Consider the following 112,988-nt stretch of genomic DNA (forward strand, 5'->3'; position numbering starts at 1 on the left):
GCTCCGAAAGGCAGCTGAACGCAGTGTCGAGGCAACATGGCAACGTATCGGAAGCCTGCTGGACCGCTTCCCGCCACAGGAATGCGCAAACTATCTCAGGAACGCTGGCTATGCTTCGATCTAACGGGATTCCGGTCTAAAGCGGCGACGACCTTGCTCTGCAGCGAGCCGATCCGCTCGCCGAGCTTGAGGAACGCCTCTTCGAACATGCTGCTCCGTCAGCGTTCGGTCAGCTTCAGCTCGATGCGGCGGTTCCGGCGCAGGGCCTCGTCGCCGCCGCCGTTATCCAGCGGCTGGTATTCGCCGAAGCCGGTGGCGGCCAGCCGCTCGGGCGGGATGCCCTGGCTGATCAGGAATTTCACCACCGAGATGGCGCGCGCCGTCGACAATTCCCAGTTGGAGGCGAATTGCGGCGTGTTGATCGGAATCTTGTCGGTATGGCCGTCGACGCGCAGCACCCAGGGCAGATCGGACGGAATCTTCTGCGAGATATCGATCAGCGTCTTTGCCAGCTTGGCCATCTGCTCGCGGCCCTCGGGACGAAGCTCAGCCGAGCCGGAATCGAACAGCACTTCCGACTGGAAGACGAAACGGTCGCCGACGATCTGAATGTCCTTGCGGTTGCCGAGCACCTGGCGCAGCCGGCCGAAGAATTCGGAACGGTAATTCACCAGTTCGTCGACCTTGCGCGCCAGGGCCGCGTTCAGGCGCTTGCCAAGGTCGGTGATCTGCGCCTGGCTCGCCTTCTCCTTGTCTTCGCTTTCCTTCAGGATGCGCTCGATCTGGCCCATCTGCTCGCGCAGGGCCAGCAATTGCCGATTCAGAAGATCGACCTGGCTGCGCGCCTCCTGTGTCATCTGCTTTTCCTGCTCGAGTTGGCCCTCGCGGGAAACCAGCTTGCCCTGCAGGTCGATGACGATCTGCTGCTGGTCCTGCAGCTTCTTCTCCGCCTCATCGGCACGCGCCTGGGCGTCGGCCAGCACCGCCGCAAGCTGGTCGCGTTCCGCCTGGTTGGATTTCAGCGTCGCTTCGAGCTGACCGATCTGGGTCTGCAGCTGGGCATTGCTGGTCTTTTCCATCGAAAGCTGTTCGACCAGCCCGGCGATCTGGGTGCGCAACTGCGCCAGCGCCTTGTCGCGGCCCGAAATCGCGTTCGAAAGGAAGAACTGCACCAGGATGAAGACGGCCAGGACGAAAACGACGACCATCAGCAGCGTCGACAGCACGTCCACATATCCGGGCCAGGGACCAGCTCCCTGGGAATCGCCGCGCCGTCGCACTAAGGCCATGTTACCTCGTCACCTCGATACCAGGTTCAACGCCGCTGCTGCGTGTCGGATACCGCCGCAATGGTCCGCGACAGCAGCTTGATCTCCGCCCGCATCTCATCGACCAGCTTGGCGCGCCCCTGCGCTGCGTCGTCGAGCAGCCGCGTCAGAAGGATATCGATATTGCGGATGTGACCCCGGCTGGCGGCATCGAAGCCGCCGCTTTCGGCGCCCTGCGCCAGCTTGGCCAGGATCGGCTTCATCTCGATCTGATGCTCGGTCAATTTGAGCAGCAGGCCCTGCTCGGCGCGCATCTGCTCGGTCAACAGGCTGAGTTTTTCGTTCAGTTGCATCAGCGCCGCGCCGGTCGAATTGCGGCTGTCCTCGCCGCGCGCCATGGTACGCTGCAGGTTGTCGAGGCTGTCGGCGGTCTGCTCCAGCAATGCCTGCACATAGGCCGGCACCGACTGATCGCCTTCGACCACCGCGCCGCCGCCGATGCGGGTGAAGCCGGCCAGCCACTCCTCGAGGTCGTTGAAGAAACGGTTCTGCGCCTGCCCGGTCTGCAGGTCAAGGAAGCCGAGGATCAGCGAGCCGGCCAGACCCATCAGCGAGGTCGAAAATGCGATGCCCATGCCGGACAGCGGCGCTTCGAGTCCGCCCTTCAGCTTCTCGAACATGCTGTTGACATCGTCGCTGCTGCCCAGCGAGAGCGCCTTGATCGTGTCGGCGACCGAGCTGATCGTCTCGAGCAAGCCCCAGAACGTACCAAGCAGGCCGAGAAAGACCATCAGGCCGATGAAGTAGCGCGAAATGTCGCGCGCCTCGTCGAGACGGGCGCCGACGGAATCCAGCACTGCGCGGGTCACGGTAGCCGGCAGGGAGCCGCGCGGGCCGCGACTTTCCAATACCTTGACCATCGGCACGAGCATGTTCGACGGCTCGCCGACGCGCACCTGGGTGGAGGTGCGCTGCGATTTCTGCCAGGCCTCGACCCAGTTGGCGTCCTGGCCGAGCATCAGCACCTGCCGGAAGGTGTAAAGAATCCCGAGCACCAGGACGGCGGCGATCAGGCTGTTCAACGCCGGATTGGCCATGAAGGCGCGCAACAGCGGTGCATGCAATACGGCAATGATCACGGCGACCGCGATCAGGAACACGCCCATGCGAAACAGAAAACGCCCCGGTTTGGTCATATGCCCCATCCTTTGCAAATCTGCCTAGGCATGGAATACGGCCTTTTTACGGCATATCCGCGTCAATGACTGCTGCGCCATGCTGTTCCATTTGGCAGCCCTGGCCAAATATCTGAACCGGTTACGGTCGAACTCAGCGCGCTACCGGCGCGATCTCGACCCGGTCCGGCGGCGAACCGTCGGTAGGAGTGCCGAGCGCACGCACGTCGATGCGCGTGCTGCGGATGCCCTTGTCGATCAGATAGGCCCGCACGGCCAGGGCGCGGCTGAGCGACAGACGGCGCGCGCCGCTGCCGTTATCCGCCCCGCTGCCGCCCGCATAGGCCCGGATCTGCAGACGATCCTCGCCGTTGGCAAGCTGCTGAGCCAGACGGTCGAGCGCCGGCTGATCGCCGGCCGGCAGTTCGGCCTGACCGGCAGCGAAAGGCATGGTGACGACGCCCGTTGCGCTCTGCGTCGCCGGCGGCGGCGTCAGCATGGCGCTTTGCTGGCCGGCCGGCTTGCCGGCGGCAGGAGCGGCCGGAGCCGGCGCGGGCACAGGCATCGGCGCAGGCGCCGGTGCCGGGCTGGCCTGGGCGGCAGGCGGAGAGGGCGGCGCCGAGGTGGCGGGAGCCGGGTTTGCCGGAGCCGTATCTGCAGCCGCAGGTGCCGCCGGTGCCGGTGCCGGTGCGGTTGCCGTCTGCTGCTGCGGCTCGGGCGATGGCGAAGCGGGTGCCGCCGGAGCTGTTTCCGACGCCTGCGGCGCCGGAGTTACCGCCATCGGCACCGAAGCCTGCGGCTCCGGTGCCGCAGCGCTGGGAGCGGCCGGAGCCGGGCTGGCCGGTGCCGGGCTGGCCGGAGCCGGGCTGGCCGGCGCGGAGGTGACTGGTGCGGAGGTGACTGGTGCGGAAGTGACTGGTGCCGGAGCAAGCGGCGCGGAAGTAACCGGCGCCGAGGCGGCCGGCGGGGGGGCCGGTTCGGCGGCTGGGGCCGCGGGCGGCGCGGCCGGAGGCGCGGCCTCCTTGGCCGGCGCAGGCATGCTGGGGGACGGCGTCTTCGCCGCCTGCACCGAGGCTTTGCGGATCGCCGAGGAACGGTGCGCCGGGCGCGGCCGCGCGGCGGTGCGCGGATTGCCGGTCTCGCCGAGCAGCGGCCGCGGCGCGGCTGCCTCGCCGGGCAGCGGCGGCCGGCCGGGGACCGAGGGGTAATGAGGGCGATTGGCGGCACCGGACGAGCCGAGCAGCGGAGCGCTGCCATAGGCGCGGTTGCCGAGCGGCGACGGCCCAAGCTGATCCAAGGCCTGCAGGTTGACCTCGACGCTGCCGCCGGCCTGCCCGCCGATCAAGGTCTGGGCTTCTGCCGGCTTCGATCCGGAAACAACCACCGCCGTAGTAGCCAGCAGTGCGACGACAAAACTCAATGTCAGTGGCTTGGCAGCCATTGGCCTCTTCCCCCTACCCCAACTGCACCGGGAACGATAGCGGACGAGGCCCGGACCGACAACCCGGCTATTCGGCGAATCAAGCGGTTAGCCTGGCACGGCTCCAGGCGCAGTTCTCAGCCGCTTTTCCCGAGCAGCTTGTACAGCGGACCGTACAGAACGTCGTTGGCGGCGACGATGCCGCCGGTTTCGATCATCTTTTCGCCGCCGTCCCGGTCGGTGACCATGCCGCCGGCCTCCCGCACCAGCACGATGCCGGCAGCGATATCCCAGGGCGACAGGCCGGTTTCCCAGAAGCCGTCATAGCGGCCGGACGCGACATAGGCCAGATCGAGCGCCGCCGCCCCCATGCGGCGGATGCCCGCCACCTCGCCCATGACCCCGGTCATCTCCTTGACGAACTGCATATGGCCGGGCCGGCCATGGAACGGAATGCCGGTAGCGAACAGGGCTTCCGGCAGCTTGCGGCGCGCCGAGACGCGGATGCGGCGCTCGTTCATATAGGCGCCGGCGCCCTTCTCGGCCCAGAACAGCTCGTCGCGCACCACATCGAGGACGATGCCGGCGATCAGTTCGCCCTCGCGCTGGACCGCGATCGAAATGGCGAAATGCGGAATGCCGTGCAGAAAATTGGTGGTGCCGTCCAGCGGGTCAATCAGCCAGTAATGCTTGCCATCCTTGGCCTCGATGCGGCCGCCCTCTTCCATGACGAAGCCGAAATCCGGCCGCAGCTTGGAAAGTTCGCCATGCAGGATCTTCTCGGCCCGGCGGTCGGCCGCCGAGACGAAGTCGGCCGGACCCTTCTTGGAGACCTGGAGCTGTTCGACTTCGTTGAAATCGCGAATCAGGCTGCGCTGCGCTTTGCGCGCCGCGTTCACCATCGCATTGATCAGGGCGGATCGCAGGGCCATGTTAATGATGCTCGTCTGGAAAGGGGGCGGACCCTATCAGCGGCGGCCATGCTTGGCAATCGCCCGGCAGAAAGCTTTCACCGCCGCGGCAGGGCCCTCCGGATGGCGCCAGACACCGGCGGAAACGGCAAGAAAATCGGCGCCCGCCTCGATCAGCGGCGGGCAGTTCTGCACGGTGATGCCGCCGATCGCCACGCAGGGCACCTCCATCAATTCCGACCACCAGCGGACAATCTCCGGCTCGGCCCGGGTCTTCGGCTGCTTGGTGTCGGTGGCGAAGAAGGCGCCGAAGGCCACGTAATCGGCGCCGGCCTCGGCCGCCTCCATGGCGAGATGGCGCGAATTGTGACAGGTCACGCCGACGATGCGGTCCTTGCCGACGATGCGGCGCGCCTCGGCATAGGGCGTATCCTCCTGCCCGACATGGACGCCGTCCGCTCCCAGTTCAACCGCCAGCTCCGGACGGTCGTTGATCAGGGCGGCGACGTCGTGCCGGTGGCAGATCGGCAGCAGGATGTCCGCCGCCCGGCGGAACAGATCCTCGGCGGCCGGCCGCTCGCCATCCTTGAGGCGGAGCTGCAGGCAGGCGACATCGCCGGCCTGCAGGGCGGCCTTGAGCTCCTCGGCGAAGGCTTTCGGATCGAAGACCGCCGGCGTGATGAGGTAGAGACGCGGCGCCGGGTTTTCTGTGGATGCCTGAGCCATTGGTCTATCCGGCGACGAAACCCTTCAGGGCATCGAGCGTCTCGTCCGGCCGCTCGCCCATCATCAGATGGCCGCAGCCGGGTAGAATCTCCAGCCGGGCATCGCGGAAATCCTTCAGCAGGCCGCGCACCGCGCGCGGCGAGGTCATGATGTCGCGCTCGCCGGAGACAATCAGCACGGGGCATTGCACCGCCTTTACCGCGTCCGCTCCGTTGCCATAGGCATTGCAGATGCGGAACCCCAGCGCCAGCGATGAGCGCGGCGCCTGATCGACCAGCCGGATGCTGCCGCCGAGCAAATACGAGCCCGGGACCTTGTTGCCGCCGATCTGGCTTTTCTTCGGCAGCATCCAGTCGTTCATCAATTCGACGACCGTATAGGTGCCGCTATCGGCCAGCGCCTGCAGTTCGGGATTGACCTTCATCGGGAAGGTGAAGCCCAGCAAGGCCAGCTTGGCCACCCGGGCGGGGCTGCGCGCCGCCGTTTCCAGTGCGATCAGCGAGCCCATGGAATGGCCGACCAGAACGGCTTTCTCGACCTGGGCGGCATCGAGCAGTTTCGGCATCCAGTCGGCGAAGGCCTCGATGCTGTCCAGCATCGGGCCTTCCGAGCGGCCATTGCCCGGCAAATCGAGCGCCAGCACCGAATAGCCGTGATAGGCGAACCAGCGCGTCTGCAACGCCCAGACGGTATGGTCGCAGGCATTGCCGTGAATGAACACCACCGCCGGCCTGGAGGCGTCGAAATCCTTGCCGCCGGTAGCGGCGAAAATGCGTTTGCCGGTGACGTTGAGCCACATGCTGCTTCCCCCTGCCCTTTATTCAGCCGCGGCCTTGGTGGCTTTCTGCGCCGCCCGCAATGCCTGATTGAGATCGTCGATCAGGTCCTGCACATCTTCCACGCCGACCGAGAGGCGCACCAGGTCTTCGCCGATCCCGGCCGCCTTCAATTCGGCGGCACTCATCTGCTGATGCGTGGTGCTGGCCGGATGGATCACCAGCGATTTGGCATCGCCCACATTGGCCAGATGCGAGAATATCTGCAGGTTCTCGATCAGCACGCGCCCGGCCTTGCGGCCGCCTCTGACGCCGAAGCTGAAGATCGCGCCGCAGCCGCGCGGCAGCAGCTTTTTCGCCAGCTCGTGATCCGGGTGCTCGGGCAGCTCCGGGTAGGACACCCAGTCGACCGCCGGATGGCTTTTCAGGAACGCCACTACCTTGCGCGTATTCTCGACATGGCGGCTCATGCGCAGGTGCAGCGTCTCCACGCCTTGCAGGATATGGAAGGCATTGGTCGGCGACATGCAGGCGCCGAAATCGCGCAGCCCCTCGGCGCGCGCTCGCATGATGAAGGCGGCCGGGCCGAATTCCTCGACGAAATCGAGACCGTGGTAACCCGCATAGGGCTCGGTCAGCGTCGGGAACTTGCCGGATGCCTCCCAGTCAAAGCGACCGGAATCGATCAGCGCGCCGCCGATGGCGACACCATGGCCGCCGAGGAACTTGGTCGCCGAATGTATCACCAGATCGGCGCCATGCTCGAAACCCTTGAACAGATATGGCGTGGTGAAGGTGCAATCGAGCATCAGCGGCAGGCCGGCATCATGGGCGATCCCGGCCACGGCCGGAACGTCCATCACTTCCAGGCCGGGATTGCCGAGAACTTCGCCGAAGACCAGCCGCGTTTGGGGCGTAATCGCCGCCTGCCAGGCTTTGAGGTCGCGCGGATCGACGAAGGTGGTGGTGATGCCGAAGCGAGGCAGCGTATGGACGAGAACGTTGTAGCTGCCGCCATAGATGTTGCGCGAGGCCACGATATGCCCGCCCTGACCCATCAGGGTGGCGATGGCAAGATGCAGCGCCGCCTGGCCGCTGGCGGTGCAGACGGCGCCCACGCCGCCTTCGAGCGCCGCCAGACGTTCCTCCAGCACCGCGACCGTGGGATTGGAAATGCGCGAATAGATGTGGCCGCCGCGCTCCAGGTTGAACAGAGCCGCCGCATGATCGGTGTCGCGGAAAACGTAAGACGTCGTCTGGTAGATCGGCACCGCGCGGGCGCCGGTGACCGGGTCCGGCTGCTGGCCTGCATGCAGGCTGAGCGTGTCGAAGCGGAGGAATTTCGGTTCCAGCATGGTGTTTGTCCCTCCCTGTGATCGAAGGCTGCCTCGGGGATGGGCGGCATAAAAAGTGGGCCGCCCCTTCCTGGCGGATGGGACGACCCCGACAAATCTGCCTCAAACCTCGAAACTGGCCGGATTAATCCATGCTGCTGAGGCTCAAGTCAAGCATATGTAACGATCTGTTTCAGATACACAAAAAGCGGCCGCCGGCATGGCGGCCGGCGGCCGAGGTCAAATCAACAGGGAGGAAACTATGACCTGTACTGAACTGCGCCGCATCATGGCCCCAGGCACTTAAGATTTCGTGAAACCGCGCGGATGCGTTAAGGTCCCGGCGTATGACAAAATCAGCACCCATGTCACACATGCCAGCCCTGTCGGAGCCAACCCCGGAGGATGCCGCGGCCGGCCCCGTATCGGACCGCCTGCTCGACGCCGCCCTGGTCTGCTTCCGCAAGCTGGGCACCGCGCGTACTCGCATCGAGGATATCGCCGCCGAGGCCGGGATCGCCCGTACCGCCGTCTATCGCCATTTCCAGAACAAGCGGGCCATCGTGGCCGCCCTGGCGGCCCGCTGGCTGGCCGAGGACGAGGCGAGGCTGGCCGCCATCGCCCGCGGCCCGGGACAGGCAATACCGCAGCGGCTTCGGGCCTTCCTGCTGGCCGATGCGCAGGCGGCCCGACATCATCTCGCCGATGCCTGCCGCATGGCGGTGCTGGACGAGGTCGCCCGCAGCATCTCCCCCGTGCTTCTGCAGCACCGGGCCAATATCCGCCGCCATCTGGCCGGGTTACTGGCCGAGGGCCGCATCGACAGGCCGGAGCAGGCGGCGCAAGCGCTGGATGACCTGATGGATCGGTTTCACGACCCTCGCTGCAGCAGCGGACTCGACGATACGACTTGGCGAGCCCGCGTCGATGCTGCCGTCGCGCTGCTGCTGCGCGGACTGCAAGCCAGCCCGTGACGTTGCTTGCTGCAGGTTCTACTTCTTGAAGAAGATGTCGGCGGCGCCGCGCGCGGCCTGCTTGCCCTTGATCACGTCGCGGATGGTGGCGATCTCGGCTTCCAAAGCCGCGATGCGCGCCTCCAGGTCCTCGATCGACATAACCTCGTATTTCGGCGGCTCGGGCTTGCGAGAGACAACATCGTCCCAGTCCATGCCGTCCTCCATCGCTGAACCATTCCGGCAATCGCCGTCAGTGTAAAGCAATCGTGCCGCCGGTCACAGTCCGGCAACCTGGAGCCGGCGCAATTTCCGCCTCGATGCGCCCGCCATGTCACGAACCGGTCATATCACGGAATGGTGTCGCCGCGCGGAATGGCTTGCCCGGCATGGCCAACGCAGCTAGACCAGCAGAATACTCGAAGGGAGGACGCGCATGCTGCCGCAGGAGATGACCGTCATCGAGATAAGCCAGCCGGGCGGACCCGAGGTGCTGAAGCCGGCCAAGCGGCCGATGCCGCAGCCGGGCGCAGGAGAAGTGCTGATCAAGGTCGCGGCGGCCGGCGTGAACCGGCCTGATGTGCTGCAGCGCGCCGGCATGTATCCGCCACCGCCCGGCGCGCCGGATTATCCCGGTCTGGAAGTGGCCGGGGAAATTGCGGCCATGGGCGTCGGCGTCGGCCGCTGGAAGCTCGGCGACAAGGTCTGCGCGCTGGTGGCCGGCGGCGGCTACGCCACCTATTGCATCGCGCCAGCCGAACAATGCCTGCCGGTGCCGAAGGGCCTGGATATGGCCGAGGCGGCGGCGCTGCCGGAGAACTGGTTCACCGTCTGGACCAACATCGCCGATCGCGGCCGGCTGCAGGCCGGCGAAAGCATCCTGATCCATGGCGGCGCCTCCGGGATCGGCGTGGCGGCAATCCAGCTGGCCAGGCTGCTGGGGGCCAAACGGATCTTTGCCACGGCCGGCACCGACGAGAAATGCCGCTATTGCGAAAGCATCGGCGCCGAGAAGGCGATCAACTACAAGACCGAGGATTTCGCCGCCCGCATCCAGGAGCTGACCGACGGCAAGGGCGTCGATGTCGTGCTCGACATGGTCGGCGGCAAATACTTCGCCCCGAACATCAAGAGCCTGGCCGAAGAGGGCCGGCTGGTCATCATCGCCGTCCAGGGCGGGCCCAAGGGCGAGGGCGATCTCAGCCTGCTCATGCGCAAGCGCCTGATCGTCACCGGCTCGACCCTGCGGCCGCGGCCGGTCGCCTTCAAAGGCCAGATCGCCCGGGCGCTGGAGGAGAAGGTCTGGCCGGCCTTTGCCGATGGCCGCCTCAAGGCAGTGATTGATTCCCGCTTCCCGCTCGCCGAGGCGGCGGCGGCCCATAGCCGGATCGATCATGCGGACCATATCGGCAAAGTCCTTCTAACCGTCTGATTATAAATAATTTCTCCTGAAATCCGCGGGCGGTTGCGCGGTCGGGCCGTTCCACTATATTGTCGCGCGATTTCATTTCGCCCCGCGGGCGGCCCCTGACGCGGGCCGGCTGCATTAGAAGGATTTTGCCTCATGGCATTGCCGTTGATGCCCAAAGCCACCGCCGTGTGGCTGATCGACAATACCAAGCTGACCTTCGACCAGATCGCGCAATTCTGCGGTCTGCATCCGCTGGAGGTGAAGGGTATCGCCGACGGCGAGGTGGCGGTCGGCATCGTCGGGCTCGACCCGGTCGCCAATGGTCAGCTCACGGCAGAGGAAATCGCCCGCTGCGAGGCCGATCCGGCCGCCGACCTGAAGCTGCTGGCGCCGGCGGTGCCGGTGCAGCGCCAGAAGACCAAGGGTGCGAAATACACGCCGCTGTCCAAGCGCCAGGATCGCCCCGACGCCATCGCCTGGCTGCTGAAATACCATCCCGAAGTGGCCGACGCGCAGATTCAGAAACTGCTCGGCACCACCAAGGCGACGATCGATTCCGTGCGCAACCGCACGCACTGGAATACGGCCAATATCAAGCCGCGCGATCCGGTGGGCCTCGGCATCTGCAGCCAGGCTGAACTGGATCGCGTGCTGATCCTGGCCGCCAAGCGGCGTGAAAACCGCGAGAAGCGCGAAGCCCGCGAAGCGCGCGCCAAGGCCCGCGCCGCCGAAGCGGCCGGCATGCCGCAGACCGAACTCGGAACGCCGGCAACCGAAGAGCCGGGCGGCGAGAGCGAGAATCTCGACTGATTCCACTTTGGCGCGGCTGCGCCGCACCAATCCCCGGCTGGTTCGCCAATGTGAGGCCGAACAGGCTGGCCGCATCGGCCGGTTTCAGCTATAGCGGTGTGCGACAGGGATCGCATAGCATCGCTTATTGGCACGCCCATGGGCGAAGGCGGCAATAGAAGCGGGAACAGCGCGGGGAATGCTGGTCTTTATCATCAGGCGTTTAATGCAGGCCGCGTTGGTGGTTGCGGTGATGTCGGTGCTCGTCTTCATCGGCATCTACATGATCGGCGATCCGATCTCCATCCTGGCAAGCCCGGAGGCCACCGATCTCGACCGCGAGGCGATCGCCCATGCGCTTGGCCTCGATAAGCCGATCTGGATGCAATATCTCGTCTTCGTCAATTCCGCCCTGCACGGTGATTTCGGCAAGTCCTTCGTCTTCGGCCAGCCGGCCATGGGCCTGATCCTGGAGCGCATGCCGGCCACCATGGAGCTTGCGATCACCGCAACCATCATGGCGCTGCTGATCGGCATACCGCTCGGCCTCTATGCCGGCCTGCGCCACGACACTGTCGGCGCGCGCGGCATCATGGCCGGTTCGGTGCTCGGCTTCTCGCTGCCGAATTTCTGGGTCGGCCTGATGCTGATCATGATTTTCGCCGTGCAGTTCGGCTGGGTGCCGGCATCCGGGCGCGGCGCGACCGTCGACATCTTCGGTCTCAAGCTCAGCGTGTTCACCGCTGATGGCTGGCGCCATATCCTGCTGCCGGCGATCACGCTCGGCCTGTCCAAATGCGCGCTCATCATCCGCCTTGCCCGCGCCTCGGTGCGCGAGGTGATGATGATGGACTACATCAAGTTCGCCCGCGCCAAGGGCCTGAACGAAAAACGCATCATCGGCGTGCATATACTGAAGAACATCATGATACCGATCGCGACCGTCACGGGCCTCGAACTCGGCACCTTGATCGCCTTCGCCGTCATCACCGAAACGATCTTCGCCTGGCCGGGCATGGGCAAGCTGCTGATCGATTCGATCGTCAACCTCGACCGGCCGGTCGTGGTCGCCTATCTGATCATCGTCGTACTGCTGCTGGTGCTGATCAATCTCGTCGTCGATATCCTCTATTCCGTGCTGGACCCGCGCGTGCGGCTGGGTGGTGCGCAATGAGCGAGGCAACCCTGCCCTCCGCGCCGCCATCGGCCCCCCTGGCAACGGAATCGCCGGTCAAGCGCATCATCGCCGAGTTCGCCGAAAGCAAGCTTGCCCTGCTCGGCCTCGCCCTGCTGGTCATCGCTTTGGCCGCCGCGTTGCTGGCGCCCTGGCTGGCGCCGCAGAACCCGTACGATCTGACCAATCTCGACATTCTCGACGCGCGGCTGCCGCCCGGCGAGATTTCCGGCACCGGCATGACCTTCCTGCTCGGCAGCGACGGCCAGGGCCGCGACATGCTGAGCGCGATGCTCTATGGCCTGCGCATCAGCCTATCCGTCGGTGTCACCGCCGTCGCCCTCGCCTTGGCGATCGGCTCGCTCGCCGGCCTGATGGCGGCCTATGCCGGCGGCAAGTTCGAAACCCTGATCATGCGCATCGTCGATCTCCAGCTGTCGTTCCCGGCGATCCTCGTCGCGCTGATCCTGCTCGCCGTGCTGGGCAACGGCGTGGACAAGGTCATCATTGCCCTGGTCGTCGTGCAATGGGCCTATTTCGCCCGTGCCGCCCGCGGCGCCGCGATCGTCGAACGCAACAGGGAATATGTCGAGGCGGCACGCTGCCTGGGGCTCAGCCGGACGCGCCTGCTGCTGCGGCATCTCCTGCCGAATTGCCTGCCGCCTCTGATCGTCATCGCGACCGTCGACATCGCCCGCGCGATCACGCTGGAAGCGACGCTCAGCTTTCTCGGCCTCGGCGTGCCGGTTACCGAACCCTCGCTTGGCATGCTGATCGCGAACGGCTTCGATTACCTGATCAGCGGCGTCTACTGGATTTCCCTTTTCCCGGGCCTGCTGCTCACCCTGGTCATCGTTGCCATCAATCTGGTGGGCGACCAGCTCCGCGATGTGCTCAATCCCCGTCTCAAGCGTTGATACGATGACCGGTCCGACGCTCAAGGTCGAAAATCTCGAAACCCAGTTCCCCACGCGGGACGGCATCGTGCGCGCGGTCGACGGCGTTAGCTTCGAGGTCGGACAGGGCGAGATCGTCGGCCTGGTCGGCGAGTCCGGCTCGGGCAAGTCGATCACCGGCTTCTCGATCCTCGGCCTGATCGATCCGCCGGGCCGCATCGCTGCCGGCAAGGTTCTGTTCAAGGGCGAGGATCTGGTCGGCGCCAGCCCGGAGCGCATGCGCCATTTGCGCGGCGCCCGTCTGGCCATGATCTTCCAGGACCCGATGATGACGCTCAATCCGGTCCTGCGCGTCGACACCCAGATGATCGAAACCGTGCAGGCCCACGAAAAGGTCAGCGAAGAGGCAGCGCGGGCGCGGGCAATCGAAACACTCAAGGCGGTCGGCATCGCCGCGCCGGAAGAGCGGCTGCTCGCCTACCCGCATCAGCTTTCCGGCGGCATGCGCCAGCGCATCGCCATCGCCATCGCGCTCCTTCACAAGCCCGACCTGATCATCGCCGACGAGCCGACCACGGCTCTGGACGTGACCATCCAGGGCCAGATCCTCTACGAGATGCGCAAACTGTGCCGCGATACCGGCACGGCGCTGATCTGGATCACGCACGACCTCTCCGTCGTTGCCGGCCTCGCCGACCGCATCATGGTGATGTATGCCGGCAAGATCGTCGAGACCGGCCCGATCACGACCGTGGTCGAGCGGCCGCGGCATCCATACACGCGCGGCCTGATCGGCTCGGTGCCGGGCGCCATGCCGCGCGGCAAGCGCCTGTTCCAGATTCCCGGCATGACGCCGGCCCTGGTCAACCTGCCGCCGGGCTGCCGCTTCAAGACGCGGTGTTCGCGGGCCGACAGCGTCTGCGATGCCATGCCCGATCTGTTTGCCGTGGCGCCCGATCACGGCGTGCGCTGCTTCCACCCGTACGACGCCGATTCCCTGATCACGGAATCCGTCCGATGACGCCGCCGATGACCCAGATGCTGGAATTGCAGAATGTCTCGAAGCGCTTCGTCTGGCGCCTCGATTTCGCCTCCAAGCTTGCCAACCTGCTTGGCGCCGGCATCAAGGAGCGCGCGGTCCATGCCGTCAGTCACGTCGATCTCGGCATCCGCGAGGGCGAGGTCGTCGGCCTGGTTGGCGAGTCCGGCTGCGGCAAGTCGACCTTGGGCCGCATCGTTGCCGGCATCATGGATGCCAGCGAGGGCGAGCTGAAATTCCGCGGCAAGGCGCTGGCGGAGATGAACGAGCGCGAATGGCGCGACTACAAGCTCGCCGTGCAGATGATCTTCCAGGACCCCTATGCCTCGCTGAATCCGCGCATGCGGGTGGAGGACATCATCGGCGAAGCGCCGGTCGCCCATGGCATCGTCTCGCGCAGCGAAATGGGCGGCTATGTCGAGCATCTGATGAATCAGGTGGGCCTGGACCCGCGCTACCGCCGCCGCTATCCGCATCAATTCTCCGGTGGCCAGCGCCAGCGCATCGGCATCGCCCGCGCCCTGGCGGTGAAGCCGCGCTTCATCGTCTGCGACGAGGCGGTGGCGGCGCTGGATGTTTCGATCCAGGCGCAGGTGCTGAACCTGTTCATGGACCTGCGCGAGCAGCTCGGGCTGACCTATCTGTTCATCAGCCACAACCTCGCCGTGGTCGAGCATATCTCGGATCGCGTGGTGATCATGTATCTCGGCCGCGTGGTGGAAACCGCGCCGACCGAGGCGCTATTCGCGAAGCCGAACCATCCCTACACGCAGGCGCTGCTGGCCGAGGCGCCGAAACTGGTCGCCAGACGCCGCGACTATACGCCGATCGCGGGCGAGATTCCCTCGCCGCTCGATCCGCCGAGCGGCTGCCACTTCCATCCGCGCTGCCCCTTCGCCATGGCGCGCTGCAAGACCGAGGCGCCGGTGCTGAAGCAGATCGCGCCGGACCGGATGTCGGCCTGCCACCTCAACGATGCGGCTGGAGCTGCGGCGGCGGCATCTTGACGCGGAACCAGGCGGCGTACAGCGCCGGCAGGAACAGCACCGTCAGCAATGTCGCCACCAGCAGCCCACCGATGATGGTATAGGCCATCGGCCCCCAGAAATTGCTGGTCGACAGCGGGATCATGCCGAGGATGGCGGCCAGGGCCGTCAGCATGATCGGCCGGAACCGCCGCAACGTGGCATTGACGATGGCATCCCAGCGTGTCTCGCCTTGGCGGATATCCTGCTCGATCTGATCGACCAGAATCACCGAATTGCGCATGATCATCCCGGCCAGGGCAATGGCGCCGAGCATGGCGACGAAGCCGAACGGCACATTGAAGGCGAGCAGCCCCAGGGTGACGCCGATCAGACCGAGCGGCGCCGTCAGCAGCACCAGCAGCATGCGTTGCACCGACTGAAGCTGCACCATCAGCAACGTCACCATGATGGCGATCATCACCGGCACGACGGCGGCGATCGAGGCATTGGCCTTGCCGCTTTCCTCGATGGCGCCCCCCATGACGATGCGATAGCCGGGCGGCAACTGCTTGCGCAGGGCGTCCAGCTTGGGATCGATCTGCTGCGAGACGACCGGGGCCTGGATGCCATCGACGATGTCGGCGCGCACGGTGATCACCGGCTGGCGGTCGCGCCGCCAGATGATACCCTCCTCCAGGCCATAATGCACATCGGCGACCTGGCTGAGCGGCACCGGCCGGGCGCTTTGCGGCCCGGCGACATTGATGTCCTTGATGCCGCTCAGGCTCAGGCGCTCCTCGTCGACGGCGCGGGCGACGACATCGATCAGTTCGCGGCCCTCGCGGTACTGCGTCACTGTGATGCCGGAGACGATCGAGTTCAGGGTAGTGGCGAGATCCTGCGAGGAAATGCCCAGCAGACGCGCCTTGGCCTGATCGACATCGATGCGTACGGCCTTGCTCAGCTCGTTCCAGTCAAGATTGACGTCCCGCGTATTGGGATTCGCCCGCATCACATCGGCGACCTGGAAGGCGATGCGCCGCACCTCCATGGGATCGTCGCCGCTGACGCGGAACTGCACCGGAAACCCTACCGGCGGGCCGTTCTCCAGACGATTGACGCGGCCGCGCAACAGCGTGAAATCCTCCTGGAAGGCCTTGATCAGCCGGTCGCGCACGCGCTCGCGTTCCGCATCGCCTTTGGTCAGAACGACGACCTGGGCGAAATTGTCGTTCGGCAGCTGCACGTCGAGCGGCAGATAGAAGCGCGGCGCGCCGCTGCCGATATAGCTGGTGTAATTGACGATATCGGGATGGCCCTTGAGCAGGGCTTCGAGCTTCAGCGTCGCCTCCTCGGTGGCGGCGATGGACGATCCCTGCGGCAGGCGCAGATCGACCATCAGTTCCGGACGGTTGGAAGACGGGAAGAATTGCTGCTGGACGAAGCGGAAGCCGAAGCCGCTCAGCAGGAAGATGCCGACCGTCGTTCCGATCACGATATAACGATGTCTGACGCACCAGACGACCACCGGACGGACATAACGGTAGACGCCGCGGCGGTAGACGTCGTCGCCATGATGGCCCGGCTTCGGCGCCGGCAGCAGCCGATAGCCGATGAACGGCGTGAAGATCACCGCCACCACCCAGGAAACCAGCAGCGCAATCGTCACCACCGCGAAGATCGAAAAGGTGTATTCGCCCGCAGAGGACTTCGCGAAGCCGACCGGCACGAAACCGGCCGCGGTGATGAGAGTGCCGGTCAGCATGGGAAAAGCGGTCGAAGTATAGGCGAAGCTCGCGGCGCGGAAGCGGTCGAAACCCTGCTCCATCTTCACCTGCATCATCTCGACCGCGATGATCGCATCGTCGACCAGAAGCCCGAGCGCGATGATCAGCGCGCCGAGCGAAATGCGGTGAAAGTCGATGCCGAATATCTTCATGCAGACGAAGGTGATCGCCAGCACCAGCGGAATGCACAGCATCACCACCATGCCGCTGCGCAGCCCCAGGCTGAGGAAGCTGACGCCAAGCACGATAACGACCGCTTCGAGCAGCACCTCCATGAATTCGGAGATCGACCGCTGCACCACGGCCGGCTGATCGGCGACCTGATGCACCTCGATCCCGACCGGCATGTCGGCTTTCAGCCGCGCCATCGTGGCCGCCAGGGCCTTGCCCAGCTCGATCATGTTGCCGCCCTTGGCCATGGACACCGCCAGGCCGATGGCATTCTCGCCGTTGAAGCGGAAACGGGGGCTCGGCGGGTCGGCATAATCGCGCTTGATCTCGGCGATGTCGCCCAGCCGCACCAGCCGGCCATTGGCCTGGATCGACAATTCCGACAGAGCGCGCGCCGTTTCGATATCGCCGCTGACCCGCGTCGCAATGCGATCGGTCGTGGTCTGAACCACGCCGGATGCGGTCTGCGCGTTCTGCTGCTGGATGACATCGATGATCTGCCGTGGATTGATGCCGAGATTGGCCAGCTTGCGGTGTGAAAACTCGATGAAGATGCGTTCCGGCTGCACGCCGATCAGGTCGGCCTTGCCGACATCCTTGATGCGCAGAAGCTCCTCGCGCACGTCCTCGACATAATCCTTCAATTCGCGATGGGTGAAGCCGTCGGCCGTGAAGGCATAGATGGTGCCGAACGTGTCGCCGAACTCGTCGTTGAAGAACGGCCCCTGCACGCCCTGCGGCAGGGTGGTGCGGATATCGCCGACCTTCTTGCGTACCTGATACCAGATGTCGGACACCAGCTTCGGCGGCGTGCTGTCGCGCAACGTGACATAGACGGTGGACTCAGCCGGCTTCGAATAGCTGCGGACGCTGTCCAGATAGGGCGTCTCCTGCAGCTTCTTCTCGATCTTGTCGGTCACCTGCTGCTCGACCTCGCGCGCCGTCGCACCGGGCCAGGTGGTGCGCACGATCATCACCTTGAAGGTGAAATCCGGATCTTCGGCACGGCCGAGCTGCATATAGGCGAGGGCGCCGGCCGCCAGCAGCAAAACCATCAAAAAGCCGATCAACGATTGATGGCGCAGCGCCCAGGCGGAGAGATTGAAGCGGTCGCGGCCGTCCCCGGCCGGTTGGCTGCCTGGCCGGTCGGTCACGACTTGTCCTCCGCGGACATGAACGACTGCGTGCCGCCCTTCGCCTCCGGCAGCAGCCGAACGGTCTGGCCGGGAATCAGCTTGTGCACGCCCGCGGTGACGACCTTCTCGCCGGCCTTCAAGCCGCCGGCGATCAGCAGGGCATGCTCGGTATAGGCCGCCACCTGCACCGGCCGCAATTCGACCACACCCTGCCCATTCTCACGGGGAGAGAAAACCCAGACCGCCGGTTTGTCGCCTTGCTGATACAGGGACGGCAGCGGCAGCGGAATGACGCTGGCGTCGCTGCGGCGGATGATGGCCACGCTGGCCGTCATGCCCAGCCGCATCGCCTCCGGCGGGTTCTGCACCGTCACCTTCACGGCATAGGTCCGGGTCACCGGATCGGCGCCAGGCGCGATCTCGCGGACCACGCCGGTATAGTTCCTGTCCGGTTGCGCCCAGAGGCTGATCGCGATGGCGGTGGCGTTGCGCAACTCGTCGAGGCGGTTCTCGGCGACGTCGAAGACGACTTCCTTCTCTTCCGATCGCGCCAGTTTCATCACCGTCTGGCCGGCGGCGATCACCTGCCCGGCTTCGGCGCTGATGCTGGTGATCACGCCGTCGGCGTCCGCCTGCAATTCGGTATAGGCGCCCTGGTTCTGCGCGACACGGAGCTGAGAGCGGGCGCTGTCGAACTGGGCCTCGGCGGTGTTGTAGGTATTCTGGCGGCGATCCAGTTCGGCCTGGCTGACCACCTTGCTTTCGAACAGGCGCTTGTAGCGGTCGAGTTCGATCTTCGCCTGATTGAAGTTGGCCTGCGCGGCATTGAGCTGGCTGCGGGCATTCTCGATGGCGAGCCTGGTATCGGCCGGATCCAGCCGCGCCAGCAGGGTGCCCTTTTTCACTTCCGAGCCGACCTCGACATAGCGGGCGACAATCTTGCCGCCGATCCGGAAGGCCAGGTTGGTCTCGTAGCGGGCGCGCACCTCGCCGGTATAGCTGGAACGGCTTTCGAAAACCTGCGGCGTCGCGCTAATGACGCGAACCGGCCGGATTGGCTCCGGCGGCGCCGGCGCCCGCTCGCAACCGGCCAGCAGCGTCAGAAGGCCCAGCCCTGCCATGCCCAATCGGGGCGTTACGCCCCTGGATGCCATCATACGCATATGCCGCCTCTCCTCATCGGATGGCCGCTCGGGTGCGTAATGCAACTGAACTGCGGAAAATCCCCCGAACGCCGTCTCGCTACTCGCCCTGTCCCGCCGCCGGCGTCACCGCTCTGTCGGCGGTTTCCTCAGCGGCAGCAGCCCCTCCCTCGCGCAGTCCAGGACCCAGACCCGGATTGCACTCGACAGGTTTCCCTGGCGTGCGGCATCGATATCGCTGACCACCTGATTGATGGTCTTGCCTTGCCGGGCGGCCAGCGCATGCAGGGCGTCCCAGAAAGCATTTTCCAGGGAAACGCTGGTACGATGCCCGCCGACGACGACGGAGCGTTTGACTACCGTCGTCGACATTGTTCAACCGCACGGCCAAGCGGCCGCCGGGTTGCGGGATTAGCACCCGCCCTTAGACGCGCCAAGGCTGCCCAGGGCGCGGCGTGACGGCCGTCACGAGTTACCCGGCAGAAATCAGGTGAGCCCGGCACAGAATTCCTGAATCCGGGTGCAAGCGTCCTTCAGTGCCTCGGTCGAGGTGGCGTAGGAGATGCGGAAATGCGGGCTCAGGCCGAAGGCTTCGCCGAAGACCACGGCGACGCCCTTCTCTTCCAGCAACGCATTGCAGAAATCCTGGTCGTTATTGATCTTAACGCCGCCCTTGGAGGTCTTGCCGATGGTGCCGGCGCAGCTTGGGTATACATAGAAGGCGCCTTCGGGCTTCGGGCAATGGATGCCCTTGGCCTGATTCAGCATGCTGACCACCAAGTCGCGCCGCTGCTTGAACACGGCGTTGTTCTTCGGGATGAAATCCTGCGGGCCGTTCAGCGCCTCGACGGCGGCAGCCTGGCTGATCGAGGACGGATTCGAGGTCGACTGCGACTGCAGGTTGGCCATGGCCTTGATCAGCGGCTGCGGGCCGCCGGCATAGCCGATGCGCCAGCCGGTCATGCAATAGGCCTTCGAGACGCCATTCATGGTCAGCGTGCGCTCGTAGAGCTTCGGCTCGATCTGGGCCGGCGTGGTGAAGACGAAATTGTCGTAGGTCAGGTGCTCGTACATGTCGTCCGTCAGCACCCAGACCTGCGGATGCTTGAGCAGCACGTCGGTCAGCGCCTTCAGCTCGTCGCGCGTATACGCAGCGCCCGACGGATTGGACGGCGAATTCAGGATCAGCCACTTGGTCTTCGGCGTGATCGCGCGATCCAGCGTCTCCGGGCGCAGCTTGAAGCCGTCCTCGGCCTTGCCTGTGACGAAAACCGGCGTGCCGCCGGCGAAATTGACGATATCCGGATAGCTGACCCAATAGGGCGCCGGGATGATCACCTCGTCGCCCGGATTGACGGTGGCCAGCAGGGCGTTGAACAGCACCTGCTTGCCGCCGGTGCCGACGCTGATCTGCTCGGGCTTGTACTCCAGGCCGTTCTCGCGCTTGAACTTGGCAATGATCGCCTGCTTCAGCGCCGGGGTGCCGTCGACATCGGTATAGCGGGTCTCGCCACGGTCGATCGCCGCCTTGGCCGCCTCGCGGATATTGGCGGGCGTCTCGAAATCCGGCTCGCCGGCGCCGAGGCCGATGACGTCCCGGCCGGCGGCCTTCAATGCGCGGGCCTTCTGCGTGGCGGCAATGGTGGCGGAGGGCTTGATGCGGCCGAGGGCATCGGACAGAAACGGCATGGGCTGCGACTCCTGAGCGCGGACGGAAAATGCGGGGCGAACCATACGTCCGGCGTCCAGCCAAAGCAACCGGGGTTGCTGCCATTCAAACAGGCAATCCGCCCCGTTAACGGGCAAAGCCCATGAGCCGTATCCAGAGGCGGCCGGACATGGGCCGTTCCCGGCTGGCAGGCCCGGGCCGGGAATTGCGCTGGCCCAGAATACTGGACTGGGACTTGCATGGGATTGGGTCGGAGACAGCGTTCGATTCTCCTCTGGCGGGTGCAGAGAGCCCGACATAGACTGCCGGACCGGAAGATGCGCCGGGAGAAACACCGGAAGAAACACTGGGCCGAGGAAAGCGAACGCGATCGGCCGGTAAATGGATAATATCGTTCAGCCAGTTCGTTCAGGGGGAGATCACATGACTTTCAGCTTTCCGTATGCAGGCCGTGCCGGGATGCATGCCGCCGCCGCGCTTGCAGTGACGCTGGGCATTGCCGCCGCCGGCAATGCCGCGGCCCAGACCAAATTGAAATTCACGCTCGACTGGGCTTTCCAGGGCCCGACCTCCGCCTTCCTGCTGGCCGAGCAGAAGGGCTACTACAAGGCCGAAGGGATCGACATCACCGTCGATGCCGGCCAGGGCTCGGCCAGCGCGCTGCAGCGTGTCGCCACCGGCGCCTACGAGATGGGCTATGCCGATATCAACGCGCTGATCGAATACAACGTGAAGAATCCGGACAGCCAGGTGAAGGCGGTGATGATGGGCTACGACGCCGGCCCGTTCGGGGTCTATGCCCTGAAGAAGTCCGGCATCAAAACGCCCAAGGACCTCGAGGGGAAGAAGCTCGGCGCGCCGGTCTTCGATGCCTCGTTCAAGCTGTTCCCGGCCTTCGCCGCCAAGGTCGGCATCGACCGCAGCAAGATCACCAACATCAACCTCACGCCGCAACTGCGCGAACCCAGCCTGAAGAACGGCAGCGTCGATTTCATCAGCGGCCATTACTTTTCGTCGATGCTGGATCTGGAGAAGATCGGCGTGCCGCAAAGCGATGTCGTTTATTTCCTCTATGCCGATTACGGCATGGATTTCTACGGCAACGCCGTGATCGCCGCGCCGAAATTTCTCAAGGAACATCCCGATGCAGTCAAAGGCGTGGTCAAGGCCACGATCAAGGCCTGGAAGGAGATCGCTGCCAATCCCGAAGTCGGCGTGAAGGCGGCGAAGACCCGCGACGGCCTGATCGACGAGGCGCTGGAACTGAAGCGGCTGAAAATGTCGCTGGAGCGCAATGTGCTGACCAAATGGGTCAAGGCCAATGGCTTCGGCGGCGTCGACATGGCCCGCCTGCAGCGCGCCTCCAACGACGTCGCCTCTGCCGTCGGCCTGCCGCGCGCCCCCAAGGCCGATGAACTGTTCGACGACAGTTTTCTGCCGCCCAAAAGCGAACGCATGATGCCGTGATCCGCGGCTGAAAACCTGCTACAGAGAAGGCGGCGGGCCGATCCCGCCGCCTTTTTCTCGCCCAAAAAGCAGAACGACAATGCCCGCCTCTCCCGATTCGGCCGCAGCTTCGCAGTCCTCGGACTCACGTTCCGCAGCAGAGCCGGCGCGCACCGATTGGATCGCCGTTGCGGCGGTGATCGCCGCCGGCGTGATCGTCTCGATGCAGCTGGGCAAACTGCCGCCGCTGATCGATGCCCTGCGTGCCGAATTCGGCCTCGGCCTCGTGCTCGCCGGCATCGTCGCCTCGTCCTTCAATCTGGTCGGCGCCGTCATCGGCGTCGCAGCGGGCTTCGCCAGCGACCGCATCGGCGGCCGCCACGCGCTCGGCCTTGGCCTGCTCGTCGCCGCCCTCGGCGGCCTGCTCGGCGCAGCGGCGGACAGCACGCTTGTCCTGCTGACAGCCCGCCTGATCGAAGGCTTGGGCTTCGTGCTGGTCGTCGTTGCCGCGCCGGGCCTGGTGACGGCCGCGGCGCAGCCGCGGCAACGCAATCTCGCGCTCGGATTCTGGAGCGCCTATATGCCGCTCGGCGTCGCCTTCGGGATGTTCGGCGCGCTGCTGGTCGGCCACCTATTCGACTGGCGTGGACTATGGCTGCTGCTGGCCGGCCTGCTCGCCGTCGGCGCCTTCGCGGCGCACCGGCTGGCGCGCGGCGTCGACCTGCCGCCGGCGCGCCGCTTTGATGCCGCCGTCCTCAAGCATCCGGGGCCCTGGCTGCTGGCGGGCTGCTTCGCCTGCTATACGACCCAGTGGTTTGCCATCGTGACCTGGATTCCCACCTATCTGCGCGATAGCGGCGTCACCAGCGAGACGCTGATCGCGACCGGGACGGCGCTGGTGGTGCTGATCAATGTCATTGGCAATCTGTCCTGCGCCGCCTTGATGCATCGCGGCCTGCCGCGCTGGCTGATCATGGCCGTGACCAGCCTAGCGATGAGCATCTTCGGCGTGATGAGCTTCGCCGGCAGCGTGCCGGTGCTGGGCAAGATCGGCCTCGCCATGGTGACGACGGGCATCGGCGGCATGCTGCCGGCGGCGGTGCTCGCCAGCGTCCCCGAGCATGTGCGCGAGCGCAGCCAGATCGCCACCGTCAACGGCGTTGTCGTGCAACTGCTGAATATCGGCTCATTCGTCGGCCCGCCCGGCCTCGCCGCCCTGGTGGCGCGGTTCGGCGGCTGGAGTGAGGGCCGCTGGCTGCTGCTGGGCGCCGGCGCCATCGGCTGCGGCCTGGCGTTGGCGTTGCGCTTCCTCGCTTCGCCGAAGAGCCCTCAGCCATGAAGTTCCGCTTTCCCGTCCCCGACCGGGGCGATGTCTTCCTGCTGCTGACCGTCATCATCTGGGGCAACACCTTTCCCACCGCGAAATACGTGCTCGACGTGCTGCCGCCTACGGTCTATGCCTCGACGCGCTATCTGCTGGCGGCAATCACGCTGATGCTGGCGCTGGCCTGGCGACAGGGCCTCAAGCCGCCGCGGCGCCAGGACATCCTGCCCCTGTTCGCCCTGGGCCTGCTCGGCATCACCCTGATGCAGTTGCTGTGGGCCAATGCCTTGTCGCTGACCACAGCGTCCAAAGGCGCGATCCTGGTCGCGGTCTCGCCGATCTGGGCCATGCTGATCGGCAGCCTGCGCGGGCAGAGGCTCAAATGGCAGGCCTGGATCGGCGTGATGCTGTCCTTCGCCGGCGTCTTTCTCGTCATCAACAACAGCATCACCGCAATCACCTTCGGCGGCGGCAGCCTGACCGGCGACCTGCTGTTCCTGGTGGTGGCCTTCTGCTGGGCCTGTTACTCGGTCTTCTCGCCGCCCTATCTGGCGCGGCTCGGCGCACTCTATGTCTCGGCCTGGTCGATGCTGTTCGGGGCGCTGACCTTGGCGCCGGTCATGATCTTCCAGCTCGACGACGTGCATTGGGAGGCGATGCGGCCCAGTCACTGGGCGGCCTTCCTGTTCACGGCGATCATGGCCGGCGCGCTCGGCTATCTGTCGTGGTATGGCGGCATCGCCAGGCTGGGCGTTGCCCGTTCGGTGGTCTATTCCTACCTCATCCCGGTCTTCGCCCTGCTGAGCGCCGTCGCCTTCCTGGGCGAGCATGTCTCTGCCGTGCAATCCCTGGGCGCGGCCATCGTGATCGGCGGCCTGATCCTGACCCGCCTGAACGTGGCCAAATCCGCATGAGTGGCATCTACTTCGACGATCTTCACATCGGGCAGCGCTTCGTCACGCCGGGCATGACGATCAGTGCCGCGCAAATCCTCGATTTCGCCCGCCAGTACGATCCGCAGCCGTTCCACATCGATGCCGAGGCGGCGGGCAGAACCGAATTCGGCGGCCTGATCGCTTCCGGTTTCCATACGCTGTCGCTGTCTTTCTCGCTGTTCTTCCGCCTGAATGTATTTGCCGCCGCCAATCTCGGCTCGCCCGGCATGGAGGAAATCCGCTGGCTCAAGCCGCTCCGGCCGGGCGACACCATCCATGCCGCGGCCGAGGTGGTTGCGCTGAAGCCGTCGCAGTCGAAGCCGGATCGCGGCATCGTCACCATGCGGCATGACACCTTCAATCAGGATGGCGCCCTGATCCTCACCGTCACCTGCCTGCACCGCCTGAAAAGGCGCGACACCTAGCTCTCGGCCACCAGGCAGAGACCGGCGCTCCCGTCGCTGAACGTCACCGGCTCGACGGCCAGCACGACCAGCCCCTCCGCCCGCGCGATATCGCGCAGGACGTCATCGCCGAAACCTGCCGCCGGAAAGAAGGCGATGAAGGCGCCGGCCAAGGCCAGCGCGATCTTGACTGCCGAACACAATCTGGCCGGATCGGCCTGGGCGAATTGCGGATCGGCGGCGACGATCAGGTCGTAGTGATCCGGCCTAGTCTCCAGGAACGGGATGACCTCGGCGGTATCGCATTCGTCGTACAGTCCGAGTTCGAAAGCCATCCGGCTGCGCGCCGGATCGGGCGAGACCATGTCCAGATGCTGCGTTCGGCTGCGCAAGGTGGCGGCATGCCGCGCCAGCCCGCCGCCCAGATCGATCGCCCAGCCGACCGGATGCTCGCTGCTGACCACCTGCTGGACCGCGATGGCGGCCAGCGCTGCGGCCGGCGTCTCCAGCCTGGCAAAAATGTCCCCGACGGAAAGATCGGCGGCAGGTGCCGCCGGCCTGGCTGCGGCTTCGGCGGCCAGCTGGCGCAAGGCGAAGACGAAACCCGGCACCGGCTTGTTCTCCTCCCGGCGCAGGATCACCTCCTCGAGGCTGAGCAGCACGAAGCCGGCATCGGCGGCGCAGCGGCGCAGATAGGCCTCGCCATGCTGATAGCGGCCGGTCCGGGTCGCGTCATAGCGGCCGTCGATTCCCTTTTCGACCGTGGCGACAAACACCCCGCCTTCATGCAGGCTGGCACAGACGGCGGCGAAAACCTGCTTCAGGTCGCCGAAATAGGACAGCACGTCTGCCGCCAATGCCAGATCGTAGCTTTGCCGGCGATCCTGCAGGATGTCGACGATGTCGCCGACGGCCAGATCGTCGTAGCAATGGCGCAGGCGGGCCTTTGCGATCATCCGCGGCGAGAGATCGATGCCGTCAAGCCGTTCGGTGAGTTGCCGTATTTCCGGACCAAGCAGGCCGGTGCCGCAGCCAAGATCGATGGCGCGGCGGACGGCCTGCCCCTCGCCCAAAGCGACGCGCGTTGCCGCCGCCACATGCTGCGGCCCCTGGTATTCTAGCCAGTTGGACAGCTTCTCGTCGAAGCTGTCGGCGAACTGATCGAACAGATCGGCGATATAGGCGGTATCGGGCTTATCCGGCGCGGTGCCTGACAGCACGCCCACCATATGCGCGGCCTCGGCATGATCGGGGCGCAGCGCCAGCAGGCGGCGATAGGTCAGCAGCGCATCGGCCCGCCGTTCCAGCCGGGCTTGCAGCCGCGCCACGCTGAGCAGCAGGGCTTCCGAGTCAGGCTTGCTGCGGAGCGCCTGCTCCTGTTTGCCCAGTTCGACCGCCAATCCCTGGTTCAGCCGCAACTGGGCCAGGGCGGACTGGACCGGATCGACCGCGGGCTTCGCCGGCGCCGCGGGCGGATCAAGCGGACGAACGCCGCCCAATCCCAGCAGCATCTCGCTGACCGAGGCGGGCCGCGCGGCCCGGCCTGGTCTGCCTGGCGCCGCGGCAGCAGCGCCGGACTTCTTCTGCCGCCGTCGCTCCCGCCGATTCATGGCGCCCTTGTTGCGCTCCCGTTACTTCCGTTCCAGGGGCTTATAGCGGATGCGATGCGGCTGATCGGCATCGGCGCCCAGCCGCTTCTTCTTGTCCGCTTCGTAATCCTGGAAGTTGCCTTCGAACCATTCGACATGGCTGTCGCCCTCGAAAGCCATGATATGGGTGGCGACGCGATCGAGGAACCAGCGATCATGGCTGATCACGATGGCGCAGCCGGCAAAGTTCAGCAGCGCCTCTTCCAGCGCCCGCATGGTATCCACGTCGAGGTCGTTGGTCGGCTCGTCGAGCAGCAGGACATTGGCGCCGGATTTGAGCATCTTGGCCAGATGCAGCCGGTTGCGCTCGCCGCCCGAAAGCATGCCGACCTTCTTCTGCTGGTCGGCGCCCTTGAAGTTGAACCACGAACAATAGGCGCGGCTCGGCACTTCGCGCTTACCCAGCAGGATCATGTCGTCGCCGTTGGACAGCTCCTCCCAGACGGTCTTCTTGTCGTCCAGGCTTTCGCGGCTCTGATCGACATAGCCCAGCTTGACGGTCTCGCCGATGCGCAACTCGCCGCCATCGGGCGTCTCCTGGCTGGTGATCATGCGGAACAGCGTCGTCTTGCCGGCGCCGTTCGGGCCGATGATGCCGACGATGCCGCCCGGCGGCAGCTTGAAGGATAGATCGTCGATCAACAGCCGGTCGCCAAAGCCCTTGCTCAGATGCTCGGCCTCGATCACCACATTGCCCAGCCGCGGCCCCGGCGGAATGGTGATCTGCACCTGCTCCTGCGCCTTTTCGTTGCCCTGTGCCAGCAATTCCTCGTAGGCCTTCAGGCGGGCCTTGGACTTGGCCTGACGGGCGCGCGGGCTCTGGCGCACCCAGTCCAATTCGCGCTGCAAGGTGCGGCGGCGGGCATCCTCTTCCTTGCCTTCCTGCTCGAGCCGCTTGTCCTTCTGCTCCAGCCAGGAGGAATAGTTGCCTTCCCAGGGAATGCCCGAGCCGCGATCGAGTTCGAGAATCCAGCCGGCGACATTGTCGAGGAAGTAGCGATCGTGGGTAATCGCCACGACGGTGCCGGTATAGTCGTGCAGATAGCGCTCCAGCCAGGCCACCGATTCGGCATCGAGGTGATTGGTCGGTTCGTCGAGCAGCAGCATGTCGGGCTTGGACAGCAGTAGGCGGCAGAGCGCCACCCGACGCTTCTCGCCGCCCGAGAGCTTGCTCACATCGGCATCGCCCGGCGGGCAGCGCAGCGCGTCCATGGCGATCTCGACATTGCGCTGCAGATCCCAGGCGTTGGCGGCGTCGATCTTTTCCTGCAGCTCGGCCTGCTCGGCGATCAGCGCATTCATTTCCTCGTCGTCGGTGACTTCGGCGAACTTGGCCGAAACCTCCTCGAAACGGTCGAGCAGCGCCTTGGTCTCGGCCACGCCCTCCATGACATTGCCGAGCACATCCTTGTCGGGATTGAGCTGCGGCTCCTGCGGCAGATAGCCGACCTTGACGCCTTCGGCGGCCCAGGCTTCGCCGCTGAATTCGGTGTCCAGGCCGGCCATGATTTTCAGCAGGGTCGACTTGCCGGCGCCATTCAAACCCAGCACGCCGATCTTGGCGCCCGGCAGGAAGCTGAGCCAGATGTCCTTAAGGACCTGCTTGCCGCCCGGATAGGTCTTGCTCAGGCCCTTCATTACGTAAATGTACTGATACGACGCCATTATTCGCTCCGGCGCTGAAATGCGCAAAATTTCGCTGAGTTGTATCGAAACGAGACCCTACGCGCAATGCGGCGGGTCTGTTCCAAGGACGGGCGTTAAGCCTCAGGCCACCATCAACGCGCGCACATGGGCGGCGGCGGCATCGGCCAACGCCTGCAGATCATAGCCGCCTTCCAGGGTCGATACCACCCGGCCTTGGGCGGTTTTGCGTGCAACCTCGAGCAGTTGCTGCGTCACCCAGTAATAATCGTCATCGGTGAGCTGCAGCTGCGCGAGCGGATCGGCACGATGGGCATCGAAACCCGCCGAGATCAGCAGCAATTCCGGGGCGAAACCTTCCAGCCGCACGAGCGCCCGCTCCATCCCCTCGCGAAACTCCGCCGATCCGGCGAAGGGCCGCAGCGGCATGTTGACGACATTACCGGCGACGCCTTTTTCATGCGCGGCGCCGGTGCCCGGATAGAGCGGATACTGATGGGTCGAGCAGTAGAACAGGTCGGCATCCGCCTCGAAAGCGGCCTGCGTGCCATTGCCGTGATGCACGTCGAAGTCAACCACGGCGACGCGCCGCAGCCCCCAGCGGGCCCGCGCATGCATCGCGCCGATGGCGACGTTATTGAACAGACAGAAACCCATGGCCTGGCTCGGCTCGGCATGATGACCAGGCGGCCGCACGGCGCAGAAGGCATTGCGCAGTTCGCCGGCCATGACGGCGTCGACGGCGGCGCAGACCGCCCCGGCCGCCCGCAGCGCCGCCTCGCCGGAGCCGGGCGACACCACCGTGTCGCCGTCCACCAGCCGCAAGCCGGCCTGGGGCACGGTGCGCAGGATACGATCGACGAAGTCGCTCGGATGCACCCGGCTGATCTGCTCGGAACTGGCGCGCGGGGCTTCGCGGCGGTCGAGATAGCTGAATTCTTCGGCCTCCAGGCGCATCAGCACCGCCCGCAGCCGCTCAGGGCATTCGGGATGCCCCTGGCCCGTATCATGGGCAAGGCAGGCGGCATGGGAAAACAGGCCGGTTACCATCGGGATCCAATCGGCTTCGGCATTCCGGGCCATCCAGCGATGGCCGCGCGTAATCGGCCACAATAGATCATGGTGCGATAGAATCGGGCAATGCCTGAGGGAGCCCGCGGGTACCCGAAATCTTGCGCCGGCGGCATCGTGCGGAGGAAGATCGATTTCCGGGAAGGGCGGCGGCATGCCCGGGCTGGCGCCATCGCAGTGGAACTCGCGGCCGCGGAAAGCAACGCCAAAGATCAACGGGCTGCGTCCCCGCCAGCCGTGACGCCGACGCGTGGCGGTACGCTGGCCGCCCGGCCTACCTCCAGTGGTCAGGTTATCATTTGATAACCTGTCTGCCTCCGTTCCGGCGTGATCAGATGCCCCGGCAAGCCGTGACCCGACCAGCCAGACACCAGATAGGATTTAAGAATGACGGGCCAGGATAACGACGGCGATCAGACGGATCAGCGTTCGTTCGATGCCGTGGTTGCCAGCGCGGAGGCGGCCGTGGCGAGCCTAGCCGACCAGTATGTCGGCTGGGTCAACGACGACCTCCATCGCCTCGATACCGCGGTGGCGGCCGTGACGGATGGCCGCGTCGAGGGCGAGAGCGGCAAGCAGGTGCTCACCGCCGTCTACGACGTCGCCCATGACATCAAAGGTCAGGGCAGCACCTTTGGTTACGATCTGGTGACCGAAATCGCCCATTTGCTCTGCAGCTATGTCACCAAAGCCATTCAGAAACAGCGGGTCGACCGCGCCGTGATCGATGCGCATATCACCGCCCTGCGAACCGTGGTGGACAATCGCATCCGCGGCAGCGCCGGCGAACTCGGGCGCGAAATCGTCGATACGCTGAGAAATGCCGCGGCAAAAAGCCTCGGCTGAACGCTCATCTCTTATCGTCCTGGCGCCGGTAGGGTCCGGGGTAGTCGGCTCGGGCGGTACGGCGGCGGTCCGGTCCGAAATAGGTGCCGCCGCGGATGAATTTGCGCGGCCGCTCGATGATCTCGCGCAAACGGGCTTCGACCGACTTGGCCGATAGCGGCAGCACCAGAATCTCGTTCACGCCGGCATCCAGCGCCTCGCGCACCCGTTCCCGGGTGATCGTCGCGGTGACCAGAATGGCCGGCATGAAGGGCGCCGGCGATGCTGCGCCGCGGCGAAGCTCGCGGATCAGGTCCAGCCCGGTTCCGCCCTCGGCGGCGACGTCTGCCGCGCCTTTGCTCTCCTCGCTGTGCGGCAATTCCCAGCGGCAGATCAGGATGTCCACCGCCTTCGCGCTGCCGGCCTGCGCCTCGGCCAAAGCCGCCCAGGCGCGGCGGGCATCCGGGACAAAGCGGGGCTGGCGGATGCCCAGCCCGCCGAGCAGGCCGCGCCAGGCCGTTTCGTCGCGGTCGACGATCAGAAGATCGATTTGACTTAAATCATAGGCCATTGCGGCTAGTTATGTTGTCCTGCAACCCATGGATGGTGGCGGGCCTGCGACCCCTCGCCGCGCCTCCGGCCCCTCGGACCCTCTAGTCAGCGCCGCAACGAGGACGTTAATATGCAGAACCAGCTAATGAAATTCCATGCCGGCGAGGGTTGGATCGGTCGCCGGCGCGAGCAGGCGAATTGCCCCATGGATTATGAAGCCCTTTTTGGCCAAGCCGTTGACAAGTTGCGCGCTGAGAAGCGCTATCGCGTCTTCACCGAGCTAGCCCGCAATTGCGGCAACTTCCCGGTGGCCGACAATTTCAGCGGCATCGGCCCGGCCAAGGTCACCATCTGGTGCTCGAACGACTATCTCGGCATGGGGCAGAGCCCCGTCGTCATCGAGGCTCTGAAGCAGGCCGCCGAGCAGTACGGCGCCGGCGCCGGAGGAACCCGCAACATTTCCGGCAATACGCATGCCATCGTCGAGTTGGAGCGGGAGCTGGCCGATCTGCACGGCAAGGAGGCCGCTCTGGTCTTCATGTCGGGCTACATTGCCAACCAGACATCGCTGTCCACCCTGGCCAAGCTGCTGCCCGACTGCGTCATTCTCTCGGACGCCGACAACCACAACTCGATGATCGAGGGCATCCGCCAGTCCGGGGCCGAACGGAAGATTTTCCGCCATAACGACCTCGCCCATATCGAGGAACTGTTGAAGGCCCAGCCGGCGGACCGGCCGAAACTGCTGGCTTTCGAAAGCGTCTATTCGATGGACGGCGATATCGCGCCGATCCATAAGATCTGCGATCTGGCCGACAAATACGGCGCCATGACCTATCTGGACGAGGTGCATGCCGTCGGCCTGTACGGCAACCGCGGCGGCGGCATCGCCGACCGCGACAATGCCATGCACCGCCTGCATGTCATCCAGGGCACGCTGGGCAAGGCCTTCGGCGTGGTGGGCGGCTATATCGCCGCATCCAGGACCATCATCGACGCCGTGCGCTCCTATGCGCCGGGCTTCATCTTCTCCACTGCCATGCCGCCGGCCGTGGCGGCGGCGGCGGCGGCCAGCGTGCGCTACCTCAAACGCAGCCAGGTCGAGCGCGCGCGCCACCAGGAGCGCGCCGCGACCCTGCGCCGGATGCTGCTCAATGCCGGCCTGCCGGTGCTGGTCAACGAAAGCCATATCGTGCCGGTGATGGTCGGCGATCCGGCCCTTTGCAAGGCGGCATCCGACATGCTGCTCAAGGACCATGGCATCTATATCCAGCCGATCAATTACCCGACGGTGCCGCGCGGGACCGAGCGGCTGCGCATCACCCCGATGCCGGTGCATACCGATGCCATGATGCAGGCGCTGGTCGGCGCCTTGCTGGATGTCTGGCAGCGCCTTGGCTTGCGCCGCCAGGCCGCCTGACGCCTTTCGATTTCACCTTCCGTCCGGAAGATGCTGCCGGATGCTCCCGAAAAGGGAGGCATCCGGCATTTTTGTTATTTCACAGTGCCTGAAACTGTTTTTTCGCTTTTAAATCTATTTTAAGTTCTACCTATATTAGTATTGCGTGTTCGTCGGTGTCCGGGCCCATGTCGCAGAGCTTTTATCAGACGATGCCCAGTTTCGGTTTTTCGGCGCCGCAGATTGAGACTTTGCGGCAACGTCTGAGCGTGCCGCAATTCGTCTATGTCTGCGGACCGGCCGGCGGGGGCAAGACCCGGGCGGCCTTGTTGGTCGCCTGGACCTTCTTTCATTCGCTTGGCCGCCCGTTCCGCAACGACGGGCAGGACATGACGACGGAGCAAATCCGCCAAGCGGCACGGGATCACAATGCCGGCATCCTGTTCAACGACATGGCGGCCGTGCAGGATTACATGAAGGCCGGCTTTTGCCTGGACTGCCGCATGGTGGCCCTGGGCCTTGCCTTCGACGGACCGGCCAAGGCGAACCATGCTCACGCCTATCTGCTGGCTTACCTCCCCAGCCTTGCGACACGCAGCGACGTCACCGTCATTGGCGTCGAGCGCGACAACGAGGCCGAGGAGGAGCGCTACACGGTGGATTTGCTGACGACCTGAGCGGCAGCCTTATTTGACGATCAGATTGTTATGCACGTCGCGCACGCCTTCGACGCTGCGGGCGATCTGTTCGGCGCGCTGCTTCTCGGCTGCGGAATCGACGAAGCCGCTAAGCTGGACGACATCCTTATAGGTATCGACTTCGATCTGCCGGGCCTTGGTGACCGGATCGCGAACCAGCGCGGTCTTGACTTTGCCGGTGATGGTCGCCGAGTCGACATATTGCCCGGTGGATTCGCTGGTCGAGGTCGAGGCACAAGCGGTCGCCATTCCGCCAACCAGCATGATCACTGCGAAGCTACGCAATACTTTCAGCATGGCAAACTCCTTTCTGTTCAAGTTTTTGTTGAGAAAGCGGGAGTGCGGAAATGTCGAATGCCAGAACAAAGCGGCCGGCGCTTTACTGCGCCGACCGCCCTGAAATCAGCCGGGTCTGCGATCAACGCCACCATGGCTTGCCCAGATTGATCTGATTTTTATTGGTCAGCGCGCCGGTTCCGGCACCGGCGGCGCCGCCAAGGACGGCGCCTTCCACCGGATGGCCGACCAAAGCGCCGCCGACCGCACCGGCGCCGGCGCCGATGGCGCCGCCGGAAAGAGCGCGATCCGATGTCGAACTGCCGCAGGCGCCAAGCACCAGCATTGCGGCCAATCCGGCCGCGCCGGCCAGCCCTTTACCGGCAGCTCGCGTGCCGACGGCCCGTTTCTCGGTCATGTTGGGTTTCATATTCGCCTCCATGTGTTCATTTTGGCGGCCTCTGCTCTCGGCCGGTCCGCTCGCTGCCGCCGCTTGAATGGCGGAAACGGAGATATGCCCGGCCCTTTCATCGGTACCAAACACACCCGACCGGCGTGATGTTCCCCCGGCGGCCTTTTCCGCGCTGCGTGCGCAGCCGTCCTGCCGCGGAGGCGGCGACGCCGGTTCCATGCACATGAGAAGCCGTCTGCGCGACGAAAGATACGTACTATCGGGTCCGCACCATCCAAGCGTCTGGAACGAATGCGCTTTTCTCGCGCCTCGTTGATCTCGATCAAGGTTTCGTTCGTGTACCGCGGCATGATCCGCGCCGGTCGGCCTCCCCGGTTCCGACCGCGTCAGCGCCTGGAATGCGGGCGCGTCAACGGATCATGGAGCTAGAACAAGAATGTCCATCGGGAAGACACTCGCCCCCTGCGCGGCGGCCGCAGCATTGCTGCTCAATTTCACTCTAGCCGCGCCGGATGCCGCAGCGGGCGAAGGCAAAAGCGCCGGCGATATCATGGTGCGCGGCCGCGTCATCGGCGTCCTGCCGGACGAGGAGTCGAGCCTGACACTGAATGGCGCGGGCATCGGCGACAAGGCCGAGGTCGGCAATCGCTGGACGGGGGAAATCGACGGCTCGTATTTCATCACCGACAACATCGCACTCGAACTGATCGCCGCCACGACGAAGCATACCGTCAAATCCAACGGCACGACGCTGGGCAATTTCGATCTCGGCAGCGTCGGCCTGCTGCCGCCGACCCTGACGGCGCAATATCACTTCATGCCGAAATCGGCCTTCAGCCCCTATCTGGGCGCCGGCGTGACCTATGCCATATTCTACAATGAAAAGCCCGGCGCGGCCGACAGCATCCACTACGACAACGCCTGGGGCTTCGCGCTGCAGGCCGGCATCGACTACAACATCTCCGGCAACTGGTATCTCAACGCCGATGTGAAGAAGATTTTCATCAGCACCGACGTCACCGCCGGCGCCGGCGCCAACACGGCGAAAGCCGATGTCGATCTGGATCCCTGGGTGGTCGGTTTCGGCGTCGGTTACAAGTTCTGATGCTCCATTCCAGACCGTAACCCCCACCCCGCGGCCTGGAAGACCAGCGCCCCCGCCAAAATGGCGGGGGCGTTTTTTTGCTTTTTTTTCGGATTATCGCGGCTTGATCACCAGGTCGTTGCGCACGCCACGCACGCCTTCCACGCCGCGTACAACCTGCTCCGCCCGGGCTTTGTCGGCCGCCGAATCGACGAAGCCGCTGAGCTGCACGACGCCGCGGAACGTTTCCACGCTGATCTGCATGACCTTGAGCTGCTTGTCTTCCAGGATGGCCGCCTTCACCTTGGCCGTGATGGCGGCGGAATCGAGATATTCGCCGGCCGATTCCCGCGTCGAGGTCGCCGTGCAGCCGGCGACGGCGCTCCCCAGGATCAGGATGACCGCCAGGCTACGCAGAAGGATCCGCATATCGTTTCTCCATCTTTTCTTGATGCGAATGACGTCGTCCGCCCCCAGTCTAGGCCGAACCGGACGCGGAAACATCACATTTTCCGAGGCCAGGCCGCGGGCGGCACGACGGCCTAGACGAAGAAATCCGGCATCAGCTCCCGTTCGGCCACGCCTTCATGGCGGTATTTGGCAAGATCGGTGATGCCGGCGCTTTGCAGCACCTCGTCGTCGATGAAGAAGTTGCCCGTGCAGTCGCGGCTCGGCCTGGTCAGGATGATATGCGCCGCATCGGCCAGGATTTCCGGCTTGCGGCAGCGCCGGCGGATATCCGGCCCGGCGATCAGGTTGATCGCATCGGTGTCGATCGCCGTGCGCGGCCAGAGCGCATTCACCGCGACGCCTCGCGAGCGAAACTCGCCGGCCATGCCGAGCACGCACATGCTCATGCCGAATTTCGCCATCGTGTAGGCGACATGCGGCGCAAACCAGCGCTCTTCCATGTTGAGCGGCGGCGACAGGTTCAGGATATGCGGATTCTCCGCCTTCAGCAGATACGGCAGGCATTTCTGGCTGCACAGATAGGTGCCGCGCGTGTTGATCTGATGCATCAGGTCGTAGCGCTTCATCGGCGTTTCCAAGGTGCCGGTGAGGCCGATCGCGGAGGCATTGTTGACCAGGATGTCAATCCTCCCAAAGGTGTCCACCGTCTTTTGCACGGCTGCTTCCACCATCGCCTCGTCGCGTACGTCGACTACCAGCGGCAGCGCCTTGCCGCCCGCCTTCTCGATCTCGGCCGCCGCCGTATAGATGGTGCCGGCAAGCTTCGGATGCGGCTCGGTCGTTTTCGCCGCGATGGCGATATTGGCGCCGTCGGCGGCGGCGCGCCTGGCGATCGCAAGGCCGATCCCCCGGCTGCCGCCGGTGATGAACAGGGTCTTTCCCTTCAGCGTCATCCTGCATCCTCCCCTGGCAAATTCTCCCGGCAACCTTTCCGGGCAACCTTTCCGGGCATCCGCCCGGGTGCGGCCATTCTGCTACTCGGCCGCCAGCCTCGCGTCGGAGCGGCTGTATTCGTAAATGCCTGCGGCATTCAGCCGGCGTGTGATCTGGCCCCCGCGCATCAGATGGTGCAGATGGGCGACGGCCTCGCCGGCGGCGAGCGTTATGTGATCGGCGATGTCGCGCTTGAACAGAAGCGGCAGGGTCGCCGTCGCGGTATGAGGCCGGTGCAATGCGCCGAGCAGCGCATCGAGGCGGACCTGGTGATGGCGCTTGAGCATGGCGATGCGGGTATGCAGCCCGATGAAGGGATCGCCATGGGCCGGCAGCACCAGCACATCCGTCGGCAGATGCGCGAATTTTTCGAGCGACTGCAGATACAATGTCAATGGCGTCGCGTCGGGCTCGCCCGGATAGACGCCGATATGCGGCGAGATGCGCGGCAATACCTGATCGCCCGAAATCAGCAGGTTGAGGTCGGGCGAATAGAGGCAGGCATGTTCCGGCGAATGGCCGCGGCCGACGATCACCTCCCAGCCATGCGCGCCGATCAGGATCCGATCCCCATCGGCGATGCGGTGGAAGCTGCGCGGAATCGGCGTCACGGCTTTCGAGAAATTGCCGAAGCCGCGTTTGCGGATCGCCTCGAGCTGCGCATCGCTGAAGCCGAGCCGGTGATAGAAATCGATCACGTCCCTGGGCACTTCGGGAGCCGCTTCCAGCTCCAGCATACGACCGAAGCACCATTCGCCGTGGCTCATCCACAGCGGCGCCTGCCAGCGTTCCTGCAGCCAGCCGGCAAGGCCCAGATGATCCGGGTGGAAATGCGTGCAGAGGATGCGGGTGATCGGCCGGCCGTTCAGATGGCGCTCGAAAACCTGCTCCCAGATTGCCTGCAGCTTCGAGGAACGGAAGCCGGTATCGACCAGCGTCCAGCCATCGCCGTCCTCCAGCAGCCAGAGATTGATGTAATCCAGGCCGGGGATCGGCACCGGCATGCGCAGCCACAGCACGCCCGGCCGCATCTCCATCGCCTCGCCGTCGCCCGGCCGCCCGCCATTGCCGCGATCGGCGAAGGGATACTGCAGGCTGCCGTTGTCGGCGGTCGGCGTACCGTCGATGCCGGGCTCGGTCATATCGTTTTCAGACGCTTCGGACACGATCTTCTCTTGCTTCCGATTGGCTGGGGAGACGGCAAATGTAATTTGACGCTTACGTAAGCGTCAAACAGGCGAAGTCCAGTCCTGACGTAGCGTCAAGAGGCCTGTGGTCAGGCGCGCAGCAAATCCGGCGTCACCTCGGCCAAGGCGGCGGTGCCTTCGGTTGCCGCGCGGCACAGGCCGTCGACCCCGGTCAGCACCTGCTCGGCGAAGATGCGCGCCGAGAGAATCTTGGCCTTGTAATATGGGTCGCTTGAGCCTTTGGCGATCTCCGCCTTCGCCGCCAGTGCCTGGCGCGCCAGCAGCCAGCCGCCGACGACCGAGGCGAAAGCGCGCAAATACGGCGTCGCGCCGGCCAGGGCGGCCGAGGCATCGCCCGACAGCATCCTGCCCATGTCCATCGACGCCTTGGCGAGCGATTTCAGGCCGGCATCCAGATTGGCATGGATGCTGCCGAAGCCCGCGCCGGCCTTGGCCAGGTCCGCCACCGTGCCGGCGATCTGACCGAACAAGGCCTTCACCGTCTCGCCGCCGTTCAATGGCAGTTTGCGCGTCACCAGATCGATCGCCTGGATGCCGTTGGTGCCTTCGTAGATCGGCAGAATGCGGGCATCGCGATAATGCTGGGCGGCACCGGTTTCCTCGATGAAGCCCATGCCGCCATGGATCTGCACGCCCATGGAGGCGACTTCGCAGCCGATATCGGTCGACCAGGCTTTCGACAGCGGCGTCAGCAGTTCGACCAGCGCCTTGGCTTCCTTGCGCCTGGCCTCGTCGGCTTCGCGATGCGCGCGGTCGATCATGGCGGCATTCAGATAGGTCAGGCCGCGCGCTGCTTCGGTCAGGCTGCGCATCAGCATCAGCGTGCGGCGCACATCCGGATGCTCGACGATCGAGACATGCTGCTCGGCGTTCATGCCGGGATGGCGGCCCTGCTTGCGCTGCTCGGCATAGGCCAGCGCCTGCTGATAGGCGCGTTCGGCGATTGCCAGGCCCTGGCAGCCGACCGAGAGCCTGGCGTTGTTCATCATGGTGAACATGCAGCGCATGCCCTGGTTTTCGGCTCCCAGCAGCCAGCCGATGCATTCGCCATTGTCGCCGTAGGACATGACCGCCGTCGGGCTGGCATGGATGCCGAGCTTGTGCTCCAGCGAAACGCAGCGCAGATCGTTGCGCTTGCCCGGCTTGCCATTCGCATCGGGGATGAATTTCGGCACGATGAACAGGGAAATGCCCTTGGTGCCGGCCGGCGCCCCGGGCAGGCGGGCCAGCACGAGATGGACGATATTCTCCGTCATGTCGTGCTCGCCGTAAGTGATGAAGATCTTGCTGCCGGTGATCTTGTAGGTGCCGTCGCCGACCGGCACGGCTTTCGACTTCAGCGCCCCGACATCCGAGCCCGCCTGCGGCTCGGTCAGGTTCATCGTGCCGGTCCATTCGCCGGAGACCATCTTGGGCAGATAAAGCTGCTTCTGCTCCTCCGTGCCATGCGCCTCGATGGCGTCGATGGCGCCCTGCGTCAGCAGCGGGCAGAGCGAGAAGGCGAGATTGGCCGATTGCACCATCTCCTGCGCCGCCATGGTGACCGCCCAGGGCAGATTGCCGCCTCCATATGCTTCCGCGAACGGCATGCCGTTCCAGCCCGCATCGCAGAATTGCTTATAGGCATCCTTGAAGCCGGGCGCGGTCCGCACTACGCCATTGTCCAGCTTGGCGCCCTGCTGATCACCGCCGCGATTGAGCGGCGCCAGCACACCGCCGGCGAATTTTGACGCCTCTTCCATGACGGCCGCCACGGTTTCCGCATCGGCATGTTCCAGGCCCGGCAACTGGCCAAGCTCGGCCAGCCCGGCAACCTGCTCGAGCGTGAAACGCATATCCTTGACGGGGGCGGTGTAATCCATCTCGATCTCCCTGGACGCGGTACTGCGCGATACTGGCGCTGGAATAATATGACCCGGCATGCCTAGCAAGGCCAAGCCGCGCGGGGTATGACTTTCGCCATGGTTGACGTAACGATTTCAGAGGCTGCCGAGCGGTTGCGCGCTGGCGATATCGTCGCCTTCCCGACCGAAACGGTCTACGGGCTGGGCGCCGATGCGACCAATGCGGCAGCCGTGGCGAAGATCTTCGCCGCCAAGGGCCGGCCGAGCTTCAATCCGCTGATCAGCCACATCGCCGAATTGCGCCAATTGGACGCGCTGGTCGATATGAATGCGCGCGCCGAAAAGCTGGCGGCGGCCTTCTGGCCCGGCGCGCTGACCCTGGTGCTGCCGCGCAGGCCCGGCTGTCCGATCGCCGAGGCGGTTTCCGCCGGCCTGCCCTCGCTGGCCATCCGCATGCCGGCGCATCCGCTGGCGCATGACCTGCTGCGGCGGGTCGACCGGCCGGTGGCGGCGCCTTCGGCCAACACTTCGGGCCAGGTCTCGCCCACCACGGCGCAGCATGTGCGCGACAGCCTGGGCCCGGAGATCGCGATCCTCGATGGCGGCCCCTGTCCGGTCGGTCTGGAATCCACCGTGGTCGGCCTGACCGGCGAGCGGCCATTGCTGCTGCGGCCCGGCGGGCTTGCCGCCGAGGACATCGAGCAGGTGCTAGGCGAACGCCTCGAACGGCCGACGGATGCCAGGATTCAATCGCCCGGCATGCTGCTGAAGCATTATGCGCCGCGCCGCCCGGTGCGGCTCAATGCGACGGCCCCCCATGGCAAGGAGGGGCTGCTCAGCTTCGGCGCGGCGCCGGACGGCTTTGCCGTAATTTATCCCTTGAGCGAAGGCGGCGATCTGGCCGAAGCCGCAGCCAAGCTCTATGCCGGGCTGCATCGCCTCGATCACGTCGACGGCATCGACGGCATCGCCGTTATGCCGATCCCGTCCCATGGTCTGGGCGCCGCAATCAACGACCGGCTGACACGGGCCGCCAGAGGACGTTAGACTGAACACCATGAACGCGCTTGCTCCCGATCTGCTCGATCGCTTCCGCTCCATCGTCGGCCCCAAGGGCTGGAGTTCCGAACCGGAGGTGCTGGCCCTGCATAGCCGCGAAATGCGCGACCTTTATGCCGGCACGTCCCCGCTGCTGCTCAAGCCGGCGAGCACCGAAGAGGTCGCCGCCATCGTCAAGCTGGCGCGGGAGACCAGGACCAAGCTGGTGCCGCAAGGCGGCAATACCGGGCTGGTCGGCGGCGGCATCCCATTCGATGCAGGCGACGAGATCATCGTCTCGCTGCAACGCATGAACCGCATCCGCGCCGTCGATGCCCTGAACGACACCATCACGGTGGAAGCCGGCTGCATCCTGCAGCAGGTGCAGGAGGCGGCCCGCGAGGCCGGGCGGCTGTTTCCCCTATCGATCGGCTCGGAAGGCAGTTGCACCATCGGCGGCAATCTCTCCACCAATGCCGGCGGCAATGCCGTGCTGCGGTACGGCAACACCCGCGAACTGACGCTGGGCCTGGAGGTGGTGCTGGCCGACGGTCAGATCTGGAACGGCCTGCGCGGCCTGCGCAAGGACAATACCGGCTATGACCTGAAGCATCTTTTCATCGGCGGCGAAGGCACGCTGGGCATCATCACCGCTGCCGTGCTGAAGCTTTATCCGCTGCCGGCGGCGATGGCGACGGCGTTCACCGCCGTGCCCTGCCCACGCGCCGCCATCGCCCTGCTGGAGAAATCGAAAAAGGCCACCGGCGGCCAGGTCACCGGCTTCGAGCTGCTGCCCCGCATCGGGCTCGATTACGTGCTGCGCCATACGCCGGCCACGTCCGATCCGCTTGCCGAACGCCATCCCTGGTATGTGCTGATGGAATTCTCGTCCGGCCGCGACGACGGCAGCATCGGCGCCACCATGGAAGCCGTGCTGGCCGAAGGCCTCGAAGAGGGCCTGGTGCTCGATGCCGCGATCGCGCAGTCGGATGCGCAGCGTACCGCCTTCTGGAAGATCCGCGAGGCGATGTCGGGGGCGCAGAAGCCCGAAGGGGGCTCGATCAAGAGCGACATTTCCGTGCCGGTCTCGCGCATGGCGGATTTCATCGAGCAGGCCAGCGCCGAGATCGAAGCCTTGATCCCCGGCGTGCGCATCGTTGCCTTCGGCCATATCGGCGACGGCAACGTGCATTTCAACCCGTCCCAGCCCGTCGGCTGGGAGCCGGCGCGCTTCCTCGCCATGTGGGACGAGGTCACCGGGATCATCAACCGCATCGCAACCGAAATGAACGGCTCGATCTCGGCCGAGCATGGCATCGGCCGCATGAAGATCGATTCACTGCCGCATTACAAGCCGGCGGTGGAGATCGAGCTGATGCGCAAGATCAAACAGGCGCTCGACCCGGACAACATCCTCAATCCCGGGAAGGTCGTCCGGGTCGGCTGAAACGGCCCCGCCGTTATTACGACGTGGTTTCCGCGACCGCGCGCGGCGATACCTTTTGGGCGATCCCGACGATGACGATCAGGGCCAGACCGCCCAGATCGGTCGTCCAGCCCGGGAAGATCAGCAGCAGGGCGCCGAGGACGAGGGCCGCCCGCTCCCACCACACCGCGCGGCGCAGAAAATAGCCATGCAGGCCGGCGGCAAGGGCGAGGCAGCCGATCGTGGCGGTGGCCGCCGATTGCAGGATCGTCTGCCAATCGCCGATCGCCAGCAGCGCCGGCTCGTAGACGAACATGAAGGGGACCACGAAGCCGGCGGCGCCGATCCGCACCGAGGCCCAGCCCGCCTTCCAGATATCCGCTTTCGCCAGGCTGGCTGCCGCATAGACGGCCAAGGCAACCGGCGGAGTGATCGCCGACAGAATGGCGAAGTAGAAGGCGAACATATGCGCCGCCGGCTCGATGACGCCGAGCTTCATGATGGCCGGCACCATCAGCGACACCATGACGATATAGGCCGGCGTGGTCGGCATGCCCATGCCGAGGATGATGCCGGCGACGGCGGTCAGCGCCAGGGCGAGCAGCAGGCTGCTCTGCGCCAAGGTGATGACCACGTTGGTGAAGGTGATGCCGAGACCGGTGAGCGTGATCGAGCCGATCACCAGGCCGGCACAGGCGCAGGCCATCGCCACCGCCAGGGCATTCTTGGCGCCATCTTCCATGGCCTCCCAGATCAGATGCCAGCGCAGCCCTTCCCGCGTATTGGCGCGCAGAAACGCAACGGGGAAGCAGGCCAGCGTGCCTGCCAGCGCGCAGTAGGGCGCCGAATAGCCGAGCAGCATGCCGCCGAGAATGACCGCGACCGGGATGAAGAGATGGCCGCGTTCGCCCAGCACCCGCCATAGACGCGGCACCTCCTCGCGCGGCAGGCCGACCAGGCCGTGGCGCTTGGCCTCGAAATGCACCGCGCCGAAGCAGGCGGCGTAGTAGAGCAGCGACGGGATCAGCGCCCAAAGCGCGACTTTCGCATAAGGCACGCCGAGGAACTCCGCCATCACGAAGGCGGCGGCGCCCATGATCGGCGGCATCATCTGCCCGCCGGTCGAGGCCACCGCCTCGACGCCGGCGGCGAAATGCTTGGGGAAGCCGGTGCGGCGCATCAGCGGAATGGTGATCGGCCCGTCGACCATCACATTGGCGACCGCGCTGCCGGAGATGGTGCCGAACAGCGAGGACGAGATCACCGAGACCTTGCCCGGACCACCGGCCTGCCGTCCGGTCAGCGACAGTGCGAAATCCATGAACAGCTGCCCGGTGCCGGTACGCTCCATGAAACTGCCGAAGACGACGAAGATCGTCACGTAAGACGCCGAGACGCCGAGCGTGGAGCCGAAAATGCCTTCGGTGGTCATGTAGAGCTGATCGAGCAGCGTCATCGGGTTCATCTTGTCGATGAACAGCGCATAGCCCATGAAGGCGAGCGCGGTCAGCGGCAGGGCCCAGCCGATCACGCGCCGCGTCGCATCCAGCACCACGACGACCATGGCGATGCCGGCGACGATGTCGAGCGGCGTCATGTCGTCGATGTAAATGATGCGGTCGATGAAGTAGTTGTAGTTCAGGAACAGATGCCCGAGGCCGAGCACCGCGCCCGCGGAGAGCAGAATATCGATCCAGACGAAGCGGCGCTTACCGTCCGCTTTGGTGGAGATCGGATAGAGCAGGAAAATCAGCGCCAGCGCGAAGGCCAGGTGGGTCCCGCGAAAGATATAGGCCTGCGGCGGACCGAAGGCGATGACCCACATATGATACAGTGCCATCGCGACCGCGACGACCGACGCTATGCGCGCGATGAGCTTTCCGCCGTTCATCGTCCGCCCTTTCCGAATTCACTTATGGAGAAGCCGCAAAAGAAAAAAAGGACCGACGCCGCCCGTCCTTAGCGGCGTCGGCCGAGGCGCCTCAAAATCAGAGAGCACCGACTTCCTTGTAATACTTCGCGGCACCCGGATGCAGCGGCACGCCGATATCCTCAGCCATTTCCTTCGGCGTCAGCTTGGCCATCGCCTTGTTGACCGCCGCCATCTCGGCGATATGCGTCGCCATCGCCTTGGTGATGGCATAGACCTGATCTTCCGGCAGCTTGCACGAGGCGATGAAGTGCGTCGAATAGCCGATCACAGGCACGTCCTTGTCCTGCTTCGGATAGGTACCGGCCGGCACGATCACCTTGTTGTAGCCGGCATTGATCTTCTTCATGGCCGCGAGTTCGGCATCGCTGACCGGCAGCAGCTTGATGTCGTGCTGGCTGGCCAGATCCATCACCGAGGAGGCCGGAATGGTGGTGCCGAGCGTGAAGACCTGCGCATGGCCGTCCTGCAGCAGCGCGGCGGCGTCGTTATAGGAGGCCATGTAGTTGACCTTGCCTATGTCGCTGTAGGACATGCCGTTCGCCTGCAGGATGTGGGCCGAGATCGCCTCGGCGGTATTGCCGCGGGTCTGCACGGCGATCGCCTTGCCCTTCATGTCCTTGACGGAATTGATGCCGGCATCGGCCAGCACCACCACCTGGAAATACTGCGGATACAGGTTGGCGATCTGGCAGACGTTGTTGGCCTTCTCGGTGAACGGCGCACGGCCGTTGACGGCATCCACCGTCGAAATCGAGTTGCCCAGGCCGAAATCCGCCTTGCCCGCCTGCACGCCCTTGACGTTGGCAATGCCCGCGCCGGGCAGCGTCTGCACGGTGGAACCGGGGATCGCCTTCTCGAACATCACCTTCAAGGTGCCGCCGAGCGGGACCCAGACGCCGCCCTGCGGCCCGGTCATCATGCGGAAATTTTGCGCCGCGGCATCGCTGCCGTAGCTGATTGCGAGCAGGCCGGCGGCCACCGCCGCAATCATACCGGCGCGACGTGTTGTGCGCTGAATCATCGTTCCCTCCCAATGTATACTTTCAGGCCGCAGAGTGTGCAAAGGCCGCTGCGCCGCGTCAAGTCAGAATGCGGCGCCGAATAAATCGAGTTGCGGCATGGCGTTACGCTGCAGTGCGGCATGCGGCAGCAGCGTCCCATCGGCCAGGATATGCCGCACCTCGACGCCACGCGAGATGAGTGCCGGCGTTACCAGATGCGTGCGGTGGCAGCGTTGCGGATCGCGTTCGGCGCACATGATCGCCGTCGGCGCGGCCATGGCATGATCGATCAATTCGTTTATGCCGTGGCGGAATTCCGGGCTTGTCGCCAGCTTCGTGTGATCGACCTGCCGCTGTGCATCATGGACTGCAGCATCGCGCGACCTGCCGCCAAGGCGCTCGCCGAACCAGCGGTAGGCGATCTGCCGCTGCCCCAGGGCCGCCGCCAGCGCGGACCGGTTGAATTGCGGTGCAAAGCGGGATGCAGGCGTCGAGCGGACATCGGCAAGCTGCGCGATCCCGTGCCGCTGCAACAAAGCGATGAAGGCGGCGATCGCGTGATTGGAATGGCCGATCGTGAACAGGGTCAGCGCCATGCCGCGATCCTAAACCATGCCGCCACCCTCAACCATACCCGGCCGCCGCGCATCCACGCGGCTTTCCATGCTATGCCAGCAATCGCGCCAGCAGCCCATCCAGCACGGCGCGGCCGGCGCGGGTGGCGGCCAGCGTCTCCGGTGTACGCATCAACAGCCCGGCGGCTTCGAGCGGCGCCGTGCGTTCGCGCGGCACGACGTCATCCAAAGCCAGGCCGCAGGCCGCCTGGAAATTCCCCGCATGAATGCCTTCGCTCAGCCGCAGGCCCATCATCAGCGCCTCTTCGGCGCGCTCGCGCGGACTGATCGCGGTTTCGCTTTCGCGGCCCTCGCCGCGCTGCTCGACCTGCTCCAGCCAGGCTTCCGGCTTCTTGCGGTTCTGCGTCGCCGCCCACTGGCCGGCCCGCCTGATCCGGCCATGCGCGCCCGGTCCGAGGCCGAGATATTCGCCCGAACGCCAATAAACCAGGTTATGCCGGCTCTCGCCGCCTGCTTTCGCGTGATTGCTGATCTCGTAGGCCGGCAGGCCGGCATCCTGCATGATCTCCTGCGTCAGATCGTAGAGCGCCGCCTGCTCGTCATCCGGCATCAGCTTCAGGGCGCCGCGCGCGAGCGCGCCGGCAAAGCCGGTATTCGGCTCGATGGTGAGCGTATAGAGCGACAGATGATCGCCGGCGAGGCGCAATGCGTCGCGCAGCTCGCTGCGCCAGCTTTCCGTCGTCTGGCCCGGGCGCGCGTAGATCAGATCGAAGCTGTAGCGCGGCACCGCCTTCGCGGCGGCGGCGATGGCGCGGCGCGCCTCGCCGGCATCATGCGCGCGGCCAAGGAAGCGCAGCGCATCCTCGTCGAAGCTTTGCACGCCGATGGAAAGGCGGTTCACGCCGGCCTGGGCGAAAGCGGCGAATTTCGCGGCTTCCGCCGAATTGGGATTGGCCTCCAGCGTGATCTCGGTGTCGGCGGCAAGGCGCCAGTGCCGCCGCGCCGCGTCGAGGATCGCCGCCGCCGTTTCCGGCGGCATCAGCGAGGGCGTGCCGCCGCCGAAAAAGACCGAGGTGATCTCCTCGCCCCGTTGCGCGTCCGGCCCCAGCCCGGCCTCGGCATAATGGGACAACTCGGCCAGATAGGCGCTCTGCCAGCGCGCGGCATCGATGCGTTCGCGCACATGCGAATTGAAATCGCAATAGGGACATTTGGAGACGCAGAAGGGCCAATGCACGTAAAGCCCGAAACCGCGCCGCGGGATGCCTTGCGTGACCGTGCCCTCAGCCGAAACAGGCATTGATCAATTGCCGAAAGGCGCGGGCGCGATGGCTGATCGCGTGCTTCTCCTCGGGCGGCATCTCGCCGAAGGTGCGCAGCTGGCCGTTTTCCACCTCGCTCTCGGGCAGGAACATCGGGTCGTAGCCGAAGCCGTAGACGCCGCGCGGCCGCCAGACCAGGCGGCCCGGCACGATACCCTCGAAACTTTCGACATGGCCATCGGGCCAGGCGAGGCTGAGGGCGCAGACGAACTGCGCCGTGATCGGCGGCTCGACGCTGCCATCCTTGCTCATGGCGTCTTCCACCGCGCGCCAGACCTTCTCCATCGCCCGGTTGAAATCCTTCTGCGGCCCGGCCCAGCGCGCCGAATAGATGCCCGGCGCGCCGCCCAGGGCATCGACGCTCATTCCCGAATCGTCGGCCAGGGCCGGCAGATTGGCGCCGCGCGCCGCCGCCAGGGCCTTCAGCTCGGCATTGGCCACGAACGTTTCGCCGGTCTCTTCCGGTTCGGGCAGGCCGAGCGCCGCTGCCGAGATCGCCTCGACATTGAACGGCGCCAGCAGATCGGCGATCTCGCGCAGCTTGCCGGGATTATGGCTGGCGATGACCAGCTTTTCGTTCTCGAAGCGACGCCGCTCCGCCATCGGCTATTTCCCCACTGCCTGACGCTGCAAAGCCATGAGCTGGCCGATGCCGCTCTTGGCCAGATTCAGCATGGCGGTGAATTCCGCCTCGGTGAAGGGATGCTTCTCGGCCGTGCCCTGCACCTCGACGATGGCGCCGGCATCGGTCAGCACGAAATTGGCATCGGCCTGCGCGGTCGAATCCTCCGCATAATCGAGATCGAGCACCGGCTGGCCGTCGCACAGGCCGCAGCTTACCGCTGCGACCTGGCCGATCAGCGGGATCTGCGCGATCGCACCCTGCTTCACCAGGCCGGCGAAAGCGAGATACAGCGCCACCCAGCTTCCGGTGATCGCCGCCGTGCGGGTGCCGCCATCGGCCTGCAGCACGTCGCAGTCGAGGCGGATCTGCCGCTCGCCGAAGCCTTCGAGATTGGTCACCGCGCGCAGGGAGCGACCGACCAGACGCTGGATTTCCTGCGTGCGGCCCGATTGTTTGCCGCGCGAGGCTTCGCGCTCGGTGCGGCTGTGGGTCGAACGCGGCAGCATACCGTATTCCGCCGTCACCCAGCCGCGGCCGGTATTGCGCAGGAACGGCGGCACCTTGTCTTCCACCGTGGCGGCGCAGAGCACATGCGTCTCGCCGCATTTCACCAGGCAGGAGCCTTCGGCGTATTTGGCGAAGCCCGGTTCCAACCGGACGGGGCGCAATTGATCTGCGGAGCGGCCGCTCGGACGCATGGTGTTCTCCTCGCTACGTGTCTGTGTGAAAGCCGCGTTCTAGTCGATCGCCCGGTTGGGAACAAGTTGCTGTATTTTTTCATGTTATATTATAACATATGCCAATCGCCGGCGCGCGAATTATTGCAATTCGTTCGCATTCTCCATAGAAGCGGATGCTAATAATTCGCATAGTCAACCCGTCATCCGACCAAGGGGGATTGCCGTGATCCTACGCCCTTCGCGACCGCTCGCCATCCTGATGACCACCGCCGCGCTGGTCGCGGTCGGCGCCCCGGCCCTGGCCGACGAAGAAGAGACCGGCCTGACCTACACGGTCGGCGATCTCCGGATCGGCCTCAGCTTTGAAGCCGGTCTCGGCTTCTTCACCGTGCCGAACGCGCAGAACGGCGCCGGCAGCTTTTCCGCCAATGGCACCCGCGCCGGCGGGCGCAGCTGGTCGGAAGGCTTCGTCATGCCGGGCGCGGACCTTTCCTACGGTCTTGGCGCCGGCAACGTGTACGGCGGATTGAAGGTGATCGGCATGGCCACCCGCGGCGCCGGCGACGCGGCGCTTGAATCGGCCACCAGCGACCGGCCTGAATCGCTCGGGATAGAGGAACTGAAGCTGGGCTGGAAATCCGGCAGCAGCTTCAGTTCGCTGGGCGAAGATGCCATCGACCTCTCCGTCGGCCGGCAGGCATTCACCGTCGGCGACGGCTTCCTGATCCTGGAAGGCACCGCCAATGGCGGCCGCCGCGGCGCGCAGGTGATCGGCCCGCGCGGCGCCTTCGACCGCACCGCGATCCTGCGCCTCAATACCGAGCCGGTGCGCGCCGATATCTTCCATCTGGAAAGCGTCACCGACCAGAACTTCATGCATGGCGACGATGCGCCGAAGACCCAGCTCTACGGCGGCAATATCGAATGGTTCGGCTCGAGCGAAAAGGACGCAGGCCGCTTCGAATATGAAAAGCGCGCCTGGTATGTCGGCGCCACCGTCCTGCATCTTTACGATGCCGACCGCAATCTGGCGCCCGAGCGCGACGGCATGAACGTCTATGCCATCCGCACCGGCGGCGCGATCTTCAGCCAGTTCAGCGAGGCGCTGAAGGATTTCGCGCTGTTCTCCGAATACGCCATCGAGCGCAACGACGATTCGGGCAGCAGGCTGCGCGCCAATGCCTGGTATATCGAGCCGCAATACACCTTCTCGACTTTGCCGTGGCAACCCAGCATCGCCTACCGCTATGCGCATTTCAGCGGCGACAGCAATACCGGCGACGACACCAGCAAGAGCTGGGATCCGCTGTTCACCGGCGGCGGCCCGCGCGGCTTTGCGACCTGGGATCAGGGCGAAATCTTCGCCCAGTATGTCGGCGAGAACAGCAACCTCAACACCCACATGGTGCATCTGCGGGTGCGGCCGACGGACGATCTGGCCATCGGCGCCGTCTATTACCGGCACCGCTACGACGAGCCGGCCCAGGCCGGCGTCAGCTCCAGCAAGCTGATGAACGAGCTGGATCTCTACACCGAATGGGAAACGCCGGTGCCCGGCCTCGGCGTCGCCGTGGTGCTCGGTGCGGCCAGGGCCGGCAGCGGCCGCGAAGAGGAACTGGCGGCGACCGCCGGCACCTCCCCCGCCGACCGCACGACCTATCTCGGCGCCCTGATGCTGAGCTATTCGTTCTGAGCGTCAGCCGGCAGCTGACGGGCTGGTCCCGGACATCGCCGCCGGCAGCTTCTCGATCATGGCGCGGGCGATCTCGCGCTCGCCCATGATCACCGTATCCGCGCCATGCTTGAGCAGGTGATCGACCTCGGCATCGGCATGGGCGCGGGCGATGATCTCGATCGCCGGATTGATCCCGCGCGCCATGTCGATGATGCCGCCGGCCTCGAAGACGTTCGGGATCGCCACGATGAGCTGGCGCGCCCGGTCGAGCCGCGCCGCCTGCAGGATATCGTTGCGCGTCGCATTGCCGGCCAGAACCTCGATTTCCTGCTGGCGCAGCTCGGCCGCGCGCTTGTCGGCATCCTCGATGACCAGGAAGGGCATTCCCCGTTCCGACAGGGCGGCGCCGACCAGGCTGCCGACCCGGCCATAGCCGACCAGCACCACATGATCGCTCAGCGCCGTCGGCTGCGGCGCGTCGGCATCGGGCGCGGCCGCTTCGGCGACCGGGGTGCCGGGATCGGCCGCGACGGCCAGGTCGCCCGCGGCGGCGGCCGCCTGCGGCGGCGGGAAATGCTTCTCGAACCACGGCTTGAGATGGCCGACCGCCGCAAAGGACAGCGGATTGAGCATGATCGAGAGGATCGCACCGGCCAGGATCAGGTCGCGGCCCTCCTCCGGCAGCAAATTCAGCTCGACGCCGAGCGCCGCCAGAATGAAGGAGAATTCGCCGATCTGCGCCAGACTGGCGGAAATCAGCAGCGCCGTGCCGACCGGATGGCGAAAGACCAGCACGATCAGGAAGGCCGCCAGCGATTTGCCGAACACGATGATGAACAGCGTCGCCAGCACCGGCAGCGGATGCTCGACGACGATCATCGGATCGACCAGCATGCCGACGGCGACGAAAAACAGCACCGCGAAGGCGTCGCGCAGCGGCAGCGTCTCGTTCGCCGCCTCGTGGCTGAGCGGCGATTCGCTCATGATCATGCCGGCGAAGAAGGCCCCCAGCGCGAAAGAGACGTCGAACAGCTTGGCGGCGCCGAAGGCAACGCCCAGCGCGATCGCCAGCACGGCCAGCCGGAACAACTCTCGCGATCCGGTATGCACCACGTAATGCAGGATCCAGGGGACCAGCCGCCGGCCGACCACCACCATCAGGATCATGAAGGCGGCCACCTTGCCGAAGGTAAGCGCAAGCGCCTTGGCGATATCGCCGGCCGGCATCGCGGCAACGCCATTCTCCCCGGGCGAAAGGATGCCGCCAAGCGCCGGCAGCAGCACCAGCGCCGCCACCATGGCGATATCCTCGACAATCAGCCAGCCGATGGCGATGCGGCCGCGTTCGGTTTCCACCAGGCGCCGCTCCTGCATGGCGCGCAGCAGCACCACGGTCGATGCGGTCGATAGCGCCAGGCCGAACACGAAGCCGGTCGCAACCGGCCAGCCGAGCGCCCAGGACAGGCCCATGCCGAGAATGGTGGCCAGCGCGATCTGCGCCACCGCGCCGGGGATCGCGATGGCTTTGACCGACAGCAGGTCTTTCAGCGAGAAATGCAGGCCGACGCCGAACATCAGCAGGATGACGCCGATTTCGGCCAGTTCGTTGGCCAGGTTCTGGTCGCCGACGAAGCCCGGGGTGAACGGCCCGACCAGCACGCCGGCCAGCAGGTAGCCGACCAGGGGGGAGATCCTGAGCCGGTTGGCGATGGCGCCGAACGCAAAGGCCAGCACCAGCCCCATGACGATCATCGCGATCAGGGGCGTGTGATGCGGCATGCGGGCGGGCCTTATCCGTTGGATTTCTGCGTTATCCAGTAAATAAGCTGTCGCCGCCCCAACATCAACCTCGCGCCGTCGGTCTCATTTGAACGCCTCCGCCCGAAAGCGGCGCGCCATTGCATCCAGCGCCATTTCCTCCTGCCGGCCGTTGCGCCAGCGCAGGCTGACGCTGCCGCGCTCGGCCTCGCGCTCGCCGACCACGGCGACCAGCGGCACGCCCTGATCATGCGCCTCGGCGATCTTGCGCGCCAGCCGCTCGGCCCGGGCATCGACAGCGACCCGATATCCTTCGCGGCCCAGCGCCGCCGCGGCCTTGCGCGCATAGGCCTCCTGCGCCGCCGCGACATTGGCGATCGTGACCTGCTCGGGCGCCAGCCATAAAGGCAGCGCGCCGCGGTAATGCTCCAGCAGCATGCCGATGAAGCGCTCCAGGCTGCCGAGGACGGCGTGGTGGATCATCACCGGGTGCCGGCGGCGGTTGTCGCTGTCGACATACTCCGCGCCCAGCCGTTCCGGCAGCACGAAATCGAGCTGCACGGTGCCGCATTGCCAGGACCGGCCGTGGCTGTCGCGCAAATGGAATTCCAGCTTCGGCCCGTAGAAGGCGCCTTCGCCCTGACGGATGGCGAAGTCGAGGCCCGCCCGGCGCGCCGCCATGACGAGCGCCGCCTCGGCGCGGTCCCAGACGGCGTCGCTGCCGGCGCGCTTTGCCGGCCGGGTGGAGAAGAAGACCAGCAGCGAGCCGAAGCCGAAATCGGCATAGATGCCGCGCAGCAGCTCGCAGAAACGCTGCACCTCGCCTTCGACCTGCGCCTCGGTGCAGAAGATATGCGCATCGTCCTGGGTGAAGGCGCGGGTGCGCATCAGCCCCTGCAGGGCGCCGCTCGGCTCGTCGCGGTGGCAGGCGCCGAATTCGCAATAGCGCAAAGGCAGGTCATGCACCGAGCGGATGCGTCTGTTGAAGATCTGGACATGGCCGGGGCAGCTCATCGGCTTGAGTGCGAAGGCGCGGTTGGCGCCGCCCATATGGCCGCCGCGGATCGGCACCGCCGAACCGTCGCCGCCCAGGCGGAACATCGCATTGCCGAACTTCTCGGCATGGCCGCTCTGCTCCCACAGCGACATCGACAGAAGCTGCGGGGTGCGGATTTCGGCGAAACCCGCCTCGCGCATGCGGCGGCGGATGTAATCCTCGATCACGCGGTACAGGGCGGTGCCGCGCGGATGCCAGAACACCATGCCCGGCCCTTCCTCCTGCTGGTGGAAGAGGTCGAGCTTGGTGCCCAGCACGCGATGATCGTAGGCATCCGGCTCCTGCGGCCGCAAGCCGAGGGCCGCCGCGGAGCTTGGGCGGCTAGGGCTTTCCAGACTGACGATGTTATTCATGGCGGGTCTCCGGTTCTGCGAAGCCGGCCCTGCCGATCTGCAGGTGAGACGAGACCCTCAAAACACCGAGGCCCCGTCCGTCGCCGGCGGGGCCTCTGGTCTTTGCTATGCTGTGTTTCTCACATGCAACGACCGGGCCCCCCGCCAGCGGCGGCGACCTTAATCGTTACGACGGTGAGAATGACGTTCTGCATGGTGCGGCAACCGTAGTCAGCGCAGCGCGGCGCGTCAAGGACGAAGTTGCCGCGCCGCGCTGTTCGGGCCGGTCGGGCCGGCGGCCGTTACTTCTCGCTGTCCAGATGCGCCATCTGCGCCGGGGCATAACGCTCGCCGGCCACCGCCTCGGGCGGCACCGCTTCGGCCAGCGCCTTCATATCCTGCGGCGACAGGGACAACTTGAGCGCGCCGAGGGATTCGGCCAGCCGCTCGCGGCGGCGAGCGCCGATCAGCGGCACGATGTCGCTGCCCTGGCCCAGCACCCAGGCGATGGCGACCTGCGCCACCGAGGCGCCCAAGCGCTCGGCGACGGCCCGCAGGTTTTCCACCAGCGTCAGGTTCCGGGTCAGGTTCTCGCCCTGGAAGCGCGGGCTATGCCGGCGGAAATCCGTCTGCCCGGCTTTCGCCGCGGTCCAATGGCCGCTGATCAGGCCGCGCGAGAGCACGCCGTAGGCGGTCAGGCCGATGCCGAGCTCGCGCAGGGTGGTCAGGATCTTCGCCTCGAGCCCGCGCGAGATCAGCGAATACTCGATCTGCAGGTCGGCGATGGGATGCACGGCGGCGGCGCGGCGGATGGTCTCCGCGCCGACTTCCGACAGGCCGACATGGCGCACATAGCCGGCCTTGATCAGGTCGGCGATGGCGCCGACGGTCTCCTCGATCGGCACGTCCGGATCGAGCCGGGCCGGCCGGTAGATGTCGATATGATCGACGCCGAGCCGCTTCAGCGAGTAGGCGAGGAAGTTCTTCACCGCCTTCGGCCGCCCGTCATAGCCCGACCAGCTCCCGTCCGGGCCGCGCAGGGCGCCGAACTTGACGCTGATCACCGCCTTCTCGCGCTTGCTGCTGCCCTTCAGGCCCTCGCCGATCAGCATCTCGTTATGGCCCATGCCGTAGAAGTCGCCGGTATCGATCAAAGTGACGCCGGCCTCCAGCGCGGCATGCAGGGTGGCGATGCTCTCGCCACGGTCGGCCGGGCCGTAGAAATCCTCCGACATGCCCATGCAGCCAAGGCCGATGGCCGATACCGCCGGGCCGCTTTTTCCAAGCTTGCGTTCCAACATGATCTCTCTCTCCTCATGCGCTGCGGCGGCAATGCAGCCTGCGCCGCTCGCCAGGCATGATGGCGCCGCCGGGCTCATTTGATTAGATGGACAATTCTAAGTACTTTGTTCAAAATAGCGAACAATGCAGCAGGCGGATCTACGCGATCTGAGCTTCTTCCTGGCGGTGGCCGAGCAGCGGAATTTCCGCCGCGCCGCCCGCGCCCTCGGCATCTCGGTCTCCAGCCTGAGCCAGCGGCTGCGCGAGCTGGAAGAGCAGCTTGGCCTCCGGCTGCTGAACCGCACGACCCGCAGCGTGGCGCTGACCGAGGCCGGCGCGCAATTGCTCGCCCGCATCGCGGCGCCGATGCAGGATCTGAGCGGCGCGCTGCGCGACATGGCCAGCCTGCGCGGTGTGCCGGCCGGACGCCTGCGCATCAACGCGCCCGAGCCGGCGGTCCACCATGCCCTGGAGCCGAGCGTCGCCGCCTTCCTCAGGCAGTATCCCGAGATCGACCTCGAAGTCGCCATCGAGCCGATGCGGATCGACATCGTCTCGGCCGGTTTCGATGCCGGCATCCGCTATGGCGAGCATCTGGCGCAGGACATGGTGGCCGTGCCGATCGCGCCGCCGCAGCGCTACGTCGTGGTGGCAAGCCCGGCTTTCGCCGCCGCGGCCGGGCCGCTGCGCGAGCCGCAGGATCTGCTGCGGCATCCCTGCATCTCGGTGCTGTTTCCCAACGGCGCGCAACTGCCCTGGGAATTCGAGAAGGACGGCCGCACGGTGACGATCACGCCGCACAGCCGGCTGCTGACCACCGATATCGGGTTGCGCGTGCAGGCGGCGATCGCAGGCGTCGGCTTCATGCTCGGCTTCGAGGATACGCTGCGGCCGGCCATCGCGGCCGGACGGCTCGTCACCGTGCTGGAGGATTGGTGCCCGGAATTCGACGGACCGTTCCTCTACTATCCCTCGCGCCGGCAGAACCCGCCGGCGCTGGCCGCCTTCATCAGCTTCATGACCGCGTGGCGGAACCGGCAGATGGCGCAACGAAGCCACCGAAAGCCTGCTCCGCCAGCGCGGCGAAAGCGAGCGTCGTCCGGTCCTCCAGATACGGCCCGATGATCTGCATGCCGACCGGCAGGCCCGCGGCGTCGAGCCCGATCGGCATGGCGGTCGCCGGCTGCCCGGTCAGGGTCGCCAGGCTGGACCAGAGCGGCAGCAGATCGTAGGCAAGCGTCGCGCCGTTCACCGTCACGGTGCGCTCGTCCATCGGCCGGTGATCGTGCCTGAAGGCGGCGCATGGCATCACCGGGCAGAGCACCACGTCCCATTCCTTGAACACTTCGCGCCAGCGATGCGCAATGGCGTTGCGTACGAAATGGGCCTGCATCCAGTCGCGATGGCTGGCGGCCAGGCTGCGCTTGCCGATGGCGCCGATATCGTCGCCTGCCAGCGCAGCGGCACGCCTTTGCGCCTGGGCGTAGGCCTCTTGTGGCATGGCCGTGCCGATGAATGCCATCAGCAGCTTGATATAGGTGCGGCCCAGCAGCGCCAGATCGGGCAGCAGCGGACTGGCGCGGCCGACCTGGCAGCCGGCCTTTTCCAGCTTTTGCGCCATCGCCGCCAGCAGCGCGCGGATGCCGTCGTCGGTCGGCGTCAGCGGATGCGCGTCGATCACCAGCACGCGATAGTCGCGCAAGGCGGCATGCCGCGGCGGCGGCAGGCGCAATGCGTAGGCCGTCGCCTCCGCCGCGTCGGGACCGGCCAGCACATCGAGCGCCAGCTGCAGGTCCTGCGCGCTGCGCGCCATCGGCCCGACCACGCCCAGATCGATGGACGGCGAAACCGACAGCAGCGGCGCGCCCGGCGGCGCATGGCCGCGCGGGGGCACCAGATTATGCGTCGGCTTATGCGCGAAGACGCCGCAGAAATGCGCCGGCACGCGCAGCGAACCGGCAAGGTCCGAGCCCAGTTCCAGGGGCACGTAGCCGGCCGCCAGGGCCGCCGCCGCGCCGCCCGAGGAGCCGCCCGGCGTGCGCGCGACATCCCAGGGATTGCTGGTCACGCCGTAGACCGGATTATAGGCCTGCCAGTCGCCCAGATTGATCGACACATTCGTCTTGCCGAGAATGACGGCGCCGGCCTGCTTCAGCCTGGCGACGGCGACCGCATCCTGCGGCACGGCCTGCTTTTGCGTCCCCGGCACGCCCCAGGTGGACGGATGGCCGGCCAGGTTGAAGGATTCCTTCACCGTCATCGGCAGGCCCAGCAAGGGCCGCGCCTCGCCGCGCGCCAGCGCCGCATCGGCCGCCCGGGCCGCACCCCTTGCCCGCTCGAAATCGCGCACCACCACGGCATTCAGCCGCCGGTCCTCGCTTTCGATGCGGCGGATCGCCTGCTCGGCCAGTTCGCCGGCGGAGACTTCGCGGGCGCGCAACGCCTGCAGCAACTGAGCGGCCGTGCGGTATTCCATGCGTGCTTCCTCCCGTTCGTATGAGAATGTCTATTTCAGCGGCAGGCAGCCACTCGCCACAGAGTCGATCATAGGCCGCCTGCCGCCTGGCCGTCCGTTGCCTGCCCGTCCTGGGCCAGCCGGTCGAGATGCTGGCGGATATGCGCGGCCTCGGCCGGGCTATGCGCCAGCGCGATGGCGCGCGCGAACGCCTCGCGCGCGGCATCCGGCCGGCCGAGCTGCGACAGCAGCGCGCCGCGCAGGCCGTGGAAATGGAAATAGCCCGCCAGTGGCCCCGCCAGCGGCGCGATCATTTCCAGCGCCGCCGCCGGGCCGCGCAGCTTGGCGACGGCGACCGCGCGGTTCAGGGTCACCACCGGCGAGGGCTGCAGCCGCTCCAGCAGCGCATAATGCCGGTCAATCTCGGCCCAGTCGGTATCCGCGGCGGTTCGCGCATGGGCATGCACGCCGGCGATCGCCGCCTGCACCTGATACGGCCCGGGCCGGCGATGCCGCAGCGCCATCTCGATCAGCGCATGCGCCTCGGCAATCATCTCGCGGTCCCACAGGCGGCGGTCCTGATCCTCCAGCAGCACGATGGCGCCGTCCCGATCGAGCCGCGCCCTGGCGCGGGCATGCTGCATCAGCAGCAACGCCAGCAGCCCCATGATCTCCGGCTCGGCGGGAAACAGCCGCAGCAGCAGCCGCGCCAGGCGGATGGCCTCCTCGCACAGCGCGGTCCTGACATGCGCCGCGCCGCCGCTTGCGGCGTAGCCCTCATTGAACAGCAGATAGATCACCGCCGCGACCGTGCCCAGCCGTTCGCTGCGCTCGATGGCGCCCGGCGTGGCGAACGGCACCGCCTCGGCCGCCGCCATGACGCGGCGCTTGGCGCGGGTGATGCGCTGCTCCATCGCCGCCTCGCCGACCAGGAAGGCGCGTGCGATCTCCTTCACGCTCAGGCCCGAGACGATGCGCAGGGCGAGCGCGATCTGCTGCGTGGCGGGCAGATCGGGATGACAGCAGATGAACAGCAGCCGCAGCACGTCGTCGCGGTAATGGCCGCTGTCGATGCGTTCGGCGATCTCGCTTTCGGCATCGCCCAGATCCGACAGCGCCGCCTCGTCCTCGGGCAGGGCCTGCAGGCGGCTTCGGCGGCGCGCGTCGTCGAGGCCGACATTGCGGCCGACGAAGATCAGCCAGGCGGCGGGATCGCGCGGCGGCCCTTGCTGCGGCCAATGCCTGAGCGCGCGTAGGCAGGCTTCCTGGAACGCCTCCTCGGCGCGGTCGAGGTCGCGGAAATAGCGCAGCAGGGCACCGATCGCCTGGGGCCGCGCGCCACGCAGCGCCGCGTCGATCCAGGCCAGCTCGCTCATGGCGCCGCGCTTTCCGTCTTCAGGCTGCCCGGCATATAGACGCGCAGCGGCCGGATCTCGAAGGCGCCCGGCTCGTCGGCTTTCATCTCGCGCGCGATCGCCACCACCTCGTCGAGGCTGTCGGCTTCGACGACATAGAAGCCGAGCAGTTGCTCCTTCGTCTCGGCGAAGGGGCCGTCGAGCACGAACTGCTCCTGGCCGGATGTCCCGGCCTGCGATTTTCCCGTGCGGATCGTGGTCGCCGCCGTGGTCGGCATCAGCCGCGCGACCGGGCCGAGCCTGCCCCGGGCCGCCAGCCGGTCGGTGACCTTGCCGCGCGCGGCGATCACCGCCGCATCCTTCTCCTTGGACCAGGACTCGACCACGGTCTCGTCGTTGTAGCAAAGGATGGCATACAGCATCGGCGCGTCCTCAAGCTTCCCTCCCAGGACGTTTCGCCGCGGCGCGTCCCGACAGGATGGTGGAAAAAAATTTGCCCTGCCCGGCAGGTGCCTGCCTTTCAGTCTGGCATATCCCCTCCGCCGGTCAAACGGCGGCAAAGGCGCGGCGCTCCGTGCAGCTTAGTCTTGCCGTGCAGCCTGATCCTGCCGGGCCCGGACGGACTTGCCTCGATCGGATCGTGGTCGGCGGCGGTGCCATGTTCTTCCCGCGCGTCGCCCCGCCGCTTTCCGGGCGCTGGCGAGCGCGTCACGAGGCAATTTTCCTCAAGGACGGAGCCGCTGTCGGACATCGTGCAGGATGGTTACTCGCGTATTCAGCCGTCGTGCGGAAATGGGATTCCGCGTCTCGCGGCGGAACGGCGCCGCTCGCCCGAAATGACGAGGGAGGGAGCGGCGAAGGCGGCGCTCGCTTACATAACCTACATAAATCGTCACCCTCGGGCCTGCCCGAGGGTCCATGGATGGCGCGGCCAGGTCGCGGCGTTAAAGGCCTGCATGCAAAACGGCCGGCCGGGCTGCCCCCGACCGGCCATCCGCAGCAAATCCCCCGCCCGTTCAGGCCGCGTTGGCAAGCGCGGCAAACCGCTTCTGATGATGGTCGGCATGGCCGAACGTGGTGTCGATCATCATCAGCCGCTTCATGTAATGGCCGACATTGAGCTCGTCGGTCATGCCCATGCCGCCATGCAGCTGGACCGATTGCTGCCCGACCCAGCGGCCGGATTTGCCGATCTGCACTTTCGCCGCCGCCGCCGCCTTGGCCCGCTCCGGCGCCGGAGCGTCGGCCTTCAGATTGGCCAGCAGCGCCAGCGAACGCGCGCTTTCGACCTGCATCATCATGTCGACCATGCGGTGCTGCAGCACCTGGAAATCGCCGATCGGCCGGCCGAACTGCTTGCGGGTCTTCAGATAGGCCAGCGTGGTCTCGTAAAGCACCTGCATGGCGCCGACGGCTTCGGAGGCCATGAAGCCGATGGCGCGGTCGATCACGGCTTCCGCCGCCGGCAGGGCCCCGGCCGGATCGCCCAGGGCGGCCACGGCCGGCGCGCTCTCGAAAACGATGTCGGCCGCGCGGCGGTTGTCGACGGTGCGATAATCCTGCCGGATCACGCCCTTGCCGTTGGCATCGGCCACGAAAAGGCCGATGCCCTGCGCATCGGTTGCGGCGCCGGCGCTGCGCGCCAGCACGATCAGCTTGTCGGCGCTGGGCGCGTCGAAGACGACGATCTTCTTGCCGCTGAGCACCCAGCCGTCGCCCGCCTTCTCGGCCTTGGTATGGACCTCGTTGAGCGCGAAGCGGCTGCCATGCTCGGCATGGGCGAAGGCCCATTTCGCCTTACCCTCGCCGATCTCGGGCAGCCATGCGGCTTTCTGCTCCTGGCTGCCGGCCTCGAGAATCAGACCGGCGCCGAGAATGACGGTCGAGAAGAAGGGCTCGGCCACCAGATGCTTGCCGAAGCGCTCGGCGATCAGCATGCGCTCGACCGCGCCGCCGCCCAGACCGCCGAAATCCTCCGGCAGCGGCATGGCCAGCCAGCCGAGCTCGGCCATCTCCTTCCAGTTCTCGTCGGCATAGCCGAGATCGGTCTTCACCAGCTTGCGCCAGCGTTCGAAATCATACTTGTCCTGCAGCCAGCTCTCGACGCTGTCGGCCAGCAGCTTCTGCTCTTCGGACAACTGAAAATCCATCTTTGCGATTCCTTATGCTGACGGGATCATAGGCCCAGCACCATCTTGGCGATGATGTTGCGCTGGATTTCATTGGAGCCGCCATAGATCGTGGTGGCCCGGTTGTAGAGAAACGCCTCCATGCGACCCTGCGCATAATCCGGGCCGACCGGCGGCTGGTTGGACCCATCGGGGCGGCGCTCGTAGGGCGCGGCATAATAGCCGAGCGCCTCGCAGGCCAGTTCGGTGATGCCCTGCTGGATTTCCGAGCCGCGGATCTTCAGCATGCTCACCTCGGGGCCGAGCGCCTTGCCGGCGCTTTCGGCGGCCAGCACCCGCAGGTTGGTGTATTCCAGCGCCAGCAGGTCGATCTCGATGGCGGCGACCTTGTCGCGGAAGGCCGGCTCGTCCAGCAGCGGCGCGCCGAAGGCCCGCTCGGCGCGAGCGATCTCCTTGAGCCGCTTCAGCCGCTGCTTCGAGGTAGCGACCTCGGCGATGGTGGTGCGTTCATTGCCGAGCAGGAATTTGGCGTAGGTCCAGCCCTTGCCCTCCTGGCCGATCAGGTTCTGCTTCGGCACGCGCACATTGTCGAGGAAGACCTCGTTGACGCCATGGCCCTCGTCGATCGAGATGATCGGCCGCACGGTGATGCCGGGCGTCGTCATGTCGATCAGCAGGAAGGAGATGCCTTCCTGCGGCTTGGCATGCGGATCGGTGCGCACCAAGCAGAACATCATGTTGGCGAAATGCGCCTGGGTGGTCCAGATCTTATGGCCGTTGACGACGTAGTGATCGCCGTCGCTCTCGGCCCTGGTGCGCAGGCTGGCAAGGTCGGAACCGGAGCCGGGCTCAGAATAGCCCTGGCACCACCAGTCCTCCATATTGAGGATGCGCGGCAGGTATTTCTGCTTCTGCGCCTCCGAGCCGAAGGTGTAGATCACCGGGCCGACCATGGAGACGCCGAAGGGCGAGAGCGGCGGCGCATCGGCGGCGGCGCATTCTTCGTCGAAGATGTAGCGCTGCACCGGCGTCCAGCCCGGCCCGCCATATTGCTTCGGCCAGTTCGGCGCCGACCAGCCGCGCGCATGTAGGATGCGGTGCCAGGCGACGATGTCGGCCTTGTCGAGATGGATGTTACGGCGGGTTTTCTCCGCCAGCGACGCCGGCAGGTTGTCCTGTATGAAGCGGCGCACCTCGTCGCGAAAAGCACGCTCTTCGGGCGTGAATTCGAGGTCCATGTCTCTCTCCCTTTGACGGCGGAAGGTTAGGACCCCGGCGCGCGCGAGGCAAGCTCGTGACGCTGCGTCAATCTTGTGCTCGCTGCCGTCAGTTGCTTTAAGACGGGCATGCGAGACTCAAGCGATGGACAGACCATGACCTTCGATCCCGTCAGTGCCGGATGGAAACAGCGCCACGGCCAGGGCCCCTTCACGCAGCTGGTCGGCCCGGTCTGGGCCAAGCGCGAGGCGGAGGGCTCCGCCTACGGCTTTCTGGCCGAGGAGCGCCATACCAATTCGCGCGGCGTGGTGCATGGCGGCATGCTGATGACCTTCGTCGATCACGGGCTGGGCTGGATCGTCTGGGATCTGGTCGAGCACCGCGCCTGCGCCACCGTGTCGCTGAACACCCAGTTCGTCGCCGCCGTCAAGCCCGGCGACTGGGTCGAGCTGCGCGGCAGGTTGGTCCGCCAGACCCGCAGCCTGATCTTCATCCAGGCAACCGTCACCGTCGCGGAGCGCACCGTGCTGGTCGCCGACGGAATCTGGAAAATCCTCGGCGCCGGCTGACTAGCGCCGGCGGCGGACCAGCTTCTTGGCCGGCAGCAGATCGTCGAATTTGGCCGGCCGCTTCTGCTGGTTCGCCTGCATCTGCTCCGCCAGGTCCTGGGTCAGGAACATGCCAGCCTGCCAGACCTGCATGTAGTTGAGCGCATCCGCCACGCTGTGATCGCGGGTGTAGTTCAGCATCTCCTTGGTGCCGTGGATGGCGAGCGGCGATTTCGCGGCAATCGTCCGGGCGATCTCGAGCACTGCGGCAAGCATCGCCTCCTGGCTGTCGAAGACGGCATTGACCAGGCCGGCGCGGAAAGCCTCGTCCGCGGGTAGGCGCCGGCCGGTATAGGCCAGCTCGCGCACCAGGCCGGCGGGAATCAGATGCGGCAGGCGCTGCAGCGTGCCGACATCGGCGGTCATGCCGATATTGATCTCCTGGATGCAGAACCAGGCATCCTTCGTGCTGTAGCGCATGTCGCAGGCCGAGATCAGGTCGACGCCGCCGCCGACGCAGCCGCCCTGCACGGCCGCCAGCACCGGCACGCGGCAGCGGTCGATCACTGCGAAGGTCTCCTGCATCTCGGCGACGGTGCGGCGCATCTGCTCGCCCACCCTGCCGCGATCGCCCTGCAGCATCTCGGCGGCGATGCTGCCGAAGGCGGACAGGTCCAGCCCGCCGGTGAAATGCCTGCCCGTCGAGGAAATCACGACGGCGCGGATCTCGGGGCGGTCCTCGATTTCGGCGAAGACATCCACCATCTCCTGCCAGAAAGGCAGGATCATGGCATTGGCCTTGTCCGGGCGGTTGAACACGATGCGGGCGACGTGCTCATCGATGCTGAAGTCGAAGGTTTCGTAGGTCATGCGGTTTTCCTTCCGGTCGGCCTGACGCCACGTCAAGGCTGGTCGGCGCCGCGCAGCCTCGCTAGAGTCGCGACAGATTAAACGGAGGAACCATGGCGATTGTCTATGACGATCTGATGCGCCTCGATCTGCCGGAGCGCGAATTCAGCTATACCGAGCGCGACACCATGCTGTATGCGCTCAGCGTCGGCATGGGCCATGACCCGCTGGACCTGGACGATTTGCCTTTCGTCTACGAAAAGGGTCTCCAGGCGCTCCCCAGCCAGGCCACCGTGATCGCCTGGGACGATTCCTGGACGGCCCGTACGGGGATCAATTTCGTCATGGTCGTGCATGGCGAGCAGCGCATCACCCTGCATCAGCCGCTCGCTCCGTCCGGCCGGGTGACATCGAAGGTGCGGATCAAGGACGCCTTCGACAAGGGCGCCGGCAAGGGCGCGGTGCTGCTGGTCGAGAACAATTTGCGCGATGCCGCAAGCGGCGCGCCGATCGCCACGCTGCTGTCGACCGTCTTCGCCCGCGGCGATGGCGGCTTCGGCGGGCCCGAGCGTGGCCCCGAGGACGGCCCGCCCAAGCCGCACCAAATCCCCGACCGCGCGCCGGATATCGGCGTTACGGCGAAGACCCAGCCGAATCAGGCGCTGTTCTACCGGCTTTGCGGCGACCGCAATCCGCTGCATGCCGATCCGGCCTTCGCCAAGGCGGCGGGCTTTCCGCGCCCGATCCTGCATGGGCTGTGCACCTATGGCCATGCCGTACGCGCCGTGGTCAAGGCCGCCTGCGATCATGATCCGAGCCGCGTTACGCATATCGCGGCGCGCTTCACCGCGCCAGTCTTTCCCGGCGAGACGATCCACACCGAGATCTGGCGCGACGGCAAAACCGTTTCCTTCCGCGCCCGCCTGACCGAGCGCGACGTCGTGGCGCTCGACCACGGCAGGATCGAGTTGCGGGACTGAACGCCTCAAAGCGGCTTGCGGCGGGCCTTGGCCGGCTCGTCCAGCCGCAGCGGCTCCAGCCGCGGCTCCGGTTCGGGCCGGCCGAACAGATAGCCCTGGCCGTAATCGATGCCGAAATCCAGCAACAGCCGCGCCTGATCCTCGGTCTCGACCATCTCGGCGACGGTGCCGATGCCGAGCTCCTTGCACAGCCAGACCATGCCCTTGAGGATGGCGCGGTCGCGGTCGTGGCCGGCCGATTGCAGCGCCTTCACATAGGCGCCGTCGATCTTGACGTAATCGATATCGAGCGCCTGCAGATACGGAAACGACGCGGCGCCGGCGCCGAAATCGTCCAGGCAGACGAAATGGCCGTCCTCGCGCAGCTGGCGCACGGCATTGGCGGCATGGATCAGGTCGGTGATCTGGGTCGATTCCGTGATCTCGAAGATCAACTGCCGGCGCAATTCCGGCTGGGCGGCGAGGATTTCGCGCAACGCCGCCATGAAGACGGTACTTTCCAGGCTGTGGCCGGACAGGTTCACGGCAACGTCGATCACCTCGCCCTGCTTGCGCCGCTCGCTCAGCAGATCGACCACGCGCTGCACCACCGCCAGGTCGAATTCGCCGATCATGTGCACGCCCTCGGCCAGGCGGATGGTCTCAAAGGGCGAGCCGCCATCCTCGAAGCGGGACAGGGCCTCGTAGTGATGCAGCATGCGCGTATCGAGCCGCACGATCGGCTGGAACACCAGCTGGAATTTGCGGCCCGACACGGCGGAGCGCAAAGCGCGCACGCGGGAAACGGTCTTGTTCAGAAGCGCCTTGAGGCTGTCTTCGGTCGAATGCAGCGAAAAGCCCTCGGCGCCCTCGCTGGCAAAGCGCTGGACCGCAAAGGCCATCGCGCTGGCGGCGTCCTCGTCGCTCATGCCGCGATTGTCGAGATCGAGCGTGGCGCTGCGGATGCCGAGCGTGTCGCCGCCGCCTTCGACCGGCGTGCCCTTGCCCTCGGCCAGTTTGCGGATCTGGCTGGCGACCGCCTCCTGATCCAGCGCGTTCGCATGCAGGATGCCGTATTTCTCCGGGTCGATCCGGCTGGCCGTATCGCCGCCGATCGACTTGCCGCGCAAGAGCGCACCGACATCGCTGAGCAGGCCCTTGCCTTCGTCCGGCGGCAATGTTTCGGCCAGCTCCTTCAGGCCGATGATCTCGAGCAGGGTCAGCTTGACCTCGGCGCCGAGTTCGCGCGCCAGCTTCAGCCGCTCGCCCGCCCTCGCCTCGAAATCGTCGGCGGCAAGCAGGCCGGTCTGATAATCGCGCTTGTTCAAAACGGCGGTTTCCGCCGCCGGCAGACGGGCGCTGGACAGGGTCAGGTAATAGCGGCCCGCCTGGCGCGGCAGGCAGCAGCCGCCAAGGATGCAGACCACGCTGCCGCCGCCGCCGTGATCCTGCAGGCGCACCGTGACCGGTTCGATCCGGCCGCCGACGGGAAGGCTGGCCAGCAGATTGAGCACGAAATGGCGGTCGACCTCGTCGACCAGGGTGGCGAATTGGCGGCCCTGCAGCGATTCGGCATCCAGGCCAGTCAGCCGTTTCGCCGCTCCCGATGCAAATGTGACCTCGCCTTCGGCGGCGACTTCGAGCATGAGATCGGCAGCGGAGAAGGCAAAGGCGACAAACCGATCGCGCTCCGCCCGCATATCCTTGGCGCCGCCGCTCATTCCTGCCTCGTGGGTAAGCTTACATTGTCGCCGAGTCTGCCAGCCGCCGGGTCTGGGCGCAACCGGCCCGGTCATGCCGGGTGGGCGAATTACCGCTGCGCCACGTTGCGCGCAACCCGGCCGGTTCATACAATGTCTGGGCGGGCCGGCTTTTCCACAGCCGGAACCCAAGTCTAGGGGGAGAATAGATGACCACTCCGTTCTGGGAAAAATCCTATCCAGCCGGCGTCACCTGGGCGCAGAACTTCCAGGCCAAACCGATCTGGACCCTGTTCGACGACGCCGTGGCCCGCTTCGCCCCTCTGCCCTGCCTGGAATTCATGGGCAAGAGATATACCTACGCGGCGGTATCCGACCTGATCGACCGCGCGGCCAAGGGCTTCCAGCAGCTCGGCGTGGGCCCCGGCGTGCATGTCGGCCTGTTCCTGCCGAACACGCCGCATTACGTGATTTGCTTCTTCGCCATCCTCAAGGCCGGCGGCCGGGTGGTGAACTACAGCCCGCTCGATGCCGAACGCGAGCTGCGCTACAAGGTCGAGGACAGCCAGACCGACATCATGGTCACGCTGGATCTCAAGACCCTCTACCCGAATATCGGCAAGATGCTGGGGACGACCCGGCTGAAGAAGGTCGTCGTCTGCCGCCTGCCCGACGTGCTGCCGTTTCCGAAGAACCTGCTCTTCCCGCTGGCCAAGGGCAAGGAGATCGCCGCGGTTCCGAAAGACGACAAGCATATCCGCTTCTCGGAGCTGATCGCCAACGATGGCCGCTATACGCCGCATCCGGTGAAGGACCCGGCCGAGGAGGTCGCCGTGCTGCAATATACCGGCGGCACCACCGGCCAGCCGAAGGGCGCCATGCTGACCCACGGCAACCTGACCGCCACGGTGCAGATGTATGCCTGCTGGACCGACAGCAACGACGAACTGAAGCTGGAGGACGGCAAGGAGCGCGTCCTCATGGTCCTGCCGCTGTTCCACATCTACGGCCTGTCCGCCGTGCTGCTGCGGATGATCATGATCGGCGCCGAGTTCGTGCTGCATCCGCGCTTCGATCTGAAGGCCGTGATCGAGGATCTGCACAAGAAGAAGATCACCATCTTCCCCGGCGTGCCGACGATGTATGCCGCGATCGTCAACCTGCCGAATCTCAAGGATTACGATCTGTCCGCGCTGAAATTCTGCGCCTCCGGCGGCGCGCCACTGCCGGCGGAAGTGCAGGACAAGTTCGAATCGATCACTGGACACAAGATGATCGAAGGCTGGGGCATGACCGAGACCTCGCCGGCCGGCACGCAGACGATCTATGGCGGCAAGCGCAAGAAAGGCTCCTGCGGCCTGCCGCTGCCCGGCATCATCATCGAGATCGTCGATGTCAACGATCCGCTCAAGGTGCTGGGCGTGAACCAGACCGGCGAAATCTGCATCACCGGCCCCAACGTGATGAAAGGCTACTGGAACAAGCCGGAAGCGACGGCGGAAGCCTTCGCCGGCGGCCGCTTCCATACCGGCGATGTCGGCTATATGGACGAGGAAGGCTACATCTTCATCGTCGACCGCAAGAAGGACATGATCCTGTCGGGCGGCTTCAACGTCTATCCGCGCAATATCGAGGAAGCGATCTACGAGCATCCCTCCGTCGAGGAATGCACGGTGATCGGCATCCCCGACGCCTATCGCGGCCAGTCGGCCAAGGCCTTCATCAAGCTCAAGCCCGGCGCGGCGCCGATCACCTTCGAGGAATTGAAGGAATTCCTGAAGGACAAGCTTGGCAAGCACGAGATGCCGGTCGCGATGGAACTGCGCGACGTGTTGCCGAAGACCTTGATCGGCAAGCTGTCCAAGAAGGAACTGGTCGAGGAAGAAAAGAAGAAGGCCGCCTCGCAACCGGCGGCCGGCTGAGGCATCGCGTAGTCTCGTACAGCATCGTCCCCCGCGGCCCGGGAAGCCTTTTCCGGGGCCGCGGACTGCCTGATGGGAAGAGACTTTCCGGCTACTCCGCCGCGTTGGCCGCCATCAGGCCTGCATCCCAGGCCTTCAGCTTCTGCGCCGCCGGCTGCACCTTCGCCCGCTGATCGGCATCGAGATTGCTGAGCAGCGGCAGTTGCGGCCCCATATCGGCGATGCCGGCAAGGCTGACGGCATCATGCAGCACGCGGATCGGGCTGATCTGATCCCGCAGATCCTCGAAGGGAATATAGGCTTCGCGCAGACGCTCGGCCCCGGCCCAGTCGCCGCGCTTGATCGCCGTCAGGATCGCATTCGAGCCGCGCGGCGCGAGGCAGACGGCGCCGGAGGTGAAGCCGGCCAGCCCGAATTGCCGCAGATGGACGAGCGCCGGCCGCTCGCCGATGCCGCTGATCACCAGCTCCGGATCGACGTGATCGAGCAGCCGTTTCAGATACTCGTCCTTCGCGGGATCGGCATGAACCGCGCCGTATTTGATGGCGCAGACGCTGCCGTCCTTGATCAGCCGGCCGGCCGCTTCCGGAGCGATATAATTGTCGGATTTTATATAAAGGATGACCGGCTTGCCCATGGTAACGGCGGCGCGGCGCAGGCCGACTTCGACGCCATCGCCGGTCGAGGGAAAGCTTTGCGGCAGCGCCATGGCCGTGGGCACCTTGGAGCCGCGCAGGATCTTCGCCTGATCGATCAGCTTGCCGTAATCCGGGCCGAAGGACGGGATCAGCCAGGTATCCGCGCCGACCGCATCGCAGAGGAATTCCAGCACTTCGGCATATTCGCTGACCGGCAGGTTGTAGAAATTGGCATTGCCGCCATACATCAGACTGCGCACGCCGCCGGCTTCGAGATAGCCGATCAGCTGCCGGTTGGCGTCTTCATTCAGAGTCAAATCGGAATAGCGGGCCAGCGGCGGGACGGCAAACACCGATACTGCCAGATCGGACGGACGCACTTCTGTTGTTTTCATTCTGTTGCTCCCACTGGGCTTTCCTCCTAATCTGCACAGAGTACCCACCTTCGGCAGCCTGCTCAAAGCGAAATGTCGCTTCCCGACAAGACCACCATCGAAGCCAAGGCTCATCTGCTGCCGATCCTGCGGGCGGCGATGCGCGCCATCGAAAACAGTCAGCACAGCCAGGGCGAGGCGCTGCTGGACGGCCTGCTGCGGCAAGAGCCGGACTTCGCCGACGCCTTGCACCTGAAAGGCTACATCGCGCTCCAGCGCGGCGACCTGGCGAGCGCGCGGACCTGGGTCGAACGCGCCATCGCGGCCGACTTCCATTTCGAAACCTACCACCTGACCCTCGGCCATATTCAGCTCGCGGCCGGAGAACGCGATGCGGCGCAGCGCAGTTTCGGCGTCGCCATCGTGCTGAACAAGAAATCGCCGGACGGCTATATCGGCCTGGCCCATGTCTTCATGGCGGAAGGCGCGTTGGACGCGGCGATCGGCGCGCTGTTTACCGCCTTCAACGGGAACGAGAAGCATCCCGAAACCAACTACATGCTCGGCTATGCGCTGCTGTCGAAGGGAGACGTGAAGCAGGCCCTCGGCTATCTCGGCCGCGCCTATCAGTTCGTCCCCGACAATGTGCGATACCGGGCGGGCTTCGCCCGCGCCCTGCGCGAAGTCCGGCTGAAGCGGCCCGATCCAAAGCTGGTCGCTGCAACCCTGCCGCTGCTGGGAGCGCCGGGCGTGGAGCCGCGCGACCTGGCGCCGGTGATCGAAAGCGCCATCTGCCTGGACCCGCAATTCACCGCGCTGGCCAAACTCGACGCCATGCCGGCCGAGAGCATCGCCGCGGCGATGAAGGCGCCGCAGTTCCCCGATCCCGCCCGCAACAAGGTCTTTGCCGTCTGGCTGTCGCATGGCCTGGTTGGCATGCCAGCCCTCGAGCGGCGCCTGACGGCATTGCGGCGCGGCGCCCTGCATCTGGCGGTGCATGAGCCGCAGGCGCTGCAAGGCCGCGAACGCCTGCTCGCGCTGCTGGCGATCCGCGCGTTCCAAGCTGAGTATGTCGATTCCGTCAGCGCGACCGAGAAGGACCTGCTGACGCGGCTCGGCGCCACGCTGGCGGATGCGGAGCCTGCCGCCGCAGCGGCGTCTTTCGCGGTCTATGCGGCCTATGAACCGCTCTATCGCCGCAGCGACGCGGCACGGCTTGCGACTGCGGTCTGGCCTGCAGCCTATGCGGATTTGAAACGGATTCAACTCGACGAGCCGCTGCGCGAACGGCAATTGGCGGCGACGATTCCCACGCTTCTGCCGATCGAGGACGATACCAGCCGGACCGTGCAGGAAATGTACGAGGAGAGCCCCTTCCCGCGCTGGCATCAGCCGATCCTCGGCACGCCGCTGACCGTAGACGTGCGGCTGCGCGCAGCCCTGCCGCTGCAGACCATCCCCCCATACGCGATCAGCAAACCGCAGGTACTGGTCGCCGGCTGCGGCACCGGCCTGCATGCCATCCTGGCGGCGACCAGCTATCACGAAGCCGGCGTGCTGGCGATCGATCTCAGCCGCACCAGCCTGGCCTATGCCAGGCGCAAGGCCGACGAGCTTGGCATCCGCAATATCGAGTTCGCGCAGGCGGATATCCTGAAGCTCGGCACGATCGCCCGTCGCTTCGACGTGATCGAAAGCTTCGGCGTGCTGCATCATTTGCGCGATCCCGCTGCCGGCCTGGCGCAACTCGTGACGCTGCTCAAGCCGCATGGTTACATGATGCTCGGCCTCTACAGCGAGCTCGGCCGGCGCGACGTGGTGCTGGCCCGCGCGCTGATCGCCCGGCACGGTTATGGCGACAGCCCCGACGAGGTGCGCCGCTTCCGTACGGATTTGCCGTGCCTCGACGCCGCCCTGGCGGCGCGGCTGAGCAAGTCGAGCGCCTTCTACGCCTTGAGCGATTTCCGCGACCTGGTCTTCCATCGCCAGGAGCATCGCTACACGCCGCAGCAGCTTGGCACGCTGATCGACGATGCCGGCCTGGAATTCCTCGGCTTCGAATTCACCTCGCCGAAGGTGCTGCCGCAATATCGCGAGCGCTTTCCGAACGATCCGAAAGCCGTCGATCTCGGCAACTGGGCGCAGATGGAGCGCGACAATCCCGATCTGTTTGCCAATTGCTACCGTTTCTGGCTGCGGCGGCGCGGGTAACCCTCACCGCCCCAGATGGCTGCGGAAGCGCTTGGCGAGATCGCGGACGCTCCTGGCGAGCACAGCCTGATCGACCCCGACGGCAACGAAGGTGAAGCCGGCATCGAAATAGCGCCGCGCATCCTCCTCGTTCAACGTGAGAATGCCGCAGGGCTTGCCCTCCGCCTTGCACAATTCCAGGCCCTTGCTGATCGCCGCTTGCACTTCCGCATGGCCATTGTTGCCGAGATGGCCGAGGTCGGCGGCCAGATCGGACGGGCCGATGAAGATTCCGTCCACGCCATCGACCTTGGCGATCTCGGGAATGCGCTCGAGCGCGGCGCGGGTCTCCACCTGGACGATGACGCCGATCTCGTTATGGGCGTTGGCGTGATAATCGCTCACCAGCCCGTAATGGCTGGCCCGCTGCGCACCGGCCACGCCGCGAATGCCATGCGGCGGATAGCGCGTTCCGGTCACCGCGCGGCTTGCCTCTTCCGCGCTTTGCACGAAGGGCAGCAGCAGGTTGGGGGCGCCGATATCGAGGAACCGCTTGATCAGCACCGGATCGTTCCAGGCCGGCCGCACCACCGGCGTGACCGTCTTACCGACCGCCTGCATGGCCTGCAACTGCTGCAGCACCATCGGCAATTCGTTCGGTGAATGCTCGGTATCGATCACCACCCAGTCGAAGCCGGCCGTCGCCAGAATCTCGGCCACGATATTGCTGCACAGCATGCTCCACAAACCGATCTGCGGCCGCCCTTCTTTCAGGGCGCGCTTGAAGGCATTCACCGGCATTTGCATGGCATCTCTCCCGATCAATGGATTTCCGGCTCGGGCGTAGCCGCGCCGGCGTGGAGGAAGTCGAAATCGCAGCCCTTTTCGGCCTGCGTGATATGCTGCGAGAACATGATGCCGTAGCCGCGCTGATAGCGCGGCGCCGGCGCCACCCAGGCGGCGCGGCGTTTTGCCAGTTCGTCCTCGGAGATTTTCAAGTCGAGGCGCCGCTCAGCCACGTTCAGCTCGATCAGATCGCCCGAGCGCACCAGAGCCAGCGGACCGCCAATGTAGGATTCCGGCGAGATATGCAGAACGCAGGTGCCATAGGAGGTGCCGCTCATGCGCGCGTCCGACATGCGCACCATGTCGCGCACACCCTGCTGCAACAGCTTCTTCGGGATCGGCAACTGGCCCCATTCCGGCATGCCCGGTCCGCCCTGCGGGCCGGAATTGCGCAGGATCAGCACGCTGTCGGCGGTAACCGCCAGGTCTGGATCGTCGATCCGCGCCGCCATGTCGTTGTAATCCTCGAACACCACCGCCGGGCCGGTATGGGCCAGCAGCTTCGGATCGGCGGCGCTCGGCTTGATCACGGCCCCGTTCGGCGCGAGGTTGCCATGCAGCACGACAAGGCCGCCGAAGCCGGCGACCGGATTGTCCAGCGGCCGGATGACATCGGAATTATACGCCTTCGCATCGCCGATATTCTCGGCCAGGGTCCGTCCGTTCACCGTCATGCAGCTCAGGTGCAGCTTGGACGCCAATTCGCCGAGCAGCGCCTTGATGCCGCCGGCGTAATAGAAATCCTCCATCAGGTATTTGCCGCTCGGCCGCAGATTGGCGATCACCGGCACCTCTCGGGAAATCTCGTCGAAGCGTTTCAGCGGCAGGTCGATGCCGGCCCGGCCCGCCATGGCGACCAGGTGGATGATGCAGTTGGTCGAGCCGCCGACCGCCATCGCATAGGTCACCGCGTTGTCGAACGAGGCCGGCGAGAGGAAATCGCTCGGTTTCAGGTCCTCCCAGACCATCTCGACGATGCGCCGGCCGGTATTGCTGGCCATGCGCGCATGGCCAGAATCGGCGGCCGGAATCGAGCTGGCGCCCGGCAGCGTGAAGCCCAGCGTCTCGGCGATGCCGGTCATGGTCGATGCCGTGCCCATGGTCATGCAATGGCCGGGGCCGCGGGCGATGCCCTCCTCGATCTCGCGCCAAGCCTGCTGGTCGATATTGCCGGCGCGCAGTTCGGCCCAGTATTTCCAGGCATCCGAGCCGCTGCCCAGGGTATTGCCGCGCCAGTTGCCGCGCAGCATCGGGCCGGCGGGCAGGAAGATCGCCGGTATGTTCATGCTGATCGCGCCCATGACCAGCGCCGGCGTGGTCTTGTCGCAGCCACCCATCAGCACCGCGCCGTCGATCGGATACGAGCGCAGCAGTTCCTCCGTCTCCATCGCCAGGAGATTGCGGTACAGCATGGTGGAGGGCTTCTGGAACGGCTCGCTCAAGGAGATGGCTGGCAACTCGAGCGGGAAGCCGCCGGCCTGCCACACGCCGCGCTTCACCTCTTCGGCGCGCTGGCGGAAATGAGTGTGGCAGGGATTGATGTCGCTCCAGGTGTTGATGATGCCGATCACCGGCTTGCCGGCGAAATCCTCGCGGCTGAAGCCGATCTGGTAGCTGCGCGAGCGGTGGCCGAAGGAACGCAGATCGTCGACCCCGAACCAGCGGTGGCTGCGCAAATCCTCCGGCCGCTTGCGGCGGCGCCGACCGTCACTCATCCGATGCCTCCTCCCGAATTTCCGCCGAACCGATTGGAACGACAGAGAAAATTAATGTATGCGTGGCAGAAGGAATTTACTTACCGGCTTAGCGGCGGATTTGCTAGAACTGATTCGGTCGGGCGGCAGATTTGGAGGGGGGCGTATGGGACAACTTCCTGCAGCAAACCAATCCGCGGCAGGCGATCAGGCGCGCCTGGCCTCGGGCCGGGCGCTTGCCGCCGCCGAGACCGCCGTCAGCAACGAATATCTGACCTTCGCCATCGATGCCCAGGTCTACGGCATCGACATCCTCTCGGTGCGCGAAATCCGCGCCTGGACCGAGGTCACCAATCTGCCCAATACCCCCGACTTCGTGCGCGGCATCATCAACCTGCGCGGCACGATCGTTCCGATCTACGACCTGCGGGTGCGGCTGGGCGGCGGCCGGACGGAGCCGACCCGCATGCATGTGGTGATCGTCGTCGAGGCGGCGAACGGCACTTTCGGCCTGCTGGTCGACTCGGTCTCCGACATCCTCTCCATCGAGGAGCGCGACCTGCAGCCGGTGCCGCAGACCGACATGTCGGCGGATTACCAGTTCCTGAGTGCCATCGTCGCCCGCGAGGAGCGGATGGTTTCGATCATTAACTTGGATCGCCTGGTCAATGGCGCGGCGGCCGCCGAAATGGCGCAGATCGCGCAGCAGCAAGCCACCGCGGCCATCCCCGCTGCCTGAGCCCCGACAACAGGTGGTTTTGACCGCAAATCAGGCCGGAAAACCGTCTCGTTTCAGGTTATCGTTTCTAGAGCCGCGGCGCGGGTTGACGGAGCCCGGTTTGCCCGGCATGGTCCGCCCGCTTTTCCTCTTCTGAAGCGGGATTCCTGACCGATGTTGCAGGCCGTGCCGACCACCGCCGTCCCCTCTCACAAAGCAGCCGCCAGCCATGCCGAAATGGCCAATGTGATCCGCGCCTTGGCCATGGATGCGGTGCAGAAGGCAAATTCGGGCCATCCCGGCATGCCGATGGGCATGGCGGATGTGGCAACGGTGCTGTTCAGCCGCTTCCTGAAGTTCGATCCGCAGAACCCGACCTGGCCCGACCGCGACCGTTTCGTGCTGTCGGCGGGCCATGGCTCGATGCTGCTTTACGCCCTGCTGTACCTCACCGGCTACCCCGACATGACGCTGGACGAGCTGAAGCGCTTCCGCCAGTTCGGCAGCCGCACGGCGGGCCATCCGGAATTCGGCCACGCCAGCGGCATCGAGACGACGACCGGCCCGCTCGGCCAGGGCATCGCCAATGCGGTCGGCATGGCGCTGGCGGAGCGGTTGCTCGCCGCCCAGTTCGGCGACAAGCTGGTCGACCACTACACTTACGTGATCGCCGGCGATGGCTGCCTGATGGAGGGCATCAGCCATGAAGCCGCCTCGCTCGCCGGCCATCTGAAGCTGAACAAGCTGATCGTGCTGTTCGACGACAACGGCATCTCGATCGACGGACCGACCAGCCTGACCGTTTCGGATGACCAGCTCGCCCGTTTCAAGGCCTATGGCTGGGCGGTGACCCGCGTCGACGGCCATGCGCCGGAAGAAATCGCCGCCGCCATCGCCGCCGCGCAAAAGAGCGACCGGCCGACCCTGATCGCCTGCCGCACCGTGATCGGCTTCGGCGCACCCACCAAGGCCGGCACGGCCTCCACGCATGGCTCGCCGCTCGGCAACGACGAGATCAAGGGGGCGCGCGAAAAGCTCGACTGGCCCTATCCGCCGTTTGAAATTCCTGAACCCGTTCTGCAGGCCTGGCGCAGCATCGGCGCGGCCGGCGCGGCGAAATCCAAGGCCTGGCAGGAGACACTTGCCAAGCTGCCTGCCGCCGAGCGGGCGGAATGGGAACGCCGCCAGAAAGGCGATCTGCCTGCCGGTTTCGACAAGATCATCGGCGATTACAAGGCCAAGCTGGTCGCCGAAAAGCCGAAATGGGCGACCCGCAAATCCTCCCAGATGGCGCTGGAAGTGATCAATCCGGCGGTGCCGGAGACCGTCGGCGGCTCGGCCGACCTCACCGGCTCGAACAATACCAAGACCAACGCCCTGGCGCCGGTCAATGCCGGCGATTTCGGCGGCCGCTACGTCTATTACGGCGTGCGCGAGCATGCCATGGCGGCGGCGATGAACGGTATCGCGCTGCATGGCGGCCTGATCCCCTATGGCGGCACCTTCCTGGTCTTTACCGATTATTGCCGCCCCTCGATCCGCCTTTCCGCCCTGATGGAGCAGCGCGTCGTCTATGTGATGACGCATGACTCGATCGGCCTGGGCGAGGACGGCCCGACGCATCAGCCGGTCGAGCATCTGGCCAGCCTGCGCGCCATCCCGAACCTGCTAGTCTTCCGTCCTGCCGATGCGGTCGAGACCGCCGAGGCCTGGCAGGTGGCGCTGAAACAGAAGCATCGGCCGAGCGTATTGGCCCTGACCCGTCAGGACTTGGCGGCGGTGCGCGTAACGGCTTCGGACGAGAATCTGGTCGCCAAGGGCGGCTACGAGCTGCTGCCCGCCGATGGCACGGCCAAGGTCACTCTGCTGGCCACCGGCTCGGAGATCGGCGTTGCCGTCGCCGCCCGCGACCTGTTGCAGAAGGACGGCATCCCGACCCGCGTGGTTTCGCTGCCCTGCTTCGAGCTGTTCGACGAGCAGGACGCCGCCTATCGGGAAGAGGTACTGGGTCCGGGCACGGTTCGCATCGCCACCGAGGCCGGCATCCGCCTGGGCTGGGACCAGTATCTCGACCGCAAGGATGGCTTTGTCGGCATGAAGAGCTTCGGCGCTTCGGCGCCTTTCGAGCAGCTTTACCGCCATTTCGGCATCACCGCCGAGGCGGTCGCTGCGGCGGCCAAGCAGCGCCTGTAATCCGGGGCTTCGCCTAACTATATGGATGGCAAGGCTTTCGGGCTGCCGATCCGGCGAAGAAGCCCATTGCCAGCCGCCTTTTCAGGCGGCCATTCCGGTGGCCGCCGCAAGGCCCACGTGGTATAGCAGCCGTCGTGTAACTGCTTGAACGAAACGGATTTCCTTTGACCGCTCCCGTGTCTCCCGGCGTCGCCGATCACGCCCAGGCCGGAACCGCCGTCCAGGCCGGCGCGGCCGCCCCGGCCAGCAGCATGGCCCTGGTCCGTCGCCTGCTGGCCGAGCAGGTCCGCCCGCATATCGGCTCGCTGTTCCTGGCGCTGCTCAGCATGGGTACCGTCGCGGCGATGACGGCGGCGACGGCCTGGCTGCTGCGCCCCGCCATCGATCGCGTATTTTCCGACCGCGACCCGTATTGGACGGTCATGGTGCCGGTCATGGTCGTCATCGTCGTGCTGGTAAAGGCGGTTGCCGCCTATTTCGAAGGCACGCTGATGACCCGGTTCGGCGAACGCATCATCGCCGATACCCAGATCAGGATGTATGCGCATCTGATCCGCGCCGACCTCGCCTGGCTGCACGAAAACCATTCCGGCAAGCTGATCGCCAGCTTTCTTTACGATGCCACGCTGCTGCGCGAGGCGGTGAGCAAGTCTCTGACCGGCATGGTCAAGGACAGCCTCAGCCTGATCTTCCTCACCGGCGTGATGTTCGTGATGAACTGGCAATTCGCGCTGGTCGTCTGCGTCATCTTTCCGTTTGTCGGCCTTACCACCCGCCGGCTCGGCCGCAAGACGCGCAAGAGTTCCGCCCGCACGCAGCAGGAAACCGGCAAGCTGACCACCATCCTGAGCGAGACCTTCGATGGCGCCCGCATGGTCAAGGCCTACGGCATGGAAGAGCGCGAAATCCAGCGCGCGCGCCAGTCGGTCGAGACGCGGCTGGGCCATATCATGAAGGTCGTGCGCGCCCGCGCCGCCGCCAGTCCGACCGCGGAAGCGCTCGGCGGCATCGCCGTGGCCGTGGTGATCTATATCGGCGGCAGCAGCACAGCGTTGACTTTGGGCACATTGACCGCCTTCATCTACGCTGCGCTCTCCGCCTATCAGCCGCTCAAGTCGCTCTCGACGCTGAATACCGCCCTGCAGGAGGGCCTTGCCGCGGCCGAGCGCATTTTCGCCATTCTCGATATCGAGCCGAAGATCTGCGAAAAGCCGGATGCCAGGCCGCTGCAGGTCAGCGGCGGCGAAATTCGCCTGGAGCATGTCACCTTCCGCTACAACGAAGAGAAGGTCGCGCTGCGCGACGTCACGTTGACCGTGCCGCGCGGCAAGAAGGCCGCCCTGGTCGGGGCCTCGGGCGCCGGCAAATCGACCTTGCTCAACCTCGTGCCGCGCTTCTACGACACCAGCGCCGGCCGCGTGCTGATCGACGGCCAGGACGTGCGCGATGTCACCCTCGACTCGCTTCGCCGCAATGTCGCGCTGGTCAGCCAGGAACTGACGCTGTTCGACGATACGATCCGCTCCAACATCGCCTATGGCCGCCCGGAAGCGAGCGATGCTGAAATCGAGGCGGCCGCCCGCAATGCCGCGGCGCATGACTTCATCATGGCTCTGCCGCAGGGTTACGACACTCTGGTCGGCGAGAACGGCGTGAAGCTCTCCGGCGGTCAGCGGCAGCGTATCGCCATTGCCCGCGCCATGCTCCGCGACGCCCCCATCCTGCTGCTTGACGAGGCCACCAGTGCACTGGACACCGAGTCCGAGCGCCTGATTCAGATCGCGCTTGGCGAATTGATGCGCGGCCGCACCACACTGGTGATCGCGCATCGGCTGTCGACCGTGATCGACGCCGACGTGATCTTCGTGCTGGATCAGGGGCGGCTGGTCGAACAGGGGACGCATGCCGAGCTGCTGACCCGCGGCGCGGTCTATGCCCGCCTCTACGCCACTCAATTCGCGACCGAGGCAACTGCCTGACGAGCGATGGCCGGAATCGTCAAACGGATATTGCGAAGCAGGCAGACGATTAACCTCGCCGCCAACGCCGTCGCTTTTTATATCCGCCTCGTCCATGCCACCTCGCGCTGGGAAACGCGCGGCGTGGAACATGCCGAGCGGTATTGGGCATCCGGCGCGCCGTTCATCGGCACCTTCTGGCATGGCCGCCTTTTCATGATGCCGCTGGCCTGGACCACGGCCAGGCCGATGCGGATTCTGGCGTCGCGTCATTCCGACGGAGACCTGACCACCCGCGCCATGGAGAAGTTCAGCATCGGCGCGATCCGTGGCTCTGCCGCGAAAGGCGAGCAGCAGAAAGGCGGCAGCGCCGCGTTGCGGCAAATCCTCAGGCATTTGAAACAGGGTGGCTATACCGCCATCACGCCGGACGGCCCGCGCGGCCCGCGCATGCGCGTCAGCCCCGGCCTGATCGCCGCCGCCCGGTTAGGCAGGGTGCCGATCCTTCCCGCCACTTACGGCGTCGCGCGGCGCACGGTCCTTTCCACCTGGGACCGGTTCATCATCCCTTGGCCATTCAATCGCGGCGTCTACCTCTGGGGCGAGCCGATCGACGTCTACAGCGATCCCGATGAGCCGCTGGAGGCGGCGGCATTGCGCGTCGAGGCAGCGATGCTCTCGCTTTCTGCGGAAGCCGATCGCCTTTGCGGGCAGCCAACGATCGAGCCCGCCGCACCGCCGGAGCCAGCCCGACATGATGCCTAGCACGCCGGCCTTCTGGGCGGCGGATAGCCGCTCCGCCTGGCCCGGCCTGCTTGCGCCGGTTGCGGCGCTCTACGGACTCGGCAGCCGGCTGAAGCGGATCGCGACCGCGCCGCAGAAAATCAGCATCCCGGTGGTCTCGGTCGGCAACCTGGTGGCGGGCGGCGCCGGAAAGACGCCGGCCGCGCTGGCTTTGGCCGCGCGCCTGCAGGCGCTCGGGCACAGGCCGTATTTCGTCAGCCGCGGCTATGGCGGCCGGCTGCGCGGCCCCGAGCAGGTTGATCCGCGCCGGCATATCGCCGCCGATGTCGGCGACGAGCCGCTGCTGCTGGCGCAAGCAGCGCCGACCTGGATCGGGCGCGACCGGCCGGCAGCGGCACGCGCGGCAGTGAGCGCCGGCGCTTCCTGCATCCTGGCCGACGACGCGCATCAGACCTACAGTCTTGCCCGCACGCTCTCGATGCTGGTCGTCGATGGCGGCTACGGTTTCGGCAATCGCCGCCTTCTGCCGGCCGGTCCGCTGCGCGAGCCGATTGCAGACGGCCTGGCCCGTACCGACGCGATCATACTGATCGGCACCGCGAGGACATCACTCCCCGATTTCGGCACCCGACCCGTTTTTCGCGCCGAACTGAGGCCGGATGCGGAAGATGCCGCGCGGCTCTATCGTCGCCGGGTGCTCGCCTTTGCCGGGATTGCGCGGCCGGAAAAATTCTTCGACTCCCTGCGGCAGATCGACGCCGAGATCGTCGAGACAAAATCCTTTCCCGATCATGCGGCCTACCAGCCCGATATGATCATGCGGCTGGTGGAACGGGCACATGCACTGAATGCCGTGCCGGTGACGACGACAAAGGATCTGGCGCGGTTTCCCGTCGAGGCACGGAAGATGGTCGAGTGCCTGCGCGTCGCTTTGCGCTTTGCCGATCCGGCGGCGATGGACGCCTTCTTCGCCGAAAGGCTGAGCCGTGGCTGAGCGCGCCATGTTCAGGGATCGCGTCATCGCCTGGGGCGCGCGTCTGGGCCTGGCGCTGTTCCGCGCCATGCCGCTGGCGGCAGCCTCCGATTTCGGCGGATGGCTAGGCCGCCATCTCGGCCCGCTGTTCAAGGTGCATCAGATCGCGGCGCGCAATCTCGCCCGTGCCATGCCGGAACTGAGCGAGGAACAGCGGAAAACCGTACTGCGCGGCATGTGGGACAACCTCGGCCGTGTCGTCGGCGAATACGCCCATCTTGCCGATATCAATATCGACGCGAAGGACGAGCCCGGCAGCGTCGTTGTGACCGGCCTCGAACATTTCGAACAGCTCCGCGCCAGCGGCAAGCCGGTGATCTTCATCTCCGCCCACTTCGGCAATTGGGAGGTGATGAGCCTGGTTGCGTCGCGTCACGGCTTTCCGCTGGTGCATGTCTATCGTGCCGCCAATAACCCCTTCGTCGAAGAGATATTGCAGGAGCTGCGCAAGCCGGTCGGCGGCCGACATATCCCGAAAGGCACCGAGGCCGCCCGCGAACTGATCCGGGCGCTGAAGCGCACCGAATATCTCGGCATGCTGGTCGATCAGAAACTCAATAACGGCATCGCCGTGCCCTTCTTCGGCCGCGACGCAATGACGACGCCGGCACCGGCCGAATTCGCCCTCAAGGCCGAATGCCCGGTGGTGATGGCCCATGTCGAGCGGCTCGGCGGCGCGCGGTTCCGTGTCGTGATCGACAAGCCGATCCATTTCGAGAATACCGGCGACCGCGAGCGCGATGTCTACAATGCCATGCTGCTGATCAATCGCACCATCGAGGGCTGGATCCGGCAGCGCCCGGACCATTGGTTCTGGGTACATAAGCGCTGGCCGAAAGGCAGCTAGGATCGCAGCTTCGGCAGCAGCCGCTGCGGGTCGATCCGCACGTCGAACCAGTTCACCCGCCAGTCCAGATGCGGCCCGGTCGCCCGGCCCGTGGCGCCGACAGTGCCGATCTGCTCGCCCTGCCGGACGCGCTGCCCCGCCTTTACCAGTACGGTCTGCATATGCAGATAGGCCGCGGTCACTCCCATGCCGTGATCGATGATCACCGTTCCGCCGGTGTAATAGAGATCAGGCTCGGCCAGCACGACCACGCCATCCGTCGTGGCGACAACCGGCGTTCCTTTCGGCGCGGCGATGTCGAGGCCGTAATGCGGCTGCTTCGGGTGGCCGTTGAGGATCCGCTGACTGCCATAGACGCCGCTGACCGTGCCCTTCGCCGGCCAGATCCAGCCCTGTAGGAAATCGAGGTTCGGCGTGCCACGCGCGCGGACGGCGGCGATCTTTTCGTTCTCGCGCTTGATCCGGTCCAGCACCTCAGGTGGCGGCGTGACCTGGACCTCCGGCAGGCCGTCGATGCGCTGGATATGATATTGGCGCTGTTCGACCGGCAAGGCGAGGCTGATGCTGCGGCCATCGCCGTAATCGATCTGCAGCGGCACCGAGGCCGCTTCGTCACGTCCGAAGCCGAAAACGAAATGGCCGTCGGGCGCCACGGGAACTGCATGCCCGCCAAGGCGCAGCGTGATGCCCGGCTGGGCCACGCCGATTACCAGACCGCCCTGGATGAAATCGCCCTGCCAGGCAATCCCCGGCGGCGGCTCGCTCGCGCGCGCCGCAGATGCCAGGCCGGCAATCATTATCAGCGCGAACAGAAGGCAGCGCATCACGTGCGCCGCAGCGGATCGCCAACCAGCCCCTGCAAGGCAGCAGCGGCATCCGCATAGGCCTCCTGCCGATCGACGCTCCAATAGCGCAGACGGTCGAGCGGAATGCGGCGGCCGGTCACCGCGCAGGTCACGTAGGAGCCGGGAAAGACGATATCAAAGGCGCCGTGGCGGTAACGCAGCTTGGCTTCCGTCTCGCGCGGCAGCGGTGGCGTCTGCATATCAGAACAATTCTCCCTGCTTGATGGGCTTCGGTGCGGTGCCGGTAGAGCGGCGCGCAGGCTTGCCGTCTTCGCCATCAACATGCGCATGGCGGCGGCCGTCATGCATTTCGATCGTCACCGAGGCCCCCGGCTGCATGGCCGCCGCGCTGTTCACGGCCTTGCCCCCCGCATCATGAATGACGGCATAGCCACGCGCCAGCACGCTTTTATACGACAGGCTTTCCAGCAGCTTGGCCGGCTGCAGCAGCCGTTGCCGCGCCTCGGCATGGCGCTGCCGCCAGCAGCGGATCAGCCGCGCGGCGTTGTCGTCCAGGCGGCGGCGATAATCGGCGACCTCGCGCCGCAGCAGCGCAGGCCGCAGCCGTGCGATGGAGGTTTCAAACTGGCTGCGCTGCGCCCGCAGGCCCACTTTCAGCGCTCGTGGCAGGCGTTCCGACAGGTCATCGAAACGCTGCTGCGCCATGCGCAACTGCTCGCGCGGACCGCGCAGGCCGCGGCCGAGGCCGTCGAGATGCTGGCGCTTCTCGCGTGCCAGTCGCCCCAGCGCCCGGCGCAATCTGTCTTCGTAGCCGGCCACCGTGGAGGCCAGTTCCAGCCGCACCGGCACGGCGATTTCCGCTGCCGCCGTCGGGGTCGGCGCCCGGCGATCGGAAGCGAAGTCGATCAGGGTCGTATCGGTCTCGTGCCCGACGGCCGAGATCAGCGGAATGTCCGACGCCGCGGCGGCGCGAACCACCGCTTCCTCGTTGAAGGCCATCAGGTCTTCCAGGCTGCCGCCGCCGCGGGCGACGATGAGAAGATCCGGCCTTGGAACGGGGCCACCCGCCGCCAGGGCATTGAAGCCGCGGATCGCGCGTGCCACCTGTTCAGCCGCCCCCTCGCCCTGCACCAGCACCGGCCAGAGCAGCACATGGGTCGGGAAACGGTCGCGCAGCCGGTGCAGGATATCGCGGATCACCGCGCCGGTCGGCGAGGTCACCACGCCGATGACACGCGGCAGATAGGGCAATGGCCGCTTGCGTTCGGCGGCGAAGAGGCCTTCGGCGGCGAGCTTCTGCTTGCGCTGCTCCAGCAGCGCCATCAACGCGCCGAGACCGGCCAGTTCCATGCGCTCGACCACCATCTGGTATTTCGAGCGGCCGGGATAGCTGGTCAGCTTGCCGGAACAGATCACCTCCATGCCGTCTTCCGGCTTGACCCCGAGCCGGGCGGCGCTGCCCTTCCAGCAGACCGCGTCCAGCACGGCGTCGGCGTCTTTCAGGCAGAAATACAGATGCCCCGAGGCGGCCCGCTTGAAGCCGGAAATCTCGCCCCGGACCCGGACCCAGCCGAAATTCTCCTCGATGCTGCGCTTCAGCCGCAGCGAGATTTCACTGACGGTGAATTCCGGGACATTGCCGGCCGTTCCACTGCCTGCAGTGGCACTATGTCCTTGACCTAAATCGCTCATTCCCAAGCCTTGCGTCCGCTCGGGGCATGATACAAACATTGCCGCCATTCCTCTAGGGCCTATGCCCTGATCAGCAATCTGCGGGTATGCAGCTATGAACCTTCTCGTCATCGGATCGGGTGGCCGCGAGCACGCCCTGTGCTGGGCCCTGGCGGCCTCTCCGCTGGTCAACAAGCTGGTCTGCGCGCCGGGCAATGCCGGGATCGCCCAGGTGGCCAAGCTGGCGCCGGTCGATCCGATGGATCAGCAGGCTGTGCTCCAGCTCTGCCGCGACGAGCATATCGATTTCGTCGTGGTCGGCCCGGAAGCGCCGCTGGTCGCCGGCCTGGTGGATACCCTCGAAACCGCTGGCTTCGCCTGCTTCGGCCCGCGCAAGGCGGCGGCCCAGCTCGAAGGCTCGAAGGGGTTCATGAAAGACCTCTGCGCGAAATACGGCATCCCGACGGCCGCCTACGGCCGGTTCAAGGAGGCTGCGGCGGCCGAGGCCTTCATCCGCCGGCATGGCGTGCCGATCGTGGTCAAGGCCGATGGGCTTGCCGCCGGCAAGGGCGTGACCGTGGCGATGACTCTGGACGAGGCCCTGGCCGCCAACGCGGTGCTCTTCGCCGAGCCCGGCGCCGAGGTGGTGATCGAGGAATACCTGGATGGCGAGGAAGTCAGCTTCTTCGCGCTGGTCGATGGCCAGACCGCCCTGCCGCTGGCCTCCGCGCAGGATCACAAGCGCGTCGGCGATGGCGATACCGGCCCCAATACCGGCGGCATGGGCGCCTACTCGCCGGCACCGGCCATGACGGCTGCGCTGCAGCAGCAGGTCATGGACAGCATCATCAATCCGACCGTGAAAGCCATGGCGGCCGAAGGCACGCCATTCAAGGGCGTGCTGTTTGCCGGCCTGATGCTGACCGCCCAGGGCCCGAAGCTGCTGGAATACAACGTGCGTTTCGGCGACCCGGAATGCCAGGCGCTGATGCTGCGCCTGAAATCCGATCTGCTGCCGGCGCTGATCGCCGCGCGCGATGGCGTATTGAAGGATTTCGACCTGCGTTGGCGCGAGGAGGCTGCGCTCTGCGTAGTCATGGCCGCCGCAGGCTATCCCGGCTCGCCGCGCAAGGGCACGGTGATCAACGGCCTGGACGCTGCCGCTGCGGAAAGCGACGTGGTCATCTTCCATGCCGGCACGACGCGGCGCGCGGATGGCGCCATCCTCGCCAATGGCGGCCGCGTGTTCGGGGTCTGCGGCCTGGGCAAGACCGTCGGCGCCGCTCAGGCCCGCGCCTATGCCGCCATCGACAAGATCCGCTGGCCGGAAGGCTTCTGCCGCCGCGACATCGGCTGGCGCGCTGTCGCGCGCGAGCAACCGCAATAAGGGAGCTGGCGCGCCACCGCGCGCGGGCAGCAACAGGGGGGCTGGCGTACCATCGCGCGCGGGCAGCCTTCGACTTTCGGCCAACAGAGCCAGGAACAACCCGAGGTTCCGTTGCGGGTGGTTGCGCCGCCTGCCGCCGCTTGGCTATCGTATCCCCGAGTGCCGTCCGCTGGCGCTCCAAGGAAATCGAGGTTACGATAAATGAGCGACCAGGACCGCTTCGCCGGAACCATGCCTGTGCAGGAGCGCCACCGCTTCGATGAAGCCGCGCTGGAGCGGTGGCTGAAGGACAACGTGCCCGATTACAAGGGCCCGCTGACGGTGCAGCAATTCAAGGGCGGGCAGTCGAACCCGACCTTCATGCTCATTACGCCGACGAAGAAATACGTCTTGCGGCGCAAGCCGCCGGGCAAGCTGCTGCCCTCGGCCCATGCGGTGGATCGCGAATACCGCGTCATCACCGCCCTGGCGGAAACGGATGTTCCGGTCGCCCGCACCTATGGCCTGTGCGAAGACGACTCCGTGATCGGCACGGCGTTCTACGTGATGGACTGCGTCGAGGGCCGCATCTTCTGGGACCAGACGCTGCCTGGTTTGAGCCGCGACGAACGCGCCGGCATCTTCGATGCGATGAACCGCACCATCGCGGCTTTGCATCGGGTCGACTACAAGGCCATCGGCCTGGAAAGCTTCGGCAAGCAGGGGGACTATTTCGCCCGCCAGATCGCCCGCTGGAGCAAACAATACAAGGCGTCCGAGACGGAAGAGATTCCGGCGATGGACAAGCTGATCGAATGGCTGCCGGCGCATATCCCGCCGGGCGATGAGACCAGCATCGTCCACGGCGATTTCCGCATGGACAACATGATCTTCCATCCGACCGAGCCGCGGGTCATCGCGGTGCTGGACTGGGAGCTCTCCACGCTCGGCCATCCGCTCGGCGACTTCACCTATCACCTGATGTCCTGGCGTCTGGCGCCAGCCGTTTTCCGTGGGATCGCGGGGGTGGATTTTGCCGCGCTCGGTATTCCCGCCGAGCAGGAGTACATCAAAGCCTATTGCCAACGCACCGGCCGGGACGGTATTCCGAATCTCGACTTCTACATGGCCTACAACATGTTCCGCATCGCTGGCATCCTTCAGGGCATCATGGGGCGCGTCAAGGCAGGCACCGCCGCCAGCCAGCATGCCATCGAATCGGGCAAGCGCGCGCGGCCCATCGCCGAGCAGGCCTGGGCATTGGTCGAAAAGATCATGAAGGAGGGCTGACCGGCATGGCAATGGCCGCGAACCTGACCACCGTACAACCGCATCATCGGTTCGACGAGGCCAGGCTGGCGGACTATCTTGCTGCGCGGCTGAGCAATTTCAAACCGCCGCTGACGGTGCAGCAATTCCTGGGCACTTCGGTCAATCCGGCCTTCATGCTGCACAGCCCCGGGCGCAACTTCGTGCTGCGCAAGCGCGCCGTGCCGAAAAAGGGCAGCAGCCTCGCCGAATCGATCGAGCGCGACTTTGCGCTGATCACGGCCTTGCACAAGGCCGGCCTGCCGGTCGGCACGCCGCATTTCGCCTGCACCGACGAGCAGGTGATCGGCACCCCCTTCTATCTGCTCGACTATATCCCCGGGCGGCATTTCCGCGATCCCAACCTTCCGGGCATGGACCCGAAGCAGCGCAATGCGATCTACGAGGCGATGGCGGCGGCGCTCGCCCAGGTGCATGCGCTCGATCCCGCCTTGACCGGCCTGCCGCTCAATGGCGGCGGCAAGGAGTATCTGGCCCGTCAAATCGCCACGTTAGGCGAGCAGTTCCGCGCCAACCGGACCGATGAAATCGGCGCCATGGAGCGCCTGCTCGAATGGCTGCCGGCCAATATTCCGCCGCAGCAGGCGAGCGCGCTGATGCACGGCAATTTCCGGCTCGAGAATCTGATCTTCCATCCGAGCGAGCCGCGCGTCATTGCCATCCTCGACTGGGACCTCGCGCTGATCGGCCATCCCTTCGCCGATCTGGCGATCAACTGCATGCCGTATCGCGTCACCATCCCCGGCATGGGCAGCCTCCAGGGCATCGACTTCATCGACAGCGGCATCCCGGGCGAGCCGGACTACATCGCCGCCTATTGCCGTCACAGCGCCGATCCCGCCATCCGCGAGAACGGCATCCCGCACTGGAATTTCTATCTTGCCTTCGCGCTGTTCCGCGTCGCCGTAATGGCGCAGGGCATCCTCAAGCGCGGCCAGGAGAAAGGCCCCGGCAATCCCGCCATGAAAGCCTATGCCTCCGTGGTGCGCTCCGTCGCCAACCAGGCCTGGAACATGGTCGACGGCGGCGACGACTAAGCCTGGCCGGCCAGCCCGCGAAAGGCCCGCAGCGCGAAATCCGCGGCGCGGCCATAGACCGCCGCCTTCCAGGCCGGCGTATCCACATAGAAGGCATCGCGAATCTGCCGCTTCAGCTTCCGGCCGAGTTCCGAGTCGAGATCGCCCCTGGCATGCAGCCAGTGATCGCCGCGCAAGGCCTCGGTCACCATGACCATCGGCACGGTGCCGTATTCCAGCGCAATCGCCGTCACCTCGATGGATTTCGGCAGGTCGGCATAGGCTTCCGGCACGGTGCCGGTCACCCGCGCGGAGGTCGACGAGCCTTCATTCGGGTTGGTGACTTCCGGCCCATACCAGGCCTTCGCCCGGTCGTAATAGCCGCCGCCAGTCTCGGGGCCGACATAGATCGGCTCGCCATAGCCGGTGGGTCCCAGGCCGGTATGGAAGTCGATGCTGGCGAGCTTGCGCGCGCCGGGCGGCACATGCTCCTTCAGGATGCGGCGGAAGATCTCGTTCGACCAGGTCGGCTTGGTGCCGCCGAAGAACAGGCCGTCGGGCCGCGTATACTGCCCGCCCGACATCGCCGACTGGAAAGCGAAATCGCCGTGCCGTTTGCGGTATTTTATGATCGCCAGGTCGGCCGCCGCCCGCCCCTGGCCTTCCCAATGCGCCGGGATCAGCCAGTCATGCACTTCCTCATAGGCCTTGTTCTGCGGCAGGGGCTTGCTGAAGTCCTGGAAGTTGCGATTGAGGTCGACATTGTCCTCGGTCACCCGGCGCAACCAGGAAAAGCCGTAGGGATTGATCGCATGGACCATGATCGCCTTGGTTTTCGCCGGCATGGCGTCGAACAGGCGATCCTTGAAATGGCCGATCTGCGCGCCGGAGCCGCAGAAGCCCTCGGCGCCATGCGTGCCGGAGATGGTGAGATACACCAGTTCGGCGTCGTCCGGCCCGAGGCAGGCGACATCGGTGGTCAGCACTTCACCATTCGGCCCCTTGGCGTGGGGATTCTCATAGACGGTGAGCGTGGCCTTGGCCGCCTCGACGGCGGCAACGAATTTCTGCCGCGCCTCGGCGTAGGTTGCGGAAAAGTACGATTCAACGGTCATGGGGAGGCTCGTTGCGTTTGTTATCTCTCGTACTCAGTTCCAGCGGGCCAGTTCGAGGCGACCGATCTGGTTGCGATGCACCTCATCCGGACCGTCGGCGAAACGCAGCGTACGCGCATGCGCATAAGCCGCGGCGAGGCCGAAATCGGAGGTGACGCCGCCACCGCCATGCACCTGCATGGCCCAATCGATCACCTTGCAGGCCATGTTCGGCGCCGCCACCTTGATCATGGCGATTTCCTTGCGCGCCGCCTTGTTGCCGACCGTGTCCATTTTCCAGGCGGCATGCAGCACCAGGAAGCGCGCCTGGTCGATCAGGATGCGCGCCTCGGCGATGCGCTCGAGCGTCACCGTCTGCTCGGAGATCGGCTTGCCGAAAGCGACGCGGCTTTTCGCCCGCTTGCACATCTTCTCCAGCGCGCGCTCGGCCTGGCCGATGAGCCGCATGCAGTGATGGATGCGGCCGGGGCCGAGACGTCCCTGCGCGATCTCGAAGCCGCGGCCCTCGCCCAGCAGCAGGTTGGAGGCCGGTACGCGCACATTCTCGAACAATACCTCGCCATGGCCGTGCGGCGCATCGTCATAGCCGAACACCGGCAGCATGCGCAGCACCTTGACGCCCGGCGCGTCGCGCGGCACCAGGATCATCGATTGCTGCTTGTACTTGTCCGGATTCTTCGGATCGGTCTTGCCCATGAAGATCATGATCTTGCAGCGCGGATCGCCGATGCCCGAGGTCCACCACTTGCGGCCGTTGATCACATAGGAATCGCCGTCGCGCCTGATCTCGGCCTCGATATTGGTGGCATCCGAGGAAGCGACCGCCGGCTCGGTCATGGCGAAAGCCGAGCGGATATTGCCGTCCAGCAGCGGCTCCAGCCACTGCTTCTTCTGCTCCTCCGTGCCGTAGCGTTCCAGCACCTCCATGTTGCCGGTATCCGGCGCCGAGCAGTTGAACACTTCCGGCGCCCAGGTCACGCGGCCCATGATCTCGCAGAGCGTGGCATATTCATGATTCTTCAGGCCGGCGCCGCGCTCGCTATCCGGCAGAAACAGATTCCACAGGCCCTGCGCCTTGGCCTTCTCCTTGAGTTCCTCGATGACGGCGGTCGGCTGCCAGCGATCGCCGCCGGCGGCGACTTCCTCCTCGAAACGCTGCTCGTTCGGATAGACATGATCCTCCATGAAGCGGCTGACGCGTTCCTGGAGGTCCTTCACCCGGTCGGAAAATTCGAAATCCATGATGTTTCGTCCCTAGCTGATAGTGAACCGATAACGGTAGACGGTGGCAGTTTAGGCCCGCCCGCCCGGCTCGGCTAGGGATTGCGGCAGCCTTAGCGCCGGGCGGCGAAAAACCCGCGCAGGATTTCCGCTGCGGCAACCTCGCCGATGCCGCCATAGACCTCCGGCTTGTGATGGCAGGTCGGTTGGGAAAAAAAACGGGCACCGTATACCACGCCGCCGCCCTTGGGGTCCTCGGCGCCGTAATACAGCCGGCGCAGCCGGGCGAAACTGATGGCAGCGGCGCACATGGTGCAGGGCTCGAGCGTGACATAGAGGTCGCAGCCGGTCAGCCGCTCGGCGCCGAGCACCGCCGCCGCCCGGCGGATCGCCAGGATTTCGGCATGGGCGGTGGGATCGTTCTGCGCCCGCGTCTCATTCCCCGCCCGGGCCACCACCTCGCCGCTCGAGCCATCGACGACGACGGCGCCGATCGGCACCTCGCCGCGTTCGGCGGCGGCACGGGCCTCCTGCAGGGCGATCTCCATGGGCGTTACGGCAGGCATCATGGCAGGGCAGCCTGCGGGAGGTATTGACCTACGTCAAGCCGAGTTGCCGCCGCATCCCGCCGGGCCTATAAGGGGCGCATGGCAAAGGCAAAATCCGCACCGCTGATCGGCGTCACCCTGGATTCGGAGGAGCCTGGCGGCTACTCCAAATTCCCCTGGTATGCGCTGCGGCAGAATTATTGCTCGGCGGTGACCGCCAAGGGCGGCGTGCCGCTGGTGCTGCCGCATGAGCCGGCAGCAGTCGAAAGCTATCTCGATCTGCTGGACGGCCTGATCGTCACCGGCGGCAATTTCGATGTCGACCCTGCCCTGTTCGGCGCCGCCAGCAAACATGCCATGGTGAAGACCAAGGATACCCGCACGCAATTCGAATGGGCCGTCACCAAGGGCATGCTGGACCGCAACAAACCTGTGCTCGGCATCTGCGGCGGCCAGCAGTTGCTCAATGTCGTGCTCGGCGGCACCCTGATCCAGCATATCCCCGATGCGGTGGAGAATGCGCTGGCGCATGAGCAGCCGAATCCGCGCAACGAGCCGGGACATGCCGTGCATGTCACCGCCGGCACGCTGCTGCACAGAATCGTCGAAGCCGACGAGCTGCCGGTCAATTCCGCGCATCACCAGGCGGTCGAGACCGTGGCACCGGGCGCGATCTCGGATGCCGTCGCACCCGATGGCGTGATCGAGGGCATCGAACATCCGGATTACCGCTTCTGCCTCGGCGTGCAATGGCATCCGGAATTCTTCGTCAGCAAGGGCGACGAGAAGCTGTTCGCCGCTTTCGTCGCTGTTGCCGCGCAATGAGCGATACGCAGAAGGGCGATACGGAGAAAGGCGAACGCATCGCCAAAAGGCTGGCGCGCGCCGGCGTCTGCTCGCGCCGCGATGCCGAACGCCTGATCGCCGAAGGCCGGGTCAAGGTCAACGGCAAAAAGCTCGACACGCCGGCCTTCCTGGTTGGCCCTGACGATACCATCATGGTCGACGGCAAGCCGGTCGCCGAACCGGAGAAGACGCGATTGTGGCTGTATCACAAGCCGCGCGGTCTGATGACCACGCATCGCGATCCGCAGGGCCGGCCGACCGTGTTCGAGAAGCTGCCGCCCGAATTGCCGCGCGTGATCTCGATCGGCCGGCTCGACTTCAACTCCGAAGGCCTGCTGCTGCTCACCAATGACGGCGCCCTGGCACGGCGACTGGAACTGCCCAGCACCGGCTGGCTGCGCCGCTATCGCGTGCGCGTGCATGGCCAGCCGCAGGCCGACGCCTTGGGCAAGCTGCAGAAAGGCGTCACGGTGGACGGCGCTGCCTATGGGCCGATCACGGCCAGCATCGAGCGCCAGCAGGGCGACAACACCTGGCTGATCGTCGCCTTGCGCGAGGGCAAGAACCGCGAGGTGCGCAAGGTGATGGAGCATCTCGGCCATCCGGTCTCACGGCTGATCCGCGTCGCCTATGGCCCCTTCCAGCTTGGCGGGCTGGAGCCTGGCGAGGTAAAGGAAGTCTCCGGCAAGGTGATCGCCGAACAGCTCGGAGCAAAGCCAGGTCAGCCCGGCGAGAAGCCAAAGAAGCCCGCCAAGAAATGAGAATGGCCGGATGCGCATCGTAGGGGGCACGCATCGCGGCCGGCCTCTGCAGGCGCCGCCCAGCCGGGATACGCGTCCGACCATCGACCGGGTGCGGGAATCGCTGTTCAACATGCTGCTGCATTCGCCCCGCCTGCGCCGGGATGACGGCACGACGCGGCTGGAAGGCGGCATGGTACTGGATCCCTTCGCCGGCTCGGGCGCGCTGGCCTTCGAGGCGCTGTCGCGCGGCGCGCGGCATGCCTATCTGTTCGAGACCGATCCGGCGGCGCGGCGCGTCATCCTGCAGAATGCCAGCAATCTGGGCTTGGCCGGCAGCATCACCTTGCGCGGCAGCGACGCCCGCCAACCCGGCAAACCCACCGAAGCGGCCGATCTTGTCTTTCTCGATCCGCCCTACCGCTCCACACTGGGCACGGAGGCGCTGGCCGCGCTCGACCGCGAGGGCTGGCTGAAGCCCGATGCCCTGGTGACGGTCGAAACGGCCGCCAAGGACAGCTTTGAGGTGCCGGCCGGCTTCACGCTGCTGGAGGAACGGCCTCAGGGCCCGGCCCGGCTGAGCTTCCTGGTCAAGGCCGCCTGACGTACCCGCTGGTTTGTGCATCGGCGGCAGAATGGGTGCCGCGCACAATCCGGGTGTGGAGAAAGCCCTATTTAATTTGGAACATCGTAGGTACATTCCAAAAAAGGCATGCGATAAGAAAGAGTGTTTGGGCTGCCCTATAGTCAGAGGCCTCTATATCAGCGGTAACCACCGGTCATGGACGGAGCCCGCCATGCGCAATGCCGACCATCTCGATCGCCGCGGCTTCATATTGTCGGTCTCCGCGCTCGGCGCTGCCGCCATGGCCGGTACCGCGCCAGGCTTGGCACAGGGCAACGCCATCACGACAAAAGCGATACCCTCCAGCGGCGAGACCTTCCCGGTGATCGGACTGGGCAGCTGGATCACGTTCAATGTCGGCAACGATCCGCGCGGCCGCGATGCCTGCGCCGCGGTGATGCGCGCCTTCTTCGCCCAGGGCGGCAGGCTGATCGATTCCTCGCCGATGTACGGCTCCTCGCAACCGGTGATCGGCTATGGCCTGACCAAGCTGCAGATGCGGGAGGCGGTCTTCTCGGCCGACAAAGTCTGGACCTCGTCAGGCAAGCGCGGCCCGGAGCAGATCGAGGCCTCGCGGCGATATTGGACTGTACCGCGCTTCGATCTCTTGCAGGTGCATAACCTGCTGAACTGGGAAGAGCATCTGCCGACCCTTTTCGCCATGAAGGCCGAGAAGAGGCTGCGCTATGTCGGCGTCACCACGTCGGAGGGCCGCCGTCATGGCGACCTGGAGCGGATCATGCAAAAGCAGCCGCTCGATTTCATCCAGGTCACCTACAATCCGCTCGACCGCGCGGTCGAGAAGCGCATCCTGCCGCTGGCGCAGGAACGGGGCATCGGCGTGATCGTCAACCGCCCCTTCCGCCAGGGCGAGCTGATCGATGATATCGAGAAGGCACCGCTGCCCGACTGGGCCGAAGAGATCGACTGCGCCAACTGGGCGCAGGTGGTGTTGAAATTCATCGTCTCGCACCCAGCCATCACATGCGCCATTCCGGCGACCAGCCAGGTGGCGCATATGGGGCAGAATGTCGGCGCCGCCTATGGGCGCACGCCGGATCGGGCCATGCGCGAGCGCATCGCCGCGCATATCGCTTCGCTGTAGGCAAAGACGCTGCGATGTCGGAATGGTGGACGTATCGGCTCTCCGATTTCCTGCTCTTCTCGCCGCAGACCTATTATCGGCTGTTCGAGCTCTACAATGCGGCGATCTGGCCGGCGCAAATCGTCGCGCTTGCTGGCGGAGTTGCGCTGCTGGTGCTGCTGCGCATTCCGGCGGCCTGGTCCGGCCGCACCACGGCGGCGATCCTGGCGGCGAGCTGGCTATGGACGGCATTCTCCTATCTGCGCCGCCATTACGACAGCATCAACTGGGCGGCGGAGTATTTCCTCATCGCTTTCGTCGCCGAGGCCGCACTGCTGCTCGCGCTCGCCGTCACCCGGACCCAGACCAGGCCTGCGGCGGAGCGAGGCTGGCGGTTCCGGATCGGTTTCGGCATTGCCGCATTTGCCATCCTGCTGCAGCCCTGGATCGGCCCGCTTCTGCCCGGCCATGATTGGCGGCAGGCCGAATTCTTCGGGCTGACACCGGATTCGACGGCCGCGGCGACGCTCGGGGTTCTGCTTGCCTCTCAGCAGATGCGCTGGACATTGCTGATCCTGCCGCTCGTCTGGTGCCTGCTCGGCGGCGCCACGCTCTGGGTGATGCACATGCCGCATGCTTTCATGCTGCCGCTGATCGGAGCGACCGTCCTGATCGCTGCTGCCTTCCCCGCCCTTCGCAAAGGAAAACACCCCGTTGCGTAGCAGCGGGAGGGTGATGGATCGTGGCGTCAGCGGCGGCCGAACAGCTTTTCGATATCGGCCAGTTTCAGTTCGACATAGGTCGGGCGGCCGTGGTTGCACTGGCCGGAATGCGGCGTCGCCTCCATCTGGCGCAGCAGCGCATTCATCTCGTCCAGCGTCAGGCGGCGACCGGCGCGCACGCTGCCATGGCAGGCCATGGTGCTGCAGACATCCTGCAGGCGCTCCTTCAGGGGCTGCACGCTGTCATATTCCGCGAGCGCATCGGCAAGATCGCGCACGAGCTGCTGGACTGCGACATCGCCCAGCAAGGCCGGCACCTCGCGCACCACCACGGCGCCATCGCCGAAGCCTTCCAGCACCAGACCGAGTTCGGCGAGTTCGTCCGACCGCACCGTCAGCCGCGCAGCTTCCGCTTCGCTCAGTTCGACCACCTCTGGCAGCAGCAGCACCTGGCGCGACACCTTGCCGGCATCGAGTGTCTGTTTCATCCGCTCGTAGACCAGGCGTTCATGGGCGGCATGCTGATCGACGATGACGATACCCTCCGCCGTCTGCGCGACGATATAGGTTTCGTGCAACTGCGCCCTGGCGGCGCCGAGCGGATAGCTTTGCAGCGGCACGGTATTCGCGGCGCCTTCGTTGCGCGCCGCCGGCGCCAATCCGGCTTCGGCGCCGGCCTCGTCAGCCGCGCCGCCGGAGAAGTCCCCCTGCGGCGCGTTGTAGAGCGCCGCGGCCTCGGCCAAGCCCGGCGAGGCCGGCCGCAAATTGTCGTAGCCGCGCCAACGGGCGGCGGCATTGAACGCGTTCGAACCGAAGGGCAGGTTGGGGGCGGGCGCCGATTGCAGTTTGAGCGCACCCAGCGCCGTTTGCGCCACCGTGGTGCTGGCGCGGTGGCCGGCTTCGGCCAGGGCATGCCGCAGCGCGCCGACGATCAGCCCGCGCACCAGACCGGGATCGCGGAAGCGCACTTCAGCCTTGGCCGGATGCACGTTGACATCGACCAGTTCAGACGGCAATTCGAGGAACAGTGCCATGACCGGATGGCGGTCGGAGCTGAGGAAATCGGCATAGGCGCCCCGCACCGCGCCGACGAACAACTTGTCGCGCACCGGGCGGCCGTTGACGAACAGGAACTGGTGTTGCGCGTTGCCGCGGTTATAGGTCGGCAGGCCGGCATGGCCGGTGAGCCGGATGCCCTCGCGTTCCGCTGCGATCGGCAGCGCATTGTCGGCGAAGTCGCGCCCCAGAACCTGTTCCAGCCGGCCGAGCCGGCGCCGCTCGAACAGCTCGTCCTGCTGCGCCTCGGCGCGGAAGCTGACGCGGCCATCCTGCTGCAGCGTGAAAGCGATCTGCGGGTGCGCCATGGCCAGGCGCTTGACGATCTCCTGTACCGCCATGTCTTCGGCGCGGTCGGATTTGAGGAATTTCAGCCGCGCCGGCACGGCATAGAAAAGATCCCGCACTTCGACGCGCGTACCGGCGCCGGCGGCGGCCGGCTTGACCGCCCCGACATGGCCGGCATCGACCTCGATGCTGCTGGCGGCCGCGTCCTCGGCGCGCCGGCTGACGATGGTGAGCCGGCTGACCGCGCCGATCGAGGGCAAGGCTTCGCCGCGGAAGCCCAGCCACCGGATGTCGAGCAGATCGTCATCCGGCAGCTTGGAGGTGGCATGGCGCTCGACAGCGACAGGCAGTTCCGCGGCCGCCATGCCCTTGCCGTCGTCACTGACACTGATCAGGCTGCGCCCGCCATTGGCGATGGCGATCTCGATCCGCGTGGCGCCGGCATCGATGGCATTCTCGACCAGTTCCTTGACGGCACTGGCCGGCCGTTCGACCACCTCGCCAGCGGCGATGCGGTTGACCAGGGTTTCCGGCAGGCGGCGGATCGGCACGTATCTCCCCCTCGGATATCGTCAGCCGCCCAGGCCGACCGGCTGGCCGGCGACCACGACAAGGAAATCCTCGCGGTCGAACAGGCGATGGGCAACGCGCTTGATGTCGTCGGCGCTAACCGAACGGACCAGAGCCGGATAGCGGTCGATATAATCGATCGGCAGGCCGGAGATGCGCATGGCCAACAGTGTGCCGGCAATGCCGGCATCGGAGGTCAGCCGCAGCGGAAAGGAGCCGGTGAGGTAATCCTTGGCCGCCTGCAGTTCCGCCTCGGTCACGCCGTCCTTGGCGACACGCTTGAACTCGTCGCGCACCAGCTGCAAGGCGGCGGCGACATCCTTGTTGCTGGTAGCGAAGGAGCCGGAGAACAGCGCGGCCGATTTATACGGGATCAACTGCGTGCCGACCGAATAGACCAGGCCGCGTTTCTCGCGGAGCTCCTCGAACAGGCGCGACGACATGCCGGCGCCGCCCAGAACCTGGTTCAGAACGCTGGCGGCATACCAGTCCGGATCTTCGCGGGCGATGCCCGGCGCACCGATCAGCACCACGCTCTGCGGCACCGGGAAGGAGACCACGGCCGGCGAAGCGGGCGTTTTCGGCGCCACCCGCGGCGGCAGCGTGACCTGCGCTTTCTCGGGCAGCTTGCCGAAGCTTTCATCCACCAGCCGTGCCAGTTCCTCCGGCGCGATATCGCCGACTGCCGCGATCAGCAGATCGTCGCGCGCCAGCACCTGCCGCGAGAAGGCGACGAAATCCTCGCGCCCGATCCGCTCCAGGCTTTCGGCGGTAGCCGAGGTGCGCCGGCCATATGGATGATCGCCGAAGGCCGCCTTCGAGAACCGCTCGCCCGCCAAAGCATTGGGGTTGCTGCGGCTGCGCTCGTAGGAGACGCGCGCGCCAGCCTTGATGCGGTTGATCGGTTCGTCCTCGAAGCGCGGCGCCGTCATCGCCATGCGCAGAAGCTCGAAGGCACGCTCGCGATGCTCGGACAGCGTGCGCAGGCTGAGCGTGACATAGTCGCGGTCGGCATCGAAATCCAGCGCGATCGCCTGCTTGCGCAGGGCATTCTGGAAATCGTCGGGGCCGAGATCGCCGGCGCCTTCGGTCAGCAGTGCGGTGGTCAGCGAGGCCAGCCCCTGCTTGTCGGCGGGCTCGCTGGCCGCGCCGCCGCGCCAGGCCGCGTTGAGCGCCAGCATGGGAATCGACGGCTCGCGTACGAACCAGACCTCGATGCCGCCGGGCGTCTTGATCCGCTCGATTTTCGGGCTGGCCTGAGCCGCAGCCGCGCCAAGCAGGCAGGCCAGCAGAACGGCGAAACGAATCCAATGTCGCATGTCAGCTCTGCTCCTTCGGCAGCAGATAGCCGGTGACCGACTTGCGCTCGTCGAAAACGTAATGGGCGGCGGCGGAAATCTGTTCCCTGGTCACGGCGTCGATCAGCTTGGGCCAGTTCTCGACATCCTCGACGCTCAGGCCGGTCGCCAGCGCCTGGCCGAATATCTGCGCCGCACCCGACAGGCTGTCGCGGGCATAGACCGTCTGGGCGCGCAACACCGCCTTGGCGTCGGCGAGCTCCTGATCGCTCACGCCGTCCTCCAGCACCGACTGGATCACGGCGTCGAGCGCAGCTTCGACCTCCGGGAGCTTATGGCCGGGCTTGGGCGAGGCACTGAAGGCGAAAACGCGCTGCTGCACGGCTTCCTCGTCATACCAGGCGCCGGCGGAAACTGCCGGACCATCGCCGGAAACGAGCTTGGTATGCAGCCGGCCGGTCGGCCCGTTGAGGATTTCCGCCAGCACCGTAAGCGGAATCGCATGCTGGCTGGCGCCGGCACTGCGGCTTGGAGCCAGATAGCTGCGCCTAAGGCTCGGCTCGGAGACGCGCGCATCGCCCATGCTCAAACGGCGCGCAGCAAGCTGCGGCGGCTCCTGCGAACGCAGTCGCGGCGGCACCGGCCGCATCGGCAGCGAGCCGTAATGCTTCTCGGCCAAGCGACGCAGCTCGGCCGGCTTGACGTCGCCGGCCACCACCAGGATGGCGTTGTTTGGCGCATAGTATGTGCGATAGAACAGCATCGCATCCTCGAGCTTGAGCTTTTCGACCTCCTGCGGCCAGCCGATCACCGGACGGCCATAGGGCGAAGCGAGGAACTGCGCGGCGTTGTATTGCTCGTCGAACAAGGCGGCCGGATTGTTCTCGACCCGCATCAGCCGCTCCTGCAGCACGACCTGCAACTCCGGCGCGGCCTGCTGCGGCTCGAGATGAACCATGCGGTCGGCTTCCATGGCCATGACCATGTCGAGCTGATCGCGCGCCACCGTCTGGTAATAGGCGGTGTAATCGGCCGTGGTGAAGGCATTCTCGCGCCCGCCCACCCGGGCGATGCGGTTGGAGAATTCGCCTGCCGGCAGACTCGGCGTGCCCTTGAACATCAGGTGTTCGAGATAATGCGCCACCCCAGTCACGCCGGGCTGCTCGTCGGCGGCGCCGACCTTGTACCAGACCATGTGATGCACGACCGGGGCACGATGGTCCTCGATGAGCACCACCTGCAGCCCGTTTTCGAGCACGAAGTAGGTCGGATGGAAGATCTGCGCGCGCGCGGTGGCGGCGCCCAAGCCGATGATCAGCCCCAGGATCAGCAGTGTCGCGGCGAAAAGCGGTTCACGGATCAGGCGCGGCACAATGGACCTCCGTCAGGGACTTGCATCAGCACGCTCCAGCATCCTTGCGGCGGATGTCCGGCTTCGCGACCACCGCAAACTTGGCGCAGGCCTGGCGCAGACCCCGGGGTGACAGGCCTCAGAACAGGCCTTCGAGCGGGCCACGCTCCTTGCGCTTGATCGTCGGCACCTCGCCGACATTCGGCGCCTTGCCCATCGCCGCGTTCTCGCGCAGCCGCTGGGCCTCCTTCACCGGATCGACCGCGACACCCGGCTCCTCCGGCTTCTGCCAGAAGATCAAGCGGTCGACGAAGCTGCTGTCGCGCTCCGCAAGCTGGGTGAAGTCGTTGTTCACCTTGCGGCGGATATCAGGATCGACATTGACCGCATGCGCCTGCTGCAGCAAGGCCATCTCGCCGGCCGAGGCGCCTGGAAGCGGAGAAGCTGGGGCATTGGCCGAGGAAGTCAATCGGCCGCCCGGATTGCGCAAGCCCAGCGCCTGCTGGGCGCGGTCGCGCGGCTTGACCTCCTGCGGACGCGGCGCGCCGGGCTCCGGCGGACGCAGGCCGAATTCCGGCGGCAGGACCAACGGCGCCTGGGTGGCAACGGCGAATTCGTCGGGCGATTTCTTGGTAAGGCCGAGCGCTTCCCGGGTGCTGTCGCAGCCGCCTAGAACCAGCGGCGCGATCAATAACGTGTAGGCCATCCAGTGGCGTCGGCCGATCCTGTACGGTCGACTCATGGCGAGGCAGTCCTTCCTGCTAGTGTTGGACGGCGGGAGTTTATCCTTGCCTTACCCCTCGGCACAAGGGCGGGCAGAGCGGCAAAAAAGGCCAGTGAAACAGGGGTTTTAAGAGGCCTCGACCAGCTCGGAGGGAAGGCGAATCGTCGCCGTCGTGCCGGCATTCTCCCGGCTTTCGAGCACCAGCGAGCCGCCATGCAGTTCGACGAATTTGCGGCTGATCGCCAGCCCGAGGCCGGTGCCCTCCCCGTCGCGGCGGATATTCGGATCGCCCTGCCAGAAGGGTTCGAAGATGCGCGGCAGGAACTCCGGCGGGATGCCGATGCCGGTGTCGCTGACCTGAATGACCATGCTGCCATCGGCGTCGCGCCGGCCGCCGATGCGGACCTGACCGCCGGCCGGGGTGAACTTGATCGCATTGGACAACAGGTTGAGCAGCACCTGCTTGATCGCCCGCGCATCGACCCGGATCGCCGGCAGATCGTCCGCGACATCATTCGCCAGCATCAAGCGCGCCTCCTGCGCCCTGCCCTTGACGATGGTGAGGCAATCCTGCACTAGGCCGGGCAACCGGTTCGCCTCCAGCGCCAGCTCGTATCGCCCCGCCTCGATTTTCGACATATCGAGGATGTCGTTGATGACATTCAGCAGATGCCGCGCGCTGACGCCGATATCCTGGGCATAGTCGAAATACTTCTCCGAGCGGTCGCCCCACATGCGCAGCGCGATCACCTCGGCGAAGCCGATGATGGCGTTCAGCGGCGTGCGCAATTCGTGGCTCATATTGGCGAGGAATTCCGACTTCGCCCGGTTTGCCGCGATCGCGTGCTCGCGCTCGCGCGCATAGGACGCCGCCAGCCGCTCCAGATCGGCCGATTGCCGGCGCAGCCGCGCATTGGCCTCGTCCAGCGCCTGTTCGGAAACCTTTCGTTCGGAAATGTCGAGCGAGATCGACAGGACAGCGATGATCTTGCCTTGCGCATCCTTTAGCGGCACCTTGCTTTCCAGCACCGTGCGCAACATGCCGGAGGCCAGACGATAGGAACGCTCGCGGTTGAGCAACGGCCGGCCGGTGCGGAGCGCTTCGGCCTCCAGGGTGTTGCTGAGCGCTATGACATCGGCGTGGCATTCCGGCGCCAAGCCATCCAGCGGCAATTCGGAAATGTGCTTGCCGATGATCTCCTCCGGCCGCGCGCGAAAAGTTTCGGCCAGGCCGTGATTGATCAGCACATAGCGGCCTTCGGTATCCTTGACGCTGACCGGTGCCGGGATCGCCTCCAGCACCGTGTTCAGCAATTCACGGCTGCGCTCAACTTCCGCCTCCGCCGCCACCTGGCTGGTTATGTCGCTGCCGGCGCCGCGGTAGCCCTGGAAGTCGCCGGCGGCATCGAAGACCGGCACGCCGCTGATGCTGTAGCAACAGTCGCAGCCATCCGGCGCGGCGACGCGGAAGCGGAAATCGCGGAAGGCGCGCCGGGCGGCCAAGGCTTCGCGATGCGCAACCCAGGCCGCATCGCCGTAGCCCCGCTCGTCCTGCAGCATCTGCTCATAGGCAAGCAAAGGAGAATAAGGGCCTGAGAAGGAGGAATGGGTCAGCTTCAACGCGGCGTCACGTTCCCAGAACCAGTCGGAAGCCGCATTGGCGAAATCGCGGAAGCGCCGCTCGGATATCTCGCGCTGCTCGACTTCGCGGTTGCGCGCCGCCAGATGATCGGTACCGACCGTCAGGATCGCGTTCACCTTGCTGGCCAGCAGGCCCAATTCGTCATTCCCGTGCTGTGCCGGCACGGTAATGGGAACGGGCTTCGGATCGCGCGGATCGGCCTGTGCGATCTGGCTGATCAACGCCAGCAGCGGCCGCGTCAGCGTGAAATAGAACAGAACCGCCAGGACCAGCGCGAGCAGGAAATTGCGCACCAGCCCGGTGCCAAGCACCACCCACGCACGGTTCAGGATACTGCGCGCCAACAGCGAGCCGTCGACAGAGACACGCATCTCGCCGACCAGTTCGTGATTGCGCTGCGCATAGAGCGGCCGTACCAGCAGTTCATCCGAGACCGGCAGAAGGCTCTTCAGCCATTCCGGCGCGTCGCTGTCATGCGGCTGTTCCAGAGCGGCCATCCGACGGCCGTAATTGTCGTAGATTTCCGCCCGCCAGATTGGCCGGTAGAGCAGCAGACCCTTCACCACCCGCGCGGCAAGCTGCTCGTCGAGTGCGTAAGCCGCCTCCGAGGCGGGCTCGTTCAGCATGTCCATGACCTGGGTGACGGTGACCTGCCGCTGGCCCAGTTCGGAGCGGATGTCGAGCAGAAGCTGCAGCAGGCTGAAGATCACGCCCAGGATCAGGGCGGTGACGACGGTGACCTTGACCTGCTTGATGGCGATCGACCGGCGCGGCGCGGAATGTTTTGCATCACCCCCGGCCTCCGGCTGCGCCAGTCCAGGAGAGGAATGCTGGCGATCGACAATTACCCGCAAAGAGCCCCCGTCCACCACGCCGGATCATCGCCCCCGGTCGATCACAAACGGCGTAATGCTGCCATTCTTTCAACACGGGAACAACGAAAAGACTGATAACAGCGATACTGGAAGTTGTCCATTTCGCTACGATAACGTCTTTCGCGGCATGAAACTGTCGAGCAGAAGCAGGCCGACCCCCACCACGATGGCGCTGTCGGCCAGATTGAAGGCCGGCCAATGCCAGCCGAAGACATGAAAATCGAGAAAGTCGAAAACCGCACCAAAACGGACACGGTCGATCACATTGCCGATCGCGCCGCCGATGATCAGGCCGAGTGCCGTGGCGACCAGCGCCGAGCGCGTCCGCGCCAGCCAGAGCCCCAGCCAGATCAGCACCGCCACGGCGACGCCGATCAGAATCCAGCTCCGCAAGGTGCTGTCCTGCTGGAACAGCCCAAAGCTCACTCCCGTATTCCAGACCCGCACCAGATTGAAGATCGGCAAAACGGTGATGACCGGCGGCTGCGCCGAGGCCAGCAGGTCCATGAAGAAGGCCTTGCTGGCCTGATCGGCAGCGACAATCACCACCGCCGCGATGAGCCCCGGACGGATCAACCTACCCCCCTTACGGTTCAGGCGGCCGGGCTGAGAGCATCGCTGCAGCGGCGGCAGAGGTCTTCATGCCCCGCGATGCTGCCCACCTCGGGCAGCACCTGCCAGCAGCGCTCGCATTTATGGCCCTCGGCCAATTCCGGCACCACCGCGACACCTTTCGCCTCCTCGGTGCGGAAGGCCTCCGCCGGCCCCTCGCCTTCGCGCAAGGTGATCCCGGAGGTGATGCAGATCTCGGCGAAATCGAGGTCGTACAATGCCGCCAGATCCTCGGCGCCGGCATAGACGACCGGATGCGCCTGCAGGCTGGCGCCGATCCGCTTCTCGGCGCGTTCGATCTCGAGTGCGCCGGTGACCGCGCGGCGCACGCGGCGCACGCGCTCCCATTTCGCGTCCAGCGCCGGATCGAGCCATTCTGCCGGCACGATCGGAAACAGTTCGCGATGGATGCTGCCCTCTTCGCTGGGATAGCGGGTCAGCCAGGCCTCTTCTGCCGTGAAGCAGATGATCGGCGCCAGCCATTTGACCAGGCAATCGAACAGATGATCCAGCACGGTGCGCGCCGCGCGGCGGCGGATGCTGGTCGGCGCGTCGCAGTAGAGCGCATCCTTGCGGATATCGAAATAGAAACTGGAGAGATCGACGGCGCAGAAATTGTAGAGCGCCACATACATGCGGTGGAAATCGTATTCCTGGCAGCTTTCGCGCACCACCTTGTCGAGTTCGGCAAGGCGATGCAGCACCCAGCGCTCCAGCTCCGGCATCTCATATTGCGGCAGGCGCTCGGAATCCTGGAATCCGGCCAGATTGCCCAGCAGATAGCGCAGCGTATTGCGCAGGCGGCGATAGGCATCGACCTGGGCCTGGATGATCTTCGGCCCGACGCTCAGATCCTCGTTGTAGTTGGCCGAAGCCACCCACAGCCGCAGGATATCGGCGCCCGACTGCTTGATGACGTCCTGCGGCTCGACCGAGTTGCCGAGCGATTTCGACATCTTGCGGCCCCTCTCGTCGAGAATGAAGCCGTGGGTGAGCACGGAATCGTAAGGCGCGCGACCGCGGGTGCCGCAGCTTTCCAGCAGTGAGGAATGGAACCAGCCGCGATGCTGGTCCGAGCCTTCGAGATAGAGCGAGGCCGGCCATTTCAGGTCGGGCCGCTGTTCCAGCACGAAGGCATGGGTCGAGCCGGAATCGAACCAGACATCGAGGATGTCGGTCACCATCTTCCAGTCATCGGGATTGTATTTGTCGCCGAGGAACTGCTCCGGCTTGGCGGTGAACCAGGCATCGGCACCGCCCTTGAGGCAGGCCTGCACGATACGCTCGTTGACGGTTTCATCGCGCAGGATCTCGCCGGTGCGCTTGTGCTCGAAGACGGCAATCGGCACGCCCCAGGCGCGCTGGCGGCTAATCACCCAGTCGGGCCGCTGCTCGATCATGGCATACAGCCGGTTGCGACCCTGCGGCGGATAGAAAGCGGTCGCCTCGATGGCGGCCAGAGCCTTGTCGCGCAGGCCGTTGGTCGACATCGAGATGAACCATTGCGGCGTGTTGCGGAAGATCAGCGGCGCCTTGGAACGCCAGGAATGCGGGTATTGGTGCCGCAGCCGGCCGCGGCCGAACAAAACGCCCGCCTCCGCCAGGGCGGCAATCACCGCCTTGTTGGCGTCGGCATCCTTGCCGGCATCGTCGAGCACGCGCTTGCCGGCGAACAGGGGCACATGCGGAAAATAGCTGCCGTCCTCGTCCACCGTATGCGGCACCTCGATGCCATTGGCGATGCCGAGATTGTAGTCGTCCGCGCCATGGCCCGGCGCGATATGCACGAAGCCGGTGCCGGCATCGAGGGTGACGAAATCGCCATGCAGCACCGGCACGTCGAAATCGTAACCCTGGCCGCACAGAGGATGGGCGCAGATGGTGCCGAGCAAGTCGGCGCCCTTGAAGCTCGCCACCACGGTATGCTGCGTCACGGCGCAGGCCGACATCACGCTGGCGATCAGATCCTGCGCGATGACGACTTCATCGCCCGGCTTGGCCGTCGATTTCTCGCCAACGGCGTCGACGCGCAGCCGCACATAGGTCGCCTCTTCCGACAGCGCGATGGCCCGGTTGCCGGGCAAGGTCCAAGGCGTGGTGGTCCAGATCACGATGGCGGCGCCATCGAGCGCCGGCACGCTCGGCTTCACCACCGGGAATTTGGCGAAAACGGTATGCGAGGTGTGTTCCTGGTATTCCACCTCGGCTTCCGCCAGCGCGGTGCGCTCGACGACCGACCACAGCACCGGCTTGGAGCCCTTGAACAGCCCGCCATTCATCAGGAATTTGTGCAGCTCGCGCACGATCTGCGCTTCCGCCGCATAGCTCATGGTGGTGTAGGGATTCTTCCAGTCGCCGATCACCCCGAGCCGCTTGAATTCCTCGCGCTGCACATTGATCCAGTGCTCGGCGAAGTCGCGGCATTCCTTGCGGAACTCGTCGATCGGCACATCGTCCTTGTTCTTGCCGGCGGCGCGATATTTCTCTTCGATCTTCCATTCGATCGGCAGGCCGTGGCAATCCCAGCCCGGCACATAATTGGCATCGAAGCCCATCATCTGCCGGGTACGGTTGATGGTATCCTTGAGGATCTTGTTCAGCGCATGGCCGAGATGCAGGTTGCCGTTGGCATAGGGCGGGCCGTCATGCAGGATGAACTTCTCGCGGCCTTTGGAGTCGGCGCGCAGCTTCTCGTACAGCCCGATCCTCTCCCAGCGGGCCAGGATCTCCGGCTCCTTTGCCGGCAGGCCCGCCTTCATCGGGAATTCGGTGGTCGGGAGGAAAACGGTGTTGCGGTAGTCTTTGCTCATCGGAGTACTCGGGAGAACCCGATTGGCGCCGGGGCGGCCTCGGGCTTGGATCATGGCAAATCGTGAGGAATTCCCGGCCCTTAGGAAAGGACCGGGCCGCTAATTCGTGTCGGCCGGAGGCCCGGGACTATGGCAAATTGCCCAAGCATGGCATTGATTTAGCATCCCTGTCCCTGACTGTCGAGCCAACCGGATCGCTTCCATGACCAGACCACCCATGACACCTTCCCGCCGAGCCGTCACCTTGCGCCGCTCCTGGCATTTTCTGCCCGGGGCCGACCGTTCTGCCCTTGCCGCCGGACCGACCGGCGGCGCCGATGTCCTGATCCAGGAACTGGAGGATTTCACCCCGCCGGCCGCGCGCCCGACCGCCCGGACACTCGCTGCCGCGCTCTATCCGGCCTGGCGTGCGGCCGGACGGATTGCCGCCGCGCGGATCAATCCGCTCGACGGGCCCGATGGCGAGGCCGACCTCGCCGCCGTGATGGATGGCGCACCCGATCTGGTAATGATGCCCAAGGTCGATGCCCCGGAGCAGATCGTCCGGCTGGACCGGCGGATTGCGGAACACGAGGTACGACTCGGCTTGGCGGCCGGCAGCACCGAGATCGTACCCAATATCGAAAGCGCGCTGGGGCTGACACGGACCATAGCCATCGCCCAGGCGAGCCGGCGCGTCACGGCCTGCCTGGTGGCAAGCGAAGACATGGTGGCCGATCTTGGCGCGGTGCGCAGCCGCGAGGGCATCGAGCTTGCTTATGTGCGGCAGCGTTTCCTGATCGAATGCCGCGCCGCCGGCGTGGTGGCGATCGACTGCCCCTATACCTTCGGCGACAGCGATGGTGCCGCGGCCGAAACCCGGCAGGCGCGGCAGCTTGGCTACACTGCCAAAGCGGTCGTGCGGCCGGAGCATGCGGCTGTCGTTAACGCCGTGCTCACACCCTCGGCCGAGGAGATCGCCAAGGCCCGGCGCATCGTCGAAGCATTCGAGACGGCGCGCGGCAAAGGCGAAGACCGTGCCAGCCTGGATGGCCATCTGATCGAAAAGCCGACCTATACGGGAGCGCAGCGCCTGCTGGCGCGGGCGGCGGAGTTCGGCGTGGCATAAAGGCTCAGGCCAGCAACCGCCTGGCGGCTGCGCAATCTTCGGCGATCTTCGCCTTCAACGCCTCGACATCGTCGAACTTTTCCTCGGGCCGGATGAAGGCATGGAATTCGACGCGCATGGAGCGGCCATAGAGATCGCCGGCAAAGTCGAACAGATAGACTTCCAGCTTCACATCGGTCTGATCGAAGGTCGGGCGGATGCCGAAGCTGGCCACACCGTCGCGGCGCTCGCCGTCGATCACGCAGCGCACGGCGTAAATGCCGAATTTGGGGATCTGAAAATCCGACAGGCCGACATTGGCGGTGGGATAGCCCAGCTCGCGGCCGCGCTTGTCGCCATGTTCGACAATGCCGATTATTTCCCAGGGCCGCGCCAGCAGGCGATTGGCCTCGGCTATATTGCCGGCCTCGAGCGCCTGCCGCACCCGGCTGGACGAAAAGACCTCGCCATCGCCCTGCGCCGCGACGACGGTTGTGCCGATGCCGTGGCTTTTGCCCAGTTCGCGCAGCATCGCGGTATCGCCGGCCCGGCCTTTGCCGAAGGTGAAATCGTACCCGACGACGACATGGCTCAAGCCCAGATCGCGCGCCAGGATATGGTCGACGAATTCCTGCGGCGATTGCCTGGCCAGCTCCGAATCGAACGGCAATGCCAGCACCACGCCGGCGCCGAGCTCGCCCAGAATGCGCGTCTTGGTGTCTAGCGCATCCAGGCGGAACGGCGGCGATTGCGGCACGAAGAAGCGGCGCGGATGCGGCTCGAACGTCATCACCGCCAGCGGTCTGGCCTTGGCATCGGCTTCGGCCTTGGCGGCGGCGATCAGGGCGCGGTGACCGAGATGGACGCCGTCGAAGTTACCGATGGCGGCGACGGCGCCACGCAAGGATGGCGGGAAACTTGCACTGGAGCGCAGCAGGCGCATCGCTTTGCTCCACTCTCCCGATCCGATCCGTCACTTGGCCCGGCGGCTGACCATCAGCGTGGCTTCGCCGTCGATCACCACGGTATCGCCGACCCGGCATTCGCAGGCGAATTTCACGCGGCGCTTTTCGGCGATGATTTCGACGATGCTGACCTTGGCGATCACGGTGTCGCCGATGCGCACCGGCGCCTTGAAGCGCAGGTCCTGCGAAACGTAGATACAGCCCGGCCCCGGCAGCTTGGTGCCGAAGACGGTGCTGAGCAGGCTAGCGCCGAGCATGCCATGGGCGATGCGGCCCTTGAACGGCGAGCCGGCGGCGAAATGCTCGTCGAGATGCACCGGATTGGTGTCGCCCGACAATTCGGCGAAAGCCTGGATATCCGCCTCGGTAACCGTCTTCGAATACACCTCGGACATGCCGACCGACAGGTCTTCGAGATAATAGCCATGCAGGGCCTGATAGGTCATTGTCGGTTCCTTGCTGCGAGTCGGTCGGCGACGCTGGTTGACGTCGAAACGAGGCGCGGTGACTATACGGGCCACCCTCACACCCGGCAAGCGCCACACCATCCGATCCATGGCCGAAATCCGCCCATTACCAGAATTTCCTGCCGCCATCCGCCGGGGCATCCGGTATGTGCTGACCGATATCGACGACACGCTGACCACGCATGGCCGGCTGACCGCCGCAGCATACGCAGCGCTGGAACGCCTCGAATCGGCCGGCCTGCGCGTCATTCCGATCACCGGCCGGCCGGCCGGCTGGTGCGATCTGATCGCACGCTTCTGGCCAGTCGATGCCATCGTCGGCGAGAACGGCGCGCTCTTCATGCGCTATGACCGTACGGCCAAGGTGATGCAGCGGCGCTTCTTCCTGTCGGATGCCGAACGGCGCGCGGCGCGCGAAAAGCTCGCCACTTTGGCCGAGACCATCCTGCGCGCGGTGCCCGGCACGGCGCTGGCTTCCGACCAGCAATATCGGGAATGCGATCTGGCGATCGATTTCTGCGAAGATGTGCCGCCGCTGCCACGCGAGGCGGTCGATCGGATCGTGGCGCTGTTCGAAGCGGCCGGCGCGACGGCGAAAGTCAGCTCGATTCATGTCAATGGCTGGTTCGGCGACTGGGACAAGCTGTCGATGACGCGCGTCCTCTTCAAGGAAAGCTATGGCGTGGACCTGGACCGGGCGCGTGACCAAATTGTGTTTGCCGGCGACAGTCCGAACGATGCGCCGATGTTCGGGTTCTTCCCGTACAGCGTCGGTGTCGCCAATGTGCGGCCGTTCCTCGACCGCATCGCCACCCCGCCCGCTTTCGTCGCCACTGGCGAAGGCGGCGCGGGATTCGTCGAGCTTGCCGATGCATTGCTGGCGGCGCGTTAGCCAGCACCAGCCTCTGCCGGATTAGGCGGCCTTGGCGAGCTTCGGCACCCCGAACAGCATGCCCTGGCCGAGCGGGAAATCGAGATCGGCAAGCTGCACCAGATCGGCTTCGCTCTCCACCTTGGCCAGCACCGGCGTGATGCCGTGCCGCGTGCAGGCCTCGCGCAGATCGGCGGGATCGATCGGCGACCGTGCCATCGCCGCCGGATCGAGCAGCAGTTGCGCGTCGAATTTGGCGAAGCGCACGCCGGCCTTGGCAAGGCCGGCGAAATCGAGGTCGAGGCGGTCGACGCCATCCACCGAAAGCGCATAGCCCAGCGCCGCGAGGCGGCTGAGGCGGTACATCCCGCCGCGGTCGAGCTGGCTGATGCCGTCATAGGCGAATTCCAGCACGATATTGCCGGCGCGCTCGCCTTCGCGTTCGAGAAAGTCATAAAGCGGCGTGAAGGTCTCGAGCCGCGCCAGCATGGCCGGCGTCAGATTGAGGAAGAAGCCGGCATCGCGGGCGCGATGCTCGAGCTTGCGCACGAGTTGCACCGAGCGCAGCAGCATCAGCGCATCGAATTCGGCGCGCAGGCCGGCGGCGTCCAGCGCCTCCAGGCATTCAGCGGCGGCGTATTGCTTGCCGAGCGCATCCCGCGGCCGGGCCAGCATCTCGAAATAGCGGATGCGCCGCTGCGGCAGGCTGACCATCGGCTGCACGTGCAACTCGACGCGATTGTTGTTCAGCGCATCCCGTACGGCCTCCAGCAGCGTACCGTCATCGGCCGGCTCGGGCGCGGCGGCCACGGCAAGCCGCGGCTCGGCTTTTTCGGCAGCGGCAACGGCTGCCGGCGCCTCGCCGCGCGCCATCGCCAGTTCGTCCGAAAGCTCGTCGATCTCGGCCAGCAGGCGCCGCTGCGTGGAATAGCGCACCAGCCGCTCGCGGATCGCCCAGAACAGCATGAGCAGAGTCAGCGCCACGATGGCGGGATGCTGCTCGGCCAGGCCGGGCACCAAGCGCGTCAGGCTGACGCCGCCGACCAGGGCGACCAGGGCAAGCGCGGCAAAGGTGAGCATTCCGGGCAGGGTGATCATGGCGACGGCCTCCTATCGACCCATCGAGCCGATGCGGTTCCATCTGGTCAGGCGAAAGGGCGACGCTATAGTTAAGCCGTACAGCCTTAACGGAGGGTGAATCGATGTTGCCCAGGTCGCTATGGGATCGACGCGACGTCCTGATCTTGGCAGGCCTATTCGCCGCCCTCCCGATGACCCCTTCTTTGGCCGCAAAAACGAGGACCGGCATGAGCGCGCATGACTTCGATTTCACGTCGATCGACGGACAGCCCCTGCCGATGCGGCAGTTCAAGGGCAAGGCCGTGCTGCTGGTCAACACCGCCTCGCAATGCGGCTTCACCCCGCAATATACCGACCTGGAAAAGCTGTGGACGGATTACCGCGGCAAGGGGCTGGTGGTCCTGGGCGTGCCGTCGAACGACTTCGGCAACCAGGAGCCCGGCTCGGCCGAACAGATCAAGGAATTCTGCACGGTCAATTTCGATGTCGATTTCCCGCTGACCGCGAAGCAGACGGTGATCGGCAGGAATGCCCATCCGCTCTACCGCTGGATCGCCAGCGAACTGGGCGAAGACGCCCTGCCGAAATGGAATTTTCACAAATACCTGATCGCGGGCGACGGCAGCATCGCCGAAGTCTTTCCCAGCCGCATCAAGCCGACCGATTCGAAGGTGATCAGTGCCGTCGAAGCCGAACTGAAGAAGCTGAAGAGCGCTTAAGAAGACGCTCAGGAAAAATCCCGCCAGCCGGCGATCACGCGGCCCAGCGTCGTCAACCAGCACAGCGCCCCGAAAATCCACGCGAGCAGCGGGAACCAGCCCGGCTCCGCCAGGCAAAGCAGGAAGAAGATGATCGTCTCGGTCCCCTCGGTCAGGCCGCCGAGGTGATAGAAGCTCTTGGCACCGCGCAATGCGGTGCTGCGGCCATGCTTGCCGGCCAGGATCGCATAGGCCAGGAAGCTCGATCCCGTGCCCATGAAGCTCGCCAGCAGGAAGGCTGCCGGCAGAGCGGCCATGGCCGGATCGCGGATGGCGAAGCCCAGCGCCATCAGGCCGTAAATGATGAAGTCGAGCACGATATCGATATAGCCGCCCCGGTCGGTGGCGCCGCGCTGGCGTGCCAGAGCGCCGTCCAGCCCGTCGGCGGCACGGTTGCACAGAAACAGCGCCAGGCCGAGATGGGCCTGCCCCAGCGCCAAAGTCGCCGCGGCGGCGAGGCCCGACCCGAAACCGGCCAGGCTGACCGCATCGGCTCCGAATGGCGCGCGGTCGAGCCGCCGGGCCAGGCCGTTCAGCGGCGGATCGATCAGGCGGCGCATCAGCGGGTCGAGCATTCCTCTGCTCTAGCGTATTTCCATGCCGCTTGCATGACCTGGATGACGCCCTCGGCTATAATGGCGCTCAACATCCTGTGAGTCCGTCATTGTGAATTACCGTCACGCCTTCCACGCCGGCAATTTCGGCGATGTGCTCAAGCATGTCGTGCTGCTGGATCTTGTCGCCGCCCTGCACCGCAAGGCGGCGCCGCTGCATCTGCTCGACAGCCATGCCGGAATCGGCCTTTACGACCTCGCCTCGGCCGAGGCCCAGCGCGGCGGCGAGTATCGCCTGGGCGTCGGCGCGGTGCTGAGCGATCCGGCCGCCCGCCGCATCCTGCCGGATTACCTGGCGGCCCTGCGCGCACTCAACCCCGAACTGGATGACACCGGCGCCGGGCTGCGCCGCTATCCGGGTTCGCCATGGCTGCTGCAGCGCAGCCTGCGGACCGAAGACCGCCTGACGCTTTGCGAACTGCATCCCGAGGATGTGCAGACGCTGAAACACAATCTGGGGCGCGATCCGCGCGTCAGCATCCATCACCGGGACGGCTTCGAGGCCCTGCGGGCGCTCACCCCGCCGATGCCGCGCCGCGGCCTGGCGCTGATCGATCCGGCTTTCGAGGACGAGAATGAATTCGCCACCCTGACCAGAACGGTGCAGGCCATGCACAGGCGCTGGGCCACCGGCCTGCTGGCGATCTGGTATCCCATCAAGGATCAGCGCGAAACCGATCGCTGGAAGCGCGAACTCGCCGCGCCGATCGCCGCGGCGACCATCGCCGTCGAACTCACCGTGCGGCCGGCCCGGGAAAGCCGGCAGATGAATGGCAGCGGCCTGATCATCGTCAATCCGCCCTGGCAATTCGACGACGCCCTGCGGCCCAGGCTGGATTTCCTGAAAACCCGGCTGGCGCGCGAAGCCGGCGCCGGGGCACGGATCGAAACGCTGGTGAAAGCCGCCTAGTGGATCGTGCCCGACGGCGTCAGGTCGTCGCCGCCGATATCGGGCTCGGGCTCATCTTCGCCTTCTTCCCCGGGCGGCGGGGCCGCGACCGGACCGGCCTGGTGATGCGCGAGCTTCCAGCCCTTGCCCTCGCGGACGAACAGATTGCTGGCAATCAGATATTGGTCCTCGACCCGTTCGAAACAGAGTACCAGCGCGACATCGCCCCAGAGCGTAACGCGCGGCGCCAGCATCTGGATCGACGGCTGGGCCGGATTGTTGAGAATGCGGCGCCAGCCTTCCAGCACCGCCTCGCGGCCGATCAATGGCGGCCAGCCGGGATGGATGCAGCAGATCGGCGCCGCCTTGGCCCAGAGATTGGCCATGGCATCGAAATCATGCGTGACGAAGGCATTGTAGAAGGCGGTGTTGGCCTGCAGCAGCGCGGTTTCGTCGTCGGTCGTCGTCATGGCCATTACTCTAGGCCGGCTTCCGGTGCGGGCGATAGGGGGAGACTTGCGCGGCCAGGCAGCCAGTGCTTCCCTGCACCTATGACGACTTTCCCTCCTTCCGCCCCTCTTGCCGGCCCCCCTTCCAGTCCTCTTTCCAAGCCGGCTTTTTCCGTTCTGATGGTCTGCACCGGCAATATCTGCCGTTCGCCCACCGCCGACGGCCTGCTGCGGCATGCCATCCGCCAGCAAGGACTGGAGGACCGGGTATTCGTCGATTCGGCGGGAACGCATGGCTATCATGTCGGCGAACCGCCCGACGAGCGCAGCATCGCTATCGCCAGGGCTAACGGCGTGGATCTTTCCGCCCTGCGGGCACGCCGGATTGCGCCGGGCGATTTCCCGCGTTTCGACCTGATTCTGGCGATGGATAGCGGCCATCTCGCCATCCTGCGGCGGCTTTGTCCGCCGGAGTTTCGCGACCGGCTGCGGCTCTACCTCGAATTCGCCCCGCATTTCGGCCGCGAGGTACCCGATCCGTATTACGGCGGCCGCAAGGATTTCGAGGCTGTTTTCCGCATGTGCGAAGCCGCAACCCAGGCCCTTGTCGAGGAGATTCGCCTGCGGCTGGGGGCTTCCACCCTGACCGTGACCGGAAATTAACTTTCAGCAGCCGGAACAATGGCCGCATAACCACTATCCATGGTCATGGATTGTAGAATGTCCGGTTACGTGCCTCTTCTCGTCATCCTCTTCGCCGGCCTGATCGGCACCGCCTCGGCCCAGCCTGCCCCCCAACAGCAGGATCAGGACAAGGAACGGGCGGCGATCGTCGACGCCTGCGTCAAGGAAATGCGCAGCCAGCTCAAGCCTGGGCAAACCATGACCAATCAGCAGCGCATGGACGCCGAGCAAAAGTGCCGCGACAAGGCTGACGCCATCATGCAGGCCAAGCGGCAAAAGGCGCCGAAGCGGTAATACGCCGGCTTTGGTTCGTAAGGCGGCCGTTCAGGCCAGCGCAGCCGGCTTCGGCCCGCCCGTCGCCCAATCCAGCAATTCGACGGTATGCAGAACCGGCAGCGGTTTGCCGCGCGCGGCGGCCATGCCGTTGGCGATCTGCACCAGGCAGCCGATATTGCCCGCCGCGAGGACATCCGCGCCGGTGCTGGCGACATTCTTCACCTTGCGGTCGCGGAGTTGATTGGCGAGTTCAGGCTGCAGCATGTTGTATGTGCCGGCCGAGCCGCAGCAAAGATGCCCCTCCGGAATGTCGCGCACGGCAAAGCCGACCTGGGCCAGCAGCCGCTTGGGCAGCGTCGTGATCTTCTGGCCATGCTGCATCGAGCAGGCGCTGTGATATGCCACGGTGAGCTTGCCGGCGGTGCCGGCCGGTTTCAGGTCGAGCCCCTGCAGCACTTCCGTGACATCCTTGGCCAGGCCGGCGACGATCGCCGCCCGCCCGGACCAGTCCGGATCGCTGGGCAGCATGAAGCCGTAATC

At 65.7% G+C, this 112,988-nt stretch carries 103 protein-coding genes (1 of these 103 running past the window's edge); 43 read left to right on the forward strand and 60 right to left on the reverse strand.

Features of this window, described 5'->3' with window-relative positions; translation table 11 throughout:
- Positions 1-218: 218 nt before the first annotated feature.
- The 7 genes from VF194_RS11090 to VF194_RS11120 all read right to left on the reverse strand — a co-directional run bounded on the left by VF194_RS11090 (position 219) and on the right by VF194_RS11120 (position 7,631).
- A complete protein-coding gene (locus VF194_RS11090; protein ID WP_330890955.1) occupies positions 219-1,289 on the reverse strand; it encodes a peptidoglycan -binding protein in 1,071 nt (356 codons plus the stop codon).
- A 26-nt stretch (positions 1,290-1,315) separates the two neighbouring features.
- Positions 1,316-2,464, reverse strand: a complete 1,149-nt coding sequence (locus VF194_RS11095; protein ID WP_330890957.1) for a flagellar motor protein MotA — start codon at positions 2,462-2,464, stop codon at positions 1,316-1,318.
- A 133-nt stretch (positions 2,465-2,597) separates the two neighbouring features.
- Positions 2,598-3,884, reverse strand: coding sequence for an OmpA family protein (locus VF194_RS11100; RefSeq protein ID WP_330890959.1), 1,287 nt, complete (start codon positions 3,882-3,884; stop codon positions 2,598-2,600).
- Between the two features lie 116 nt (positions 3,885-4,000).
- Complete coding sequence (locus VF194_RS11105; RefSeq protein ID WP_330890961.1) at positions 4,001-4,795, reverse strand: inositol monophosphatase family protein; 795 nt, start codon at positions 4,793-4,795, stop codon at positions 4,001-4,003.
- 36 nt (positions 4,796-4,831) lie between these two features.
- Positions 4,832-5,500 carry a thiamine phosphate synthase gene (gene thiE, locus VF194_RS11110; protein ID WP_330890963.1) on the reverse strand — a complete coding sequence of 223 codons (669 nt, stop codon included), beginning with the start codon at positions 5,498-5,500 and terminating at the stop codon, positions 4,832-4,834.
- Between the two features lie 4 nt (positions 5,501-5,504).
- Positions 5,505-6,299, reverse strand: a complete 795-nt coding sequence (locus VF194_RS11115) for an alpha/beta hydrolase (RefSeq protein WP_330890965.1) — start codon at positions 6,297-6,299, stop codon at positions 5,505-5,507.
- Between the two features lie 18 nt (positions 6,300-6,317).
- Entirely contained in the window at positions 6,318-7,631 is a 1,314-nt protein-coding gene (locus VF194_RS11120; protein WP_330890966.1) for an O-acetylhomoserine aminocarboxypropyltransferase, read from the reverse strand.
- Positions 7,632-7,975: 344 nt separating this feature from the next.
- Here VF194_RS11120 and VF194_RS11125 point away from each other — a divergent pair, with 344 nt between their 5' ends.
- Positions 7,976-8,584 carry a TetR/AcrR family transcriptional regulator gene (locus tag VF194_RS11125; RefSeq protein WP_330890968.1) on the forward strand — a complete coding sequence of 203 codons (609 nt, stop codon included), beginning with the start codon at positions 7,976-7,978 and terminating at the stop codon, positions 8,582-8,584.
- An 18-nt stretch (positions 8,585-8,602) separates the two neighbouring features.
- Here VF194_RS11125 and VF194_RS11130 read toward each other — a convergent pair whose 3' ends face one another.
- Positions 8,603-8,779 carry a DUF1192 domain-containing protein gene (locus VF194_RS11130; protein WP_330890970.1) on the reverse strand — a complete coding sequence of 59 codons (177 nt, stop codon included), beginning with the start codon at positions 8,777-8,779 and terminating at the stop codon, positions 8,603-8,605.
- Positions 8,780-8,999: 220 nt separating this feature from the next.
- On the opposite strand from VF194_RS11130, the gene VF194_RS11135 reads away from it, so the two are divergent.
- From VF194_RS11135 to VF194_RS11160, 6 genes are all read left to right on the forward strand, one after another.
- Complete coding sequence (locus VF194_RS11135; RefSeq protein WP_330890972.1) at positions 9,000-9,995, forward strand: NAD(P)H-quinone oxidoreductase; 996 nt, start codon at positions 9,000-9,002, stop codon at positions 9,993-9,995.
- Between the two features lie 132 nt (positions 9,996-10,127).
- On the forward strand, positions 10,128-10,784 hold the full coding sequence (locus tag VF194_RS11140; RefSeq protein WP_330890974.1) for a DUF1013 domain-containing protein: 657 nt from the start codon (positions 10,128-10,130) through the stop codon (positions 10,782-10,784).
- Positions 10,785-10,962: 178 nt separating this feature from the next.
- Positions 10,963-11,937, forward strand: a complete 975-nt coding sequence (locus VF194_RS11145) for an ABC transporter permease (RefSeq protein ID WP_330890976.1) — start codon at positions 10,963-10,965, stop codon at positions 11,935-11,937.
- Positions 11,934-12,854: an ABC transporter permease gene (locus VF194_RS11150; RefSeq protein ID WP_330890978.1), complete on the forward strand. Its 921-nt coding sequence runs from the start codon at positions 11,934-11,936 to the stop codon at positions 12,852-12,854. Before VF194_RS11145 ends, VF194_RS11150 begins: the two co-directional genes overlap by 4 nt.
- A gap of 4 nt (positions 12,855-12,858) precedes the next feature.
- Positions 12,859-13,854 carry an ABC transporter ATP-binding protein gene (locus VF194_RS11155; RefSeq protein ID WP_330890980.1) on the forward strand — a complete coding sequence of 332 codons (996 nt, stop codon included), beginning with the start codon at positions 12,859-12,861 and terminating at the stop codon, positions 13,852-13,854.
- Positions 13,851-14,879, forward strand: a complete 1,029-nt coding sequence (locus VF194_RS11160; RefSeq protein ID WP_330890982.1) for an oligopeptide/dipeptide ABC transporter ATP-binding protein — start codon at positions 13,851-13,853, stop codon at positions 14,877-14,879. The genes VF194_RS11155 and VF194_RS11160 overlap by 4 nt, the downstream gene beginning before the upstream one ends.
- Here VF194_RS11160 and VF194_RS11165 read toward each other — a convergent pair.
- The 4 genes from VF194_RS11165 to VF194_RS11180 form a co-directional block, all read right to left on the reverse strand.
- Positions 14,842-17,952 (reverse strand): efflux RND transporter permease subunit, encoded by a 3,111-nt coding sequence (locus tag VF194_RS11165; protein ID WP_330890984.1) that lies wholly within the window; start codon positions 17,950-17,952, stop codon positions 14,842-14,844. The two genes, VF194_RS11160 and VF194_RS11165, sit on opposite strands and share 38 nt — an antisense overlap.
- Complete coding sequence (locus VF194_RS11170; RefSeq protein ID WP_330890986.1) at positions 17,949-19,097, reverse strand: efflux RND transporter periplasmic adaptor subunit; 1,149 nt, start codon at positions 19,095-19,097, stop codon at positions 17,949-17,951. Before VF194_RS11170 ends, VF194_RS11165 begins: the two co-directional genes overlap by 4 nt.
- 105 nt (positions 19,098-19,202) lie before the next feature.
- On the reverse strand, positions 19,203-19,448 hold the full coding sequence (locus VF194_RS11175) for a ribbon-helix-helix domain-containing protein (protein ID WP_330890988.1): 246 nt from the start codon (positions 19,446-19,448) through the stop codon (positions 19,203-19,205).
- Positions 19,449-19,562: 114 nt separating this feature from the next.
- Positions 19,563-20,765 carry a pyridoxal phosphate-dependent aminotransferase gene (locus VF194_RS11180; RefSeq protein WP_330890990.1) on the reverse strand — a complete coding sequence of 401 codons (1,203 nt, stop codon included), beginning with the start codon at positions 20,763-20,765 and terminating at the stop codon, positions 19,563-19,565.
- Positions 20,766-21,168: 403 nt separating this feature from the next.
- Between VF194_RS11180 and VF194_RS11185 the strand changes: the two genes are divergently transcribed.
- From VF194_RS11185 to VF194_RS11200, 4 genes are all read left to right on the forward strand, one after another.
- Positions 21,169-22,212 (forward strand): ABC transporter substrate-binding protein, encoded by a 1,044-nt coding sequence (locus VF194_RS11185; RefSeq protein WP_330890992.1) that lies wholly within the window; start codon positions 21,169-21,171, stop codon positions 22,210-22,212.
- Positions 22,213-22,291: 79 nt separating this feature from the next.
- Entirely contained in the window at positions 22,292-23,530 is a 1,239-nt protein-coding gene (locus VF194_RS11190) for an MFS transporter (protein ID WP_330890994.1), read from the forward strand.
- Entirely contained in the window at positions 23,527-24,429 is a 903-nt protein-coding gene (locus VF194_RS11195; RefSeq protein ID WP_330890996.1) for a DMT family transporter, read from the forward strand. The genes VF194_RS11190 and VF194_RS11195 overlap by 4 nt, the downstream gene beginning before the upstream one ends.
- Entirely contained in the window at positions 24,426-24,875 is a 450-nt protein-coding gene (locus VF194_RS11200) for a MaoC family dehydratase (RefSeq protein ID WP_330890997.1), read from the forward strand. The genes VF194_RS11195 and VF194_RS11200 overlap by 4 nt, the downstream gene beginning before the upstream one ends.
- Here the strand turns inward: VF194_RS11200 and VF194_RS11205 are convergent.
- The 3 genes from VF194_RS11205 to VF194_RS11215 form a co-directional block, all read right to left on the reverse strand.
- Positions 24,872-26,464, reverse strand: coding sequence for a methyltransferase (locus VF194_RS11205; RefSeq protein WP_330890998.1), 1,593 nt, complete (start codon positions 26,462-26,464; stop codon positions 24,872-24,874). The genes VF194_RS11200 and VF194_RS11205 overlap by 4 nt on opposite strands.
- Before the next feature lie 21 nt (positions 26,465-26,485).
- Positions 26,486-28,168, reverse strand: coding sequence for an energy-dependent translational throttle protein EttA (gene ettA, locus VF194_RS11210; protein WP_330890999.1), 1,683 nt, complete (start codon positions 28,166-28,168; stop codon positions 26,486-26,488).
- A gap of 102 nt (positions 28,169-28,270) precedes the next feature.
- Positions 28,271-29,197: a histone deacetylase family protein gene (locus tag VF194_RS11215; protein ID WP_330891130.1), complete on the reverse strand. Its 927-nt coding sequence runs from the start codon at positions 29,195-29,197 to the stop codon at positions 28,271-28,273.
- A gap of 408 nt (positions 29,198-29,605) precedes the next feature.
- Here VF194_RS11215 and VF194_RS11220 point away from each other — a divergent pair, with 408 nt between their 5' ends.
- Positions 29,606-30,064 carry an Hpt domain-containing protein gene (locus tag VF194_RS11220; RefSeq protein ID WP_330891000.1) on the forward strand — a complete coding sequence of 153 codons (459 nt, stop codon included), beginning with the start codon at positions 29,606-29,608 and terminating at the stop codon, positions 30,062-30,064.
- 4 nt (positions 30,065-30,068) lie between these two features.
- On the opposite strand, the gene VF194_RS11225 is transcribed toward VF194_RS11220, so the two are convergent.
- Positions 30,069-30,614 (reverse strand): hypothetical protein, encoded by a 546-nt coding sequence (locus tag VF194_RS11225; protein ID WP_330891001.1) that lies wholly within the window; start codon positions 30,612-30,614, stop codon positions 30,069-30,071.
- A gap of 186 nt (positions 30,615-30,800) precedes the next feature.
- On the opposite strand from VF194_RS11225, the gene hemA reads away from it, so the two are divergent.
- Both hemA and VF194_RS11235 read left to right on the forward strand, forming a co-directional pair.
- Entirely contained in the window at positions 30,801-32,015 is a 1,215-nt protein-coding gene (hemA, locus tag VF194_RS11230) for a 5-aminolevulinate synthase (protein WP_330891132.1), read from the forward strand.
- Between the two features lie 167 nt (positions 32,016-32,182).
- On the forward strand, positions 32,183-32,671 hold the full coding sequence (locus tag VF194_RS11235) for a hypothetical protein (protein ID WP_330891002.1): 489 nt from the start codon (positions 32,183-32,185) through the stop codon (positions 32,669-32,671).
- Between the two features lie 9 nt (positions 32,672-32,680).
- Here VF194_RS11235 and VF194_RS11240 read toward each other — a convergent pair whose 3' ends face one another.
- Together VF194_RS11240 and VF194_RS11245 are read right to left on the reverse strand one after the other, a co-directional pair.
- Positions 32,681-32,989 (reverse strand): BON domain-containing protein, encoded by a 309-nt coding sequence (locus VF194_RS11240; protein ID WP_330891003.1) that lies wholly within the window; start codon positions 32,987-32,989, stop codon positions 32,681-32,683.
- Between the two features lie 121 nt (positions 32,990-33,110).
- Entirely contained in the window at positions 33,111-33,386 is a 276-nt protein-coding gene (locus VF194_RS11245) for a YMGG-like glycine zipper-containing protein (RefSeq protein WP_414656096.1), read from the reverse strand.
- A 430-nt stretch (positions 33,387-33,816) separates the two neighbouring features.
- Here VF194_RS11245 and VF194_RS11250 point away from each other — a divergent pair, with 430 nt between their 5' ends.
- On the forward strand, positions 33,817-34,485 hold the full coding sequence (locus VF194_RS11250) for an OmpW/AlkL family protein (RefSeq protein ID WP_330891004.1): 669 nt from the start codon (positions 33,817-33,819) through the stop codon (positions 34,483-34,485).
- Positions 34,486-34,578: 93 nt separating this feature from the next.
- Here VF194_RS11250 and VF194_RS11255 read toward each other — a convergent pair whose 3' ends face one another.
- The 4 genes from VF194_RS11255 to VF194_RS11270 all read right to left on the reverse strand — a co-directional run bounded on the left by VF194_RS11255 (position 34,579) and on the right by VF194_RS11270 (position 38,938).
- Positions 34,579-34,893 carry a BON domain-containing protein gene (locus tag VF194_RS11255; RefSeq protein ID WP_330891005.1) on the reverse strand — a complete coding sequence of 105 codons (315 nt, stop codon included), beginning with the start codon at positions 34,891-34,893 and terminating at the stop codon, positions 34,579-34,581.
- A gap of 113 nt (positions 34,894-35,006) precedes the next feature.
- Positions 35,007-35,828: an NAD(P)-dependent oxidoreductase gene (locus VF194_RS11260; protein WP_330891006.1), complete on the reverse strand. Its 822-nt coding sequence runs from the start codon at positions 35,826-35,828 to the stop codon at positions 35,007-35,009.
- An 81-nt stretch (positions 35,829-35,909) separates the two neighbouring features.
- On the reverse strand, positions 35,910-37,034 hold the full coding sequence (locus tag VF194_RS11265; protein WP_330891007.1) for an MBL fold metallo-hydrolase: 1,125 nt from the start codon (positions 37,032-37,034) through the stop codon (positions 35,910-35,912).
- 110 nt (positions 37,035-37,144) lie between these two features.
- Positions 37,145-38,938 (reverse strand): acyl-CoA dehydrogenase, encoded by a 1,794-nt coding sequence (locus VF194_RS11270; protein ID WP_330891008.1) that lies wholly within the window; start codon positions 38,936-38,938, stop codon positions 37,145-37,147.
- 99 nt (positions 38,939-39,037) lie between these two features.
- Here VF194_RS11270 and VF194_RS11275 point away from each other — a divergent pair, with 99 nt between their 5' ends.
- Together VF194_RS11275 and VF194_RS11280 are read left to right on the forward strand one after the other, a co-directional pair.
- Entirely contained in the window at positions 39,038-39,967 is a 930-nt protein-coding gene (locus tag VF194_RS11275) for an L-threonylcarbamoyladenylate synthase (protein WP_330891009.1), read from the forward strand.
- 10 nt (positions 39,968-39,977) lie between these two features.
- A complete protein-coding gene (locus VF194_RS11280) occupies positions 39,978-41,405 on the forward strand; it encodes an FAD-binding oxidoreductase (protein WP_330891010.1) in 1,428 nt (475 codons plus the stop codon).
- A 16-nt stretch (positions 41,406-41,421) separates the two neighbouring features.
- Here the strand turns inward: VF194_RS11280 and VF194_RS11285 are convergent, their stop codons facing one another.
- From VF194_RS11285 to rph, 6 genes are all read right to left on the reverse strand, one after another.
- Positions 41,422-43,275, reverse strand: coding sequence for a TRAP transporter permease (locus VF194_RS11285; protein ID WP_330891011.1), 1,854 nt, complete (start codon positions 43,273-43,275; stop codon positions 41,422-41,424).
- Between the two features lie 97 nt (positions 43,276-43,372).
- Entirely contained in the window at positions 43,373-44,338 is a 966-nt protein-coding gene (locus VF194_RS11290) for a TAXI family TRAP transporter solute-binding subunit (protein ID WP_330891012.1), read from the reverse strand.
- Between the two features lie 63 nt (positions 44,339-44,401).
- A complete protein-coding gene (locus VF194_RS11295; RefSeq protein ID WP_330891013.1) occupies positions 44,402-44,914 on the reverse strand; it encodes a DUF488 domain-containing protein in 513 nt (170 codons plus the stop codon).
- A 70-nt stretch (positions 44,915-44,984) separates the two neighbouring features.
- Positions 44,985-46,193, reverse strand: a complete 1,209-nt coding sequence (gene hemW / locus VF194_RS11300) for a radical SAM family heme chaperone HemW (protein WP_330891014.1) — start codon at positions 46,191-46,193, stop codon at positions 44,985-44,987.
- Positions 46,177-46,818 (reverse strand): RdgB/HAM1 family non-canonical purine NTP pyrophosphatase, encoded by a 642-nt coding sequence (gene rdgB, locus VF194_RS11305; RefSeq protein WP_330891015.1) that lies wholly within the window; start codon positions 46,816-46,818, stop codon positions 46,177-46,179. Before rdgB ends, hemW begins: the two co-directional genes overlap by 17 nt.
- 3 nt (positions 46,819-46,821) lie before the next feature.
- Positions 46,822-47,538: a ribonuclease PH gene (gene rph, locus VF194_RS11310; RefSeq protein ID WP_330891016.1), complete on the reverse strand. Its 717-nt coding sequence runs from the start codon at positions 47,536-47,538 to the stop codon at positions 46,822-46,824.
- A gap of 205 nt (positions 47,539-47,743) precedes the next feature.
- Between rph and VF194_RS11315 the strand changes: the two genes are divergently transcribed.
- Complete coding sequence (locus VF194_RS11315; protein WP_330891017.1) at positions 47,744-49,213, forward strand: alginate export family protein; 1,470 nt, start codon at positions 47,744-47,746, stop codon at positions 49,211-49,213.
- Between the two features lie 3 nt (positions 49,214-49,216).
- Here VF194_RS11315 and ybaL read toward each other — a convergent pair whose 3' ends face one another.
- The 3 genes from ybaL to VF194_RS11330 all read right to left on the reverse strand — a co-directional run bounded on the left by ybaL (position 49,217) and on the right by VF194_RS11330 (position 53,643).
- Positions 49,217-50,974 carry a YbaL family putative K(+) efflux transporter gene (ybaL, locus tag VF194_RS11320; protein ID WP_330891018.1) on the reverse strand — a complete coding sequence of 586 codons (1,758 nt, stop codon included), beginning with the start codon at positions 50,972-50,974 and terminating at the stop codon, positions 49,217-49,219.
- An 84-nt stretch (positions 50,975-51,058) separates the two neighbouring features.
- Complete coding sequence (thrS, locus tag VF194_RS11325) at positions 51,059-52,363, reverse strand: threonine--tRNA ligase (RefSeq protein ID WP_330891019.1); 1,305 nt, start codon at positions 52,361-52,363, stop codon at positions 51,059-51,061.
- Between the two features lie 281 nt (positions 52,364-52,644).
- On the reverse strand, positions 52,645-53,643 hold the full coding sequence (locus VF194_RS11330) for an aldo/keto reductase (RefSeq protein WP_330891020.1): 999 nt from the start codon (positions 53,641-53,643) through the stop codon (positions 52,645-52,647).
- Between the two features lie 124 nt (positions 53,644-53,767).
- On the opposite strand from VF194_RS11330, the gene VF194_RS11335 reads away from it, so the two are divergent.
- Positions 53,768-54,748, forward strand: a complete 981-nt coding sequence (locus VF194_RS11335) for a LysR substrate-binding domain-containing protein (RefSeq protein WP_330891021.1) — start codon at positions 53,768-53,770, stop codon at positions 54,746-54,748.
- On the opposite strand, the gene VF194_RS11340 is transcribed toward VF194_RS11335, so the two are convergent.
- From VF194_RS11340 to VF194_RS11360, 5 genes are all read right to left on the reverse strand, one after another.
- A complete protein-coding gene (locus tag VF194_RS11340; protein ID WP_330891022.1) occupies positions 54,639-56,099 on the reverse strand; it encodes an amidase in 1,461 nt (486 codons plus the stop codon). The genes VF194_RS11335 and VF194_RS11340 overlap by 110 nt on opposite strands.
- 68 nt (positions 56,100-56,167) lie before the next feature.
- On the reverse strand, positions 56,168-57,454 hold the full coding sequence (locus tag VF194_RS11345; RefSeq protein WP_330891023.1) for an RNA polymerase sigma factor: 1,287 nt from the start codon (positions 57,452-57,454) through the stop codon (positions 56,168-56,170).
- On the reverse strand, positions 57,451-57,855 hold the full coding sequence (locus VF194_RS11350) for a YciI family protein (RefSeq protein ID WP_330891024.1): 405 nt from the start codon (positions 57,853-57,855) through the stop codon (positions 57,451-57,453). The genes VF194_RS11345 and VF194_RS11350 overlap by 4 nt, the downstream gene beginning before the upstream one ends.
- Positions 57,856-58,449: 594 nt before the next feature.
- Positions 58,450-59,583: an acyl-CoA dehydrogenase family protein gene (locus VF194_RS11355; protein WP_330891025.1), complete on the reverse strand. Its 1,134-nt coding sequence runs from the start codon at positions 59,581-59,583 to the stop codon at positions 58,450-58,452.
- Positions 59,584-59,609: 26 nt separating this feature from the next.
- Positions 59,610-60,800, reverse strand: coding sequence for an acyl-CoA dehydrogenase family protein (locus tag VF194_RS11360; RefSeq protein WP_330891027.1), 1,191 nt, complete (start codon positions 60,798-60,800; stop codon positions 59,610-59,612).
- Between the two features lie 135 nt (positions 60,801-60,935).
- Between VF194_RS11360 and VF194_RS11365 the strand changes: the two genes are divergently transcribed.
- Complete coding sequence (locus VF194_RS11365; RefSeq protein ID WP_330891029.1) at positions 60,936-61,349, forward strand: PaaI family thioesterase; 414 nt, start codon at positions 60,936-60,938, stop codon at positions 61,347-61,349.
- Here the strand turns inward: VF194_RS11365 and VF194_RS11370 are convergent, their stop codons facing one another.
- Positions 61,350-62,198 (reverse strand): crotonase/enoyl-CoA hydratase family protein, encoded by an 849-nt coding sequence (locus tag VF194_RS11370; protein ID WP_330891031.1) that lies wholly within the window; start codon positions 62,196-62,198, stop codon positions 61,350-61,352.
- Between the two features lie 92 nt (positions 62,199-62,290).
- On the opposite strand from VF194_RS11370, the gene VF194_RS11375 reads away from it, so the two are divergent.
- Positions 62,291-63,157, forward strand: coding sequence for a MaoC/PaaZ C-terminal domain-containing protein (locus VF194_RS11375; RefSeq protein ID WP_330891033.1), 867 nt, complete (start codon positions 62,291-62,293; stop codon positions 63,155-63,157).
- Between the two features lie 5 nt (positions 63,158-63,162).
- Here the strand turns inward: VF194_RS11375 and VF194_RS11380 are convergent, their stop codons facing one another.
- Positions 63,163-64,857 carry an EAL domain-containing protein gene (locus VF194_RS11380; RefSeq protein WP_330891035.1) on the reverse strand — a complete coding sequence of 565 codons (1,695 nt, stop codon included), beginning with the start codon at positions 64,855-64,857 and terminating at the stop codon, positions 63,163-63,165.
- 188 nt (positions 64,858-65,045) lie between these two features.
- On the opposite strand from VF194_RS11380, the gene VF194_RS11385 reads away from it, so the two are divergent.
- Positions 65,046-66,758 (forward strand): long-chain fatty acid--CoA ligase, encoded by a 1,713-nt coding sequence (locus tag VF194_RS11385; RefSeq protein WP_330891037.1) that lies wholly within the window; start codon positions 65,046-65,048, stop codon positions 66,756-66,758.
- Between the two features lie 91 nt (positions 66,759-66,849).
- Here the strand turns inward: VF194_RS11385 and VF194_RS11390 are convergent, their stop codons facing one another.
- Complete coding sequence (locus tag VF194_RS11390) at positions 66,850-67,791, reverse strand: dihydrodipicolinate synthase family protein (RefSeq protein WP_330891039.1); 942 nt, start codon at positions 67,789-67,791, stop codon at positions 66,850-66,852.
- A gap of 72 nt (positions 67,792-67,863) precedes the next feature.
- Here VF194_RS11390 and VF194_RS11395 point away from each other — a divergent pair, with 72 nt between their 5' ends.
- On the forward strand, positions 67,864-69,981 hold the full coding sequence (locus VF194_RS11395; protein WP_330891041.1) for a methyltransferase domain-containing protein: 2,118 nt from the start codon (positions 67,864-67,866) through the stop codon (positions 69,979-69,981).
- 3 nt (positions 69,982-69,984) lie between these two features.
- Here the strand turns inward: VF194_RS11395 and VF194_RS11400 are convergent, their stop codons facing one another.
- Positions 69,985-70,767 (reverse strand): HpcH/HpaI aldolase/citrate lyase family protein, encoded by a 783-nt coding sequence (locus tag VF194_RS11400; protein ID WP_330891044.1) that lies wholly within the window; start codon positions 70,765-70,767, stop codon positions 69,985-69,987.
- A gap of 14 nt (positions 70,768-70,781) precedes the next feature.
- Complete coding sequence (gene araD / locus VF194_RS11405) at positions 70,782-72,521, reverse strand: L-arabinonate dehydratase (RefSeq protein ID WP_330891046.1); 1,740 nt, start codon at positions 72,519-72,521, stop codon at positions 70,782-70,784.
- Between the two features lie 145 nt (positions 72,522-72,666).
- Here araD and VF194_RS11410 point away from each other — a divergent pair, with 145 nt between their 5' ends.
- From VF194_RS11410 to VF194_RS11435, 6 genes are all read left to right on the forward strand, one after another.
- Positions 72,667-73,239 (forward strand): chemotaxis protein CheW, encoded by a 573-nt coding sequence (locus tag VF194_RS11410; protein ID WP_330891047.1) that lies wholly within the window; start codon positions 72,667-72,669, stop codon positions 73,237-73,239.
- A gap of 153 nt (positions 73,240-73,392) precedes the next feature.
- Positions 73,393-75,411: a transketolase gene (tkt, locus tag VF194_RS11415; protein WP_330891049.1), complete on the forward strand. Its 2,019-nt coding sequence runs from the start codon at positions 73,393-73,395 to the stop codon at positions 75,409-75,411.
- A 164-nt stretch (positions 75,412-75,575) separates the two neighbouring features.
- Positions 75,576-77,390, forward strand: a complete 1,815-nt coding sequence (locus VF194_RS11420) for an ABC transporter ATP-binding protein (RefSeq protein ID WP_330891051.1) — start codon at positions 75,576-75,578, stop codon at positions 77,388-77,390.
- 6 nt (positions 77,391-77,396) lie between these two features.
- Positions 77,397-78,134: a lysophospholipid acyltransferase family protein gene (locus VF194_RS11425; protein ID WP_330891053.1), complete on the forward strand. Its 738-nt coding sequence runs from the start codon at positions 77,397-77,399 to the stop codon at positions 78,132-78,134.
- Complete coding sequence (lpxK, locus tag VF194_RS11430; RefSeq protein WP_330891055.1) at positions 78,124-79,107, forward strand: tetraacyldisaccharide 4'-kinase; 984 nt, start codon at positions 78,124-78,126, stop codon at positions 79,105-79,107. The genes VF194_RS11425 and lpxK overlap by 11 nt, the downstream gene beginning before the upstream one ends.
- Entirely contained in the window at positions 79,100-79,993 is an 894-nt protein-coding gene (locus tag VF194_RS11435) for a lauroyl acyltransferase (RefSeq protein ID WP_330891057.1), read from the forward strand. The genes lpxK and VF194_RS11435 overlap by 8 nt, the downstream gene beginning before the upstream one ends.
- Here VF194_RS11435 and VF194_RS11440 read toward each other — a convergent pair.
- The 3 genes from VF194_RS11440 to xseA are packed head-to-tail and all read right to left on the reverse strand — an operon-like array spanning position 79,990 to position 82,491.
- Complete coding sequence (locus VF194_RS11440; RefSeq protein WP_330891059.1) at positions 79,990-80,817, reverse strand: M23 family metallopeptidase; 828 nt, start codon at positions 80,815-80,817, stop codon at positions 79,990-79,992. The genes VF194_RS11435 and VF194_RS11440 overlap by 4 nt on opposite strands.
- Positions 80,817-81,038 carry a DUF2093 domain-containing protein gene (locus tag VF194_RS11445; RefSeq protein ID WP_330891061.1) on the reverse strand — a complete coding sequence of 74 codons (222 nt, stop codon included), beginning with the start codon at positions 81,036-81,038 and terminating at the stop codon, positions 80,817-80,819. The genes VF194_RS11440 and VF194_RS11445 overlap by 1 nt, the downstream gene beginning before the upstream one ends.
- Before the next feature lies 1 nt (position 81,039).
- Positions 81,040-82,491 (reverse strand): exodeoxyribonuclease VII large subunit, encoded by a 1,452-nt coding sequence (gene xseA / locus VF194_RS11450; RefSeq protein ID WP_330891063.1) that lies wholly within the window; start codon positions 82,489-82,491, stop codon positions 81,040-81,042.
- Positions 82,492-82,585: 94 nt separating this feature from the next.
- On the opposite strand from xseA, the gene purD reads away from it, so the two are divergent.
- From purD to VF194_RS11465, 3 genes are all read left to right on the forward strand, one after another.
- Positions 82,586-83,857: a phosphoribosylamine--glycine ligase gene (gene purD / locus VF194_RS11455; RefSeq protein ID WP_330891065.1), complete on the forward strand. Its 1,272-nt coding sequence runs from the start codon at positions 82,586-82,588 to the stop codon at positions 83,855-83,857.
- A gap of 201 nt (positions 83,858-84,058) precedes the next feature.
- Positions 84,059-85,126 carry a phosphotransferase gene (locus VF194_RS11460; RefSeq protein WP_330891067.1) on the forward strand — a complete coding sequence of 356 codons (1,068 nt, stop codon included), beginning with the start codon at positions 84,059-84,061 and terminating at the stop codon, positions 85,124-85,126.
- Positions 85,127-85,131: 5 nt separating this feature from the next.
- Positions 85,132-86,202: a phosphotransferase gene (locus tag VF194_RS11465; protein ID WP_330891069.1), complete on the forward strand. Its 1,071-nt coding sequence runs from the start codon at positions 85,132-85,134 to the stop codon at positions 86,200-86,202.
- Here VF194_RS11465 and VF194_RS11470 read toward each other — a convergent pair.
- From VF194_RS11470 to VF194_RS11480, 3 genes are all read right to left on the reverse strand, one after another.
- A complete protein-coding gene (locus VF194_RS11470; protein ID WP_330891071.1) occupies positions 86,199-87,296 on the reverse strand; it encodes a M14 family metallopeptidase in 1,098 nt (365 codons plus the stop codon). The genes VF194_RS11465 and VF194_RS11470 overlap by 4 nt on opposite strands.
- Positions 87,297-87,329: 33 nt before the next feature.
- Positions 87,330-88,538 carry an acyl-CoA dehydrogenase gene (locus VF194_RS11475; RefSeq protein WP_330891073.1) on the reverse strand — a complete coding sequence of 403 codons (1,209 nt, stop codon included), beginning with the start codon at positions 88,536-88,538 and terminating at the stop codon, positions 87,330-87,332.
- 92 nt (positions 88,539-88,630) lie between these two features.
- Positions 88,631-89,083, reverse strand: a complete 453-nt coding sequence (locus tag VF194_RS11480) for a nucleoside deaminase (protein ID WP_330891136.1) — start codon at positions 89,081-89,083, stop codon at positions 88,631-88,633.
- 81 nt (positions 89,084-89,164) lie between these two features.
- On the opposite strand from VF194_RS11480, the gene VF194_RS11485 reads away from it, so the two are divergent.
- From VF194_RS11485 to VF194_RS11505, 5 genes are all read left to right on the forward strand, one after another.
- Positions 89,165-89,890: a gamma-glutamyl-gamma-aminobutyrate hydrolase family protein gene (locus tag VF194_RS11485; protein ID WP_330891074.1), complete on the forward strand. Its 726-nt coding sequence runs from the start codon at positions 89,165-89,167 to the stop codon at positions 89,888-89,890.
- The gene (locus tag VF194_RS11490) at positions 89,887-90,672 is read left to right on the forward strand and encodes a pseudouridine synthase (protein WP_330891076.1); all 786 of its coding nucleotides are present in this window, start codon (positions 89,887-89,889) and stop codon (positions 90,670-90,672) included. The genes VF194_RS11485 and VF194_RS11490 overlap by 4 nt, the downstream gene beginning before the upstream one ends.
- Positions 90,673-90,682: 10 nt before the next feature.
- Entirely contained in the window at positions 90,683-91,255 is a 573-nt protein-coding gene (rsmD, locus tag VF194_RS11495) for a 16S rRNA (guanine(966)-N(2))-methyltransferase RsmD (protein ID WP_330891078.1), read from the forward strand.
- 193 nt (positions 91,256-91,448) lie between these two features.
- On the forward strand, positions 91,449-92,381 hold the full coding sequence (locus tag VF194_RS11500) for an aldo/keto reductase (RefSeq protein ID WP_330891080.1): 933 nt from the start codon (positions 91,449-91,451) through the stop codon (positions 92,379-92,381).
- 14 nt (positions 92,382-92,395) lie between these two features.
- A complete protein-coding gene (locus VF194_RS11505) occupies positions 92,396-93,082 on the forward strand; it encodes a DUF6064 family protein (RefSeq protein WP_330891082.1) in 687 nt (228 codons plus the stop codon).
- Positions 93,083-93,108: 26 nt separating this feature from the next.
- On the opposite strand, the gene mutL is transcribed toward VF194_RS11505, so the two are convergent.
- The 7 genes from mutL to ileS form a co-directional block, all read right to left on the reverse strand.
- A complete protein-coding gene (gene mutL, locus VF194_RS11510; protein ID WP_330891084.1) occupies positions 93,109-94,977 on the reverse strand; it encodes a DNA mismatch repair endonuclease MutL in 1,869 nt (622 codons plus the stop codon).
- A 21-nt stretch (positions 94,978-94,998) separates the two neighbouring features.
- The gene (locus tag VF194_RS11515; protein WP_330891086.1) at positions 94,999-96,315 is read right to left on the reverse strand and encodes a pitrilysin family protein; all 1,317 of its coding nucleotides are present in this window, start codon (positions 96,313-96,315) and stop codon (positions 94,999-95,001) included.
- A gap of 1 nt (position 96,316) precedes the next feature.
- Positions 96,317-97,666: a pitrilysin family protein gene (locus VF194_RS11520; protein WP_330891088.1), complete on the reverse strand. Its 1,350-nt coding sequence runs from the start codon at positions 97,664-97,666 to the stop codon at positions 96,317-96,319.
- 118 nt (positions 97,667-97,784) lie between these two features.
- Positions 97,785-98,387: a DUF3035 domain-containing protein gene (locus tag VF194_RS11525; RefSeq protein WP_330891090.1), complete on the reverse strand. Its 603-nt coding sequence runs from the start codon at positions 98,385-98,387 to the stop codon at positions 97,785-97,787.
- A gap of 108 nt (positions 98,388-98,495) precedes the next feature.
- Complete coding sequence (locus VF194_RS11530) at positions 98,496-100,880, reverse strand: ATP-binding protein (RefSeq protein ID WP_330891092.1); 2,385 nt, start codon at positions 100,878-100,880, stop codon at positions 98,496-98,498.
- 111 nt (positions 100,881-100,991) lie between these two features.
- On the reverse strand, positions 100,992-101,462 hold the full coding sequence (lspA, locus tag VF194_RS11535; protein ID WP_330891094.1) for a signal peptidase II: 471 nt from the start codon (positions 101,460-101,462) through the stop codon (positions 100,992-100,994).
- Positions 101,463-101,479: 17 nt separating this feature from the next.
- Positions 101,480-104,308 carry an isoleucine--tRNA ligase gene (gene ileS, locus VF194_RS11540; RefSeq protein ID WP_330891096.1) on the reverse strand — a complete coding sequence of 943 codons (2,829 nt, stop codon included), beginning with the start codon at positions 104,306-104,308 and terminating at the stop codon, positions 101,480-101,482.
- Between the two features lie 217 nt (positions 104,309-104,525).
- On the opposite strand from ileS, the gene VF194_RS11545 reads away from it, so the two are divergent.
- Entirely contained in the window at positions 104,526-105,416 is an 891-nt protein-coding gene (locus tag VF194_RS11545) for a CoA ester lyase (RefSeq protein ID WP_330891098.1), read from the forward strand.
- Positions 105,417-105,420: 4 nt separating this feature from the next.
- Here the strand turns inward: VF194_RS11545 and VF194_RS11550 are convergent, their stop codons facing one another.
- Complete coding sequence (locus VF194_RS11550) at positions 105,421-106,338, reverse strand: bifunctional riboflavin kinase/FAD synthetase (protein ID WP_330891100.1); 918 nt, start codon at positions 106,336-106,338, stop codon at positions 105,421-105,423.
- Positions 106,339-106,368: 30 nt separating this feature from the next.
- Positions 106,369-106,806, reverse strand: a complete 438-nt coding sequence (locus VF194_RS11555; protein WP_330891102.1) for a MaoC family dehydratase — start codon at positions 106,804-106,806, stop codon at positions 106,369-106,371.
- 109 nt (positions 106,807-106,915) lie between these two features.
- Between VF194_RS11555 and VF194_RS11560 the strand changes: the two genes are divergently transcribed.
- Positions 106,916-107,719, forward strand: a complete 804-nt coding sequence (locus tag VF194_RS11560) for an HAD-IIB family hydrolase (protein WP_330891104.1) — start codon at positions 106,916-106,918, stop codon at positions 107,717-107,719.
- Between the two features lie 21 nt (positions 107,720-107,740).
- Here the strand turns inward: VF194_RS11560 and VF194_RS11565 are convergent, their stop codons facing one another.
- Complete coding sequence (locus VF194_RS11565; RefSeq protein WP_330891105.1) at positions 107,741-108,796, reverse strand: EAL domain-containing protein; 1,056 nt, start codon at positions 108,794-108,796, stop codon at positions 107,741-107,743.
- Positions 108,797-109,005: 209 nt separating this feature from the next.
- On the opposite strand from VF194_RS11565, the gene VF194_RS11570 reads away from it, so the two are divergent.
- Positions 109,006-109,497, forward strand: coding sequence for a glutathione peroxidase (locus tag VF194_RS11570; RefSeq protein WP_330891107.1), 492 nt, complete (start codon positions 109,006-109,008; stop codon positions 109,495-109,497).
- Between the two features lie 8 nt (positions 109,498-109,505).
- On the opposite strand, the gene VF194_RS11575 is transcribed toward VF194_RS11570, so the two are convergent.
- Positions 109,506-110,111: a CDP-alcohol phosphatidyltransferase family protein gene (locus tag VF194_RS11575; protein ID WP_330891109.1), complete on the reverse strand. Its 606-nt coding sequence runs from the start codon at positions 110,109-110,111 to the stop codon at positions 109,506-109,508.
- A 91-nt stretch (positions 110,112-110,202) separates the two neighbouring features.
- On the opposite strand from VF194_RS11575, the gene VF194_RS11580 reads away from it, so the two are divergent.
- Complete coding sequence (locus VF194_RS11580) at positions 110,203-111,060, forward strand: 23S rRNA (adenine(2030)-N(6))-methyltransferase RlmJ (protein WP_330891111.1); 858 nt, start codon at positions 110,203-110,205, stop codon at positions 111,058-111,060.
- On the opposite strand, the gene VF194_RS11585 is transcribed toward VF194_RS11580, so the two are convergent.
- On the reverse strand, positions 111,057-111,509 hold the full coding sequence (locus VF194_RS11585; protein ID WP_330891113.1) for a nuclear transport factor 2 family protein: 453 nt from the start codon (positions 111,507-111,509) through the stop codon (positions 111,057-111,059). The genes VF194_RS11580 and VF194_RS11585 overlap by 4 nt on opposite strands.
- 159 nt (positions 111,510-111,668) lie before the next feature.
- Here VF194_RS11585 and VF194_RS11590 point away from each other — a divergent pair, with 159 nt between their 5' ends.
- On the forward strand, positions 111,669-112,151 hold the full coding sequence (locus VF194_RS11590; protein ID WP_330891115.1) for a low molecular weight protein-tyrosine-phosphatase: 483 nt from the start codon (positions 111,669-111,671) through the stop codon (positions 112,149-112,151).
- A 57-nt stretch (positions 112,152-112,208) separates the two neighbouring features.
- Complete coding sequence (locus VF194_RS11595; RefSeq protein WP_330891117.1) at positions 112,209-112,466, forward strand: hypothetical protein; 258 nt, start codon at positions 112,209-112,211, stop codon at positions 112,464-112,466.
- A gap of 30 nt (positions 112,467-112,496) precedes the next feature.
- Here VF194_RS11595 and glcF read toward each other — a convergent pair whose 3' ends face one another.
- Positions 112,497-112,988 carry the 3' end of a glycolate oxidase subunit GlcF gene (glcF, locus tag VF194_RS11600; protein WP_330891119.1) on the reverse strand. 813 nt of this gene lie beyond the right edge of the window, so only the last 492 of its 1,305 coding nucleotides appear in the window; its start codon lies off the right edge, out of view; its stop codon occupies positions 112,497-112,499.

The organism is Ferrovibrio sp. (assembly GCF_036381655.1).
GTDB lineage: Bacteria > Pseudomonadota > Alphaproteobacteria > Ferrovibrionales > Ferrovibrionaceae > Ferrovibrio.

Excerpts from the sequence above, each read along its gene's own strand:
- VF194_RS11090 (WP_330890955.1), bottom strand. The coding sequence starts at position 1,289 with ATGGCCTTAGTGCGACGGCGCGGCGATTCCCAGGGAGCTGGTCCCTGG.
- VF194_RS11140 (WP_330890974.1), top strand. The coding sequence starts at position 10,128 with ATGGCATTGCCGTTGATGCCCAAAGCCACCGCCGTGTGGCTGATCGAC.
- VF194_RS11135 (WP_330890972.1), top strand. The coding sequence starts at position 9,000 with ATGCTGCCGCAGGAGATGACCGTCATCGAGATAAGCCAGCCGGGCGGA.
- VF194_RS11370 (WP_330891031.1), bottom strand. The coding sequence starts at position 62,198 with ATGACCTACGAAACCTTCGACTTCAGCATCGATGAGCACGTCGCCCGC.
- VF194_RS11440 (WP_330891059.1), bottom strand. The coding sequence starts at position 80,817 with ATGCGCTGCCTTCTGTTCGCGCTGATAATGATTGCCGGCCTGGCATCT.
- rdgB (WP_330891015.1), bottom strand. The coding sequence starts at position 46,818 with ATGGCGGAGCGGCGTCGCTTCGAGAACGAAAAGCTGGTCATCGCCAGC.
- VF194_RS11285 (WP_330891011.1), bottom strand. The coding sequence starts at position 43,275 with ATGAACGGCGGAAAGCTCATCGCGCGCATAGCGTCGGTCGTCGCGGTC.
- VF194_RS11375 (WP_330891033.1), top strand. The coding sequence starts at position 62,291 with ATGGCGATTGTCTATGACGATCTGATGCGCCTCGATCTGCCGGAGCGC.
- VF194_RS11115 (WP_330890965.1), bottom strand. The coding sequence starts at position 6,299 with ATGTGGCTCAACGTCACCGGCAAACGCATTTTCGCCGCTACCGGCGGC.
- VF194_RS11170 (WP_330890986.1), bottom strand. The coding sequence starts at position 19,097 with ATGCGTATGATGGCATCCAGGGGCGTAACGCCCCGATTGGGCATGGCA.
- VF194_RS11410 (WP_330891047.1), top strand. The coding sequence starts at position 72,667 with ATGGGACAACTTCCTGCAGCAAACCAATCCGCGGCAGGCGATCAGGCG.
- purD (WP_330891065.1), top strand. The coding sequence starts at position 82,586 with ATGAACCTTCTCGTCATCGGATCGGGTGGCCGCGAGCACGCCCTGTGC.
- VF194_RS11255 (WP_330891005.1), bottom strand. The coding sequence starts at position 34,893 with ATGCGGATCCTTCTGCGTAGCCTGGCGGTCATCCTGATCCTGGGGAGC.
- VF194_RS11585 (WP_330891113.1), bottom strand. The coding sequence starts at position 111,509 with ATGACGACGACCGACGACGAAACCGCGCTGCTGCAGGCCAACACCGCC.
- VF194_RS11160 (WP_330890982.1), top strand. The coding sequence starts at position 13,851 with ATGACGCCGCCGATGACCCAGATGCTGGAATTGCAGAATGTCTCGAAG.
- VF194_RS11475 (WP_330891073.1), bottom strand. The coding sequence starts at position 88,538 with ATGGATTTCGAATTTTCCGACCGGGTGAAGGACCTCCAGGAACGCGTC.
- rph (WP_330891016.1), bottom strand. The coding sequence starts at position 47,538 with ATGCGTCCGAGCGGCCGCTCCGCAGATCAATTGCGCCCCGTCCGGTTG.
- VF194_RS11200 (WP_330890997.1), top strand. The coding sequence starts at position 24,426 with ATGAGTGGCATCTACTTCGACGATCTTCACATCGGGCAGCGCTTCGTC.
- VF194_RS11595 (WP_330891117.1), top strand. The coding sequence starts at position 112,209 with ATGTCCGGTTACGTGCCTCTTCTCGTCATCCTCTTCGCCGGCCTGATC.
- VF194_RS11490 (WP_330891076.1), top strand. The coding sequence starts at position 89,887 with ATGAGCGATACGCAGAAGGGCGATACGGAGAAAGGCGAACGCATCGCC.
- VF194_RS11350 (WP_330891024.1), bottom strand. The coding sequence starts at position 57,855 with ATGCTGTATGCCATCCTTTGCTACAACGACGAGACCGTGGTCGAGTCC.
- VF194_RS11125 (WP_330890968.1), top strand. The coding sequence starts at position 7,976 with ATGTCACACATGCCAGCCCTGTCGGAGCCAACCCCGGAGGATGCCGCG.
- VF194_RS11515 (WP_330891086.1), bottom strand. The coding sequence starts at position 96,315 with ATGCGACATTGGATTCGTTTCGCCGTTCTGCTGGCCTGCCTGCTTGGC.
- VF194_RS11225 (WP_330891001.1), bottom strand. The coding sequence starts at position 30,614 with ATGGCCTATGATTTAAGTCAAATCGATCTTCTGATCGTCGACCGCGAC.
- VF194_RS11460 (WP_330891067.1), top strand. The coding sequence starts at position 84,059 with ATGAGCGACCAGGACCGCTTCGCCGGAACCATGCCTGTGCAGGAGCGC.
- VF194_RS11100 (WP_330890959.1), bottom strand. The coding sequence starts at position 3,884 with ATGGCTGCCAAGCCACTGACATTGAGTTTTGTCGTCGCACTGCTGGCT.
- VF194_RS11545 (WP_330891098.1), top strand. The coding sequence starts at position 104,526 with ATGACACCTTCCCGCCGAGCCGTCACCTTGCGCCGCTCCTGGCATTTT.
- VF194_RS11275 (WP_330891009.1), top strand. The coding sequence starts at position 39,038 with ATGGTTGACGTAACGATTTCAGAGGCTGCCGAGCGGTTGCGCGCTGGC.
- VF194_RS11390 (WP_330891039.1), bottom strand. The coding sequence starts at position 67,791 with ATGAAAACAACAGAAGTGCGTCCGTCCGATCTGGCAGTATCGGTGTTT.
- VF194_RS11500 (WP_330891080.1), top strand. The coding sequence starts at position 91,449 with ATGCGCAATGCCGACCATCTCGATCGCCGCGGCTTCATATTGTCGGTC.
- ileS (WP_330891096.1), bottom strand. The coding sequence starts at position 104,308 with ATGAGCAAAGACTACCGCAACACCGTTTTCCTCCCGACCACCGAATTC.
- lpxK (WP_330891055.1), top strand. The coding sequence starts at position 78,124 with ATGATGCCTAGCACGCCGGCCTTCTGGGCGGCGGATAGCCGCTCCGCC.
- VF194_RS11400 (WP_330891044.1), bottom strand. The coding sequence starts at position 70,767 with ATGCAAATGCCGGTGAATGCCTTCAAGCGCGCCCTGAAAGAAGGGCGG.
- VF194_RS11145 (WP_330890976.1), top strand. The coding sequence starts at position 10,963 with ATGCTGGTCTTTATCATCAGGCGTTTAATGCAGGCCGCGTTGGTGGTT.
- VF194_RS11290 (WP_330891012.1), bottom strand. The coding sequence starts at position 44,338 with ATGATTCAGCGCACAACACGTCGCGCCGGTATGATTGCGGCGGTGGCC.
- ettA (WP_330890999.1), bottom strand. The coding sequence starts at position 28,168 with ATGGCGTCGTATCAGTACATTTACGTAATGAAGGGCCTGAGCAAGACC.
- VF194_RS11295 (WP_330891013.1), bottom strand. The coding sequence starts at position 44,914 with ATGGCGCTGACCCTGTTCACGATCGGCCATTCCAATCACGCGATCGCC.
- VF194_RS11380 (WP_330891035.1), bottom strand. The coding sequence starts at position 64,857 with ATGAGCGGCGGCGCCAAGGATATGCGGGCGGAGCGCGATCGGTTTGTC.
- VF194_RS11180 (WP_330890990.1), bottom strand. The coding sequence starts at position 20,765 with ATGCCGTTTCTGTCCGATGCCCTCGGCCGCATCAAGCCCTCCGCCACC.
- hemA (WP_330891132.1), top strand. The coding sequence starts at position 30,801 with ATGGATTATGAAGCCCTTTTTGGCCAAGCCGTTGACAAGTTGCGCGCT.
- VF194_RS11095 (WP_330890957.1), bottom strand. The coding sequence starts at position 2,464 with ATGACCAAACCGGGGCGTTTTCTGTTTCGCATGGGCGTGTTCCTGATC.
- VF194_RS11220 (WP_330891000.1), top strand. The coding sequence starts at position 29,606 with ATGACGGGCCAGGATAACGACGGCGATCAGACGGATCAGCGTTCGTTC.
- VF194_RS11385 (WP_330891037.1), top strand. The coding sequence starts at position 65,046 with ATGACCACTCCGTTCTGGGAAAAATCCTATCCAGCCGGCGTCACCTGG.
- VF194_RS11555 (WP_330891102.1), bottom strand. The coding sequence starts at position 106,806 with ATGACCTATCAGGCCCTGCATGGCTATTATCTCGAAGACCTGTCGGTC.
- VF194_RS11355 (WP_330891025.1), bottom strand. The coding sequence starts at position 59,583 with ATGGATTTTCAGTTGTCCGAAGAGCAGAAGCTGCTGGCCGACAGCGTC.
- VF194_RS11250 (WP_330891004.1), top strand. The coding sequence starts at position 33,817 with ATGTCCATCGGGAAGACACTCGCCCCCTGCGCGGCGGCCGCAGCATTG.
- VF194_RS11155 (WP_330890980.1), top strand. The coding sequence starts at position 12,859 with ATGACCGGTCCGACGCTCAAGGTCGAAAATCTCGAAACCCAGTTCCCC.
- araD (WP_330891046.1), bottom strand. The coding sequence starts at position 72,521 with ATGAGTGACGGTCGGCGCCGCCGCAAGCGGCCGGAGGATTTGCGCAGC.
- VF194_RS11505 (WP_330891082.1), top strand. The coding sequence starts at position 92,396 with ATGTCGGAATGGTGGACGTATCGGCTCTCCGATTTCCTGCTCTTCTCG.
- VF194_RS11360 (WP_330891027.1), bottom strand. The coding sequence starts at position 60,800 with ATGGACCTCGAATTCACGCCCGAAGAGCGTGCTTTTCGCGACGAGGTG.
- VF194_RS11345 (WP_330891023.1), bottom strand. The coding sequence starts at position 57,454 with ATGAGCGAGCTGGCCTGGATCGACGCGGCGCTGCGTGGCGCGCGGCCC.
- VF194_RS11470 (WP_330891071.1), bottom strand. The coding sequence starts at position 87,296 with ATGACCGTTGAATCGTACTTTTCCGCAACCTACGCCGAGGCGCGGCAG.
- VF194_RS11340 (WP_330891022.1), bottom strand. The coding sequence starts at position 56,099 with ATGGAATACCGCACGGCCGCTCAGTTGCTGCAGGCGTTGCGCGCCCGC.
- VF194_RS11335 (WP_330891021.1), top strand. The coding sequence starts at position 53,768 with ATGCAGCAGGCGGATCTACGCGATCTGAGCTTCTTCCTGGCGGTGGCC.
- VF194_RS11270 (WP_330891008.1), bottom strand. The coding sequence starts at position 38,938 with ATGGATTACACCGCCCCCGTCAAGGATATGCGTTTCACGCTCGAGCAG.
- VF194_RS11330 (WP_330891020.1), bottom strand. The coding sequence starts at position 53,643 with ATGTTGGAACGCAAGCTTGGAAAAAGCGGCCCGGCGGTATCGGCCATC.
- VF194_RS11130 (WP_330890970.1), bottom strand. The coding sequence starts at position 8,779 with ATGGACTGGGACGATGTTGTCTCTCGCAAGCCCGAGCCGCCGAAATAC.
- VF194_RS11105 (WP_330890961.1), bottom strand. The coding sequence starts at position 4,795 with ATGGCCCTGCGATCCGCCCTGATCAATGCGATGGTGAACGCGGCGCGC.
- VF194_RS11525 (WP_330891090.1), bottom strand. The coding sequence starts at position 98,387 with ATGAGTCGACCGTACAGGATCGGCCGACGCCACTGGATGGCCTACACG.
- VF194_RS11575 (WP_330891109.1), bottom strand. The coding sequence starts at position 110,111 with ATGCTCGACCCGCTGATGCGCCGCCTGATCGATCCGCCGCTGAACGGC.
- VF194_RS11485 (WP_330891074.1), top strand. The coding sequence starts at position 89,165 with ATGGCAAAGGCAAAATCCGCACCGCTGATCGGCGTCACCCTGGATTCG.
- xseA (WP_330891063.1), bottom strand. The coding sequence starts at position 82,491 with ATGAGCGATTTAGGTCAAGGACATAGTGCCACTGCAGGCAGTGGAACG.
- VF194_RS11240 (WP_330891003.1), bottom strand. The coding sequence starts at position 32,989 with ATGCTGAAAGTATTGCGTAGCTTCGCAGTGATCATGCTGGTTGGCGGA.
- tkt (WP_330891049.1), top strand. The coding sequence starts at position 73,393 with ATGTTGCAGGCCGTGCCGACCACCGCCGTCCCCTCTCACAAAGCAGCC.
- VF194_RS11480 (WP_330891136.1), bottom strand. The coding sequence starts at position 89,083 with ATGCCTGCCGTAACGCCCATGGAGATCGCCCTGCAGGAGGCCCGTGCC.
- VF194_RS11395 (WP_330891041.1), top strand. The coding sequence starts at position 67,864 with ATGTCGCTTCCCGACAAGACCACCATCGAAGCCAAGGCTCATCTGCTG.
- VF194_RS11590 (WP_330891115.1), top strand. The coding sequence starts at position 111,669 with ATGGTCTGCACCGGCAATATCTGCCGTTCGCCCACCGCCGACGGCCTG.
- VF194_RS11565 (WP_330891105.1), bottom strand. The coding sequence starts at position 108,796 with ATGATCACCCTGCCCGGAATGCTCACCTTTGCCGCGCTTGCCCTGGTC.
- VF194_RS11280 (WP_330891010.1), top strand. The coding sequence starts at position 39,978 with ATGAACGCGCTTGCTCCCGATCTGCTCGATCGCTTCCGCTCCATCGTC.
- rsmD (WP_330891078.1), top strand. The coding sequence starts at position 90,683 with ATGCGCATCGTAGGGGGCACGCATCGCGGCCGGCCTCTGCAGGCGCCG.
- VF194_RS11185 (WP_330890992.1), top strand. The coding sequence starts at position 21,169 with ATGACTTTCAGCTTTCCGTATGCAGGCCGTGCCGGGATGCATGCCGCC.
- VF194_RS11190 (WP_330890994.1), top strand. The coding sequence starts at position 22,292 with ATGCCCGCCTCTCCCGATTCGGCCGCAGCTTCGCAGTCCTCGGACTCA.
- VF194_RS11120 (WP_330890966.1), bottom strand. The coding sequence starts at position 7,631 with ATGCTGGAACCGAAATTCCTCCGCTTCGACACGCTCAGCCTGCATGCA.
- VF194_RS11570 (WP_330891107.1), top strand. The coding sequence starts at position 109,006 with ATGAGCGCGCATGACTTCGATTTCACGTCGATCGACGGACAGCCCCTG.
- VF194_RS11205 (WP_330890998.1), bottom strand. The coding sequence starts at position 26,464 with ATGAATCGGCGGGAGCGACGGCGGCAGAAGAAGTCCGGCGCTGCTGCC.
- VF194_RS11195 (WP_330890996.1), top strand. The coding sequence starts at position 23,527 with ATGAAGTTCCGCTTTCCCGTCCCCGACCGGGGCGATGTCTTCCTGCTG.
- VF194_RS11245 (WP_414656096.1), bottom strand. The coding sequence starts at position 33,386 with ATGACCGAGAAACGGGCCGTCGGCACGCGAGCTGCCGGTAAAGGGCTG.
- VF194_RS11150 (WP_330890978.1), top strand. The coding sequence starts at position 11,934 with ATGAGCGAGGCAACCCTGCCCTCCGCGCCGCCATCGGCCCCCCTGGCA.
- VF194_RS11260 (WP_330891006.1), bottom strand. The coding sequence starts at position 35,828 with ATGACGCTGAAGGGAAAGACCCTGTTCATCACCGGCGGCAGCCGGGGG.
- hemW (WP_330891014.1), bottom strand. The coding sequence starts at position 46,193 with ATGCCTGTTTCGGCTGAGGGCACGGTCACGCAAGGCATCCCGCGGCGC.
- ybaL (WP_330891018.1), bottom strand. The coding sequence starts at position 50,974 with ATGCCGCATCACACGCCCCTGATCGCGATGATCGTCATGGGGCTGGTG.
- VF194_RS11235 (WP_330891002.1), top strand. The coding sequence starts at position 32,183 with ATGTCGCAGAGCTTTTATCAGACGATGCCCAGTTTCGGTTTTTCGGCG.
- VF194_RS11425 (WP_330891053.1), top strand. The coding sequence starts at position 77,397 with ATGGCCGGAATCGTCAAACGGATATTGCGAAGCAGGCAGACGATTAAC.
- VF194_RS11550 (WP_330891100.1), bottom strand. The coding sequence starts at position 106,338 with ATGCGCCTGCTGCGCTCCAGTGCAAGTTTCCCGCCATCCTTGCGTGGC.
- VF194_RS11175 (WP_330890988.1), bottom strand. The coding sequence starts at position 19,448 with ATGTCGACGACGGTAGTCAAACGCTCCGTCGTCGTCGGCGGGCATCGT.
- VF194_RS11560 (WP_330891104.1), top strand. The coding sequence starts at position 106,916 with ATGGCCGAAATCCGCCCATTACCAGAATTTCCTGCCGCCATCCGCCGG.
- VF194_RS11365 (WP_330891029.1), top strand. The coding sequence starts at position 60,936 with ATGACCTTCGATCCCGTCAGTGCCGGATGGAAACAGCGCCACGGCCAG.
- VF194_RS11445 (WP_330891061.1), bottom strand. The coding sequence starts at position 81,038 with ATGCAGACGCCACCGCTGCCGCGCGAGACGGAAGCCAAGCTGCGTTAC.
- thiE (WP_330890963.1), bottom strand. The coding sequence starts at position 5,500 with ATGGCTCAGGCATCCACAGAAAACCCGGCGCCGCGTCTCTACCTCATC.
- thrS (WP_330891019.1), bottom strand. The coding sequence starts at position 52,363 with ATGAATAACATCGTCAGTCTGGAAAGCCCTAGCCGCCCAAGCTCCGCG.
- VF194_RS11215 (WP_330891130.1), bottom strand. The coding sequence starts at position 29,197 with ATGGTAACCGGCCTGTTTTCCCATGCCGCCTGCCTTGCCCATGATACG.
- VF194_RS11465 (WP_330891069.1), top strand. The coding sequence starts at position 85,132 with ATGGCAATGGCCGCGAACCTGACCACCGTACAACCGCATCATCGGTTC.